The sequence below is a fragment of the Streptomyces sp. TS71-3 genome (assembly GCF_018327685.1).
In the GTDB taxonomy this organism is placed as follows: Bacteria; Actinomycetota; Actinomycetes; order Streptomycetales; family Streptomycetaceae; genus Streptomyces.
Genome location: NZ_BNEL01000001.1, coordinates 4,369,905 through 4,485,247, shown reverse-complemented (window position 1 = coordinate 4,485,247; position 115,343 = coordinate 4,369,905). Strand labels below are relative to the sequence as shown.

General features: G+C 72.8%; 89 protein-coding genes and 1 pseudogene (1 of these 90 only partly in view). 48 read left to right on the top strand and 42 right to left on the bottom strand.

Translation table 11 applies throughout. The annotated features are described in order from the left end of the window. Positions 1 to 400 precede the first annotated feature (400 nt). The 4 genes from Sm713_RS18115 to coxB all read right to left on the bottom strand — a co-directional run bounded on the left by Sm713_RS18115 (position 401) and on the right by coxB (position 4,945). On the bottom strand, positions 401 to 1,657 hold the full coding sequence (locus tag Sm713_RS18115) for an Ig-like domain-containing protein (RefSeq protein ID WP_212910633.1): 1,257 nt from the start codon (positions 1,655 to 1,657) through the stop codon (positions 401 to 403). A 161-nt stretch (positions 1,658 to 1,818) separates the two neighbouring features. After that, entirely contained in the window at positions 1,819 to 2,217 is a 399-nt protein-coding gene (locus Sm713_RS18110) for a cytochrome c oxidase subunit 4 (RefSeq protein ID WP_212910632.1), read from the bottom strand. Continuing rightward, positions 2,214 to 3,953, bottom strand: a complete 1,740-nt coding sequence (gene ctaD, locus Sm713_RS18105) for a cytochrome c oxidase subunit I (RefSeq protein ID WP_212910631.1) — start codon at positions 3,951 to 3,953, stop codon at positions 2,214 to 2,216. The genes Sm713_RS18110 and ctaD overlap by 4 nt, the downstream gene beginning before the upstream one ends. Then, entirely contained in the window at positions 3,950 to 4,945 is a 996-nt protein-coding gene (gene coxB, locus Sm713_RS18100) for a cytochrome c oxidase subunit II (protein ID WP_374196001.1), read from the bottom strand. Before coxB ends, ctaD begins: the two co-directional genes overlap by 4 nt. Before the next feature lie 269 nt (positions 4,946 to 5,214). Between coxB and Sm713_RS18095 the strand changes: the two genes are divergently transcribed. Beyond that, on the top strand, positions 5,215 to 6,633 hold the full coding sequence (locus Sm713_RS18095; protein ID WP_212910630.1) for a cysteine desulfurase/sulfurtransferase TusA family protein: 1,419 nt from the start codon (positions 5,215 to 5,217) through the stop codon (positions 6,631 to 6,633). 230 nt (positions 6,634 to 6,863) lie between these two features. Here Sm713_RS18095 and Sm713_RS18090 read toward each other — a convergent pair whose 3' ends face one another. Further along, a complete protein-coding gene (locus Sm713_RS18090) occupies positions 6,864 to 7,856 on the bottom strand; it encodes a carbohydrate kinase family protein (RefSeq protein WP_212910629.1) in 993 nt (330 codons plus the stop codon). A gap of 284 nt (positions 7,857 to 8,140) precedes the next feature. Here Sm713_RS18090 and Sm713_RS18085 point away from each other — a divergent pair, with 284 nt between their 5' ends. Then, positions 8,141 to 8,350: a hypothetical protein gene (locus Sm713_RS18085; protein ID WP_212910628.1), complete on the top strand. Its 210-nt coding sequence runs from the start codon at positions 8,141 to 8,143 to the stop codon at positions 8,348 to 8,350. 256 nt (positions 8,351 to 8,606) lie between these two features. After that, the gene (locus tag Sm713_RS18080; RefSeq protein WP_249416362.1) at positions 8,607 to 10,262 is read left to right on the top strand and encodes a hypothetical protein; all 1,656 of its coding nucleotides are present in this window, start codon (positions 8,607 to 8,609) and stop codon (positions 10,260 to 10,262) included. Between the two features lie 110 nt (positions 10,263 to 10,372). On the opposite strand, the gene Sm713_RS18075 is transcribed toward Sm713_RS18080, so the two are convergent. Beyond that, on the bottom strand, positions 10,373 to 10,729 hold the full coding sequence (locus Sm713_RS18075; RefSeq protein WP_212910627.1) for an iron-sulfur cluster assembly accessory protein: 357 nt from the start codon (positions 10,727 to 10,729) through the stop codon (positions 10,373 to 10,375). Positions 10,730 to 11,051: 322 nt separating this feature from the next. Here Sm713_RS18075 and nadA point away from each other — a divergent pair, with 322 nt between their 5' ends. Together nadA and Sm713_RS18065 are read left to right on the top strand one after the other, a co-directional pair. Beyond that, complete coding sequence (nadA, locus tag Sm713_RS18070; protein ID WP_212910626.1) at positions 11,052 to 12,242, top strand: quinolinate synthase NadA; 1,191 nt, start codon at positions 11,052 to 11,054, stop codon at positions 12,240 to 12,242. Positions 12,243 to 12,609: 367 nt separating this feature from the next. Then, positions 12,610 to 13,647, top strand: a complete 1,038-nt coding sequence (locus tag Sm713_RS18065; RefSeq protein ID WP_212910625.1) for an NAD-dependent epimerase/dehydratase family protein — start codon at positions 12,610 to 12,612, stop codon at positions 13,645 to 13,647. Between the two features lie 2 nt (positions 13,648 to 13,649). Here the strand turns inward: Sm713_RS18065 and Sm713_RS18060 are convergent, their stop codons facing one another. Continuing rightward, on the bottom strand, positions 13,650 to 14,972 hold the full coding sequence (locus tag Sm713_RS18060) for a DNA-binding protein (protein WP_212910624.1): 1,323 nt from the start codon (positions 14,970 to 14,972) through the stop codon (positions 13,650 to 13,652). A gap of 718 nt (positions 14,973 to 15,690) precedes the next feature. Here Sm713_RS18060 and Sm713_RS18055 point away from each other — a divergent pair. From Sm713_RS18055 to Sm713_RS18035, 5 genes are all read left to right on the top strand, one after another. Next, positions 15,691 to 15,903, top strand: coding sequence for a hypothetical protein (locus Sm713_RS18055; protein WP_212910623.1), 213 nt, complete (start codon positions 15,691 to 15,693; stop codon positions 15,901 to 15,903). A gap of 179 nt (positions 15,904 to 16,082) precedes the next feature. Beyond that, a complete protein-coding gene (locus Sm713_RS18050; RefSeq protein WP_249416361.1) occupies positions 16,083 to 16,505 on the top strand; it encodes a hypothetical protein in 423 nt (140 codons plus the stop codon). 83 nt (positions 16,506 to 16,588) lie between these two features. Continuing rightward, positions 16,589 to 17,236, top strand: coding sequence for a hypothetical protein (locus Sm713_RS18045; RefSeq protein WP_308293169.1), 648 nt, complete (start codon positions 16,589 to 16,591; stop codon positions 17,234 to 17,236). Positions 17,237 to 17,519: 283 nt separating this feature from the next. Next, entirely contained in the window at positions 17,520 to 17,975 is a 456-nt protein-coding gene (locus Sm713_RS40485) for a hypothetical protein (protein ID WP_249416359.1), read from the top strand. Further along, positions 17,969 to 18,559 carry a GNAT family N-acetyltransferase gene (locus tag Sm713_RS18035; protein WP_212910622.1) on the top strand — a complete coding sequence of 197 codons (591 nt, stop codon included), beginning with the start codon at positions 17,969 to 17,971 and terminating at the stop codon, positions 18,557 to 18,559. Before Sm713_RS40485 ends, Sm713_RS18035 begins: the two co-directional genes overlap by 7 nt. A 121-nt stretch (positions 18,560 to 18,680) precedes the next feature. Here the strand turns inward: Sm713_RS18035 and Sm713_RS18030 are convergent, their stop codons facing one another. The 5 genes from Sm713_RS18030 to Sm713_RS18010 all read right to left on the bottom strand — a co-directional run bounded on the left by Sm713_RS18030 (position 18,681) and on the right by Sm713_RS18010 (position 25,400). Next, positions 18,681 to 21,803, bottom strand: coding sequence for an efflux RND transporter permease subunit (locus tag Sm713_RS18030; RefSeq protein WP_212910621.1), 3,123 nt, complete (start codon positions 21,801 to 21,803; stop codon positions 18,681 to 18,683). Positions 21,804 to 22,206: 403 nt separating this feature from the next. Beyond that, positions 22,207 to 22,887, bottom strand: coding sequence for a response regulator transcription factor (locus Sm713_RS18025; protein WP_212910620.1), 681 nt, complete (start codon positions 22,885 to 22,887; stop codon positions 22,207 to 22,209). Continuing rightward, positions 22,884 to 24,215, bottom strand: a complete 1,332-nt coding sequence (locus tag Sm713_RS18020) for a sensor histidine kinase (protein WP_249416358.1) — start codon at positions 24,213 to 24,215, stop codon at positions 22,884 to 22,886. Before Sm713_RS18020 ends, Sm713_RS18025 begins: the two co-directional genes overlap by 4 nt. An 80-nt stretch (positions 24,216 to 24,295) precedes the next feature. Then, complete coding sequence (locus tag Sm713_RS18015; protein ID WP_212910619.1) at positions 24,296 to 24,574, bottom strand: hypothetical protein; 279 nt, start codon at positions 24,572 to 24,574, stop codon at positions 24,296 to 24,298. 34 nt (positions 24,575 to 24,608) lie between these two features. Beyond that, a complete protein-coding gene (locus Sm713_RS18010) occupies positions 24,609 to 25,400 on the bottom strand; it encodes a PspA/IM30 family protein (RefSeq protein ID WP_212910618.1) in 792 nt (263 codons plus the stop codon). Positions 25,401 to 25,712: 312 nt separating this feature from the next. Between Sm713_RS18010 and Sm713_RS18005 the strand changes: the two genes are divergently transcribed. The 3 genes from Sm713_RS18005 to Sm713_RS17995 all read left to right on the top strand — a co-directional run bounded on the left by Sm713_RS18005 (position 25,713) and on the right by Sm713_RS17995 (position 28,422). After that, positions 25,713 to 26,306, top strand: coding sequence for a DUF3043 domain-containing protein (locus Sm713_RS18005; protein ID WP_212910617.1), 594 nt, complete (start codon positions 25,713 to 25,715; stop codon positions 26,304 to 26,306). 116 nt (positions 26,307 to 26,422) lie between these two features. Further along, complete coding sequence (locus Sm713_RS18000; RefSeq protein ID WP_212910616.1) at positions 26,423 to 27,124, top strand: bifunctional 2-polyprenyl-6-hydroxyphenol methylase/3-demethylubiquinol 3-O-methyltransferase UbiG; 702 nt, start codon at positions 26,423 to 26,425, stop codon at positions 27,122 to 27,124. Positions 27,125 to 27,270: 146 nt separating this feature from the next. Continuing rightward, positions 27,271 to 28,422 carry a S1C family serine protease gene (locus Sm713_RS17995; RefSeq protein ID WP_374196000.1) on the top strand — a complete coding sequence of 384 codons (1,152 nt, stop codon included), beginning with the start codon at positions 27,271 to 27,273 and terminating at the stop codon, positions 28,420 to 28,422. Positions 28,423 to 28,629: 207 nt separating this feature from the next. On the opposite strand, the gene Sm713_RS17990 is transcribed toward Sm713_RS17995, so the two are convergent. Beyond that, on the bottom strand, positions 28,630 to 28,851 hold the full coding sequence (locus tag Sm713_RS17990) for a hypothetical protein (RefSeq protein WP_212910615.1): 222 nt from the start codon (positions 28,849 to 28,851) through the stop codon (positions 28,630 to 28,632). 150 nt (positions 28,852 to 29,001) lie between these two features. Here Sm713_RS17990 and Sm713_RS17985 point away from each other — a divergent pair, with 150 nt between their 5' ends. Continuing rightward, positions 29,002 to 30,270 (top strand): bifunctional adenosylcobinamide kinase/adenosylcobinamide-phosphate guanylyltransferase, encoded by a 1,269-nt coding sequence (locus tag Sm713_RS17985; RefSeq protein WP_212910614.1) that lies wholly within the window; start codon positions 29,002 to 29,004, stop codon positions 30,268 to 30,270. Positions 30,271 to 30,298: 28 nt separating this feature from the next. Here the strand turns inward: Sm713_RS17985 and Sm713_RS17980 are convergent, their stop codons facing one another. Further along, entirely contained in the window at positions 30,299 to 31,366 is a 1,068-nt protein-coding gene (locus Sm713_RS17980; protein ID WP_212910613.1) for a class I SAM-dependent methyltransferase, read from the bottom strand. Between the two features lie 431 nt (positions 31,367 to 31,797). On the opposite strand from Sm713_RS17980, the gene Sm713_RS17975 reads away from it, so the two are divergent. The 8 genes from Sm713_RS17975 (at position 31,798) to Sm713_RS17940 (ending at position 45,696) form a co-directional block, all read left to right on the top strand. Further along, the gene (locus tag Sm713_RS17975; protein WP_212910612.1) at positions 31,798 to 32,952 is read left to right on the top strand and encodes a nicotinate-nucleotide--dimethylbenzimidazole phosphoribosyltransferase; all 1,155 of its coding nucleotides are present in this window, start codon (positions 31,798 to 31,800) and stop codon (positions 32,950 to 32,952) included. A 398-nt stretch (positions 32,953 to 33,350) separates the two neighbouring features. After that, entirely contained in the window at positions 33,351 to 34,136 is a 786-nt protein-coding gene (locus Sm713_RS17970; protein ID WP_249416357.1) for an adenosylcobinamide-GDP ribazoletransferase, read from the top strand. Between the two features lie 437 nt (positions 34,137 to 34,573). Beyond that, a complete protein-coding gene (locus Sm713_RS17965) occupies positions 34,574 to 36,133 on the top strand; it encodes a leucyl aminopeptidase (protein WP_212910611.1) in 1,560 nt (519 codons plus the stop codon). Between the two features lie 471 nt (positions 36,134 to 36,604). Beyond that, positions 36,605 to 37,993, top strand: a complete 1,389-nt coding sequence (gene lpdA / locus Sm713_RS17960; RefSeq protein ID WP_212910610.1) for a dihydrolipoyl dehydrogenase — start codon at positions 36,605 to 36,607, stop codon at positions 37,991 to 37,993. 206 nt (positions 37,994 to 38,199) lie between these two features. Further along, the gene (gene sucB, locus Sm713_RS17955) at positions 38,200 to 40,038 is read left to right on the top strand and encodes a 2-oxoglutarate dehydrogenase, E2 component, dihydrolipoamide succinyltransferase (RefSeq protein WP_212910609.1); all 1,839 of its coding nucleotides are present in this window, start codon (positions 38,200 to 38,202) and stop codon (positions 40,036 to 40,038) included. A 139-nt stretch (positions 40,039 to 40,177) separates the two neighbouring features. After that, positions 40,178 to 40,801, top strand: a complete 624-nt coding sequence (locus Sm713_RS17950; RefSeq protein ID WP_212910608.1) for a GntR family transcriptional regulator — start codon at positions 40,178 to 40,180, stop codon at positions 40,799 to 40,801. Positions 40,802 to 41,609: 808 nt separating this feature from the next. Beyond that, positions 41,610 to 44,372 (top strand): pyruvate dehydrogenase (acetyl-transferring), homodimeric type, encoded by a 2,763-nt coding sequence (gene aceE, locus Sm713_RS17945; protein WP_212910607.1) that lies wholly within the window; start codon positions 41,610 to 41,612, stop codon positions 44,370 to 44,372. Between the two features lie 253 nt (positions 44,373 to 44,625). Then, the gene (locus tag Sm713_RS17940) at positions 44,626 to 45,696 is read left to right on the top strand and encodes a hypothetical protein (RefSeq protein ID WP_212910606.1); all 1,071 of its coding nucleotides are present in this window, start codon (positions 44,626 to 44,628) and stop codon (positions 45,694 to 45,696) included. Positions 45,697 to 45,714: 18 nt separating this feature from the next. Here the strand turns inward: Sm713_RS17940 and Sm713_RS17935 are convergent, their stop codons facing one another. Then, the gene (locus Sm713_RS17935) at positions 45,715 to 46,644 is read right to left on the bottom strand and encodes a TioE family transcriptional regulator (protein ID WP_212912085.1); all 930 of its coding nucleotides are present in this window, start codon (positions 46,642 to 46,644) and stop codon (positions 45,715 to 45,717) included. Positions 46,645 to 46,826: 182 nt separating this feature from the next. Here Sm713_RS17935 and Sm713_RS17930 point away from each other — a divergent pair, with 182 nt between their 5' ends. Beyond that, positions 46,827 to 47,903, top strand: coding sequence for a YafY family protein (locus tag Sm713_RS17930; protein ID WP_212910605.1), 1,077 nt, complete (start codon positions 46,827 to 46,829; stop codon positions 47,901 to 47,903). A 319-nt stretch (positions 47,904 to 48,222) separates the two neighbouring features. Here the strand turns inward: Sm713_RS17930 and Sm713_RS17925 are convergent, their stop codons facing one another. Continuing rightward, positions 48,223 to 49,194 (bottom strand): SDR family oxidoreductase, encoded by a 972-nt coding sequence (locus tag Sm713_RS17925; RefSeq protein WP_212910604.1) that lies wholly within the window; start codon positions 49,192 to 49,194, stop codon positions 48,223 to 48,225. Between the two features lie 224 nt (positions 49,195 to 49,418). Between Sm713_RS17925 and Sm713_RS17920 the strand changes: the two genes are divergently transcribed. After that, entirely contained in the window at positions 49,419 to 49,937 is a 519-nt protein-coding gene (locus Sm713_RS17920) for a DUF4240 domain-containing protein (RefSeq protein ID WP_212912084.1), read from the top strand. 102 nt (positions 49,938 to 50,039) lie between these two features. Here the strand turns inward: Sm713_RS17920 and Sm713_RS17915 are convergent, their stop codons facing one another. Then, positions 50,040 to 50,537, bottom strand: a complete 498-nt coding sequence (locus Sm713_RS17915) for a GNAT family N-acetyltransferase (RefSeq protein WP_212910603.1) — start codon at positions 50,535 to 50,537, stop codon at positions 50,040 to 50,042. A gap of 57 nt (positions 50,538 to 50,594) precedes the next feature. Between Sm713_RS17915 and Sm713_RS17910 the strand changes: the two genes are divergently transcribed. Together Sm713_RS17910 and Sm713_RS17905 are read left to right on the top strand one after the other, a co-directional pair. Then, positions 50,595 to 51,494, top strand: a complete 900-nt coding sequence (locus tag Sm713_RS17910; protein ID WP_212910602.1) for a TIGR01777 family oxidoreductase — start codon at positions 50,595 to 50,597, stop codon at positions 51,492 to 51,494. A gap of 278 nt (positions 51,495 to 51,772) precedes the next feature. Next, positions 51,773 to 53,107: an NAD(P)/FAD-dependent oxidoreductase gene (locus tag Sm713_RS17905; RefSeq protein WP_212910601.1), complete on the top strand. Its 1,335-nt coding sequence runs from the start codon at positions 51,773 to 51,775 to the stop codon at positions 53,105 to 53,107. Positions 53,108 to 53,680: 573 nt separating this feature from the next. Here Sm713_RS17905 and Sm713_RS17900 read toward each other — a convergent pair. Beyond that, positions 53,681 to 55,261, bottom strand: a complete 1,581-nt coding sequence (locus tag Sm713_RS17900; RefSeq protein ID WP_212910600.1) for a regulator — start codon at positions 55,259 to 55,261, stop codon at positions 53,681 to 53,683. Positions 55,262 to 55,507: 246 nt separating this feature from the next. Here Sm713_RS17900 and lipB point away from each other — a divergent pair, with 246 nt between their 5' ends. The 4 genes from lipB (at position 55,508) to Sm713_RS17880 (ending at position 59,106) form a co-directional block, all read left to right on the top strand. Further along, the gene (lipB, locus tag Sm713_RS17895; RefSeq protein WP_374195999.1) at positions 55,508 to 56,467 is read left to right on the top strand and encodes a lipoyl(octanoyl) transferase LipB; all 960 of its coding nucleotides are present in this window, start codon (positions 55,508 to 55,510) and stop codon (positions 56,465 to 56,467) included. 262 nt (positions 56,468 to 56,729) lie between these two features. Further along, the gene (locus tag Sm713_RS17890) at positions 56,730 to 57,752 is read left to right on the top strand and encodes a lipoyl synthase (protein ID WP_212910599.1); all 1,023 of its coding nucleotides are present in this window, start codon (positions 56,730 to 56,732) and stop codon (positions 57,750 to 57,752) included. A gap of 351 nt (positions 57,753 to 58,103) precedes the next feature. After that, the gene (locus Sm713_RS17885) at positions 58,104 to 58,343 is read left to right on the top strand and encodes a hypothetical protein (RefSeq protein ID WP_212910598.1); all 240 of its coding nucleotides are present in this window, start codon (positions 58,104 to 58,106) and stop codon (positions 58,341 to 58,343) included. A 61-nt stretch (positions 58,344 to 58,404) separates the two neighbouring features. Next, positions 58,405 to 59,106 carry a DUF4191 domain-containing protein gene (locus tag Sm713_RS17880; protein WP_212910597.1) on the top strand — a complete coding sequence of 234 codons (702 nt, stop codon included), beginning with the start codon at positions 58,405 to 58,407 and terminating at the stop codon, positions 59,104 to 59,106. Positions 59,107 to 59,445: 339 nt separating this feature from the next. Here the strand turns inward: Sm713_RS17880 and Sm713_RS17875 are convergent, their stop codons facing one another. Next, a complete protein-coding gene (locus tag Sm713_RS17875; RefSeq protein ID WP_212910596.1) occupies positions 59,446 to 59,913 on the bottom strand; it encodes an RDD family protein in 468 nt (155 codons plus the stop codon). A 222-nt stretch (positions 59,914 to 60,135) separates the two neighbouring features. Here Sm713_RS17875 and glnA (Sm713_RS17870) point away from each other — a divergent pair, with 222 nt between their 5' ends. After that, a complete protein-coding gene (gene glnA / locus Sm713_RS17870; RefSeq protein WP_212910595.1) occupies positions 60,136 to 61,545 on the top strand; it encodes a type I glutamate--ammonia ligase in 1,410 nt (469 codons plus the stop codon). Between the two features lie 218 nt (positions 61,546 to 61,763). On the opposite strand, the pseudogene Sm713_RS40475 reads toward glnA (Sm713_RS17870), so the two are convergent. From Sm713_RS40475 to Sm713_RS17845, 6 genes and pseudogenes are all read right to left on the bottom strand, one after another. Next, positions 61,764 to 61,958, bottom strand: a pseudogene (locus Sm713_RS40475) (erythromycin esterase); the annotation flags it as partial. A gap of 128 nt (positions 61,959 to 62,086) precedes the next feature. Continuing rightward, positions 62,087 to 62,701: a DUF2231 domain-containing protein gene (locus tag Sm713_RS17865; protein ID WP_212910594.1), complete on the bottom strand. Its 615-nt coding sequence runs from the start codon at positions 62,699 to 62,701 to the stop codon at positions 62,087 to 62,089. 388 nt (positions 62,702 to 63,089) lie between these two features. Next, a complete protein-coding gene (locus Sm713_RS17860; RefSeq protein WP_212910593.1) occupies positions 63,090 to 63,338 on the bottom strand; it encodes a WhiB family transcriptional regulator in 249 nt (82 codons plus the stop codon). A gap of 216 nt (positions 63,339 to 63,554) precedes the next feature. Continuing rightward, positions 63,555 to 64,541: an N-acetylglucosamine kinase gene (locus tag Sm713_RS17855; protein WP_212910592.1), complete on the bottom strand. Its 987-nt coding sequence runs from the start codon at positions 64,539 to 64,541 to the stop codon at positions 63,555 to 63,557. A 141-nt stretch (positions 64,542 to 64,682) separates the two neighbouring features. Further along, a complete protein-coding gene (locus tag Sm713_RS17850; protein ID WP_212910591.1) occupies positions 64,683 to 65,783 on the bottom strand; it encodes a Gfo/Idh/MocA family protein in 1,101 nt (366 codons plus the stop codon). A 280-nt stretch (positions 65,784 to 66,063) separates the two neighbouring features. Beyond that, entirely contained in the window at positions 66,064 to 67,194 is a 1,131-nt protein-coding gene (locus Sm713_RS17845; protein WP_212910590.1) for a Gfo/Idh/MocA family protein, read from the bottom strand. Between the two features lie 302 nt (positions 67,195 to 67,496). On the opposite strand from Sm713_RS17845, the gene Sm713_RS17840 reads away from it, so the two are divergent. The 6 genes from Sm713_RS17840 (at position 67,497) to Sm713_RS17815 (ending at position 74,955) form a co-directional block, all read left to right on the top strand. After that, the gene (locus Sm713_RS17840; protein WP_212910589.1) at positions 67,497 to 68,711 is read left to right on the top strand and encodes an ROK family transcriptional regulator; all 1,215 of its coding nucleotides are present in this window, start codon (positions 67,497 to 67,499) and stop codon (positions 68,709 to 68,711) included. 295 nt (positions 68,712 to 69,006) lie between these two features. Then, positions 69,007 to 70,416 (top strand): extracellular solute-binding protein, encoded by a 1,410-nt coding sequence (locus tag Sm713_RS17835; RefSeq protein ID WP_249416356.1) that lies wholly within the window; start codon positions 69,007 to 69,009, stop codon positions 70,414 to 70,416. Positions 70,417 to 70,645: 229 nt separating this feature from the next. Further along, a complete protein-coding gene (locus Sm713_RS17830) occupies positions 70,646 to 71,533 on the top strand; it encodes a carbohydrate ABC transporter permease (RefSeq protein ID WP_212912081.1) in 888 nt (295 codons plus the stop codon). A 6-nt stretch (positions 71,534 to 71,539) separates the two neighbouring features. Beyond that, positions 71,540 to 72,397, top strand: coding sequence for a carbohydrate ABC transporter permease (locus Sm713_RS17825; protein WP_212910588.1), 858 nt, complete (start codon positions 71,540 to 71,542; stop codon positions 72,395 to 72,397). A gap of 153 nt (positions 72,398 to 72,550) precedes the next feature. After that, positions 72,551 to 73,900 (top strand): Gfo/Idh/MocA family protein, encoded by a 1,350-nt coding sequence (locus Sm713_RS17820; RefSeq protein WP_212910587.1) that lies wholly within the window; start codon positions 72,551 to 72,553, stop codon positions 73,898 to 73,900. Beyond that, entirely contained in the window at positions 73,897 to 74,955 is a 1,059-nt protein-coding gene (locus Sm713_RS17815) for an SIS domain-containing protein (protein ID WP_249416354.1), read from the top strand. The genes Sm713_RS17820 and Sm713_RS17815 overlap by 4 nt, the downstream gene beginning before the upstream one ends. Positions 74,956 to 75,008: 53 nt before the next feature. On the opposite strand, the gene Sm713_RS17810 is transcribed toward Sm713_RS17815, so the two are convergent. The 3 genes from Sm713_RS17810 to Sm713_RS17800 form a co-directional block, all read right to left on the bottom strand. Next, a complete protein-coding gene (locus tag Sm713_RS17810) occupies positions 75,009 to 76,424 on the bottom strand; it encodes an MFS transporter (protein ID WP_212910586.1) in 1,416 nt (471 codons plus the stop codon). A gap of 556 nt (positions 76,425 to 76,980) precedes the next feature. Further along, on the bottom strand, positions 76,981 to 78,090 hold the full coding sequence (locus Sm713_RS17805) for a ParB/Srx family N-terminal domain-containing protein (protein ID WP_374195998.1): 1,110 nt from the start codon (positions 78,088 to 78,090) through the stop codon (positions 76,981 to 76,983). 244 nt (positions 78,091 to 78,334) lie between these two features. Then, complete coding sequence (locus Sm713_RS17800) at positions 78,335 to 78,625, bottom strand: hypothetical protein (protein ID WP_212910585.1); 291 nt, start codon at positions 78,623 to 78,625, stop codon at positions 78,335 to 78,337. A 612-nt stretch (positions 78,626 to 79,237) separates the two neighbouring features. Here Sm713_RS17800 and Sm713_RS17795 point away from each other — a divergent pair. The 5 genes from Sm713_RS17795 (at position 79,238) to Sm713_RS17775 (ending at position 85,127) form a co-directional block, all read left to right on the top strand. Beyond that, positions 79,238 to 79,852 carry a winged helix-turn-helix domain-containing protein gene (locus tag Sm713_RS17795; RefSeq protein WP_212910584.1) on the top strand — a complete coding sequence of 205 codons (615 nt, stop codon included), beginning with the start codon at positions 79,238 to 79,240 and terminating at the stop codon, positions 79,850 to 79,852. A gap of 99 nt (positions 79,853 to 79,951) precedes the next feature. After that, positions 79,952 to 81,361: a sensor histidine kinase gene (locus Sm713_RS17790; RefSeq protein WP_212910583.1), complete on the top strand. Its 1,410-nt coding sequence runs from the start codon at positions 79,952 to 79,954 to the stop codon at positions 81,359 to 81,361. Beyond that, positions 81,346 to 81,993, top strand: coding sequence for a response regulator transcription factor (locus Sm713_RS17785; RefSeq protein ID WP_212910582.1), 648 nt, complete (start codon positions 81,346 to 81,348; stop codon positions 81,991 to 81,993). The genes Sm713_RS17790 and Sm713_RS17785 overlap by 16 nt, the downstream gene beginning before the upstream one ends. A gap of 286 nt (positions 81,994 to 82,279) precedes the next feature. Next, a complete protein-coding gene (locus tag Sm713_RS17780) occupies positions 82,280 to 84,289 on the top strand; it encodes a hypothetical protein (protein ID WP_249416353.1) in 2,010 nt (669 codons plus the stop codon). Between the two features lie 73 nt (positions 84,290 to 84,362). Further along, positions 84,363 to 85,127, top strand: a complete 765-nt coding sequence (locus Sm713_RS17775; RefSeq protein ID WP_212910581.1) for a TetR/AcrR family transcriptional regulator — start codon at positions 84,363 to 84,365, stop codon at positions 85,125 to 85,127. 54 nt (positions 85,128 to 85,181) lie between these two features. On the opposite strand, the gene Sm713_RS17770 is transcribed toward Sm713_RS17775, so the two are convergent. The 5 genes from Sm713_RS17770 to Sm713_RS17750 form a co-directional block, all read right to left on the bottom strand. Further along, the gene (locus tag Sm713_RS17770) at positions 85,182 to 86,564 is read right to left on the bottom strand and encodes an alpha-amylase family protein (protein WP_212910580.1); all 1,383 of its coding nucleotides are present in this window, start codon (positions 86,562 to 86,564) and stop codon (positions 85,182 to 85,184) included. Between the two features lie 435 nt (positions 86,565 to 86,999). Beyond that, positions 87,000 to 88,799, bottom strand: coding sequence for a glycoside hydrolase family 13 protein (locus Sm713_RS17765; RefSeq protein ID WP_212910579.1), 1,800 nt, complete (start codon positions 88,797 to 88,799; stop codon positions 87,000 to 87,002). 127 nt (positions 88,800 to 88,926) lie between these two features. Beyond that, positions 88,927 to 89,868, bottom strand: a complete 942-nt coding sequence (locus tag Sm713_RS17760; protein ID WP_212910578.1) for a sugar ABC transporter permease — start codon at positions 89,866 to 89,868, stop codon at positions 88,927 to 88,929. 16 nt (positions 89,869 to 89,884) lie between these two features. Further along, positions 89,885 to 90,895 (bottom strand): carbohydrate ABC transporter permease, encoded by a 1,011-nt coding sequence (locus Sm713_RS17755; RefSeq protein WP_212910577.1) that lies wholly within the window; start codon positions 90,893 to 90,895, stop codon positions 89,885 to 89,887. Between the two features lie 135 nt (positions 90,896 to 91,030). Beyond that, positions 91,031 to 92,302 (bottom strand): extracellular solute-binding protein, encoded by a 1,272-nt coding sequence (locus Sm713_RS17750; protein WP_212910576.1) that lies wholly within the window; start codon positions 92,300 to 92,302, stop codon positions 91,031 to 91,033. Positions 92,303 to 92,800: 498 nt separating this feature from the next. Between Sm713_RS17750 and Sm713_RS17745 the strand changes: the two genes are divergently transcribed. Together Sm713_RS17745 and Sm713_RS17740 are read left to right on the top strand one after the other, a co-directional pair. Continuing rightward, entirely contained in the window at positions 92,801 to 93,877 is a 1,077-nt protein-coding gene (locus Sm713_RS17745) for a LacI family DNA-binding transcriptional regulator (RefSeq protein ID WP_249416352.1), read from the top strand. 69 nt (positions 93,878 to 93,946) lie between these two features. Next, positions 93,947 to 94,978: a phosphatase PAP2 family protein gene (locus Sm713_RS17740; RefSeq protein WP_249416351.1), complete on the top strand. Its 1,032-nt coding sequence runs from the start codon at positions 93,947 to 93,949 to the stop codon at positions 94,976 to 94,978. A gap of 781 nt (positions 94,979 to 95,759) precedes the next feature. On the opposite strand, the gene Sm713_RS17735 is transcribed toward Sm713_RS17740, so the two are convergent. Both Sm713_RS17735 and Sm713_RS17730 read right to left on the bottom strand, forming a co-directional pair. After that, positions 95,760 to 96,983 (bottom strand): anhydro-N-acetylmuramic acid kinase, encoded by a 1,224-nt coding sequence (locus Sm713_RS17735; RefSeq protein WP_212910575.1) that lies wholly within the window; start codon positions 96,981 to 96,983, stop codon positions 95,760 to 95,762. Between the two features lie 5 nt (positions 96,984 to 96,988). Then, positions 96,989 to 98,560: a sodium:solute symporter gene (locus tag Sm713_RS17730; RefSeq protein WP_212910574.1), complete on the bottom strand. Its 1,572-nt coding sequence runs from the start codon at positions 98,558 to 98,560 to the stop codon at positions 96,989 to 96,991. Positions 98,561 to 98,815: 255 nt separating this feature from the next. Here Sm713_RS17730 and Sm713_RS17725 point away from each other — a divergent pair, with 255 nt between their 5' ends. Next, entirely contained in the window at positions 98,816 to 99,757 is a 942-nt protein-coding gene (locus tag Sm713_RS17725; protein ID WP_212910573.1) for a MurR/RpiR family transcriptional regulator, read from the top strand. Between the two features lie 220 nt (positions 99,758 to 99,977). Here Sm713_RS17725 and Sm713_RS17720 read toward each other — a convergent pair whose 3' ends face one another. The 6 genes from Sm713_RS17720 to Sm713_RS17695 all read right to left on the bottom strand — a co-directional run bounded on the left by Sm713_RS17720 (position 99,978) and on the right by Sm713_RS17695 (position 107,177). Continuing rightward, on the bottom strand, positions 99,978 to 100,307 hold the full coding sequence (locus Sm713_RS17720; RefSeq protein ID WP_249416350.1) for a DUF6355 family natural product biosynthesis protein: 330 nt from the start codon (positions 100,305 to 100,307) through the stop codon (positions 99,978 to 99,980). A 151-nt stretch (positions 100,308 to 100,458) separates the two neighbouring features. Beyond that, a complete protein-coding gene (locus tag Sm713_RS17715; protein WP_212910572.1) occupies positions 100,459 to 102,729 on the bottom strand; it encodes a tetratricopeptide repeat protein in 2,271 nt (756 codons plus the stop codon). Positions 102,730 to 103,083: 354 nt separating this feature from the next. Further along, positions 103,084 to 104,115 carry a TolB-like translocation protein gene (locus Sm713_RS17710; RefSeq protein WP_212910571.1) on the bottom strand — a complete coding sequence of 344 codons (1,032 nt, stop codon included), beginning with the start codon at positions 104,113 to 104,115 and terminating at the stop codon, positions 103,084 to 103,086. Then, on the bottom strand, positions 104,112 to 105,533 hold the full coding sequence (locus Sm713_RS17705; protein WP_212910570.1) for an MFS transporter: 1,422 nt from the start codon (positions 105,531 to 105,533) through the stop codon (positions 104,112 to 104,114). The genes Sm713_RS17710 and Sm713_RS17705 overlap by 4 nt, the downstream gene beginning before the upstream one ends. Before the next feature lie 2 nt (positions 105,534 to 105,535). Continuing rightward, on the bottom strand, positions 105,536 to 106,423 hold the full coding sequence (locus Sm713_RS17700; RefSeq protein WP_249416349.1) for an alkaline phosphatase family protein: 888 nt from the start codon (positions 106,421 to 106,423) through the stop codon (positions 105,536 to 105,538). Positions 106,424 to 106,619: 196 nt separating this feature from the next. Continuing rightward, positions 106,620 to 107,177 (bottom strand): pyridoxamine 5'-phosphate oxidase family protein, encoded by a 558-nt coding sequence (locus Sm713_RS17695; RefSeq protein ID WP_212910568.1) that lies wholly within the window; start codon positions 107,175 to 107,177, stop codon positions 106,620 to 106,622. A 270-nt stretch (positions 107,178 to 107,447) separates the two neighbouring features. Between Sm713_RS17695 and Sm713_RS17690 the strand changes: the two genes are divergently transcribed. Continuing rightward, a complete protein-coding gene (locus tag Sm713_RS17690; protein WP_212910567.1) occupies positions 107,448 to 110,471 on the top strand; it encodes a bifunctional [glutamine synthetase] adenylyltransferase/[glutamine synthetase]-adenylyl-L-tyrosine phosphorylase in 3,024 nt (1,007 codons plus the stop codon). A 156-nt stretch (positions 110,472 to 110,627) separates the two neighbouring features. Here Sm713_RS17690 and glnA (Sm713_RS17685) read toward each other — a convergent pair whose 3' ends face one another. Continuing rightward, a complete protein-coding gene (gene glnA, locus Sm713_RS17685) occupies positions 110,628 to 111,989 on the bottom strand; it encodes a type I glutamate--ammonia ligase (RefSeq protein ID WP_212910566.1) in 1,362 nt (453 codons plus the stop codon). 634 nt (positions 111,990 to 112,623) lie between these two features. On the opposite strand from glnA (Sm713_RS17685), the gene Sm713_RS17680 reads away from it, so the two are divergent. After that, positions 112,624 to 114,597 (top strand): protease pro-enzyme activation domain-containing protein, encoded by a 1,974-nt coding sequence (locus Sm713_RS17680; RefSeq protein ID WP_212910565.1) that lies wholly within the window; start codon positions 112,624 to 112,626, stop codon positions 114,595 to 114,597. A gap of 123 nt (positions 114,598 to 114,720) precedes the next feature. Then, positions 114,721 to 115,343, top strand: partial view of an NAD+ synthase gene (locus tag Sm713_RS17675; protein WP_212910564.1) — the beginning only. Its footprint extends 1,132 nt past the window's final position; 623 of the gene's 1,755 nt are visible here — the first part of the coding sequence; it begins with the start codon at positions 114,721 to 114,723; its stop codon lies beyond the right edge, outside the window.

The following is a 115,343-nucleotide window of genomic DNA, read 5'->3' as shown; positions in this document are numbered from 1 at the left end:
CCGGGCGGGGGGGCGCCCCCGGCGACGGTGCCCACGTCGGGGCCATCTCGGGCAACGGTGCCCATGAAGGGGCGCGGGGCTGTGTCCATTTGCGGCTGCGCCGCGTGGGCGCGACCAGCCACGACGTGCCCGCGCCCCTGATCGGGGCGAAGCCCCGATCAGGGGCGCGGGGAACTGCGCGAGCAACCACCACCTGCCGGTGGTCCGGCTGCGACAGAGCCAGCCCCTTGGGCCGGTGGCGACCTGACGGCCTCGTCGTGGCTGGTCGCGCAGTTCCCCGCGCCCCTTGAAAGCGGGGCTGCGCCCCGATCGCGCCCGCGCGGCGCAGCCGCGCATCGAGACAGCCCCGCGCCCCTTTCGGGGCACCGGAGGGTGCCCCCCACGGTCGCAGGCCGGAGGCCTACACCTCCGGGCGGAGGCGGGCGGATTCCACTATTTTCTGCTGGCCGGGGTCGGCGGAGCCGTCGCCGAGGAGCGCGCTGCCCTGGCGCCATTTCGCCCAGTCCAGGTTCCAGTCGCCGTAGCCGTTGCCGAACGGGTCCATGTTCTGGCCGTCGCTGCCGACGACGCGGACGAGATCGCCCTCGTGCACCGTGTTGAAGAACCACTCGGCGTCCTCGGTGCTCATGCCGGTGCAGCCGTGGCTGACGTTCGCGGAGCCCTGGGAGCCCACGGACCAGGGCGCGGCGTGCACGTACTCGCCGCTCCAGGTGACCCGGGTCGCCCAGTGCACCGGCAGGTCGTAGGAGTCGCCGCTGCCCGCGGCTATGCCGACCGTCGCACTGCGCATCTGTACGAAGGCCTGCTTCTCCAGCACCACCTTGACGCCGTTGCGGGTCTCGAAGCCCGGCTTGCCCGTAGTGACCGGCATGTCCTTGATGTCCTGGCCGTTGCGGTAGACGACCATCCTGTGCGTGCTGGCGTTGGTGATCGCCTCGATGCGGTCCCCCGTGGTGATCTTCAGCGGCCTGGACGCGCCGCCCCAGAGCTTGTCGTCGATCCTGATGCCCTTCAGGCCGCTGGACACCCGGATGGTCGCGTGTGCGGGCCAGAACTCCCTGGGACGGTAGTGCAGGGTCTTCTCGTCCACCCAGTACCAGCTGCCCTCCACGGCGGGCTGGGCGTCCACCTTCAGGCCGCGCTCCACCGCGATCCTCGCGGCCCGGTCCTTGATCGGGGCGCTGAGCTTGGCGACGACGGGCTGGCCGACGCCGTACTCCCCCGCCTTGGGGCCGAACGCGACCTTGAGGGCGGTCTTCTGGGCCGGGTCGCCGGTGCCGACGGTGAGGACCTTGCGGCCCGGCTCCCCGTCGTCGTTCTCCGTGCTGACCCTGACGGTGTAGCGGGCACCGGCGGCCAGTGGTCCCGTACTGTGCCACTGGCGGCCGTCGCCGGAGAGCCGGCCGGCTATGTACCGGCCGCTCTCGTCGACGGCCGTGACGTCGGTGATGCGTCCCCCGCTGCCGTTCGAGGTGATCTCCAGGGGCTTGCCCGGGTCGGCCTTGCCGTCCTGCACGCCGTTGAACGCGATCTGACGCGCCGCGTCGTAGGGCTCGGCCGAGAGCGGGTTACCGGAGTCGCAGGCCGTGGCGGTGCCGAGGGCGGCCGCCAGCAGGGCGCAGCTCCATACCATGCGGGTTCGCGCTGACTGGTTCATGTGTTCACGCTAGGAACGTTCCCGGGCGGCGGCGCGGCCGGTGAGCCGAACGGGGGATTCCCGCGGGGGCATACGGGTGGACCCGGACACTCACCGTGGAGTGTCCGGGTCCGATGTGCCTCCGGCGTGCTAAAGGGTCGGTGCCCGCTTCGCTTCGTGCGCTACTGGTTCTGGTTCTCGCCCCGGTAGTACTCGAAGACCCAGCCGTACAGGCCGATCAGGATGATCGGGGCCGAGAAGTACAGCAGCCACCAGCCGAAGATGATGCCCAGGAAGGCCAGCGCACCGCCGGTCGCCAGGGCGAGCGGCTGCCAGCTGTGCGGGCTGAAGAAGCCCACCTCGCCGGCGTCGTCCGCGACGTCGGCGTCCTTGTTGTCCTGCGCGCCCGCGTCGATCCTGCGGGCCGTGAAGGCCAGGTAGTAGCCGATCATGACGCTCAGGCCGAACGCCAGGAAGAGCGCCGTGGTGCCGGCCGGCTCCTTCGACCACACGCCGTAGACGATGGCCATGATCAGGATGAAGGCCGCCAGCCAGAGGAACATCTTGCCCTGGATCTTCACTGTCCGGCCTCCTTGCCGCCCGTGACGCCCGCCGGCACGCCCGCGCCGACGTTCTCAAGCTGGTCGAGTTCGGCGATCTCCGGGTGGTGCAGGTCGAAGGCGGGCGACTCGCTGCGGATCCGCGGCAGCGTCACGAAGTTGTGCCGCGGCGGCGGGCAGCTCGTCGCCCACTCCAGCGACCTGCCGTAGCCCCAGGGGTCGTCGACCTCGACCTTCTCGCCGTACTTCGCCGTCTTCCAGACGTTGTAGAGGAACGGCAGCACCGACAGGCCCAGGACGAAGGCGCTGATGGTGGAGACGGTGTTCAGGGCGGTGAAGCCGTCGGCCGCGAGGTAGTCCGCGTACCGGCGCGGCATGCCCTCGACGCCCAGCCAGTGCTGGACGAGGAACGTGCCATGGAAGCCGCAGAACAGCGTCCAGAAGGTGATCTTGCCGAGCCGCTCGTCCAGCATCTTGCCGGTCCACTTGGGCCACCAGAAGTGGAAGCCCGCGAACATCGCGAAGACGACGGTGCCGAACACCACGTAGTGGAAGTGCGCCACCACGAAGTACGAGTCGGAGACGTGGAAGTCCATCGGCGGCGAGGCCAGGATGATGCCGGTCAGACCACCGAAGAGGAAGGTGATCAGGAAGCCGACGGACCAGAGCATCGGTGTCTCGAACGACAACGAGCCCTTCCACATCGTGCCCAGCCAGTTGAAGAACTTCACACCGGTCGGTACGGCGATCAGGAAGGTCATGAACGAGAAGAACGGCAGCAGCACACCACCGGTGACGTACATGTGGTGCGCCCACACCGTCACGGACAGGCCCGCGATGGCGATGGTGGCACCGATCAGGCTGCCGTAGCCGAACATCGGCTTCCTGCTGAACACCGGGATCACCTCGGAGATGATCCCGAAGAAGGGCAAGGCGATGATGTACACCTCTGGATGGCCGAAGAACCAGAAGAGGTGTTGCCATAGCAGTGCTCCGCCGTTGGCCGCGTCGAAGACGTGTGCCCCGAACTTGCGGTCGGCCTCCAGGGCCAGCAGCGCGGCGGCCAGCACGGGGAAGGCCAGCAGCACCAGCACACCGGTCAGCAGCACGTTCCACACGAAGATCGGCATGCGGAACATCGTCATGCCGGGAGCGCGCATGCAGATGATGGTGGTGATGAAGTTGACCGAGCCGAGGATGGTGCCGAAGCCGGAGAAGGCCAGGCCCATGATCCACATGTCGGCGCCGATGCCCGGCGAGCGGACCGCGTCGGACAGCGGCGAGTAGGCGAACCAGCCGAAGTCCGCCGCGCCGTCCGGGGTGAGGAATCCGCCCACCGCGATCAGCGAGCCGAACAGGTACAGCCAGTAGGCGAACATGTTCAGCCGCGGGAAGGCCACGTCGGGCGAGCCGATCTGGAGCGGCATGATCCAGTTCGCGAAGCCGGCGAACAGCGGCGTCGCGAACATCAGCAGCATGATCGTGCCGTGCATCGTGAACGCCTGGTTGAACTGCTCGTTCGACATGATCTGCTCACCCGGACGGGCGAGCTCGGCGCGCATGAAGAGCGCGAGCACACCGCCGATGAGGAAGAACGCGAACGACGTGGCCAGGTAGAGCGTGCCGATCGTCTTGTGGTCAGTGGTGGTGAGCCACTTGACGACGGCGATGCCAGGCTGCTTCTGCCGGACCGGCAGCTGGCGCTCGTACGAGTCCTCCGCTGCCGCGGCACCCTGAGGTTCGTTGAGGATGCTCACAGGTTGTGTGTCTCCCGGTTCTTCTCATGACCCGTCTGCGCGATACCGGCCGGGACGTAACCGGTCTGCCCCTTCTTGGCGAGGTCCTTCAGGTGCTGCTCGTACCGCTCGGGGGAGACGACCTTCACGTTGAAGAGCATCCGGGAGTGGTCGACGCCGCACAGCTCGGCACACTTTCCGCGGAAGGTGCCCTCCCTGTTGGGGGTCACCTCGAAGGCGTTGGTGTGGCCCGGGATGACGTCCTCCTTCATGAGGAAGGGCAGCACCCAGAAGGAGTGGATGACGTCCCGGGACGTCAGCACGAAGCGGACCTTCTCGCCCTTGGGGAGCCAGAGTGTGGGGCCCGGGTTGTTCGTCTGCGGGTTGCGCGTGGCCGGGGTGCCGACGTCGTAGACGCCGCCGGCGTTCGCCGGGAAGTCGTCCTTGAAGCGGTCCGGGATGTCGGAGAGCTCCTTGGCCGACTTCGCGCTGCCCGTCACGCCCGGCACGGGCTCGACGTAGTTGAAGCCCCAGCTCCACTGGAACCCGACCACGTTGATGGTGTGCTTGGGCTTGTCGGAGAGGTCGAGGAGCTTCGACTCGTCGCGTGCGGTGAAGTAGAAGAGCACCGCGACGATGATGATCGGTACCACCGTGTACAGCGCCTCAAGCGGCATGTTGTACCGGGTCTGCGGGGGAACCTCGACCTTGGTGCGGCTGCGCCGGTGGAAGACGACCGCCCACAGGATCAGGCCCCAGACCAGCACACCCACGGCGAGCGCCGCAGCCCAGGAACCCTGCCAGAGGGAGAGGACGCGCGGAGCCTCCTCCGTGGCCGGCGTGGGCATTCCGAGGCGGGGGAAATCCTTGTACGAGCAACCGGTGGCTGCGACAAGGATCAGGCCCACAGGCAGCACCTGCAGCAGCTTCCGCCGCATCGGACGCGGCGGCGAGGTGGGGGTACCGCCCGCGCCCGACGAGGCGCGGGGGACGTCGGAGCCGTTGGGACTCACGTAGCGCCTTCCCGAGAGTCTCGCCCGCGCGTTCGGCTGCGCCTTCTCGCTGGTCGTTCGCCGTCCTGCGGCGGGCAGGGGTTTGGATGTTTATGCGGGGCAAACCCTACTGGACGCTGTTTCCGCCTGCGCGGGGAGGGTGCCCAACGCGCCGCGCCCGCCGCCCGACGGGGTCCGCGGACCCCTTTCCGCGTGCCGGACCGGCCGCCGCGGGGACGCCCGCGCCTTGCCGGCACCGCGCGCCGTCCGTCCCGGCTACCGTACGAATCGTGCCGTACTTCGACGTCGCCTCCACCGCCCCCCTGCATCCCGTGGCCCGCGAGGCCCTGGGCGCCGCCCTGGACGACGGGTGGGCGGACCCTTCCCGGCTGTACCGCGAGGGCCGCCGCGCCCGGTTGCTGCTCGACGCGGCGCGCGAGGCCGCGGCCGAGGCGGTGGGCTGCCGCCCCGACGAGCTGGTCTTCACGTCCTCGGGCACGCGGGCCCTGCACGCGGCGGTGGCCGGCGCCCTGGCGGGCCGCCGCCGCGTCGGGCGCCACCTGGTCGTCTCGGCGGTGGAGCACTCGGCGGTGCTGCACGGCGCCGAGTCGCACCAGGCGGACGGCGGCGCGGTCACCGAGGTGCCGGTGGACCGCTCCGGGGCCGTGTCCGCCGGGGAGTTCGCCGCGGCGCTGCGCGACGGCACGGCGCTGGCGTGCCTGCAGTCGGCCAACCACGAGGTGGGCACCGTCCAGCCGGTTCAGGAGGCGGCCGAGGCGTGCCGTGCCGCCGGGGTGCCGCTGCTGGTGGACGCGGCGCAGTCGCTGCCGTGGGGTCCGGTGCCGGGCGGCTGGTCGCTGCTCGCGGCGAGCGCGCACAAGTGGGGCGGGCCGCCCGGCGTCGGGCTGCTCGTCGTGCGCAAGGGTGTCCGATTCGCTCCGGAAGGCCCGCGGGACGAGCGCGAGTCGGGGCGTGCGGCGGGCTTCGAGAACGTTCCGGCGATCGTGGCCGCCGCGGCCGCTCTGCGCGCCGTCCGGTCCGAGGCCGCCGCGCAGAGCGGGCGCCTGCGGGAGCTGACGGAGCGCATCCGGACCCGGGTGCCCGAGCTGGTGCCGGACGTGCAGGTGGTGGGCGACCCGGTGCGCCGGCTGCCGCACCTGGTGACCTTCTCGTGCCTCCATGTCGATGGGGAGGCGTTGCTGCACGAGCTGGACCGGGCGGGGTTCTCGGTGTCGTCCGGGTCGTCGTGCACCAGCAGCACCCTGACGCCGAGCCATGTGCTCAAGGCGATGGGGGTGCTGAGCGAGGGCAACGTCCGGGTGTCACTCCCGCTCGACGTGGAGCCCGCGGACGTGGACCGGTTCCTCGCGGTGCTGCCGCGTGCGGTGTCCGCGGTGCGGGCCCGGCTGGCGCCGGTCGGGCCGGTGGCGCCGGAGGCGGGCGGCGCGCCCGGGCCTGCGGTCCGGGTGGCGGGCGGGGAGCCCGGCTCGCTGGTCGTGGACTCGCTGGGCAAGCTCTGCCCGATTCCGGTGATCGAGCTGGCGCGGGCGATCGGCGAGGTTCCGGTCGGGGGGACGGTGACGGTGCTCGCGGACGATCAGGCGGCCCGCCTGGACATTCCGGCGTGGTGCGGCATGCGGGGGCAGGAGTTCGTCGGGGAGGAGGCCGCGGAGCGGGGTGCCGCTTACGTGGTGCGGCGACTCGTCTGAGGGCGCCCTCTTGGGGCTGCGCCCCGGCCCGCCTTGGGGGCGCGGGGAACTGCGCGAGCAGCCCCACCGGCCGGTGGCCCGGATGCGGCAGAGACTGCCCCCTTGGGACGGTGGCGACCCGACGTCCCCCACTGCCTGAAGGGCGTGGGAGGTGCCCCCAGTCGGGGCTTGTCGCGCAGTTCCCCGCGCCCCTTACGTCAGCCGGGGCGAACCCCCACGGAAAGGTCGGGTTACGCCTGGGGCAGGACGCGGGTGAGGTGGTCGTTGACCTCCGCTGCCGCCTCCTCGCCGTACGCCTTGGTGAAGCGGACCATGAAGTGGTCCCGGCGGAGCTCGTACTCCTGGGTGCCGACGGTCTCGATGACCAGGGTGGCGAGCATGCAGCCGAGCTGGGCGGCCCGCTCAAGGCTGACGCCCCAGGCGATACCGGAGAGGAACCCGGCGCGGAAGGCGTCACCCACGCCGGTCGGGTCCGCCTTGGCCTCCTCCTGCGGGACGCCGACCTCGATCGGCTCCTCGCCGGCGGCGTCGATGCGGACGCCGCGTGCCCCGAGGGTGGTGATGCGGTAACCGACCTTGCCCAGGATCTCCTCGTCGCTCCAGCCGGTCTTGGACTCGATGAGGCCCTTCTCGTACTCGTTGGAGAAGAGGTAGGCGGCCCCGTCCATCAGCGCCCGGATCTCGTCCCCGTCCATGCGGGCGATCTGCTGGGAGAAGTCCGCGGCGAACGGGATGGAGCGCGACCGGCACTCCTCGGTGTGCCGCAGCATCGCCTCCGGGTCGTCGGCACCGATGTGTACCAGCTCAAGACCCTGCACCCGGTCGGCCACGGCCTTCAGCTCGATGAGACGCGCCTCGCTCATGGCACCGGCGTAGAAGGAGCCGATCTGGTTGTGGTCGGCGTCGGTGGTGCACACGAACCGGGCGGTGTGCAGCACATCGGAGATGTGCACGGAGGCGGTGTCGACGCCGTGCCGCTCCAGCCAGGCGCGGTACTCCTCGAAGTCGGCGCCCGCGGCACCCACCAGGATCGGGGAGGCGCCGAGCTGCCCCATGCCGAAGCAGATGTTCGGGGCGACGCCACCGCGGCGCACGTCGAGGGCGTCGACGAGGAAGGACAGGGAGACCGTGTGGAGCTGGTCCGCGATGAACTGGTCGGCGAAGCGGCCAGGGAACGTCATGAGGTGGTCGGTGGCGATGGAGCCGGTGACTGCGATGCGCACGGCGGATGCTCCTGCGGGAATCGGTGGGCTGGGCGTCGTGACCCGGACACGGCACTCTGACACGACGGGCCGCTGAGCGGCGGAACCCCGCGGGGGTACCTGAACCGGAGCCGTAGCGTGGTGCTGCCGGGCGGGCCGCTGTGGGGCAGTGCCACGGCACCCTATCGGCTCGTCCGATTAGTCGTCCCGTCCGACCGGTTAATCGTCTCATTCGATCGGTACTGACTCAAAAATAACTGATACCAGGGCTTTCTTCGCGGTCAGGCACTGCATACCGTTCCGCTATGACTGACTCCGAGGGTCCGGACCAGGGTTCGTCCGCCAGGAGCACAGGGCTCGCCGCGCTGCGCGGCGACTGCGCCCGCATGGTGCCGCACTGGGTGGCTCCGCCGGCCACCGCGCCGCGCCCAGTGCCGCCGTCGCGCATCCACCGGATCGTGGTGCCCCCGGGCTCCGCCCGCCTGCTGGACGCGATGTCCGACTACGGGGACTGACGCCCCGGGCGACCCGCCTCACGTTCGGGATCGCGGGGCTCACGCCCAGGTCACCGCCCAGCTCACCGGAGCCCCGCCCTCCGCTCCAGGTTCACCCAAATAGCGCCATCTGGCACCCGGTTGGAGCACGGCCGGGGAACCGCTCGCGCCGCCCCGGCGTCGAATTGGCGTCCCCCGCGAAGAGGCGCGGCCCGCGGCCGGGGTCGCGCAGCGTATTCGGGGCGGAGGACGGCACGGCGAACCAAGGAGCGAAGGCGTGAGCACCGAGCAACCAGTTCATGACGACGGAGCGGACGACCGGCCGCAGGACGCCGGGACGCACCGAGTGCACAGCGGCGCCGCCCGCGACGGCGAATCCGGTGGCCCCGACGGTTCCGGAGGCCGGGGCGGCCCCGGCGGCCCCGGCGGCCCGCCGCCCGGCGAGGACTCAGGGGATCCGGGCGGGAAACGGCCGCACAGGAAACGGATCGCGATCGCCGTCGTGGCCGCCGCGGTCCTGCTGGCCGGGGGTGGCGGCGCGTATGTCGCGGCCACGACACCCGACGGGCAGGGTTCCTCGGGCGCGTCCGGCGACGGCCATCCCCCGCCGCTCGCCCTCGACGGGTACAGCGAGGACGGGCACGGAACCGGGTCCGGAACCGGAGATGGCTCCGGATCGGCCGGCAACGGATCCTCCGGCGGAGCCGGCATCGCCCCCGGCGAGCCCGACCCGAACGGCGTGACGTACCGCCTCGACGCGGCCCTGCCCAAGGGGCCGTCCTCGGCGCCGGTCTACCACGCCCAGGGGTCGGTCCCCGCGGACGAGGTGGCGAAGCTGGCCAAGGCGCTGGGCGTCGCCGGCACCCCCCGGATGTCCGGCGGGAGCTGGCAGGTGGGCTCCGGCAAGGACGGCTCCGGACCCGTGCTGCGGGTCACGGCGCAGACTCCGGGCACCTGGACGTTCGCCCGGTACACGGCCGGCGGCAGCGACGACTGCCCGCGCGGGAAGGAGTGCTCCTCCAGCCCGTCCGGCACGGGCCCCGCGGTGAGCGAGCAGGCCGCGCGGGCGGCGGCGGCGCCGGTGCTGAAGGCCGTCGGCCAGGACGGCGCGAAGCTCGACACCACCCAGACGATGGGCGCCGAGCGGGTGGTGAACGCCGACCCCGAGGTGGGCGGCCTGCCCACGTATGGCTGGTCGACCGGCATCCGGGTCGGCGGGAACGGCACCGTGGTCGGCGGCAGCGGCCGGATGCTGGCGCCGTCGAAGGGCGAGACGTACCCCGTGCTGGGCGCCGAGGAGACCCTGAAGCTGCTGAACAAGAGCCGGCACGGCACGGTCGCCCCCGGCGGGGGCGGCTGCGGGACCGTCATGCCCCAGAAGGGGCAGCCGACCCCGCGGCAGGGGTGCGTGCACCTGGACGGCACCGGCGCCGGGGCCGACGCGGGTTCGGGGCCGAGCCCGTCCGCGCGGGTGGTGCCGGTGAAGGGCGCCGCGTTCGGACTCGCCGCGCACCTGGTCGCGGGCCACCAGGCCCTCGTGCCGTCCTGGCTCTTCGAGGTGCGCCCGCAGGGTGCGCAGGACAGCTTCACGGTGACGTATCCGGCCGTTGACCCGGCCTACCTGACGGGCGGGAACCCGTCCGGCACAGCGGAGCCGGTCCGGCCCGGCGGCAAGGGCGTGCACCTCTCCTCGTACACCGCGAACGGCCGGTCGCTGACCGTGCAGTTCTGGGGTGGGGTCTGCACCGACTACACAGCGTCCGCGGCCGAGACCGGCGACAAGGTGACCGTGACGGTGTCCCAGCACCAGAAGGACCCGGGCAAGGCCTGCGTGATGATCGCCAAGAAGATCGAGAAGACTGTGACGCTGCACCAGCCCCTCGGGGACCGCAAGGTGGTGGACGCCACAGGCGCGCAGGTACGGAAGGGCTGAGCAGGCGCCCCGTCCAGGCGGCACGGAACGGCACATAACGGACGAAGGCGGTGACCCGTGGGGGGTCACCGCCTTCGTCATGCCTTCGCGATGCGCTCGCGCGGCAGGGTTCAGTGGAACGAGTCGCCGCAGGCGCAGGAGCCCGTGGCGTTCGGGTTGTCGATGGTGAAGCCCTGCTTCTCGATGGTGTCGACGAAGTCGATGGAGGCGCCGCCCAGGTAGGGCGCGCTCATCCGGTCGGTCACGACCTTGACGCCGCCGAACTCCTTGACGACGTCGCCGTCGAGGGAGCGCTCGTCGAAGAAGAGCTGATAGCGCAGGCCAGAGCAGCCACCGGGCTGGACGGCGACGCGGAGCGCGAGGTCGTCACGGCCTTCCTGGTCGAGCAGGGCCTTCACCTTTGCCGCGGCACCGTCGGACAGGATGATGCCGTCGGTGGCGGTGGTGGTCTCGTCCGATACGGACATCTACATCTCTCCCGGGTTGTACGGAGACTGCTTGCCGACGGGTCAACCGCCGTCGCCGCGGTTTCATTCCGCGACCGGGTGACCGTCTTCTGTCGCGGTTCCCTCTGTGGCCGTTCCTCAGTCGCGGGCACTCCGCGCTGCTTGCCCTCCCATGCTCGCACACCCTCCCTGACAGGGCCGGGCGATACGGGCACCTCGGATCGCGTCACATCGACGCGATCCGCATCGTCAAACTGACACGAAGGGGCTATGATATATAGCGTCAATTCGACGAAAAGTGGCTACCGCCACCGCGGACCATGACCGAGAAAGGGTGTGTGCCGTGACCACCGCCCAACCCCTGGATGTCCAGCCCACGCCCCTTGCCCTCCTGCTGCTCGGACGCGAGTCCGACGCGCGGAGCGAGCGGGGTGTCGAGTGCCCCGGCGACCTGCCGGAGCCGTCCGATCCGGACCTGGTGGCTCGGGCACGCGCCGCGAAGGAGCGGCTCGGAGACCGTGTCTTCGTACTGGGCCACCACTACCAGCGCGACGAGGTCATCCAGTTCGCGGACGTCACCGGTGACTCCTTCAAGCTGGCCAGGGACGCCGCGGCCCGCCCTGAGGCCGAGTACATCGTCTTCTGCGGCGTCCACTTCATGGCCGAGTCGGCGGACATCCTGACCTCCGACCGCCAGCAGGTGATCCTTCCGGACCTCGCGGCCGGCTGCTCGATGGCGGACATGGCCACCGCCGAGCAGGTCGCGGAGTGCTGGGACGTGCTGGCGGACGCCGGGGTCGCGGAGCAGGTGGTGCCGGTGTCGTACATGAACTCCTCGGCCGACATCAAGGCCTTCACCGGCCGGCACGGCGGCACGATCTGCACCTCCTCCAACGCCCGGCGCGCCCTGGAGTGGGCGTTCGGGCAGCGGGAGGCGGGGGCCGGGAAGGTGCTGTTCCTGCCGGACCAGCACCTCGGGCGGAACACCGCGGTGCGCGAGATGGGGATGTCGCTCGACGACTGCGTGGTCTACAACCCGCACAAGCCGGGCGGGGGCCTCACCGCCGAGCAGCTGCGGGCCGCGAAGATGATCCTGTGGCGGGGCCACTGCTCCGTGCACGGCCGCTTCTCGCTGGAGTCCGTGAACGAGGTGCGGGAGCGCATCCCCGGCGTGCAGGTACTGGTGCACCCCGAGTGCAAGCACGAAGTGGTCGCCGCGGCGGACCACGTCGGCTCCACCGAGCGCATCATCCAGCTCCTGGAGGAAGCCCCGGCGGGCTCGAAGTGGGCCGTGGGCACGGAGCTCAATCTCGTACGGCGGCTGGCGAATCGTTTCGCGGAGCAGGGCAAGGAGATCGTCTTCCTCGACCGGACGGTCTGCTTCTGCTCGACGATGAACCGGATAGACCTGCCGCATCTCGTGTGGGCGCTGGAGTCGCTGGTCGGCGGGACGGTGGTGGGGCGCATCCAGGTCGACGCGGAGACCGAGGGGTTCGCCAAGCTGGCGCTGGAACGGATGCTGGCGCTGCCGTAGCGGTCTCCGGTGCGTCCGGGGGCCGGTTCTCCCGAAGGTCCGGGTGCCCCCGGAAGGGGGATGGGGGTATCTCCCACGCCTTCAAGGCTGTGGGAAAGCGCGCGACCACCCACCGGCCGGTGGTCCGGAGACGACAGAAACTGCCCCTCCAGGACGTTCCCACTGCCTGAAGGGCGTGGGTGCCCCCAGACCTGGCGGGCTCGCCGCGGCTGGTCGCGCAGTTCCCTGCAGCGGGGGTGCGGGCTGCTTCCCCGCCGCGGGGGTATGTGTGCGCCCCGCCGCCAGGGGGCACAACCGCCACTCCCCCGGCCGTCCGGACCGGGCCCGTTCTTCCCCATGGCCGCCGTGCCAGGCAGGATCGAGGCTCATGAGGATGCTGGTTCTTGGTGGTACCTGGTTCCTGGGCAAGGAGGTGGTTGCCGGTGCGCTGGCGCGCGGCTGGGAGGTGACGACGTTCAACCGGGGGCGCTCCGGTCTCGACACTCACGGCGTGAAGGCCGTCCACGGTGACCGGACAGTCGCTGCGGACCTTGCGCTCCTTGCTGCCGCCGGCCCCTGGGATGCGGTGGTGGATACGTCCAGTTCGGAGCTGCCGCCCTGTGACGTACTCCTGGCCGCGCGTACTCTGACCGGTCAGGTCGGGCGGTGGGTACACATCTCCACCGTGTCCGTCTACGCCGAGTGGCCCCACCGTCCACTCACCGAGACCTCCCCGCTGCTCGACTGTCCGCCGGACGCCGACAGGACGTTCGGTTACACCGGCACGGACGGCTCACCCACAAAGTACGGGTTTCAGAAGGCAGGCGGAGAACGAGCCGTGTCCGAAGCGCTCGGCGACCGGGCCGTGTTCCTACGGCCCGGCGTGATCCTCGGCCCGGGTGAATACGTCGGCCGTCTGCCCTGGTGGCTGGCCCGCACCGAGCGCGGCGGACCGATCCTCGCTCCGTCCCCTGCTGACCGGAGGATTCAGCCGGTCGACGTCCGCGACGTGGCCGCGTTCACTCTGGACCAAGCCGCCGGCACTGGTGCCGGCGCAGCCTTCAACGTCGCCCACCCCGAAGGGCTTACCTTCGCTGAGTTCATCACCGCTTGTCTGGCGGTGACCGGCGGCGCCGGGCGGCCCGTCTGGGCCTCCCCGGAAGACCTCATCGATCACGGCGTCAAGCAGTGGACGGAGCTTCCGCTGTGGCGCACGCACGCCGGAGTATGGGCCGTGGACCCTTCCAGGGCCGTGGCTGCCGGTCTGCGGTGCCGCTCTCTCGGCAAGACGATCACAGACACGTGGTCATGGCTTCAGGCCGACGGCCGCCCCGTCGAACACCCGCGATGGGCCGAACACGGAATCGACCCCGAGAAGGAGGCGAAGATCCTTGCGTCGTTCCCGGGGCCAATGGCTGAAGGCTAGCGTCAGCCTTCCAGGAGGGCGATCGGGCCGCCGCCCGTTCCCAGCTGGTACAGCGTGGACATGCGAGTGAAGTCCTCGATCCGCTCGCCCAGCCCACCAGCGAGTACTGCGCCCCTGAACGGCTCGGCCGTCAGAGCGCGCCGCACTCGTGCGGTGCGGGTCAGCAGCCCAGTAGCGCGCTGATCACGAGGCACAGCCCAGACCCGTTCCAGGGCATCGGCCGCGCCGTCAAGATCACCGCGCAGCAGCCGAGCCGCTGCCAGATCTGCCGCGGCCCCACCAACCACCCGGACCGAGCGAACCGCTGCCGGTCGCTCGGCCGCCAGCTCAAGCGCCCGAACGGCGGCGGCCTCCGCCTGGTCCCCGTCGCCGAGCAGGAGGCAGGTCGAGCTGTTCGACATCGCCAGCCGCTCAGCCGTGAATCCGAACTCACCTGCCACGCCGTCGTGAAGGTCGTCTGTCGCCCCATGCCCGTCAGCTTGCGAGGCGTCCAGGGCCCGCTGAGCAGAGACGGCGTCTCCGAGGTAGCCGAATGCTCGGGCCTCGATCGCCGCCAGCCTCCGCCGTGCCACGTCACCCAGACCCGTGAAGGTCTGGGCCTGTCGCGCGAGCCGTGCCGCCTCCGCCGGCTGGTTCGAGAAGTACGCGATATACGCGAGTGTGCCGGCGGCGAACGCGCGCAGCGGCTCGAACCGTGCAGTCTCTCCGTACAGGGCCGCCGACCGGCACAGGCGCTTTGCGCCGTCCAGAGACCCGAGATCGAATGCGGCCGTGGCCAGCAGCGCACATGCCTGGCCCGCTACGATCAGCAGCTCTTGCGCCTGTACCGGGACCTGCGTCCGGCCACGGGCTGCCTCGGCCTCCTCGCGCAGTTCCCGGGCGCGCTTGAACACGTCGAACGGGGCCGTCGTGCTGTACGTGCGCGCCAGCATGGCCACGTCGTCTCGTAGTTGATCAAGGGTCGTATCCGAGATGGAAGCGGCGGCAGCCTCGGCTGCCTCGTTCTGGGCATCACGTGCGGTCATGGCGATTTCGCCTTCCAGGTTGAACGCGGGTTCGGGGGCCGCAGAGGGAGGCGCATCAAACAGCTTTGCCGCGTCGACTCCGAACATGTGCTCAAGAACCGCGCAAGCCTCCGGCCCCGGCAGGGTCTGGACCTTCCCGGCCGTCCAGCGGCGGAACTGCGCCTCGGACACGGTCAGATTCCGCGCCTCCTCGTCGAGCACCTGAGCAGCCGCGCGGCGAAATGCACGCTCGAAGTCCTTGTAACGCCAGCGGCGTTGATCCACTAAGACCTTCAGCAGCGTCCGAGCCGTCTTACTCATGTCGCTCCCTGGTCTCCCGGCATGCTCGCGCCGGTGCTTCCCTCGCCACAAGGGGAATCGCCAGCGCCTTCGCAGCGCAACACTCCCAGCACACATGCCACGTTGAAGCTACCCGAGCGCTGCCACGGTCACCTTGAAGAGCGGCAGATGACACCCGCTACGGCATGGCGGTGCCACCCGGTCTGAACGCAATCTGTCGTCGTCGCTCGACGCTCCGCAATCGGCAGGGACCGGGGCACGACGGCAAAGGCCCCGCCCACGCCTTGTTCCCCGTGCGGAGTGTGCGAGGCGCCGACTACGACCGCAAGCGCGAGGCGACCGATCATGAAGACGCGCGGCACACCTCCTCACCCATCCGTCGGAGAACTCGTGGACGCCCCCGCTGTCCACTTCGAGCAACTGAGCGACCGGCAGCGTGCGGGCCGCTCCTGCTGCTGGTGCAGCGGAACCCCCGATCATTGCTTCCCGGTTCAGATACTGCGCACCGTCGGCGTACATCTGTACGCCTGCGTACTGTGCGCCGGCATGTACGGGGTCCCGGAGGCGGCCCAGTGAACGGCGCGGCAGAGGAGTTCCCAACCGCTCTGGACCGCCGGACCACAGCGGACCGGGAGGAACTCGTCGACCGGGTCGTATGTGGCGAGGGCTCCCCGAGGGCGATCAACACCGTGAAGCTCCGCCGGGCGCGTACGGCGGACTCCGGAACGAAAGCCGTTCGATGACCGACACACAGAATCGCGCCCAGATCGGCGACCTCGTACGCGACACCGAGCGCAGTTGCGAAGGCATCGTGACGGACGTGCGGGCCGGGAAGCCGGTACTGCGTCCTCGGTGGGGCGGCGGCTTCACCGGGCAGTGGTCCGCGGAGTGGGGCTCTCTGGCCGTCGTGTCCCGGCGCGGGACCTGGGACGTGCCTTGGCTGCTTCCCTGATCACCGGGAGGCGGCCTCGTCGTCGCCCGGGCCACCGGCCGCCCCCAGTAGTGAAGGGGGCGGCAGCCTTGCAAGACCGGGCCCGGGCACGCCGCTCTTTCCCTCATGGGAGGACTCCCAGAAGCGCACGTTCCGCCCATTCGGTAGCACAACTCGAAACGATCGATAGGAGCACGGCTGTGAACAGCACACTGACCCCGGAGCGGGTCGAGTTAGGACGGTTCTTCAAGGTGACCTTCCGCCGGTTCGAGGAAGGCCACGCCCCGCCCGAGATGTTCTCCGGCGCCGTCGACGCCGAATGGCACCAGATGATGAACACCGCCGAGTACGCCACCTTCTGCACCGAGCAGGCGGGCGCCCTGATCGGACACGCCGAGTGCAAGGGGCAAGGACCGATCTCGTGGGTGTCCGCGTACGAGGAGATGTTCGGCCCGCTGCCGGAGCTGTGGTTCACGGACGCCGACGGCAACGTGAACACCGCCGCCCTGTCCCTCTACCGGGAAACCGGCATTGCGATCGCCGAATGGGACTGCACGCCGATCGGTGGCGACGGTGACGGCGATGAGGTCGTGCCAAAGACGCACGAGGCCGCGACCCGGTGACCACCGTTGACACCGGCAGAGCGCTCCGACCCACGGCCGGAGCGCTCCGTCTCGTTGAGGCCCGCAGCACGAGCCCCAAAAGCGTGCACGTCAACGTCTACAGCGAAGCCGTGGCCGCCCACTGCCCCTACCTGGCGCCGTCCATCGCGCGCGGCCTGACCGGCTGGACGGTGTACGAGGCAGCCGGGGACGCCGCGGACGTTGAGGCAGAGGTGTTCTACGCCGGGGTCCAAGCGGCGGAGTGGATTCGGCCGCTGATGACCCGATCGCATGGCCCGCTCGTGTGCGAGAACATCGTCATCATCGGCGCAGGCTCGACGGTGCTGGAGTGGCCGCATTGGGCGCTCAAGCACCTGTACGGGCCGGTCGGGGTCATGTTCGGCAAGTTCCCGCAGGGGGAGCGCGCCACCGACCGGCAGGGCCGCAGGGTCCCCCCGCCGCCAGTGTCGTTTCTCCCTGTACGTGCCGCCATACAGGCCCGTGACCCCCGGTTCCTGCATCGGACCCCGGAGCTTGCCGCCGCACTGGCCGTGGCCGACGACGACGGCCGGGACGTCCTCGACGGCGTCTCCCACGACTGGAAGGAGATCAAGCAGTGGGCGCGCACCCTCCTGCCGAAGCCCTGGAACACCTGCAACAGCGGTTCGGTCCCGCGACGGCCGATCTGCTCGCCGACCGGCGCGGCTCACGTGCCTGGAAGATCACCACCCCCCGACGCGTCATGGCGCTGAAGGCCAACGCGCCCGGCGCCGACGAGGCCCGCGACAAGGCCGTCGAACTGGGCCAGGAAGACCGCACTCTTCAGCGCCTGGCCGCCGTCGGTGCGGTCGACCCCGGCTACCGGATCGGCTCCGGGACGTGGGACGACGGCCGGTGGCTCGCCGTCCACTGGATCGACGGCGCCCCCCCCTGTGGCGGGCCGTCGCCCCCTCGCGCTCCGCCGACGGAGATACCCCGGCGCTCCGTGCCGCGCTCGCACGTACCGCCCGCACCTGGGCAGGGCACCTTGCGGCCATGCACGCCGCCGGGTGGGCGCACGCCGACGTACAGCCCACCAACACCCTCGTCATCGATGACGGCGCCGCGAAGGTCATCGACTACGCCCTGGCCTGCGGCCCCGGCACTCCCGGGCGTCTGCCCTACCGGGGAGCACTCACCCACACCACCGCGCCCGAGATCGCCGACGCCATCCTGACGACCAGCCCCGACACCCACATTCAGGCACGCCCGGAGGCGGACGTGTGGGGGCTGGGCGCGTCGCTGTTCTGGTGCTGGACCGGCCAGCGGCCCGTGGCATACGAGGACCGCACCGACCGCATGGACAAGCTCCGTGCCATCGCCAAGGGGCACCCTGTACGGCTCGAACAAGCCCGGCCCTGGGCTTTTCCGGAGTTCGAGGACGTCGTCACGGCATGTCTGAATCCCGACCCGGCAGAGCGGCCCACGGCGGCCGAGGTCGCCGCATGGTGACCCTGCGGCCTCTCACCCTGGACGATGCACCGGCTGTACAACGGATCTGCTGCGGCGCATCCGTCCGCTACGCCCACGGCTACGACTTCACGCCCGAACAGGCCCGCGCCACCATAGGCCGCATCATCAACCTGACCCCGGCCACCGGGTGGGGCTTCGGTATCGACGCCGCCGGGGATCTGGTCGGCCTCATCAAGGCCCGGCGCCGCACCCCGGCCACTGCCGCGGTCAGCTACATCCTGCGCGACGACACCTGGGGCAACGGATACGCGACCGCCGCCGTCCGGCAGCTCACCCCGATCCTGTTCGCTGCCGGGGTCAACGTGATCGAGGCCAAACACCACCCCGATAATCCGGCGTCCGGAAGGGTCCTGGCCAATGCCGGATTCATCCGCATCGGCTCAGCCGACTTCGCCGACAGCACGGGCGCCGTCGTCGCGTACACGATGTACGAGCTTCGACGACGCGAGCGGCCACGTACGGCGACGTGCTGGTCACCTCACTCGGCGGCCACCCCGGACTCGTCCGGCTCCTGGCCGACCACGCGGACGAACCGATGGGGACATCCGCCGACAGGCGAGTGACCCACCCGTACGCGGGCCGTCCCCGCGACACGGCGCGGCGGAGCCGAGCAGCCTGTCGGTACCGCAGGCGGTGGAGCCCCGCGGCCAGCTGCGGTCGCGGGGCTCCAGGGTGTGGGTGGGGTCAGACCCCGCTCGGCTCCGGGGTGCGGGTCTCGTCCGCTTCCGTGTCCACCGACTTGCGCGCCCTGCGCGCCTCCCGCTTCGCGCGGCGCCGGTCCTTGCGGAGCTCGATCATCGCGTAGAGCGTCGGCACGAGCAGCAGCGTCAGCAGCGTCGAGCTGATCAGGCCGCCGATCACCACCACCGCCAGCGGCTGGGCGATGAAGCCGCCCTCGCCGGTGACGCCGAGGGCCATCGGGAGCAGCGCGAAGATCGTCGCCAGGGCCGTCATCAGGATCGGGCGGAGCCGGTGCCGGCCGCCCTCGATGACCGCCTCGATCGTGCTGTAGCCCCTGCCGCGGTACTGGTTGATCAGGTCGATCAGCACGATCGCGTTGGTGACCACGATGCCGATCAGCATCAGCATGCCGATCAGCGAGGGCACGCCCAGCGGGGTGCCGGTGAGTACCAGCATGCCGATGGCGCCGGTGGCCGCGAACGGGATCGAGACCAGCAGGATCAGCGGCTGCACCAGGGACCGGAACGTCGCCACGAGCAGCATGAAGACGATCGCGACGGCCGCCAGCATCGCCAGGCCCAGCGACGTGAAGGCGTCGCTCTGGTCCTGCGAGACGCCGCCGATCTCGGCCGTGGCGCCCTTCGGCAGGTCCAGGCCGTTGATCTTCGACTGCAGGGCGGCGCTGACCGCGCCGGTGTTGTCACCGGTCGGCCGAGCCGTGATCGTCGCGGCGCGCTCGCCGTCGATCCGGGTCATGGAGACGGGACCCGCCACCGACTTGACGTCCGCGATGTCGCCGAGCCGCACCGGACCGAGCGGGAGCTTCTTGAGCTGGTCCAGGGTGGTGGCGGGCTTGGCGGAGCGGATCACGATGTCCCGCTCGGTGTCGTCGAGGGTCGCCTTGCCGGTCTTGGTGCCGTTGACGGCCTCCGCGACGGCCTGGCCGAGGGTGGTGTCGTTGAAGCCGGCGGCGGCCGCCTTGGCGTTGGCCTTGACCGAGATCCGGGGCACCGACTGCGACAGGTCGCTCTGCACGTCCGTGACGTTGTCCAGGCCCGCCACGGCGGTCCTGACCTGGTCGGACGCGGTGCGCAGCACACCGGCGTCGGACGCCTTGACGACCACGCTCAGGTCCTGGCTGCCGAAGCCGTCGCCCGCGCTCATGGTGGTCTCCCCGACGCCGGTCAGCTGGTGGAGGCCGTCCTCGACACGCTTCTGCACGGCGTCGAAGTCGGCGTCGTCCTTGAGGGTGACCTGGTACGAGGCCTGGTTGCTGCCCGTGCCGCCGCCGAAGGCCGCGGCGAACCCGGAGGAGCCGACGGTGACCTGGTAGTCCTTGATGCCGTCGACGCCGTCGAGCAGCTTCTCAACCTTCTTGGCGGCGGTGTCGGACGCCGCCAGGCTGGTGCCGACCGCCATCTCCTGCTTGATGGAGAGGGTCTGCTGCTGGCCCTGGTCGAAGAAGTTGGTCTTCAGCAGCGGCGCCATGCCGAACGTGGCGACCAGCACCAGGATCGCGATGACCACGCTGGTCACGCGGCGGCGGGTCGCGAACCGCAGCACCGGCACGTAGACGCGCTGCAGCGGGCTGCGCGCCTCCTTCTCCTCCGCGGTGCGCCGGGCCTGCTCCGGGTCCACGTTCCGCAGCGCCTTGGGCGGGCGCACGAACCAGTAGGACAGCACGGGCACGACCGTCAGCGAGACCAGCAGCGAGGCCACCAGCGCGGCGGTGACGGTCAGCGAGAACGAGCCGAACAGCTCGCCGACCACGCCGCCCACCAGGCCGATCGGCAGGAAGACGGCGACGGTGGTGAGCGTGGAGGCGGTGACCGCGCCGGCGACCTCCTTGACGGCGTTGAGGATGGCGGAGGCGCGCTCCTCGCCGTAGCCGATGTGCCGCTTGATGTTCTCCAGGACCACGATCGAGTCGTCGACGACGCGGCCGATCGCGATGGTCAGGGCGCCGAGCGTGAGCACGTTGAGCGAGAGGTCCCGGGTCCACAGCACGATCAGCGCGAGCACCACGGAGAGCGGGATCGAGACGGCGGTGACCAGCGTGGAGCGCAGCGACGCCAGGAAGAACAGGATGATGACGACCGCGAAGAGCAGGCCGAGCCCGCCCTCGGTGGTCAGGCCGTTGATGGACTTGGAGACCGCGGGGCCCTGGTCGCTGACGACCGTGAGGGAGGCGCTGGAGCCGAGGTCGCGGCGGAGCTCGGGAAGCTGGTCCCGGACCGCCTTGGAGATCGCGACGGCGCTGCCGTCCCGGTCGGAGGTGATCGCCACGGACAGGCTGGGCTTGCCGTCGGTGCGGGTGATGGAGTCGGCGGGCGCCGGCTCCTGCTGCACCTTGGCGACGTCCCCGAGGCGCACGGGGTGCTTGACGCCCTCGCCGCCGACCATCAGGTCCCGGATCTGCGCGAGCGAGCCGAAGCCGCCGCCGACCTGGACCGTGCGGTTCTTGCCGCCCTCGTCGAAGGAGCCGCCCGGCAGGGTGGCGCCGCCCGCCTGGAGGGCCTGGCCGAGGACCGCCGGGCTGATGCCGGCCTGCGCCAGCTTCGCGTCGTCCGGGGTGACGGTGACCTGGAGGTCCCGGACGCCGTCGACGGTGACCCGGCCGACGCCGTCGATGTTCTTCAGGGCGGGCACGACGGTGCTGTCGAGGCGGTCGGCCAGCGCCTGCTGGTCGATGCTGTCGTCGGTGGCCGCGAGCACCACGCTGGGTATGTCGTCGGTGGATCCCGCGATGACCTGGGGGTCGACGTCGGTGGGCAGCTGGGCGCGGTTCACGGCCTGCTGGACGTCGGCGACGATCTGCTTGGTGTCGTTGCCGTAGTCGAACTGGGCCATGATGACGGCGTTGCCCTCGCTCGCCGTGGAGGTGACGCCGGTGACGCCGTCGACCGCCCTGATGTTGTCCTCGAGCGGTTCGATCACCTGCTTGTCGACCACGTCGGGGGATGCGCCCTGGTACGGGGCGAGCACCGACACCATGGGGAGTTCGATGGTGGGCAGCAGTTGCTGCTTGAGCTGCGGGATGGCGATGGCGCCGAACACGATCGCGATGATCGACATCAACCCGATCAGCGCCCGTTGCGCGAGGCTGAATCTGGACAGCCAGGACATGGGTGACGGTCTTCCTTCTGTGGCGTGCGACGGTGGCAAGCGGTTGTGGCGCCCCGCCGGGCGGTCCCCCGGCCGCGGCGCGGCTGTGGCGAACGGCCCGGCGCACGGGCCCGGCGCCCGAGAGCAGGGCGCGGTGCCCGGTCACATCGGACCCGGCGTGCGGGGGATCGCGGCGGCGCGGAGTCATGAATCGAACCCCCGCGTATACCCTCCGCCATGCGGAGGGCCGGACTCGTCGCTCCCAGGTCCAGATCCTCGGCGGTGTCCTACTGCGGGCGGAGTACGGCTTCTACACCTTTGGGTCTAGCGGCTCAGCGGGGGCACCTGCCGGACGCTCCGGCTCCGGGACGTCCGCGGCCCGGGCGTCCCGCTCCCCTTCAGCGCGCCCTGGGCCGCACCGGCCTCAGTGCACCCTGGGCCGCACCAGCCCGGTCTCGTAGGCGATCACGACGAGCTGGGCGCGGTCGCGGGCGCCGAGCTTCGCCATGGCGCGGTTGACGTGCGTCTTGACGGTGAGGGGGCTGACCGCCAGGCGCTCGGCGATCTCGTCGTTGGAGTGGCCCCCCGCGACCTGCACCAGCACCTCGCGCTCGCGTCCCGTGAGGGCGTCGAGCCGTTCCGCGCCGACCGGGTCGGGACCGTCGAGGCCGTCCTGCTGGGCCAGGAACCGTGCGATCAGCCCCTTGGTGGCGGCCGGCGAGAGCAGCGCGTCGCCGGCGGCGGCGACCCGGATCGCGCCCAGCAGTTCCTCCGGTTCCGACCCTTTGCCGAGGAAGCCGGAGGCCCCGGCGCGCAGCGACTGCACCACGTACTCGTCGACCTCGAACGTCGTCAGCATCACCACGCGGACGTCGGCGAGCCCCGGGTCGGCGCTGATCAGGCGGGTGGCGGCGAGTCCGTCGGTGCCGGGCATCCGGATGTCCATGAGGACGACGTCGGCGCGCCGTTCGCGGGTGAGCTCCACCGCCTCGGCGCCGTCCGAGGCCTCCCCGACCACTTCCATGTCGGGTTCGGAGTCCACCAGCACCTTGAAGGCGCTGCGCAGGAGTGCCTGGTCGTCGGCGAGCACTACGCGAATGGTCACGCCCGGTCCCCTGTCGTCCCCCCGACCCGGCCGGTGCGGGCCTTGACCGGCAGGATCGCATGCACGCGGAAGCCGCCGCCGTAGCGGGGGCCCGCTGTGCAGCTTCCGCCGAGCGCGGTGGCACGCTCGCGCATGCCGATCAGGCCGTGCCCGCCTCCTCCGGCCTCCTCGCCGTCGTCCTCGGCCTCCTCGCTGCCGGCCTCCGGCCGGGGGGTCCGCTCGCGGTGGCCGTGGGCGCCGGGTTCGCCGGGGTCGGCCGGGGGCTCCTGGCCGTCGGCGCCGGCGGGCGTGTCGAGGACGGTGAGTTCCAGGCGGTCCCCCACGCGCACCACGCCGACCTCGGCCCTGGCGCCGGCGCCGGCGTGCTTGCGCACGTTGGTGAGCGCCTCCTGGAGGATCCGGTAGGCGGCCAGGTCGACGGCCGCGGGCAGGACGGTGCCGTGGTCCGCGCGGGCCACCTGGACGGGCAGCCCGGCGTGCCGGAAGGTGTCGACAAGCTCGTCGAGGCGGTCGAGGCCGGGCGCGGGCTCGGTGGGCGCCTCGGGATCGCCGGACTGGCGCAGCAGGCCCACGGTGGCGCGCAGCTCCCCGAGGGCGGTGCGGCTGGCCTCCCGGACGTGCGCGAGTGCCTCCTTGGCCTGGTCGGGCCGCCTGTCCATGACATGGGCGGCGACCCCTGCCTGGACGTTGACCAGGGCGATGTGGTGGGCGACGACGTCGTGCAGGTCCCGGGCGATGCGCAGCCGCTCCTCGGCGACCCTGCGGCGGGCCTCCTCCTCGCGGGTGCGCTCGGCACGCTCGGCCCGCTCGCGGATGGCGTGCACGAAGGCGCGGCGGCTGCGCACGGCGTCGCCGGCGGCCGCGGCCATCCCGGTCCAGGCGAAGATCGCGATGTTCTCCTGCGCGTACCAGGGCAGGGGGCCGGCGAGCATGGCGGCGGCGGTGAGGATCGTGGCGGTGAGCAGGCCGACGCGCCAGGTGGTGGGCCGGTCGGTGGCGGCGGCGACGGTGAAGAGCGCGACGACGGCGCACATCGCCACGGGGGTGCGCGGCTCGCCGGAGAGCAGCTCCACGAGGGACACGGCCCCGGTGGCGGTGAGCACGGCTTTGGGCGCGCGGCGCCGGAAGACCAGGGCAGCGGAGCCGAGGACCATCAGGAGCAGGCTCAACGGGTCGGGCACGTGGGCGAACCTGAAGGCGGCGCCGGGGCCCCGGGGGTCGGCGAGAGAGCCGGCGATCATGCAGATCAGGACGCCGGTGGCGAGGCAGACGTCGAGCGCCGAGGGGTGCGTGCGGTGCCAGGCGTGGGCTGCGGTCAGAGGTCTCACGGTGTGTTCTGGAGCCGGAGCGGGAGGTGCCGGAGTCCCGGGCGCGGGCGGCGCCCGTTCCGCGGCACCACCGCCAGGGGTCAGCCGGGGATCAGGCCGTCGTCGGTGAGCAGGGAGCGGACCTCTTCGAGGGTGGCGTCCGGAGCCGGCAGGATCAGCTCCGAGGGCTCCAGGGAGTCGTCGGGGACGGACTCCCCCAGCTCGCGGACCTTGTCGAGGAGCGCGTGCAGCGTCCGGCGGAAGCCGGGGCCGTCACCGCGCTCCATCTCCGCGAGCAGGTCGTCGTCGAGCCTGTTCAGCTCGTCGATGACGCTGTCGGCCAGCACCAGCTGGCCCTCTCCCATGATCCGCACGATCATGACGCCCTCCTCGGCGTGGCCTACGGGGTGCGGCCTACTGCTTGTCGAAGCGCGGGGTGTCCTGCGACTGCTGCTGGCCCTGCCCGCCCTGCTGGCCGCCCTCGATGGCCTGCTGCTGCGAGCCGCCGGACAGCTCCGCCTTCATGCGCTGGAGCTCCAGCTCGACGTCCGTCCCACCGCTGATGCGGTCCAGCTCGGCCGCGATGTCGTCCTTCGCCGTGCCGGTGGGGTCGTCGAGCGCGCCGGACGCCAGCAGCTCGTCGATGGCGCCGGCACGGGCCTGCATCTGGGCGGTCTTGTCCTCGGCGCGCTGGACCGCCAGGCCGACGTCGCCCATCTCCTCCGAGATGCCGGAGAAGGCCTCGCCGATCCTGGTCTGGGCCTGGGCGGCGGTGTAGGTGGCCTTGATGGTCTCCTTCTTGGTGCGGAAGGCGTCCACCTTGGCCTGGAGGCGCTGGGCCGCGAGGGTGAGCTTCTCCTCCTCGCCCTGGAGGGTCTGGTGCTGGGATTCCAGGTCCGTGACCTGCTGCTGGAGCGCCGCGCGGCGGGAGAGGGCCTCGCGGGCGAGGTCCTCGCGGCCGAGCGCGAGGGCCTTGCGGCCCTGGTCCTCAAGCTTGGTCGACTGGCCCTGGAGCTGGCCGAGCTGCAACTCCAGGCGCTTGCGGGAGGTGGCCACGTCGGCTACGCCGCGGCGCACCTTCTGGAGCAGCTCGAGCTGCTTCTGGTACGAGTAGTCGAGGGTTTCGCGCGGGTCCTCGGCCCGGTCAAGGGCCTTGTTCGCCTTCGCGCGGAAGATCATCCCCATACGCTTCATGACACCGCTCATGGGCTTCGCGCGCCCCCTTCTGACGGACTCCGGCTCAGCTCCTGCAGAACCCACAGTACGGGCCCCGCATCCATTACCGCACTGTTCCGACGCGGATACGGTCATCCCCAAGGACGACTGCGACCTCGGGTGCTCCGGCGTAAGGAGTAGGTGCCCCCCGGGGGCTCCCCGGCGGGCGGACCGTTTACTCGGCTACGCCCGTTCTGCCCCTGTACAGACGTCCGGCGTTGCCGGATCGTTCCCCTTTTTCTCTGTATCCTGCGCGGATCCCCCGTCCATGGCTCCGCCCGGCACCCCGTACCCTTGTGCTTTGTGTTCCGTAGCCGTGCCAATGAGAAGGCCGGCGCCTCCAAGGCGCCGGTGAGCGACGCAACGACGCCGCGTGACCCGCAGGCCCCGAAGGGCCGGCCGACGCCCAAGCGCAGCCAGGCGCAGTCACAGCGCCGCAGCGTGGCCAACACCCCGGTGAACCGCAAGGACGCCGCCCGCCGGCAGCGCGAGGTGCGCCGGGAGCATATGGAGCGCCAGCGCCAGGCCCTGGCGACCGGCGACGAGCGCTATCTGCCGGCGCGCGACAAGGGTCCCGTGCGCCGGTATGTGCGCGACTTCATCGACTCCCGGATCAACGTCGCCGAGTTCTTCCTGCCGCTCGCGGTGGTGATCCTCATCCTCAGCATGGTGCGGGTGGGCTCGCTCCAGAGCATCGCGCTGCTGCTGTGGCTCGTCGTGATCATCCTGATCGTGATCGACTCGGCCGTCACGGTCGTCCGGCTCCGGGGGCGCCTGGCCGAGCGGTTCTCGGGCCAGTCCACCCGTGGCGCGGTGGCCTACGCCCTGATGCGCTCGCTCCAGATGCGGCGGCTCCGCATGCCGAAACCGCAGGTCAAGCGAGGAGAGCGGCCCTGAGACCGGAGCCGGGTCCGGCCTTTGCCCGAGGGGCGGGCCCTGCCGGCTTCACGGATGGCGCCGATGCCTGGCTGAAGGGCCTCGGGGGCCTGCGCAACGCCGTACGGCAGGAGCTCGTGGCCCGGCAGCTCGACGAGCAGATCGCGAGCCGCTTCCCGGTCGGGCAGCGGCTGAAGGTGCTGGACGTGGGCATGGGCCAGGGCACGCAGGCGCTGCGGCTGGCCAGGGCCGGCCACGAGGTGACCGGCCTGGAGAGCGACCCGGGCATGCTCGCGACCGCCCGCTCCGCGCTGGAGGCCGAGCCCGAGGGCATCCGCCGCCGGGTACGGCTGGTGGAGGGCGACGGCCGTGACACCGGCGTGCACTTCCTGCCCGGCGCCTTCGACGTGGTGCTCTGCCACGGCGTGCTGATGTACGTGGCCGAACCGGACGGGTTGCTCGCGGGGCTCGCCCGGGTGCTCGCCCCCGGCGGCCTGCTGTCCCTGCTGGTGCGCAACGGCGACGCGCTCGCGATGCGCCCCGGGCTCGCCGGGGACTGGCCGGCCGCGCTGGCGGCGTTCGGCACGGACACGTACACCAACCGCCTCGGCCTGCGGGTCCGCGCCGACCGGCTGGACGCCCTCACGGCGACGCTGGCCGGCATCGGGGCACCCCTGACCGCCTGGTACGGCGTCCGGGTCTTCACGGATCTGGCCCCGGACGACGCGGTGCTGCCCGCCGAGCCCGAGGCGCTGCTCGCGGCGGAGGAGCGGGCGGGGCGCACGGATCCCTACCGGAGCGTGGCGGCGCTGCTGCACCTGTGCGGGGTGCGGGGCTGAGCGGCCACGGCGTGCGCGGATCGGCGCCCGTGAGTCCGATGCACCAGGCCCACCCGCCCCGCTGACGGCCCCCTGAAGCCCTCGGAAGCCCCCTGAACGGACCGCAGAGCAGGCCGGACAGGGCGGGCGAAAGGGATACTCCGGGCATGGATCTGATGTCTGCGGGCGCCCGCGTGTCCGGCGACCCGGACCGGCACGCGAGGAGGCGTCCTGCGCGTTTCGCCGGAGCGCCGCGGGCAGCGGCCCTCTGCGCCTGCGCGGCGCTGCTGCTCGGGGCCTGCGTGGACGGTTCCGCGGGCGGCCGGGCGAGCACGGCCGAGGCATCCGCGACGGCGTCCCGAGGGGCCGACGGAGGCGGGCGGACGGCACCGCTCGCGGCGACCGACCTCCAGACCGCGTACGAGCAGGTGATCCGGCAGGTGCTGCCGTCGGTCGTACAGATCCAGGGCACCAGGGCGCTGGGCTCCGGGATCGTGTACGACGGGCAGGGGCACATCGTCACCAACGCGCATGTGGTCCGCGACGAGAAGTCGTTCAAGGTCACCACGGCACACAGCCAGCAGGCACTGAGGGCGAAGCTGGTGTTCGCCTATCCCGACCAGGACCTCGCGGTGGTGAAGCTGGACCGGGTGCCCACAGGGCTCCGGGCCGCGTCGTTCGGGGACTCCACGTCGGTGCGGGTGGGCCAGATCGTGCTGGCCATGGGGTCACCGCTCGGACTGTCGTCCAGCGTCACCCAGGGGATCGTCTCGGCCACCGGGCGGACGGTCACGGAGAGCGGTGACGGAGGCACGGGTGCGACCATCACGGACCTGGTGCAGACCTCGGCCGCGATCAACCCGGGCAACAGCGGCGGGGCGCTGGTGGGCCTGGACGGCAAGGTCATCGGCATCCCGACGCTCGCCGCGACCGACCCCGACCTGGGCGGCAGCGCGGCGCCCGGCATCGGTTTCGCCATCCCCTCCCGGACGGTCACCACCATCGCGGGCCAGATCATCTCCAGCGGCCGGGTCACCAACTCGGGGCGGGCGGCGCTCGGCATCTCGGCGCGCACGGTCCTCGGCCGCAACTCCGAACCGGACGGGGTGGCCGTCGTGCGCGTGCACAAGGGCGGCGCGGCGGACAAGTCGGGCCTGCGGGCGGGCGACACCATCACCCGGGTGGACAGCACCCGGATCACCACCGTCACCTCACTCGCGGAGGCCCTGGCGCACCAGAAGCCCGGGGCCACGGTGAAGGTGACCTACGTCAGGGACGGCCACGAGCGGACGGCCCGCGTCCGGCTCGGCACGATGTAGTAGCGGGACCGAGGGAGCGGGACCGGTGGAGCGGGACCCGGCCCGCGATCGGCCCGCGGCGGGGCCGAACACCCGTCGGCCTGACGGCACCGGACACCTTCCCGCCTGACGGCACCGAACGCCCTCCGTCCCGGCGGCACCGGGGCCCGAACCGGCCTGACGGCGCGTGACCCCTGGGCGGACGCCGTACCGCGACCGGGGGAGCCCTCAGGAACCGGCGGCCTCGTCGGGGTGCAGGCTCATCGGACCGTAGATCTTCTGGTCGTCCTCGAAGAGGGTGGCCTGGTCCGCCCCGCCCTCGGCGAGCGGCTTGAAGTACTCGCCGAGCCACGACTCCGCGTCGCCCTGCGTGGTGAACTCCTCCGGCTGGACGGCCGGCTGCACCGCGGTCCCGTCCGACGTCTCGAACCGCCACGTCCATGCCGCCATGTGAGCCTCCCTTGGTTCTGCGGTCTGTTGGCACCGGCCTTAGCACCGGCCTTCTGCGCACCGCTGCACGAGCCGCCAGGTCAGGCGCCCTGGTCCGCTCGAAGCCTAGCCGGACGCGCAGCCCGTGCGGGGGCGCGGGAGGATCTTCCCGTGGAAGTCACTCTGCTCGGTACCGGCGGCCCGGCCGGCCTGCCCCGCCCCGGCTGCCCGTGCGCCGCCTGCGCGACGGCGCGCGGCGAGGACGCGCGCGCGGCGACGGCGGTGCTGGTGGACGGGACCCTCCTGCTCGACCTGACCCCTGGCCTCGCGCTCACCGCGGCCCGCGCGGGCCACTCGCTGGCCGGCGTGCGGCAGGTGCTGCTCTCCCATGCGCGCCACGGGCCCCCGGCGGAGCTGCCCTTGGAGCTTCCCGAGCCGGGCCGGGTGCCGGAGGGGCGCGAGCTGGCGCTGCTCTCCGGCCACCGGGTGCGCGCCATCGCCCTGGACCGTCCCGGCACGGGCTACGAGGTGGTGGGCCGCGACGGCTCGCGGATGCTGTACCTGCCGCCGGGCGCGGGGCCCGCGGAGCCGGCGACCAGGCAGGCGCCGTACGACCTGGTGCTCGCCGACGTGCTGGGCCGCCCGGACGCCCTGGCCCGGTTGCGCGCCGCCGGCGCGGTGGGAGCGGCCACCGACGTGCTCGCCGTCCATCTGGACCACACCGTCCCGCCGGGCCCGGAGCTGCGGCGCAGGCTGGCCGCCGCGGGCGCGCGGACGGTCCCGGACGGCGCACGGGTGACCGCGGGCACGTTCCGCATGGGCAACGGCGGCACCGGGCAGGGCACCCCGACCGTGCCGGGCGTGGCGGCCGTGCCCGACGTGCCGGACCTGCCCGCCGTGCCGCGCCGGGCGCTGGTGCTGGGCGGGGCGCGCTCGGGCAAGTCGGCGGAGGCCGAGCGGCGCCTGGAGACGTTCCCCGACGTGCTGTACGTGGCGACGGGCGGCACCCGCGCCGGCGACGCCGAGTGGGCGGCCCGCGTCCGCGCGCACCGCGAACGGCGGCCCGCCTCCTGGGAGACCGTGGAGACCTGCGACCTCGTGCCGCTGCTCGCCGGGGACGGCCCGGTGCTGCTCATCGACTGCCTGTCGCTGTGGCTGACGGCGGTGATGGACGAGGTGGACGCCTGGGACGACGCCGAGTGGGCCGCGGGTGGCGAGCAGGAGCTGCGGCGGCGGGTCGCGGCGCTCACGGAGGCGGTGCGCGCGACGCGGCGCACGGTCGTCGCCGTCTCGAACGAGGTGGGTTCCGGCATCGTCCCGGCCACCGCGTCCGGCCGCCGCTACCGCGACGAACTGGGCCGCCTGAACACCGCGTTCGCCGCCGAGTGCGAGCACGTGCTGCTGGTGGTGGCGGGGCAGGCACTGGTCCTGCGCGGCTGACGCGCCGTGATCCCGCGGGCGTCCGGGCTCACCCCCGGTCCCCCTCCTTCCGGGCGATGATCCGGTAGGCGTTGGCGAAGCGGGTGCGGCGGGCCAGGGGGGCCAGCAGCCGGTCGGCGGCGTGCGCCGTGGCGACGGCCGGCGCCGCCACGCGCAGGAGCACGGCCCGGCGGGCGCGGCGCAGCGCCCCGGGCGGCCGGGGGCGGGCGGGCGCCCCGGCCCCCGGCAGGCAGCGGTCGACCAGCAGCACCAGCGCCACTGTCAGGTCGTACGGGACATGCGCCGAGCGGCGTTCGGCGACGATCACCGTGTACCCGAGGTCCTCCAGCGCGCGGTGGACGTTGCGCAGCGGCAACAGGTGCAGGTGCTGCGGCTGGAGGTGCGAGATCCACCAGCGGCCGAGCAGCCTCGCGAAGCGGCTGCCGGGGTCCGCGGTCTCGATGAGCAGGTGCCCGCCGGGCCTCAGCACGATGCGCGCGGCGGCCAGTTCCGCGCGCGGGTCCGGGGCGTGCTCCAGGTGGTGGAACATGCTCACGGCGTCGTAGCGGCCCGCGAGGCCCGGTGCGAGTTCGGGCAGGGTGCCGCGGTGCGCCTCGTCGACGTGGCCGTCGGCGGCGGCCAGTTCGACGACGGCGCCCGTGTCGAGCCCGTCGAACGCGATGTACGGGTGGACCTCCTTCGCCACGACGGGGAAGAGCGCCCGGCCGGTGCCGACGTCGAGCCAGCTCTCCGGCTCCCCGAAGCTCAGCATCGCACCGGCCGCGTCCCGGAGCCGGCGCGGGCTGTGCCGGGCGCCCAGGAGGCGTTCGGCGACCGCGGGGCCGAGGCCGTCGTGCAGGTCGCCGCAGTGGAACTCGCGTCCGGCGGCGGTCAGAGCGGGGTTCTGGAAGGTGTGGCCGCAGTCCTGGCAGCGGTCCAGCACGAAGCAGCCGGCCTTGTGCTGGAGCAGGTCGGGGGCGCGCAGCCGGGTGCGCAGCCGGTGCGAGCCGCACCAGGGGCAGTCGGTGCGGCGCGGCTCCTGGAGTTCTCCGGTGCGGGGCGCGGACCCCGTCGGATGCGCCCTGTGCGGCTCCGCGGCCTGTTCGGTGGGGTGCATGGCGCCTCCGTGGTCCGCGCCGGGCGGCCCGGTGGGCCAGCGCTCCGGTGTCCCGGTGCCCCGGTACGCAATGAGGCGCCCGACAATCCACAATTCCGTACAAAATGGAACATAAAGGATCAGCGCGTCGCGTGCAATGAGGCTCACGACCCGGTCGTGCGTGGCGCGGGTGGCGCGTCCCGGCGCCCGGCGGGCCCCGGGTGACGGGCCGTCGCGGGGTGGCCGGGGGCGCTGCCGGTACTGTTCGGCGAACGAGCGCGCTCGCCGTGCCGGGAAGTGCCGGGCCGTCCGCCGCGGCGATCGCCGTCCGCCGCCCGCCGTGGCGGACGGCCGGGCGCGGGCGGTCCGGTGCCCCGGCCGGGTGCCGTGCCGGGCCGGGGGGCCGGAGCGGTGGGCGGCTGCGGCCCGCACGTCATCCGAGGAGAGGCTGAGTGAATCTCGACGACTTCACCGATCTGATCGAGCGCCCCGACGGCGGGGTGCGCCGCGATGCCGAGGATCGCCGGGCCCTGGTGGACCTGGCGCCGGACGCGCTGGGCCGCCTCGACGAGCTGGGCGAGTGGCTGGCCGCCGCCCAGTCGGCCGCGCCGGTGCGGCCGATCAGGCAGCCCAAGGTCATCGTCTTCGCGGGCGACCACGGGGTGGCCGAACTGGGTGTCTCCGCGCGCCCGGCGGGCACCGCGGACCGCCTGGTGCGGGCCGTGCTCGCGGGCGAGAGCCCCGTCTCCGTGCTGGCCCGCGGCCAGGAAGTGCCGGTCCGCGTGGTGGACATGGCGCTGGACTGCGACCCGGACACGCTGCCCGAGGACGTGGTGCGCCACCGGGTACGGCGCGGAAGCGGGCGCATCGACGTCGAGGACGCGCTGACCGCGGAGCAGGTCGACGCGGCGCTGGCCGCGGGCGTCGCGATCGCCGACGAGGAGGCCGACTCCGGCACGGACCTGGTGGTGCTCGGCGATCTGAGCGTGGGCGGCACGACGGCCGCCGCGACGCTGATCGCCGCCCTCTGCGGTACGGACGCCTCGGTGGTGACGGGCCGCGGCGGCTCGCCCATCGACGACCTCGCCTGGATGCGCAAGTGCGCCGCGGTGCGCGACGCGCTGCGCAGGGCCCGGCCGGTCCTGGGCGACCAGGCCGAGCTGCTGGCGGCGGTCGGCGGCGCCGACCTGGCGGCGGCGACCGGCTTCCTGTTGCAGTGCGCGGTGCGGCACACGCCGGTGATCCTGGACGGGGTGGTCTCGGCGGCGTGCGCGCTGGTGGCGCAGCGGGTCGCGTTCCGTGCACCGGACTGGTGGCTGCCAGGCCACGCCAGCGGGGAGCCCGCCCAGGCCAAGGCCTTCGACCGGATGGCCCTGGAACCGCTGGTCGAGCACGGCGTCACGGTCGGCGGGGGCGTCGGCGCCCTGCTCGCCCTGCCCCTGGTGCGCTCCGCCGCCGCGCTGGCGGCGGAACTGCCCGACTACGCGGCCAAGGGGCCCGAGGACGACGGGGACGACGCGGACGCGAGCACGGAGGACGGCACTGCCGCCGAGGGCACTGCGGAAGCGGCGGGCCCGGCCGGCGGCACGGCGACGGACCCGGAGTGAGCGGCCGGACGGCCCCGAGCGGCCCCGGGGACGAGCAGGCCGCGGCGGGGCCCGGTCGGGCGGAGGGGGCAGCGCCCGGCCCATCGGAGGGGGCAGCACCCGGCCGGACGGAAGGAGCGGTGCCGGCGGCGCGCGAGGATCGCGAACCCGACGCGGACGGCGGGCGGATGGCGGACGCCGGAAGCACCGCCCCGTCCGCGCAATCCGGCCCGTCCGCGCAATCCGCTCAGCCGGCACCTCCCGCTCAGCCGGCACCTCCTGACCCGTCGGAACCTCCCGCTCAGTCCCCGCCTCCTGCCCCGCCGGCGCCTCCCGCCGCGTCCCCTCCTCCCCCGCCGGCGGACGCCGAGCCCCCCGCCCCGGAACCCGGCACGCCATCCGCCCCCGGCACCGCTCCCGTGCCCCCGCCCACCCTCGGCGACGGCCTGCGGTTCGCCTTCGGGACGCTGACCGTCATACCCGTGACCGTGTCCCGCTGGGACCGGGCCACGGCCGGGGTCGGCATGGCGTGGGCGCCGATCGTGGGCCTCACCGTCGGGCTGTGCTCGGCGGCGGTCGCCGAGGTGCTGCTCGTGCTGGGCTCCGGAGGGCTGCTCGCCGCCGTGTCGAGCGTCGCCGCAGGGGCCGCGCTGACCCGGGGACTGCACCTCGACGGCCTGGCCGACACCGCCGACGGGCTCGGCAGCGGCGGCCCCGCCGAGGACGCGCTGCGCATCATGAAGAAGTCGGACATCGGCCCCTTCGGCGTCCTCACCCTGGTGTTCGTGCTGCTCGCCCAGGTGGCCGCGCTCGCCGGGCTGTACGGCCGCTCGTGGGCCGAGGGCGCCGTGGCCGCGGCGCTCTCCGCGACGGCCGCGCGGCTCGTCCTCACCCTGGCGGCCCGCCCGGGTGTGCCGCCCGCCCGGCCGGGCGGGCTGGGCTCCGCCGTCGCCGGAACGGTGCCTTCCCAACGCGGGCTGGCCGCCGCGGCGATCACGGTGGCCGCGGCGGCGGGCGCGGGCACGCTGTTCGGGGCGGCAGGGGCCGTGCGGTGCGCGCTGGCGGTGCTGCTGGCCTGCGGTGCGGCCGTGCTGCTGCGGCAGCACTGCGTGCGGCGGCTGGGCGGCGTGACGGGCGACGTCTTCGGTGCCCTCGCGGAGACCGCGGCCACCACCGCCCTCGTCGTGCTCACCATCGCCGTCTAGGGTCCGGCCCACGGCTTCGGACCCGCCGGACGGCGCCTGCCGCGCACGCCCACCCGGGCTGCCGCCCCACCGGTGCGGCCCCGCCCGCCACTCCGGCAGGTCGCCGGTCGACCGTATGTGCCCACGCCCGCGGCGAGGCAGGATCGCGCGCCGCTCGCCGGGCGTTCGTACGGTGACGGGGGGCCGGGCCGCCCGGGGGCCCCGCGCGCCCCCGCCGGACGGCCGGCCGACCGGGTGCGCAGGCCCCTGATCCCGCCGGGCGTGGCAGCCTGGCCGGCACCGGACCGCGGCGACCGCGCAACCTGTGGTCAGGGGCTGGCATCACGGAGCGTAGGCTCCTGGGGAGCCGGGCCCGCCACCGGACGGGCCGGCTGCCGTCCGGTCCGGTCGGCCCACCGGCCGGCCGAGGAACTCAACGGAAGCGAGAACTCACCACCGTGACTGATCTCACTCTCAGTACCGCCGCCGCGGCCGGCCTGCGCGCCGACGCGATCGTGGTAGGCGTCGCCAAGGGCACAGCCTCCAAGTCCGGGACCCTGGTCCTCGCGCCCGGCGCGGAAGCCGTCGACGAGGCCTTCGACGGCAAGCTCGTCGCCGTCCTGGAGACCTTGGGCGCGTCCGGAGCTGAGGGCGAGGTGACCAAGCTGCCGGCACCGGAGGGCTTCCGTACGCCCGTGGTGCTCGCGGTCGGCCTCGGCCCGGCCCCGGAGCGCGACGGCGGCTACGCGACCGAGGCCCTGCGGCACGCGGCCGGCTGCGCGGCACGCGCGCTGGCCGGCGCCAAGAAGGCCGGCGTCGCGCTTCCCCTCGCCGACGCCGCCGCGGTCGGGGCGGTCGCCGAGGGCACGCTCCTGGGCGCCTACAGCTTCGACACGTACAAGGCGGCCGGCCGCGGCGGCTCGGGTGGCCGCGGCGGCAAGAACGGCAAGAACGCCAAGCCGCCGCTCGCCGAGGCCACCCTGCTCGGCGGCAAGCCGCGCGACAAGGACCACAAGGCCGCCCTCGAACGCGCCGCCGCTGTCTGCGAGGAGCTGAACCGCGCCCGCGACCTCATCAACACCCCGCCGAACGACCTCGACCCCGAGACGTTCGCGACCCTGGCCAGTGCCGCCGCCAAGGAGCACGGCATCAAGGTGCAGGTGCTCGACGAGAAGGCGCTGGTCAAGGGCGGCTACGGCGGCATCCTCGGGGTGGGCGCCGGCTCGGCGTCGCCGCCCCGCCTGGTGAAGCTCACCTACACGCACCCGGGGGCCAGGAAGTCGCTGGCGTTCATCGGCAAGGGCATCACCTACGACTCGGGCGGCATCTCCCTGAAGCCCCCGGGGCACAACGAGACGATGAAGTGCGACATGAGCGGCGCCGCCGCCGTGTTCGCCGCCGTCGTCGCCGCGGCCCGGCTCGGCCTGAAGGTGAACGTCACCAGCTGGCTCGCGCTCGCCGAGAACATGCCCTCGGGCTCGGCCGTGCGCCCCGGCGACGTGCTGCGGATGTACTCGGGCACCACGGTGGAGGTGCTGAACACCGACGCGGAGGGCCGCCTCGTGCTGGCCGACGCCATCGCCAAGGCGTCCGAGGACAAACCCGACGTGATCGTCGACGTGGCCACGCTCACCGGCGCGATGATGGTGGCGCTCGGCAACCGCCTCTTCGGGATCATGTCCAACGACGAGGCGTTCCGCACCGCCGTCCACGAGATCGCCGAGGGGGCGGGCGAGCCGTCCTGGCCGATGCCGCTGCCGGAGCACCTGCTCAAGGGCATGGAGTCGCCGACGGCCGACATCGCCAACATGGGCGAGCGGCAGGGCGGCGGCCTGGTCGCCGGCCTGTTCCTGCGCGAGTTCGTCGGCGACGACATCACGTGGGCGCACCTCGACATCGCCGGGCCGGCCTTCAACGAGCAGGGCCCCTTCGGCTACACCCCCAAGGGCGGCACCGGCACCGCGGTCCGCACCCTGGTCCGCCTCGCCGAGGCGGCCGCCGAGGGCAAGGTGCTCTGACCCCGGGGCGCCCCGGAGGGGCGCGGGGACCCGCACGCACGCGTCACCACGGCGCGTGCGGTCCCCCACCCCTTCGGCCGGCCGTCCCGGCCGGCCACCCGGAGCCCGGCACCGCCGGGCTCCGCACCGCCGAGCCCCGCACGACACGCGCACGGAGAATCACCGAGCGGAGCCCGGACAGGCCCGCGCCCGCCCCGCACCCGCCCCGGAGCGGGGCCGAGCCGCCGGCCGAGCCCGGCTTGGAACATGTTCCGCCCCAGTCACGTTCATACGCAGGCGTAATCCCTGATTACGGCGTATCTCCCCGGCCCCGCGTCCCGCCGCCCGTCAAGAGGTGCAAAGATGGGTTTCCGGCAGGACAGGGCCCCCACCACAGGGCCGGAGAACGAGCGGCCGAACACCAGCCGACCGGCCGGCGTCCCGCAGAGTCCGGGACCCCGTCGCACGGCACATATGCATGGAGGACGTGACGTGGCGAACGACGCCAGCACCGTTTTCGACCTAGTGATCCTCGGCGGTGGCAGCGGCGGGTACGCCGCGGCGCTGCGCGGGGCGCAGCTTGGTCTGGACGTCGCCCTGATCGAGAAGGGCAAGGTCGGCGGCACCTGCCTGCACCGCGGCTGCATCCCCACCAAGGCTCTGCTGCACGCCGGTGAGATCGCGGACCAGGCCCGGGAGTCCGAGCAGTTCGGAGTCAGGGCCACGTTCGAGGGCATCGACATGGCCGCCGTACACAAGTACAAGGACGACGTGGTCTCGGGGCTCTACAAGGGCCTGCAGGGTCTGATCGCCTCGCGCAAGGTCACCTACATCGAGGGCGAGGGCCGCCTCTCCTCGCCGACGTCCGTGGACGTCGGCGACCGGCGCGTCCAGGGCCGCCACGTCCTGCTCGCGACCGGCTCCGTGCCGAAGACGCTGCCGGGCCTGGAGATCGACGGCGACCGCATCATCTCCTCGGACCACGCGCTCGTCCTGGACCGCGTCCCGAAGTCGGCGATCATCCTGGGCGGCGGCGTGATCGGCGTCGAGTTCGCGTCCGCGTGGAAGTCGTTCGGCACGGACGTCACCGTCGTCGAGGGCCTGAAGCACCTCGTCCCCGTCGAGGACGAGAACAGCTCGAAGCTGCTGGAGCGCGCCTTCCGCAAGCGCGGGATCAAGTTCAACCTCGGCACGTTCTTCGAGAAGGCGGAGTACACGCAGGACGGCGTGCGGGTCACGCTGGCCGACGGCAAGACCTTCGAGGCCGAGGTGCTGCTGGTCGCCATCGGCCGCGGCCCGGTCTCCCAGGGCCTCGGGTACGAGGAAGCGGGCGTCGCCATGGACCGCGGCTTCGTCCTCGTCGACGAGTACATGCAGACGAACGTCCCGACCATCTCCGCCGTGGGCGACCTGGCCCCCACCCTCCAGCTCGCCCACGTCGGCTTCGCCGAGGGCATCCTGGTCGCGGAGCGCCTCGCGGGCCTGAAGACGGTGCCGGTCGACTACGACGGCGTGCCGCGGGTCACGTACTGCCAGCCGGAAGTCGCCTCGGTGGGCATCACCGAGGAGCGGGCGAAGGAGATCTACGGCGCGGACAAGGTCGTCGCGCTCAAGTACAACCTCGCGGGCAACGGCCGGAGCAAGATCCTGAAGACGGCCGGCGAGATCAAGCTCGTGCAGGTCAAGGACGGTGCCGTGGTCGGCCTCCACATGGTCGGCGAGCGGATCGGCGAGCAGGTCGGCGAGGCCCAGCTGATCTACAACTGGGAGGCCCTGCCCTCCGAGGTCGCCCAGCTCATCCACGCCCACCCGACGCAAAGCGAGGCGCTCGGCGAAGCCCACCTGGCACTGGCGGGCAAGCCGCTGCACTCCCATGACTGACCTGGCCGACTGCTGTCGGCCCGGCTCGCCCGCCCGGCCCCTGCCGGCCGGGCGGGCCTTGCTGTGCCGGCCGGCGCACCGTCCCCCACGGCCGCGAGGGCGTGGGCGGGGGCACCTCCCACGCCCGTTCAGGGCAGTGGGGGACTACCGACACTGGGCGCGACGCCCTCAGACTTCCGCACTTTTCGTAAGGAGCAACTGAAACCATGGCGGTTTCCGTAACCCTTCCGGCGCTCGGGGAGAGCGTCACCGAGGGCACTGTCACCCGCTGGCTGAAGGCCGAGGGCGAGTCCGTCGAGGCCGACGAGCCACTGCTCGAGGTCTCCACCGACAAGGTCGACACCGAGATCCCCTCGCCCGCCTCGGGCGTGCTGTCCGCCATCAAGGTCGCCGAGGACGAGACCGTCGAGGTCGGCGCGGAGCTGGCGGTCATCGACGACGGCTCCGGCGCGCCCGCGCAGCCCGCCGCCCAGGAGCAGCCGGCCCCGGCCCCGGAGCCCGAGCCGGCCCCCGCCGCGCAGCCGCAGCCCGAGCCCGCCCCGCAGCCCGCCGCGGCCCCCTCCACCGAGGCCGCGCAGCCCGCTCCCGCGCCGACCGCCGAGGCCGCCGCTGGCGGGGGCTCCGCCGAGGGCACCGACGTGGTGCTGCCCGCGCTGGGCGAGAGCGTCACCGAGGGCACCGTGACCCGCTGGCTCAAGGCGGTCGGCGACTCCGTCGAGGCCGACGAGCCGCTGCTGGAGGTCTCCACCGACAAGGTCGACACGGAGATCCCGTCGCCCACGGGCGGCGTGCTGCTGGAGATCGTCGTCGGCGAGGACGAGACCGCCGAGGTGGGTGCCAGGCTCGCGGTGATCGGTGCCCCGGGCGCCGCACCGGCCGCGGCACCCGCCCCGCAGGAGCCCGCGCCCGCCGCCCAGCCCGCCCCGGCGGCCGAGGCCCCGGCCGCGCCCGCCCCGGCGGCTCCGGCTCCGCAGGCTCCCCCGGCCCCCGCCCCCGCCCCGCAGCCGGCCGCGCCCGCGCAGCCCGCTCCGCAGGCGCCGGCCGCCCAGCCGGCTCCGGCGCCCGCCGCGGCGGCTCCGACGAGCCCGGCCGCGGTCTCGGGTGACGAGGGCGCGTACGTCACCCCGCTGGTGCGCAAGCTCGCCACGGAGAACGGCGTCGACCTGTCCACCGTGAAGGGCACCGGCGTCGGTGGCCGGATCCGCAAGCAGGACGTCCAGGCCGCCGCCGAGGCGAAGAAGGCCGCGGCCCAGGCCCCCGCGCCGGCCCCCCAGGCCGCCGCCCCCGCTGCTCCTTCGAAGGCCCCGTCCCTGGAGCCGTCGCCGCTGCGCGGCCAGACGGTCAAGATGACCCGGATGCGCAAGGTCATCGGCGACAACATGATGAAGGCCCTGCACGACCAGGCGCAGCTGTCCTCGGTCGTCGAGGTGGACGTCACCAAGCTGATGCGGCTGCGCGAGCGGGCCAAGGAGTCCTTCGCGGCCCGCGAGGGCGTGAAGCTGTCCCCGATGCCGTTCTACGTGAAGGCGGCGGCCCAGGCGCTGAAGGCGCACCCGGTCGTCAACGCCCGGATCAACGCCGCCGAGGGCACCATCACGTACTTCGACACGGAGAACATCGGCATCGCCGTGGACTCCGAGCGCGGGCTGATGACGCCGGTCATCAAGAACGCGGGCGACCTGAACCTCGCCGGCATCTCCAAGAAGACCGCGGAGCTGGCCGGGGCCGTGCGCTCCAGCAAGATCACCCCGGACGAGCTGGCGGGCGCGACGTTCACCATCTCCAACACCGGTTCGCGCGGCGCCCTGTTCGACACGATCATCGTGCCGCCGAACCAGGCCGCCATCCTCGGCATCGGGGCGACGGTCAAGCGGCCGGCCGTCATCGAGACCGCCGAGGGCACGGTGATCGGCGTGCGCGACATGACCTACCTGGTGCTCTCCTACGACCACAGGCTGGTGGACGGCGCCGACGCCGCCCGCTACCTGACCACGGTCAAGGCGATCCTGGAGGCCGGGGAGTTCGAGGTCGAGCTCGGTCTGTGATCTTCCACCGATGTCCTGACGCAGCCGTGTAAGGCTCGTCTCACATGAACCAGGCGCCCCCGTCCGGAGCACTCCGGACGGGGGCGCGGCCGTATTGTCTTCAGGTACCCCCCCTGGGTCGAGGCCCGAAGGAGCTTTCATGACCACGCCGGTCGTCCACTCGCTGCGCGAGCAGATCCGCGAGCACATCGTGGAAGGGATCGTGAGCGGCCGCTGGCAGCCCGGTGAGCGGATCGTGGAGCGGCGGATCGCGACCGAGCTGGAGGTCAGCCAGACCCCCGTCCGGGAGGCTCTGCGCGAGCTGGAGTCGCTGCGGCTGATCGAGTCGGCGCCCAACAAGGGGGTGCGGGTACGGAATCTGACGGCGGCGGACCTGGAGGAGAGCTACCCGGTCCGGGCGGGCCTGGAGCAGATCGCGGCGGAGCTGGCCGCGGACCGGCTGGCGCTGGACTGCTCCGCCCTGGAGCCGCACGTGGCCGCGCTCTACGAGGCCGACCGCGGGTCCGACGGCACCGCGCAGGTGCGGCACACGGTGGCCTTCCACCGCGAGCTGGTGCGCGCCGCCAGGAACGGCGTGCTGCTGCACACCTGGGAGGGGCTCGGCATCGAGGTCTTCACGGCCCTGTCGATCCGCTGGCTGGGCACGGTCCAGCAGTCGTACGCGGAGGAGCACGAGGATCTCGTCGACGCCTTCCGCAGGCGTGACCCGCGCATCGGCGAGCTGGTCAAGGTCCACGTCCTGGGCTGCGCACCGCGCGCCTGACGGCGCGATTCGGTACCGGGCCGCCCCGGCCCGCCTAGGTCGTGTCCGGCGGATCTTCGTGGATCAGCCTGCGGCGTCTGGTGCCGTGCATCGCAAGGCGGAGGATCATCCTCGTACTGGGCGTACCCGGATGACTCCGACAACGCGGCGAGGTGCGGTGCTGGGGGCACTCCCCCACTGCCCTGAACGGGCGTGGGAGGTACCCCCACCCACGCCCTTCAGGCAGTGGGGGAGTCGCGGGCCCACGAAGATCCGCCGGACACGACCCAGGGGCGCGGGGAACTGCGCGACCAGCCACGACGACACCGTCAGGTCGTCACCGTCCCCAGGGGGCTGGTTCTGTCGTGTCCGGACCACCGGCGGGTGGGTGGTTGCTCGCGCACTCCCCGTGCCCCTGGGTACGCCGGGGCGGCCGGGGCGACAACAGCACCCCGTCAGGGGCGCGAGGCTGTGGCGATGTACGGCTCCGCCGCTTGGGCGCGAGCAACCACCACTCACCGGTGGACCGGGGGCGGGCCGGGCCGGCCCGAAGGCAATTGCACCGGGCACCCGGGTGCACGCGGTCCGTACACGTGCCGTTCACCACGCTCGGCCTTGGAAACAAAGGCACCGGGTGCACATGGCCGAGGCACGCTGTGCCTAGTTTTCCGTTTCCCGCAAGTTTTGCCTGGAATCCTTTGATCGATCATCGATCAGGGCCTTAGAGTCTCCCTGGGCTTCCACCAGAGCCTCACGCCCTGTCCTGCCAAAGATCAAGGGCAACCCTAACCTCATCGACGAGGACCCCCTTCGACTGGAAGGCGGCGACATGACCGACCCCACCCTCTCCCCGTCCCGACTCCGCACGGCCGGGGCGATCCCCCCGCAGCCGAGCGAGCTGGACCAGCTCCCCGACCGGGACCCGGAGGAGACGGCCGAGTGGCAGGCGTCCCTCGACGCCGTCACCGAGGCGGCCGGCCCGCACCGCGCCGCCTACCTGATGCGCCGCACGCTGGAGCGCGCCGAGGGAGCCGGTCTGGCGCTGCCGAAGCTGCTGGAGACCGACTACGTCAACACCATCCCCACCGCCGACGAGCCCGCCGTGGACGGCGACGAGGCGATGGAGGCCAGGATCACCGCCTGGAACCGCTGGAACGCCGCGGCGATGGTCACCCGCGGTTCGAAGCACGGCGTCGGCGGGCACATCGCCACCTTCGCCTCCGCCGCGTGGCTCTACGAGATCGGCTTCAACCACTTCTTCCACGGCAAGGAGGGCAACGGGACGGTAGGCGGCTCGGGCGACCAGCTCTACGTACAGGGCCACGCCTCCCCCGGCATCTACGCCCGCGCCTTCCTCGACGGCCGGCTGACCGAGGAGAACCTGGACAACTTCCGCCGCGAGGCCGCGGGCAAGGGCGTGCCGTCCTACCCGCACCCGCGCCGGCTGCCCTGGCTGTGGGAGTTCCCCACCGTCTCCATGGGCCTCGGCCCGCTCTCCGCGATCTACCAGGCCCGGTTCAACCGCTACCTGACCGCACGCGGCATCAAGGACGCGTCGCAGTCGCACGTGTGGGCGTTCCTGGGTGACGGCGAGATGGACGAGCCGGAGTCGACGGCCGCGCTCGCGCTGGCCGCCCGCGAGGGCCTGGACAACCTGACCTTCGTCATCAACTGCAACCTCCAGCGCCTGGACGGCCCGGTCCGCGCCAACTTCAAGATCGTGCAGGAGCTGGAGGCCCAGTTCCGCGGCGCCGGCTGGAACGTCGTCAAGTCGCTGTGGGGCACCGCCTGGGACGAGCTGCTGCAGCTGGACACCACGGGCGCGCTGGTCCGCAGGCTGCGCGAGGTGCCGGACGCCCAGGTCCAGACGTACCAGACCCGTGACGCGAGCTACATCCGCGAGAGCTTCTTCGGCTCCGACCCGGCGCTCGTCGAGATGGCGAAGCTGCTGTCGGACGACAAGATCCTGGAGTGCTTCCACCTCTCCCGCGGCGGCCACGAGCCCCGCAAGGTGTACGCGGCGTACAAGGCGGCCCTGGCGCACAAGGGCACCCCGACCGTCATACTCGTGCAGACCGTCAAGGGCTTCACGCTGGGCCAGGGCTTCGCGTCGAAGAACGCGAACCACCAGATGAAGAAGCTCACGGTCGACGAGTTCAAGACCATGCGGGACCTGCTCGACCTGCCCATCTCGGACAGCGCCTTCGACGAGGGCCAGGTGCCCTATGCCCACCCGGGCGCCGACTCCCCCGAGGTGCGCTACCTCCAGGAGCGCCGTGCCGCGCTCGGCGGCCCCGCCCCGGCGCGCCGGGTGCACCCCGTCGCCCCGCTGCCCGCGCCGGCCGAGAAGGCGTTCGCCGCGTTCGACAAGGGCTCGGGCTCCCAGCCGGTGGCCACCACCATGGCGTTCGTACGCCTGGTGAAGGACCTGATCCGGGACAAGGAGTCGGGCAGGCGCTGGGTGCCGATCGTGCCGGACGAGGCCCGCACCTTCGGCATGGAGTCGCTCTTCCCGTCCCTCGGCATCTACTCCCCCAAGGGGCAGACGTACGAGCCGGTCGACCGCGACCAGCTCATGTACTACCGCGAGTCGGAGACGGGCCAGATCCTCAACGAGGGCATCACCGAGGCCGGCTCGATGGCGGACTTCATCGCCGCGTCGACCTCGTACGCCACGCACGGCGAGGTGATGATCCCGTTCTACATCTTCTACTCGATGTTCGGCTGGCAGCGCACCGGCGACCAGATGTGGCAGCTCGGCGACCAGCTCGGCCGGGGCTTCCTGGTCGGCGCCACCGCGGGCCGCACCACGCTCACCGGCGAGGGCCTCCAGCACGCGGACGGCCAGTCGCCGCTGATCGCCGCGACGAACCCGGCGGCGCTCGCGTACGACCCGGCGTTCGCCTACGAGACGGCGGCCATCGTCAAGGAAGGGCTCGCGCGGATGTACGGCGAGCTCTCCGAGAGCGTCACGGGCCAGAGTGAGGACGACCGGAACGTCTTCTACTACCTCACCGTCTACAACGAGCCGATGCCGCAGCCCGCGAAGCCGGACGGCGTCGACGAGGGCATCGTCAGGGGCCTCTACCGCTTCAACACCGCGGAGTCGGCGGGCCTGACACCTCCGGCGGGCGCCCCCCGCATCCAGCTCCTCGCGTCGGGGACCGCGATCCACTGGGTGCTCGCGGCGCAGAAGGTGCTGGCCGAGGAGTGGGGCGTGGCCGCCGACGTGTGGTCCGCGACCTCGTGGAGCGAGCTGCGCCGTGACGCCATGGCCGCGGACGACGCGATCCTGCGCGGCGAGGAGCAGGTGCCGTTCGTGCGGCAGGCGCTGGCGGGCGCGGAGGGCCCGGTGCTGGCCGTCAGCGACTACATGCGGCAGGTACCGGACCAGATCGCGCAGTGGGTCGAGCAGGACTACACGTCCCTGGGCGCGGACGGCTTCGGCATCTCCGACACCCGGGACGCGGCCCGCCGCTACTTCGGCATCGACGCGGAGTCCGTGGTCGTGGCCGCGCTGGCCCAGCTCGCCCGCCGCGGCGAGGTGCCGGCCACGGCGGTCAAGGAGGCCCGGGAGAGGTACCTGGCCTGACCGACCCGGCTCGTCCGGCAGTTCCGTGCCCCCCGCGCCCACCCGTCCTTCCCGGCGGGTGGGCGCGGTCGTGTTTCCGGAGGGTGGGGGGTGCGGTGCGAGGGGGCCGGGCCTGGCCCGGCCCGGAAGTCCACTCCGGCCTCGTTCCCCGATTTACGGTACTCAGCGTACGTACCACATCCGTCGTCCACCTCTCCCAGCGCAAATTTAGGGTACGTTGAGTACCGTATAACTTAAGGAGAGGGGACCCATCATGCGCGCCTTCGGCATCACCTACGACACCGGCTTCAGCTCCGCGGGAACCACCAGCCGAGAACCCTTCGCCCCCGCGACCGTCCAGCATGAGATGCGCATCATCCGCGACGAGTTGCACTGCGACGCCGTCCGCGTCACCGGCGGCGGGCGCGAGCGGCTGGAGACGGCCGCACGGCACGCGGCGGACGCCGGGCTGGAGGTCTGGTACTCGCCGTTCACCAACGGTCTCACCCAGGCCGGACTCCTCGACTTCCTCACCGACGCGGCCGACCGCGCCGAACGGCTGCGTCGCGCAGGCGCCGAGGTCGTCTTCCTCACCGGCTCGGAGATCTCCCTCTTCACCACCGGCTTCCTCCCCGGCGGCACCCCTGAGGAGCGCACCGCCCTCTTCTTGGACCCGCCGCGGCTGCGGGCCGCGCTTCCCGGCCTCCCCGCCCGGGTCAACGCCTTCCTCGGCCAGGCGGTGGCCGCGGTGCGGGCCCGGTTCGGCGGGCGGATCGGGTACGCCTCGCTTCCGATCGAGGGCGTCGACTGGGCGCCGTTCGACATCGTGGCCACCGACGGCGGCTACCGCGACGCGCAGAACGCCGACCGGCTGGCCGACGGCCTGCGCGCCCTGACCGGTCACGGCAAACCGGCCGCCGTCACGGAGTTCGGATGCACCACCTACCGGGGGGCCGGCGACGTGGCGGGCCGGGGCGATGCGGTCATCGCCTGGGACGACCGCGCCCGTCCGGCACGGTTCACCACCGCCGTCGCCCGCGACGAGGGGGAGCAGGCCGGCTACCTGCGCGACCTCCTCGGCGCCTTCGAACGCTCCGGCGTCGACGCCGCCTTCGTCAACACCTTCGCCCGCTACGACCTGCCGCACTCGGACACCGACGACGACCGCGACTTCGACAAGGCGTCCTTCGGCATCGTCAAGGTCCTCGACGGCGGCCGCACCGGCTCCGCGTACCCGGGCCTCCCGTGGGAGCCCAAGGCCGCCTTCCACGCACTCGCGGAGTACGGCCGCGGCCGGGCCGAAGGGACGAGTGCCCGGCCGGGCCTCAGCCGCCCCACTGCGTGAGGGGAACCGGAGGCGGGGCTATCGGGGCCCGCCCCGGGCCGGGAGACCGTCTGTGCCGGGCTCCCGGCCCGGCTCGCCCGTGTCCCTCTCGCCCATGTCCGTCTCGCTCGTGTCCATCTCGCCCATGTCCGTCTCGCCCCTATCCGGGGCGCTCGTGTCCGAGGCGTGCGCCTCGGGGGCGTGCGGGTGGGCCAGGTAGGCGTTCAGCTCCGCCGCCGCGGCGAGCATGGCGAGGCCGCGCCGGGTGAGGCGGGCGCGCCAGTCGCCGAGTGCGGCCTCCAGCGGGCCGACGCCGCCGGCCGCCCGTACCTGGTCGAGCAGCGGCATGATCTGCTCCAGCAGGTACCCGCCGCGCCTCAGCTGCCGGACCAGTCGGGCGTCGCGGACGTCCGCGGGCCCGTACACCCGGTAGCCGGTCCTCGGGTCCCTCCGGGGCCCGACCAGGCCGGCGCGCTCCCACGTGCGCAGGGTCGCGGGCCGGACCTCCAGCAGCCGGGCGAGGTCCCCGACGAACATCGCCTCGGGCCGTGCGGGCGCCGGGGCCCGGGTGGCGGGCGGCAGGGGTGATCGGCCGGAGAACGGCGCCGAGGGCCCCTTGGCGGGCGGCCCGGGTGCCCGGCCCGGTTCCAGGTCCCGCAGGGCCCGTTCGACCGACGCCAGCGTCCGCCGGTCCTCCCGGAGCTGGGCGTGGCCGTCGTCGATCAGCGCCAGGGCGTCCTCGGTGGCCCCGCGGTGCACGGCCCGCAGGATCGCCGCGGCGCCCTGGTGGCCGTGGGCCGGCACGAGGGCGGTGAAGACCCGCAGCGCCATGGCGTGCCGTGGGGTGTAGACCCGGTACCCGTGCTCCGTGCGCTCCGCAGGCGGAAGAATGCCCTCCGCCTCGTAGTTCCGCACCGCCTGCGTGGACAGGCCGTGCTCGCGGGCCAGGTCGACCGGCCGCAGCCGCACACGGCTCACATGGTCTCCCGTGGTCGAGTCGGTCGGGGCTCCCGCTCTGTTCGAGTCCTCCGGTGTGCGGCCTGCACGCCTGCCCCCGGGTACACGCACGGCACGCGCCTGGGCCGTTCCCAGACCTTACACAGCAGATCGATGGGGCCGCGGCCCCTCGTCGCGGAGGCGAGAATGGCCCCATGCGTGCCGCCCGCCTCATCAGAATGGTGCTCCTCCTGCAATCCCGGCCCGCGATGACCGCCGCCGAACTCGCGGAGGAACTGGACGTCTCCGAGCGCACCGTCACCCGTGACGCCCAGGCGCTCTCCGAGGCGGGCATCCCGGTGTACGCGGACCGCGGGCGCGCCGGTGGGTACCGTCTCGTCGGCGGCTACCGCACCCGGCTGACGGGTCTGGCCCGCGGGGAGGCCGAGGCGCTGTTCCTGTCAGGGGTGCCCGGCGCGCTGCGCGACATGGGCCTTGAGGACGCGGCGTCGGCGGCCCGCCTGAAGGTCTCCGCGGCGCTGCTCCCGTCGCTGCAGGGCGCCTCCCGTACCGCCGCACAGCGCTTCCACCTGGACGCCCCGGGGTGGTTCCGCGAGCCTGAGACGCCCCGCCTGCTGCCCGCCGTGGCGGACGCCGTCTGGGCCGACCGGCGCATCACCGCCCGCTACCGCCGGCGCGCCGACGGCCCCGGCGGTGACCGGGAGGTCAGCCGGACCCTGGAGCCGTACGGCCTCGTCCTCAAGGCCGGTGTCTGGTACCTGTGCGCCCGCGCGCTGCCCGACCAGGCCCCGGAATCCGACGCCGGCCCCACCCCGGACACCGGATCACCCGGCGCGTTCCGCGTGTACCGCATCGACCGCTTCAGCGAGGTCACCCCGGCCCCGCAGCCGGCCTTGGAGGACGGCCGATTCGTGCGCGACGAGGCGTTCGACCTGCCGGGGTTCTGGGCCGGGCAGGCAGCCGGCTTCGCCCGTGCCATCCTGCGCGCGACGGTGGTGGTGCGGCTGACGGCCGAGGGCGTCCGGCTCCTGCCGCACGCCGCCGATCCGGTGGCCGCCCGCGAGGCCCTGGCCCACGCCCCGGACCCCGACACGCAGGAACGGGTGACCGTCACCCTGCCCGTGGAGTCGGAGGACGTCGCGTACGCGCAACTCCTGGCCCTCGGCCCGGAGGCAGAGGTACTCACCCCCACCCCGCTCCGCGCCCGCCTGTCAGAAGCAGCCGAACGCACAGCAGCCCAGTACCGCACCCCACCCGCACAACACCACTAACAGCAACGCCCCCCCGGAAAAGGGCCGCGGAAACGGCGCAAACCCACGACGCCCCCGCTCACACACCCCGGGCCACCCCCACCAAGAAGGGGCGCGGGGAACTGCGCGAAAACCCGCGGCGAACCCGCACACACACTCCTGGCCCGACCAAGGCCAAGCCCGAAAAAGGGGCGCGGGGAACTGCGCAAGAACCACGGCGAACCCGCACACACACTCCCGGCCACCCGGCCGGGGCGAAGCCCCAATAGAAAGGGGCGCGGGGAACTGCGCGAAAACCCACGGGGACCCGCACACACACCAACGGCCACCCCGGCCGGGGTTACCGATACTCCTCCGCGGAACGATCCACCCCACCCACCGCCACCTCCGCGATATACGCCTCCGCATCCGGTCGCGAACCGTCCGCATCGGTGAAGCCGTACTCCTTGGCGAGGCCGCCACTGGAGAGCGAGGTGCCGTTGAAGCGGGCCCGGTCCGGATCGGAGGCCAGGGCCACCAGGGCGCGCGCGACGAAGAGCGGCGACTCGGAGATCGCGAAGTGCGGCTCCTTGGCGATGCCGTCCCGCCAGTTCTCCTCGGTCACGCCGAAGTGGTCGAGCATCTGCTCGGAGCGGAGGAAGCCGGGGGTGAGCGAGACGGCCGTCCCGCCGACCTCCGCCAGTTCCGCCCCGAGCGCGAGGGCCATGCGGATCGGCGCGGTCTTGGTGAGGTCGTAGAAGAAGGAGCCGCGGTAGGCGCGGTTGGACTCGGCCGTGCCGTCGGTGACCTCGACGAGCAGGCCGCCCGGCCGCCTCACCAGGAGCGGCAGCGCGAGGCGGCTGGTGATGATGTGCGCGCGGACGCCGAGGTCGAGCATCCGCAGTCCCTGGTCGAGGTCGGCCTCCCACAGCTTGCTGTCGAAGTCGATGAGGTGCTCGCCGCCCCACAGGTCGTTGACGAGGATGTCCAGGCGCCCCTGCTCCCGCTCGATGCGGTCCACCACGGCACGGACCCGCTCCGGGTCGAGGTGGTCGGCCGGCACCGCGATCCCCGTCCCGGACCCGACCGCCGCGGCCTGCCCCGGGGCCTGCGGGCCGCCGGACGCACGCCCGGCTGCGCTGACCAGTTCCGCGGTCTCCTCGATCGTCTCGGTGGCGCGGCCGACCTCGCTGACCTGCTGCCGTGTGGTGCGTCCTGTGACGTAGACGGTGGCGCCGGCGCGCCCGAGCTCGACGGCCATGGCACGGCCCGCGCCCCGAGTGGCACCCGCGACCAGGGCGATACGGCCGGCGAGCGGCTGTGTGTTCTCCATACGCCGAGCGTGACAGCCAAATCGGACACCTTCTGTCTCCCTTTCTCTCCGTTTCTCTCCGTCCCTTCGCGGCTTTCCGGCACTCCGGCTCTCGCCCTCGGTCCCCCGGCGGCCGTCCGCGCGCCACGTGCGGGTGACATTCCGGCCCCCGGCATGACGAAACAGGGTGCATCCGTGCTACTCCGCGTGCATGCGCCACTCCCAGGGCCGATGCTTGTCCCGTGATGGACGAGACGGAGTTCTGGGAGATCGTCGACAGCACCCGCGAGGCCGCCGAGGGCGACCCCGACGACCACGCCGAGCTGCTCATCGAGCGGCTGGTGCAGCACGACCCCGAGTCCGTCCTGGACTTCGCCCGGCACTTCGAGGCCCGCTACAGCCGCGCCTACCGCTGGGACCTGTGGGGCGCCGCGTGGGTGCTGCTCGGCGGGGCGAGCGACGACGCGTTCGACTACTTCCGCTGCTGGCTGATCGGCCAGGGCAGGGAGGTCTACGAGGCGGGCGTGCACGAACCCGACAGGCTCGCGGAGCTGCTCGACGACTTCGACGAGGAGGTCGACGGCGACGGCGAGGAGCTGGGGTACGCCGCCGACGAGGCCTACGAGCAGCTCACCGGCACCGTCGCACCCGAACTGGGCCTGCCGCCCGGTCCGGAGGAGCCAGAGGGGGCACCGATCGACTTCGAGGACGAGCTGGCGCTCGCCCAGCGCTACCCGAGGCTGTGGGACAGGTTCGGCACCTGACACCCAGGGGCGGCCCAGGCGGCACGGCCGAGGAACCCGGGCGGGCCGGAGAAGCGGCCGTCCGCCGGTACCCGACCGCGGCGGGCCCGGCCCCGCCGGTGCTCAGAGCCGCCGGCCCATCAGCACGTCGTCGACGTACTCGCCGTTCAGGTAGAACTCCTCCGGTTGCACGCCCTCGACGACGAAACCCGCCGATTCGTAGAGCGCGCGCGCCGGGGCGTTGTGGCCGAGGACCCGCAGGGTGATGCGCCGCGCACCCTGGCGGCGCGCCTCCTCCACCGCCGCGTCCACCAGCGCCCTGCCCACTCCCCTGCCCCGCGCGTCGGGCGACACGGTGAGCCCGCGGATCTGGCGGACGTGGGCGTTGGAAGCCAGGGGCGTGGGGAAGCCGAGCCTGATGTAGCCCGCGACCCGGCCGTCCAGCTCGGCGACGAGGTGGTTCCGGGGCGGGTGGCTCTCGTCGAAGAAGGGGCGGTAGGGCGGTTCGTCACGGGGCTGGACCGCGTGCAGCGTGGACCAGGTGTCCCGGTCCAGGCGGCTGAGGACCGGGTCGTCCGCCACCCGGGCGAAGCGTATGGAGGGGCCGGACAGGTGCGCCATGCGCGCAACTGTACGGCGCCGCCGCGCGGAGGCGGTCCGGATGGGGAGGATGGGGAGATGGACGGAACTCGGATCGCGGTGGCCGGTGCGTCCGGCCTGATCGGCAGCGCGCTGGTCCGCTCGCTCGGCTCGGACGGGCACGAGGTGGTGCGGCTGGTGCGCAGGGCTCCACGCGGGCCCGACGAGGTGCGCTGGGACCCGGAGCGCCAGGAGATCGACGCGGCGGGTCTGACGGGCTGCACGGCCGTCGTGAACCTGGCCGGCGTGGGCATCGGCGACAGCCGCTGGACGGAGGCCCACAAGAAGGCGATGCGCGACAGCCGCGTGCTGGGGACGGCCACGCTCGCGGAGGCCATGGCATCGCTGGAGGAGCCGCCGAAGGTGTTCGTGAACGGCAGCGCGGTCGGCTTCTACGGCGACACCGGCGCGCGGGCCGTGGACGAGGGCGCCCCGCCGGGGGACGGCTTCCTGGCCTCGCTCTGCGTGGCGTGGGAGGAGGCCGCGGCGCCGGCGCAGGAAGCGGGCGTGCGGACCGTGTTCTCGCGTACCGGCCTGGTGGTCTCCGGCAGGGGTGGAGCGTGGGCGCGGATGTTCCCGCTGTTCAAGGCGGGTCTCGGCGGGCGGCTGGGCGACGGGCGGCAGTACTGGAGCTGTATCTCGCTGCACGACGAGGTGGCCGCCCTGCGGCACCTCATCGACACCGAGGAGCTCTCGGGACCGGTCAACGTGACGGGGCCCGAACCGCGTACCAACCGCGAGGTGACCGCCGCCATGGGCCGCGTGCTGCACCGGCCGACACTCTTCACGGTGCCCGCGCCGGCCCTCCGCATCGCCCTCGGCGAGCTGGCCGGCGACACCCTCGCGAGCCAGCGGGTGCTGCCGGCCAAGCTGCTGGAGTCCGGCTTCTCCTTCGCCTTCCCCGACATCGAGGACATGGTCCGCGCGGCGGCGGGCTGAGCGGGCACGGCGTAGGCCCCGCCCCCCGGGGGCACGGCGTAGGCCCCCGCCCCCCGGCGAGGGCGTGCGCCCCGGGGACCCGGCAGCGGGCCCCACATGGCCCCGCACCCCCTCCGCATGACTGCTTCCGTCGGTATGCGACCGCCGTGCGACCGTGCCCGGTTGATGCGCGACTCCCACCTGACCGATTGGCGCCTACTCTCGACGCAAACTCGGGTCATCCGTACGCCTGTTGGGGCATCACGCCTTCAGCAGCCGCGCAACCTCGGGGAGGCCACGTGCTTGAGCCTGAGCGCCATGCGGACGTCGTCATCATCGGAGCCTCGGTCGCGGGGCTGTCGGCGGCCCTCCAACTAGCCAGGGCGGGGGTGCAGACCGTCGTCCTCGAGGCGCGCGAGCATCCCGGGGGCCGGATGTCGACCGAGAAGGTGGACGGCTTCCGGCTGGACCGGACCGGCCGGCTGATGCTCGCCTCGATCCAGGAGCTCCGCCAGAATCCGGGTCTGGAGGGGCTGGTGCTGCGGCCGTTCGTACCGGGTGCCATGGTGCACAGCGACGGCCGGCTGCACCGGACGGGAGAACCCCTGAGCGCGAGAGGGCACCTCCCGGGCTCCAGACATCGGGGGAGCACGATGGGCGCACGAACCAGCGCGCGCGCCCACCGGCAGGCGGGGTTCGGCGGCCCGCTGGAGCAGGCGAGGCTCGCTGCCGCGCTGGCCCGGCTCGCCGCGGCCCCGGCGCACCGGCTGCTGGCGCGTCCGGAGCGTCCGGCGGGGCAGGCGCTGGTCGCCCGGGGGCTGCCGGGCCGCGTGGTCGACGGGGTGCTCCGGCCGCTGCTCGCGGCGCTGCTGTGCGATCCGGAGCTGACGACGTCCAGCCGGTGCGCGGACCTGGCGCTGGCGGCCTTCGCCCGCGGCCGGCTGAGTCTCACGGAGGGCGGCGCCGACGCCCTGCCGGACCGGCTGGCGGCGGCGCTTCCGGCCGGCACCGTGCGTACCGGCGTGCGGGTCACGGCCGTGTCGACGACGTCGGTGACCACCGAGGAGCACGGTGAGATCGGCTGCCGTGCTGTGCTGCTGGCCACCGGCGCTCGCTCGGCGGCGGAGCTGCTGCCCGGCCTGCGGGTGCCGGCGTCGCATCCGGTGACGGTGTTGCACCACGCCGCCCCGGAGCCGCCGTTCTCCGGGCCCGCGCTGGTGCTGGACGCCGACCGCGCGGGGCCGGTCGCGCACACGGCGGTGGCCAGCGAGGTCGACCCGTCCCGGGCGCCGGCGGGACGCGCGCTGGTCTCCACGACGGTGCTCGGCACCCCGCCGGCCGACCTGGACCGGCAGGTGCGCCGGCAGCTCGGCACGCTCTACGGCACCTCCACGGCACGGTGGGAGCTGCTGGGCGTCCACCACGATCCGGAGGCCGTACCCGCGATGCCGCCCCCGCACGACATGCACCGGCCGGTGCGGCTGCTGGCCGGCCTGTACGTGTGCGGGGAGCACCGGGACACGTCCACGGTGCAGGGCGCCCTGTACTCGGGCCGCCGCGCGGCCCGCGCCTTGCTCGCCGACTTCGGCCCGTCGGACGACCAGACGGAGGACCTCCTACCGGCAGTCGCCTGACTCCCCGAACACCTGCCCCCGACCAACACCGACCCCCCCGCCCTGGCCGTGTCCGGCGGGCCTTCGCGGATCAGCCCGCGGCGCCTGCTGCTGGGGGCACCTCCCACGTCCTCCAGGCAGTGGAGGAGTCGCGGGCCCACGAAGGCCCCCGGACACGACCCAGTGAAGCCACGCGCCAAGGGGCGCGGGGAACTGCGCAAAACAGCCACGCACCCGCAGCCACCCCCGCCCCAAACCACAACCCACCCCTCAGGGGCGCGGGGAACTGCGCAAAAACCACAACCACCCCGCACACCCCCACCACCCCAACCCACAACCACCCCCCCAGGGGCGCGGGGAACTGCGCAAAAACCACAACCACCCCGCACACCCCCACCACCCCAACCCACAACCACCCCCCAGGGGCGCGGGGAACTGCGCAAAAACCACAACCACCCCGCACACCCCCACCACCCGAAAAGGGGGCCACCGGGGCCGCGAAGGCCCCGGCACCGCGCGGCAGCCGCGAAGGCCCCGGCACCGCGCGCCGAACGCAACCGGGAACCCCCACGGTTCCGGCACCGCCCACCGGCCCTAGCCGAGCGCAGCGACCCGCTCGCGATACCCCCGCACCGGCGCCGCATCCCGATACGGCTCCAGCCGCCGTTCGAAGTCGCGAACGTACTCGTGGGCGCGCACCGAGCGCATGTCGGCGGCATGCTGGGCCGCCTCCGCCCCCAGCAGGCACGCCTGCTCCAGCTCGCCGAGGCCGAGCCGCGCGGTGGCGAGCACCACCCGGCAGAAGAGCCTGCTGCGCGCGAATCCGGGCGCGCGCAGTTGCAGCGAGCGCTCCGCGTGCTGCGCCGCGGCCCGGTACTGCTGGAGGTCGCGGTGGCAGTGCCCGAACTCGTCGGCGAGCTGGGCCTCGTCGAAGAAGCGCGCCCAGTGCGGCGGCTCGTCGCCGGAGCGCGCCGCGTCCAGCGCGCGCTCGGCGCGCGCCAGCGAGGCCGTGCAGGCGCGCACCTCGCCGAGGATGCCGTGGCCCCGCGCCTCCGCCGCGTGCAGCAGCGCCTGGACGGTGTGCGGTGCGGACGAGCCGACGCCCTGCTGCGCGACCCGTGCCAGTTGCACCGCCTCCCGGCCGTGGCCCAGGTAGACGGCCTGGCGGCTCATCGTGATCAGGATGTACGCGCCGTACGTGCGGTCGCCGGCGGCCTGGGCGAGCCTCAGCGCCTGGACGAAGTAGCGCTGCGCGAGGCCGTGCGCCGCGATGTCGTAGGACGTCCAGCCGGCGAGGCGGGTGAGCTCGGCGGCGGCGGCGAACAGCTTCCTGCCGATCTGCTCCCCGTACACGCCGCGGAGCATCGGCTCGCCCTCGTGCTCCAGGTACCGCACCAGCGCCTGGCGGGCGTGCCCGCCGCCGTAGGCGTTGTCGAGGGCGCGGAACAGCTCGCCCACCGAGCGCAGTGCGGCGATGTCCCCCGCGGTGACCCGCTGGCCCGGGCCTCGCTCGACGCTCCTCCTGCGCTGCTCGGGCAGGCCGCCCATGCCGCCGAGCGGGTCCGCGGCGTCGGGGCGGCCGCCCCGGGCCTGCTCGGGGATCCGGGCGCGTGGCCGGTCGGCGGGGCGGCCGGGGTCGTCGTCCCGGCTGCCGGCCGGGCGCTCCCCCTCCCGGGCGGGGCGCCCCTCGCCCCGCCCCGGCCGCTCGGCGCGCTCGTCGCCGCGGCCCACGCGGTCGTCGGGGCGGCCGATCAGCCAGTCGCGGCTGGGTACGACCAGTCCCGCGGGGGTGAACGCGATCTTGCGCAGCTCGGCGTGGCTGCCGGAGTCCTTGCGCCAGAGCCCGCCGACGATGTCGATGGCCTCCTCCGGCGTCGAGGCGAACTCCAGGCCCGCGTAGACCGGTGCGGTGGCGTCCAGGCCGAGGTCCTGGGCGCTCAGGCGGCGGCCCAGGCGTCTGGTGAAGACCTCGGCGATCAGCGCCGGTGTGGTGCCTCTGGGCTGCTGGCCCCGGAGCCAGCGGGTCACCGAGGTCTTGTCGTACCTCAGGTCGAGGCCGTGCTCGATGCCGAGCTGGTCGACTCGGCGCGCCAGGCCCGCGTTGGAGAATCCTGCCTCCGCGATCAGAGCGGCGAGCTGGCGGTTGGGGGTGCGCTGCGGAGGTCGTTCCGTCATCAGCTGTGCGGTCTCCTGCCTTCCGGGCGTGTCTGAGCAGCCCTTATGGCCTCCATGACGGCGTGAATGTAGCGGTCGGAGCTGTCCCCATCGCCACCTTCGCCCCGCATTCATCCGATCGTGTGAGGATTGGCCCGACGACTGACGCGCGTCCGGGAGCCGTACAGTGAGGCGGGGCGCGTCTTGCCGGATCGCGGTGCCGTAGGGCGGCGCGGCGGCGCCCGTGTGAGTCAGGAGGTACCTGCCGTGAGTGAACTGCGGTTCGTCCGGCTGGGGAGGGAACCGGGCCGTGAGGCCGCCGGCGCGGCCGGGGAGCCCGGGGCGCCCGGGTACATCGAGTACCGGGAGGCCTGGGAGGAGCAGCGGCGGGTGCACGCGGCCCGCTTCGCCGACGAGATTCCCGACACCTGTCTGCTGCTGGAACACCTGCCCGTGTACACCGCGGGCCGCCGCACGGCCGACGCGGAGCGCCCGCTCGACGGCACCCCCGTGATCGACGTGGACCGCGGCGGCAAGATCACCTGGCACGGCCCGGGGCAGCTGGTCGGCTATCCGATCATGAAGCTGCCGCGGCCGGTCGACGTGATCGCACACGTGCGCCGCCTGGAGGAGGCGCTGATCCGGGTCTGCGCGGAGTTCGGCCTGGAGACGACCCGGGTCGAGGGCCGCAGCGGCGTGTGGGTGCTCGGCGGCGCCAAGGACGCGCCCGCTCGCGCCGGCGCGCTGGGCGGCCTCGCGCTGGACTTCGACCCGCGGCCCGCAGACGGCACGGACGACACGGACGACGAGTACGACGCCCGGCTGATGGGCCCGGAGTACGCCCCGTCCAACGCCGGCCAGCGCGGCGAGGACCGCAAGCTCGCCGCCATCGGCATCCGGGTGGCCAAGGGCGTCACGATGCACGGGTTCTCGCTCAACGTGAACCCGGACAACACCTCGTTCGACCGGATCGTGCCGTGCGGCATCCGGGACGCCGGGGTGACGTCGCTCGCGAACGAGCTGGGCCGCGACATCACCGTCGACGAGGTGCTGCCGGTCGTGGAGAAGCACCTGAGGGACGTCATGGAGAGCGCGGACCCGCAGCCGCGTCCGGTCGACGCCGATGCGGCAGCGGCGGCGGGCCACACCGCCCCGCGGGCCGCGACGGCGGTTCCGCCGGAGGGAGCCGGCGTGGCCGCGGTGGCCGGCTCGGCCCGCACGGCGTGACGCGTTTCAGCCATCAGCGCCCCGCGCACGGAGGTGGCGCGGGGCGCACGGCCGGGTCGGGCACGCGAAGCCCCGCCACCCGGCCTGCCCGCAGGACCCCGGATCACCCCCGTGGGGGAATGCGCCCCGCCGGCCGGAGGTTGAGCCGGGGGAAAAGCCGTGGAGTTGCCGGGCGTACGCTGGGATCGGCCGAGGAATCGAAGACGCATCCCGGTCCGACCGGCCCACGAACCGCCGAGAGATCAAGTAGCAGGGAGCCGACGTGTCCGCAGTCGCACCGGAAGGGCAGTCAGCGCCAGGGCCTGACGGCCGGCGATTGCTGCGCCTGGAGGTCCGCAACAGCCAGACCCCCATCGAGCGCAAGCCCGACTGGATCAAGACCCGGGCGAAAATGGGTCCCGAGTACCGGCAGATGCAGAGCCTGGTGAAGAGCGAGGGCCTGCACACGGTCTGCCAGGAGGCGGGCTGCCCGAACATCTACGAGTGCTGGGAGGACCGCGAGGCCACCTTCCTCATCGGCGGCGACCAGTGCACCCGGCGGTGCGACTTCTGCCAGATCGACACCGGCCGCCCGAAGGCCCTGGACCGCGACGAGCCCCGGCGCGTCGGCGAGTCCGTGGTCACCATGGACCTGAACTACGCCACGATCACCGGCGTCGCCCGCGACGACCTGGAGGACGGCGGCGCCTGGCTGTACGCCGAGACGGTGCGGCAGATCCACGGCATGACCGCCGACCGCCAGGCCGGACGCACCAAGGTCGAGCTGCTGATCCCCGACTTCAACGCCGAGCCCGACCAGCTCGCCGAGGTCTTCTCGTCCCGCCCGGAGGTGCTGGCGCACAACGTGGAGACCGTGCCGCGGATCTTCAAGCGCATCCGCCCCGGCTTCCGCTACGAGCGCTCGCTGAAGGTGATCACCGAGGCCCGCGCGGCCGGCCTGGTGACCAAGTCGAACCTCATCCTCGGCATGGGCGAGGAGCGCGCGGAGATCAGCGACGCGCTGCACCAGCTCCACGAGGCGGGCTGCGAGCTGATCACCATCACGCAGTACCTGCGCCCGTCGGTGCGCCACCACCCCGTGGAGCGCTGGGTCAAGCCGCAGGAGTTCGTGGAGCTGAAGGAGGAGGCCGAGGAGATCGGCTTCTCCGGCGTGATGTCCGGCCCCCTGGTCCGCTCCTCGTACCGCGCGGGTCGGCTGTACCAGATGGCGATGGAGCGCCGGGACGGCGGCGCCCCGGGTGCCGCCGAGGCGCTGGGTGCCCACATCGCCCGGCAGGCGGTCTGAGAGTCGGCAGAACCGAGCACGGGCGCCCCCGGTGAGCCGGGGCGCGCCCGTGACCGGGGCCGACGACGAGGGCCCCGGGAATGTGAATCTCCGCACAAGGCATTACCGGCCGGTATCCGGCCCGCAGGCCCGCCCCCCGGCGATCTCCGCAGGCAGCGGCGGTGCCGGGGCCCCGGGCCGGGAAGAACCGCTTCCCGCCCGGCCTTCATGGCCGTTTGACCGCCTGGTCACGCCCTGGTAACACCGAGCTGTGACCGTGTACGCACAGCCTGTACCGCCAGGTGCCGGCCGGTGCGCGCACCCACCACGCACCGCACTTTCCGAGCCTCGCCGCGCTTCAGGGGGACCCTCATGCATGCCGCGCCCACCCGCAGCACCGCCCTTCCGACCGTCACCGCCGCCCTGCGCGCCGTCGAGTCCCTGCTGATGGCGGGCGGCCAGCGCACCGCCCGCCGCAACGCCTGGGCCTCCGTCGTGGAGGACCGCCGCCGCGCGAAGGACCGCGTCGAGGCCCAGCGCGTGCTGGACAAACTCGGCGAACTCCGCGAGGTGGCCGAAGACGCACCCCGGGCCGCCGCAGGGACCTCCTGACGGCCTCCACGTCCCCTCCCGGCCGTCGTCGGGGCCCCGCGGGCCACGTAGACTTCACAGCATGGCGAGGAAGGAACCGGCAGCGGAGGCTGCGAATCCCGGGCGGCTCAAGCAGATCGTCCTGACCTACAAGATGACCAGCAAGGCCGACCCGAAGATCGGCCTTGTACTCGCGGCTGTCGGAATCGTCACCCTCGGTGTCTTCCTCGCGATCGGCTTCTTGATCGGCCACCCCATCTACCTGGGCATCTTCGGTGTGCTGCTCGGGCTGCTGGCGACGGCGTGGGTGTTCGGCCGGCGCGCCGAGCGCGCCGCGTTCGGCCAGATGGAAGGCCAGCCGGGTGCCGCGGCGGCGGTCCTGGACAACGTCGGACGGGGCTGGACGACCACCCCCGCGGTGGCCATGAACCGCAACCAGGACGTGGTGCACCGCACCGTCGGCAGAGCCGGCATCGTCCTGGTCGCCGAGGGCAACCCCAACCGCGTGAAGACCCTGCTCGCCGCCGAGAAGCGGAAGATGAACCGCGTCGTGGTGGACGTCCCCGTCCACGACATCATCGTCGGCGACGGCGAGGGCCAGGTGCCCCTGAAGAAGATCCGCACGACCCTGCTGAAGTACCCCCGCGTCCTCAGCGGCCCCCAGGTCACCACCACCAACGACCGGCTCCGCGCGCTGGGCGACCTCATGAACAACATGCCGCTGCCGAAGGGCCCGATGCCCAAGGGGATGCGGATGCCGCGGGGCGGCCCCAAGCTCCGCTAGCCATCTCACCGTCACGCACAGGGGCGCCCTGAACGGAAAGTTCCGGGCGCCCCTTCGTCGTATGCCAGGCTCGCCGCCCGCATGCCCGGCCGTGCGTGCACGAGGAGCCGCCGCACACCCTCTCCGTACCGGAGCGGAGAAGCCATCACACGCCCCCTCCCGTACCGGAGGGGCTGCCTCACATCACGTCCCGGACCGGCCGCCGTACGTCACGTCCCGGACCGGCCGCCGTACGTCACGTCCCAGACAGGGCGCCCCACGTCACGCCCCGGATGGGCCGGCGTACCTCACGCCCCGGACGGACCGCCGTACGGCACGCCCCGGACGGGCCGCCGTACGTCAGATGCGGACCTGGACCGCGCGCGCGAGGCGGTCGTGCAGGCCGCGGGAGTCGCGGTCCCAGATCAGGGCCGGGATGGCGAGGCAGAGCAGGACGCTGCGGAGCAGCGCGCGGAGCGGGCTCAGCCGGCCGCCGCTCTCAGCGACGACGCGCAGCCCGAAGATGCGCTTGCCCGGGGTGCTGCCGATGGTACCGACGGTGAGCAGGCTCAGCACGAAGAACAGCAGCAGGGTCCAGTTGCCCGTGCTCTGGCGGTCACCGTCCGCGAAGAGGCCGTATGCGATCAGCATGCACAGGGCCCAGTCGACGACGAGCGCGCCGATGCGCCGCCCGGTGGGCGCGATCGAGCCCGGGCCCTCCGCGGGAAGGCCGAGCCGCTTGCCCCGGTGTCCGAAGTCGACGCCCATGTCCTCGGCGGCCGCCCGGGGCCCCGAGAGCCACGATCCCACTGCTCGCCTGTTGTCCACACACCAACGTTACTGCGACCACCCCGGGCCCCCGGCGCCAGGGTGTGCGGGAGCCGCCGAGCGGGAAGGCACCTCCGGGGCGGTTAACTTCCGCGAAACAAATGGGTCACGCTTGAGAAATGCCCTGTCCTTATGGTCGGGTCCAGCGTGTGACACCGCGATTGCCGCACCAGGGAGCGTCAACCCCCGCCCCGTTCGGCGGGCCGGGATAGGAGGAGCCGGATGTTCCAGAACGCCGACGAGGCCAAGAAGTTCATTGCGGACGAGGAGGTCAAGTTCGTCGACGTCCGCTTCTGTGACCTGCCCGGTGTGATGCAGCACTTCACCGTGCCGGCGGAGGCGTTCGATCCGGCAGAGGAACTGGCGTTCGACGGCTCGTCGATCCGCGGCTTCCAGGCCATCCACGAGTCCGACATGGCCCTGCGCGCCGACCTGACGACCGCGCGCGTGGACCCCTTCCGCAGCGCCAAGACGCTGAACATCAACTTCTTCATCCACGACCCGATCACCGGCGAGCAGTACAGCCGTGACCCGCGGAACGTGGCGAAGAAGGCCGAGACCTACCTGGCGTCCACCGGCATCGCCGACACCGCCTTCTTCGGTCCCGAGGCCGAGTTCTACGTCTTCGACAGCGCCCGTTTCGCCACCCGGTCGAACGAGTCCTTCTACCACATCGACTCCGAGGCGGGCGCCTGGAACACCGGCGCGCTGGAGGACAACCGCGGCTACAAAGTGCGGTACAAGGGCGGCTACTTCCCCGTCCCGCCGGTCGACCACTTCGCCGACCTGCGCGCGGAGATCACCCTGGAGCTGAACAACGTCGGCCTGAACGTCGAGCGCCAGCACCACGAGGTCGGCACCGCGGGCCAGGCGGAGATCAACTACCGCTTCAACACCCTGCTGCACGCCGCCGACGACCTCCAGCTCTTCAAGTACATCGTGAAGAACGTCACCTGGCGCAACGGCAAGACCGCCACCTTCATGCCCAAGCCGATCTTCGGCGACAACGGCTCCGGCATGCACGTCCACCAGTCCCTGTGGCTGGGCGGCGAGCCGCTCTTCTACGACGAGCAGGGCTACGCGGGCCTGTCGGACACCGCGCGCTACTACATCGGCGGCATCCTCAGGCACGCCCCGGCGCTGCTGGCCTTCACCAACCCGACGGTGAACTCGTACCACCGCCTGGTCCCCGGCTTCGAGGCCCCGGTGAACCTGGTCTACTCGCAGCGCAACCGCTCCGCCGCGATCCGCATCCCGATCACCGGCGCCAACCCCAAGGCCAAGCGCATCGAGTTCCGCGCCCCGGACTCCTCCGGCAACCCGTACCTGGCGTTCTCCGCGCTGATGCTGGCCGGCCTCGACGGCATCAAGAACAAGATCGAGCCCGCCGAGCCGGTCGACAAGGATCTCTACGAGCTGGCCCCCGAGGAGCACGCGGCCGTCCCGCAGGTCCCGACCTCGCTGCCCGCCGTCCTCGACTCGCTGGAGTCCGACCACGAGTTCCTGCTCCAGGGCGACGTCTTCACGCCGGACCTGATCGAGACGTGGATCGACTACAAGCGCACGGCGGAGATCGCGCCGATCCAGCTGCGCCCGCACCCGCACGAGTTCGAGCTGTACTTCGACGTGTGATGTACCCGGTGATGCCGTAAGGCCACGGCCTTACGGTTCGCTCTGCGGGCCCTGTGCATGCGTGCACAGGGCCCGTACGCGTGCACGCCCATCGTGGGCCGCGGTCCGCGGCTCGCACTCCGGGCGAGGTCAGGGTGGACGGGAGCGTGACGACGGTCCCCGGCCGCGGCGACCCGGCCCCGCTGTGGTGACGAGAGGCCCTGGCGCGGCGACGGGCCCTAGCTCTGCGGGACGTCCTTCACGAACACGATCCCGTCGTGCCCGGCCAGGTGGGCCGGGCAGAGTGGGGAGTAGCCGTACCACGGGGACACGCGGGGCGCGGGCATCGCGTCGCCGAGGGCCGTGGCCAGTCGCGGGGCGTCGACGAGCCGGCGGTCCTCCGAGAGCCCGTACAGGAGTCCTTCGACAGTATCGTCGAATCTTCGGTTGAAGGTTTTTACGGAATGCGGCCGGCGTGATGGCGGGCTGGTGTGGCGTAACCCTCAAAGCGGTGGTCAGGTCGGTCGGTCCGCCCCCCGTGTGCGCCTCGCCGTGGCCGTCGTCATCGGCCCGGCGGCGGTGCCGGAACGGCGCCGGGGGGAGCCTGCCGGGCCTCTGGCCCCCCGCCCTTGCCCGCTCCGCCCCCGCCTCCCGGTCCGCCCGACTGGACCACGCCCTGCCAGGCCGCCTTGGCTCCGGAGTCCCCGGCGCGGTAGATCGCCGTGGCGGAGCCGGCCGCCGCGGCGACCGCGGCCACCGCCACGATCACGCGGAGGGTGCGGGGGCGCACCCGGAGCGCCGGCCACAGATAGCGCGCACCTTTTACGTCCCACCCTCGCTCCCCCGCCGCCTCGCGCAGGGTCACCCACCAGGCGGCTACCGACACCGCCAGCATCGACACCACCCAGGGCAGCACCTCGTCGGCGAGGTCGCGGTGCTGGTTCACCAGCGGGATGTCGCCGATCCGGTCCCGCAGCCACTCCCCCGCGTTGGTCGTGAAGGGCACGAGCGCCATCGTCACCAGGGCGAGCAGCGGCAGGACCGGCCCGAGCCGGCGCCCCGCCTCGGGCCAGACGGCGCACACCACCAGCGTCAGCGCCGTGAGCAGGCCCAGCACCACGACGAAGTGCACGAGCAGCACGTGGGTCGGCAGGCCGTGGAAGACGGTGAGGATCATGCCGCGCTCCTCCTGCGTGGTCCGGTCCCGCCGGCGGGGAGGAACACGCCGGTACCGGAGGGGCGCACGGGCGCCGTCGAAACGGACAGAAAGGGTGTTTCCTCCTGTTACCCGCGCACCGTATCGCGGCCGCGGAAGAGCCCCGCACGACGACACTCAGGCACCCGTGGCAGGCGTGATACCCGTGGCCCTCGTGACACCCGTGGCCCCCCGTGACACCCGTGGCAGCGTCCACCGGCCGTGGGCGACCACCCCGCTCACGCCGCCCCCGGCGGCCCCGCGCCGCGCGGATCAGCCACCCGGCTCGTGATCCGCGCAGGAGCCGTCCGGTACCGTCCGGTACCGTCCGGTATCGCCCCGGTACGGCGGCGTGAGGGCGCGTCAGGGGCTAACTGATGCGCTGCCGCCTGCGGTTGCGGCGGGCCAGCCGCTCGCGTTCGTCCTCGTCGAGGCCGCCCCAGATCCCGTACCGCTGGCCCGACTCCAGGGCGAAGCGCAGGCAGGGCTCCGCCACTGGGCACCCGTGGCACACCTTCTTCGCTTCCTGAGCCTGCCGGAGTGATGCGCCGCGGGTGCCGATGGGGAAGAAGAGTTCGGTGTCCTCGTTCCGGCATGCGGCGTACTGCCGCCAGTCCATGATGGTCACTCCCGTTCGCGTCGAGTGGCGTACCGGTCCGTGGGCCCGGTACCGGTCGTGGGTCTCGGTGCTCAGGTGGCCGCGAGAGGGGGCCTTGAAACAGGACGTTGCCGTATCCCTCCGCACGGGGGGCCATTTCGGCCACGACACCCGCTCCGCTACGGCCCGCGGTACACCGTCGGCCCCTTGGCCAAAACCCCTCGCCCACTGCCCCGTTCAGTCCGTCGGCCCGCCGTCCCCCGTGAGCATCCGCCGCGCCAGCCGCACGGCCCCCGTGACCGGCAGGCCGCGGAACACGGTGAGCGGGAGGCCGCAGCGCTCCCGCAGGGCATGGGCCACCGCGTCCGCCATGACGTCCTGTCCGACGATCACGCCTCCGCCGGCCACCACGCGGGTGACCCGCGCCCCGCGGGCGACCAGGTCCGCGACGAGGGACGCCAGCGCGTGGGCCCCGTTCTCGATGGCGTGCCGGGCGGCCGGGGAGCCCTCGGCCGCGGCGGTGAAGACGGCCGGAGCCCAGCCGGCCCAGGTGCCTGCCGGAGCGTTCTGCATCAGGCCGGCCACCTCGCGCAGGGAACGGGTGCCGGACCGGTCGAGCAGGGCCGGCAGCAGCGGGTCGTCCTCGCCCGCGCCGCGGTCGTGGGCCTCCGCCAGGGCGCGCACCGCTTCACGGACGGTGCCCCAGGCGGAGCCCCCGTCGCCGATCAGCCACCCCCAGCCGCCCGCGTACAGGGAGCGGCCGGCCGCGTCGCGTGCGACGGCGATGGAACCGGTGCCGACGACCAGGCCGGCCGCCGGGCCGGTACCGCCGGCCGCGGCCGCGAGCAGGAAGGCGTCGTTCACGACCCGTACCGGCAGGCCCAGTTCGGCGTGCAGCGCGAGCCGCAGCTCGGCGCACTCGGCGTCCGAGTCGCAGCCGTGCGCCCCCACCGCCAGGGCGCCCGGGAGCACTCCGGGACCGCCCGCGGCTCCGGCGATGTCCCGCAGGTGACCGGCGATCAGCCGGGCCTTGCCTGGTGCGTCCAGGTCGGTCCAGGCGCCCGCGGGCCGCACCTCGTCGGCGATCGGGTCTCCGCCGGCCGTGGCGAGGCGGAGATGCGTCTTGGTGCCGCCCGCGTCGATACCGGCGACGTACGGGGCGGCATGGGGAGCGGCAGAGGGGGCGACATGCTGGGTGTCCACGTGTTCGGGGGGTTCTTCCATGTCGGCGAGGGGCCCGGCGGGACCGGGCCTGGACATCGGCGGGATCGCTTCCGGCCCAGGGTCTCCCGTCCGGGGCCTCCCGTCCGGTTCGCGCTGGGCTCGCGGGCCACGGCCGGAGCCCTGGCCGGGCCCGCCCCGTCCTCAGCGGGTACCGCGCGCGGCGGCGTAGAAGTCCAGGCAGGCCGCGAGGGTGTCGCGGGCGGTGTGCACGGTGGCACCGGGCGCCGTGCCGTCGCGGACGGCCGCCACCAGCACGTCCAGGGTGTCGAAGGTGTCGGCGGGCAGCCTGGTGAACGTCCACTCGCCGCCCTCCTCCAGAACGGCGAGGCGATCCGTCGCGGTGTCGTGGAACACCTCGCCCTTGCTGCCGATGAGGTGGGCGCGGTTGATGAAGCCTCCGGGCGGCGCGACCCAGGTGTCCTCGACGGTCACCACGGCACCGCTTTCCAGGGTGAAGACGGCGTGTCCGTAGTCCTCGACGGGCAGGCCGGGGTGGGCGACGGTGGCGACGGTGCCGGTGACCGAGGCGATGGGCGAGCCGAACAGCCACCGCATGCGGTCGATCTGATAGACGGCGTGGTCGATCCAGCCGCCGCCCGGGGTGCGGGCCGGATCCGCCCACCAGCCGGGACCGTCCGTGGACCCGGGCCAGCACACCGGCAGGGAGCTGTTCATCGCGAACGTGCCGCTGCGCAGCTCGCCGAGCCGCCCGGAGCGCACCAGCGAGGCCAGCCTCCTCGCCAGCGGGGAGGTGCGCCGCGACTCGCTGGGCAGGAAGTGCACGCCGGCGGCGTCGACCGCCGCGACCACCCGGTCCGCGTCCTCAAGGGTCATCGCGAGCGGCTTCACGGAGACGATGTGCTTGCCGGCCCGGGCCGCGGCGACGCACAGGCCAGGGCTCTCGTCGACGCTGGTGAAGCAGGCGACGGCGTCGATCTCGGGATCCTCGATCACCGAGGCGGGGTCGGTGGAGGTGCGCGCGCACCCGGTGAGGCCCGCGACGTGCCGGGCACGCTCCGGGTCGCGGTCGACGAGGGCGCGCAGCTCGACGGCGGGGTTCTCTGCGGCCTTCCGCGCGAACGGGATGCCCGCGTACCAGTGGTCGAACCCGATGATCCCCAGGCGCAGGCGCCCGGTGGCGGGCCGGCCGGACGGGGCCTGTGTCCCCGGTGCCGTTGAGGCGGTGGGGGGCGCGGGGGTGGTCGGGGTGGTGAGCACGGTGGGGGTGGTGGGTGCGGTCATGCGCGGGTGTCCTCAGTCCTCGTCGTCAGTCGCCAGTCATCGGTAGTCCGTCGTCTGCCGTCCGTCGTCAACCGCCCGTTGTCCGTCGTCCGTCGTCCGTCGTCCGTCGTCCGTCGTCCGTCGTCCGTCGTCGAAAGCGGCCATCGGGGATGGCCGCCATAAGCGGCCGTCAGAACCAATCGCCAGAAGTCGCCGTCGAGGGCCCTCGTACGAACGTCGTCTCGTCACGCGGCCGTCGCCGAAACGCCCGTCTCGTCACGCGGCCGTCGCAACGCCCGCGTCAGAACGTCGTCGTCAGCTCGACGAAGCGCTGCTCGCGCGCGGACGCGGCCACGCCGATCATGATCTCCAGCGCGTGCCGGGCGTGCTCGGCGCTGAGCACGGGCGGGGCGCCGTCCAGGACGACGTCCGCGAGGTGGCCGACGAGCAGCGCGCGGCCGTAGGTGTCGCGGCGGGCATTCGTGGCGAGCGGCGAGGTGGGCTGTACCCAGCCGTCCACGCCGTCGGCGATGCCGGTCCGGTACAGCTCCAGGTCGGGACCGTCGGGACGGAAGAGGTTGAGCACGCCCCGGCGGCCGAAGATCTCCACCTTGGGGCTCCTGGCGGCCAGCACGTTGAAGGTGCCGTCCACGACGGCGAAGGTCGACTCGCCGAAGTCCAGCATGAACAGGCAGTTGTCCGCGGCGGTCACCGGTATCTCCAGACCGCGGAAGGGCCCGCCGCGCACCACCCGGGACGGCTCCGTGATCCCGGCGAAGGCGGCCACGCGCTTGGCGGGGCCGAGGATGCCGGTGATCTCGTGGATGCCGTAGACGCCCATGTCCAGCAGCGGCCCCGAGCCCTCCTGGTAGAACCACGTCGGGTCCGAGGGCCAGCCCTGGGGGCCGCCGCCGGGGCCGGCGTGCGAGCTGCGCACCCGGGCGAACGCGACCTTGCCGACCGCGCCCTCCCGCACCAGCGCGGCGGCGCGTTCGTAGGGCTCGTAGAGCAGGTCGGGCGGCGCGCACACGAGCGCGAGACCCCGCTCACGGGCCAGTTCGATCAGCTCGTCCGCCTCGGCGAGGGTGGTGGCGAGGGGCTTCTCGCTGGCCAGGTGCTTGCCGCTCTGGAGGATGCGGCGCGAGGTGGCCGCGTGCACCGGAATGGGCGTCAGATTGACCACCGCGTCGAGATCGGTGCCGTCCAGCATCTCGTCGAGGGAGGCGTACGCGGCGGGGATGCCGAACTCGGCCGCCACGGCACGGGCCTGGTCGTGGGCCACGTCCGCGACAGCGCTGACGGTGACCCGGGACGCGTAGTGGTGCATGTTCGGCAGAACCCCGTACGAGGCCGTGGCGATGCCGCCGCTGCCGAGGATCCCGACGCGCAGCGGGGCCCGCGGCTCCCGCGGGGTGGGTTGGCTGTCCGTCATGTCTGCTGTCTCCCGCCGTCCATGTCCCGGGCCGGTTCGGTGGCGTTACTGGCGTCACTGGCGTCACTGGCAAGTTTCTTTCCTGATCGTAGCGCCGGGTCGGCAACCCCACCAGCCCCCGGCATCCGCGCTCCCGGCACGCTCTCCTTACCCATTACCCCGTTGGAACCCATGACTTCCGGCACGGGCACGCCGACCAGTCCCCGGATCGCGACCAGATCAAGCCGTTCCGACCCCTCTTCAGTAAAGAACCTTTCTGGTACGTTTCCCGGAACGCAACCGGCCGATCGGGGAAGGGCACCATGGCTGTCAGGGGAACTCCGTCCTGGCTCGGGAACCAGAACGCGGCGATGGCGCTGCGGCTGCTGCTCGACCACGGCCCGCTGAGCCGCAACGCCCTGGGCGAGCTCTCCGGCCTCTCCAAGCCGACCGCCGCGCAGATGATCGCGAGGCTGGAGGAGAAGGGGCTGATCGAGGCCGTCGGCGAGGCCTCCGCCGGGCGCGGGCCGAGCGCCGTGCTCTACGGGGTGCGGGGCGACCTGGCGTACGGGGTGGCCGTCAACGTCGACCAGGACGGGGTGCGCTCCACCCTGGTCGACCTGCGAGGCTCGCAGTTCCCGGTGGCCGCGGAGGCGGCGTCCGGCATGACCGGGCAGCGCAGCGCCGCCCGGGACGTGGCGGGGGCGGTGCTGAGCGCCTGCGGCGCCGCCGGCGTGGACCTGGCCCGCGTCCAGCACGTCTGCGTCGGGGTGCCGAGCAGCGTCGACCCCCGCTCCGACGAGCTGAGTTCGGTGGCCGCGCTGCCCGGCTGGTCCCGGAAGAGCATCCGGCAGCAGCTTCAGAGGGCGCTGGGCTGCGACGTCCAGGTCGACAACGACGTGAACCTGGCGGCGGTCGCCGAGCGGCGGGCCGGGGCCTTCGAGCCGGACGCCACGTTCGCGCTGCTCTGGGTCGGCTACGGCATCGGACTCGCGGTGGACGTCGCCGGGGCGGTCCTGCACGGTGCGTCCGGCGGTGCCGGTGAGATCGGCAACCTGCCGGTGCCGCGGGGCGTGCTCGACCCGGACGCCGACGCGACCGACCTCGAAGGACTGCTGGGCGCGGCGGCGCTGGACCGGATCGGGCGGGAGGCCGGCTGCGGCGAGCACACCTTCGAGGAGGCCCGGGCCGGCACCCCGCTGCCCGCCCGGGTGCTGGAGGTGTTCGCGCCGCGGCTGGCGCAGAGCGTGATCCCGGTGCTGGGCGTGATCGATCCGGAGGCGGTGGTGCTGGGCGGTCCGGTGGGCCGGTCCGGGGGCGCCGCGCTCGCCGAGCTGACCCGCACGGCCATCCGCAACCACACCCGCTGGAACCCGAACATCCTGCCGACCCGCCTGGCCCACAACCCCGTCCTCGCGGGCGCCCAGGCCGTCCTCGACGGACGGCTGCAGGAGAGCCTCGTCACCCAGGCCGGCGCCGCCACGTCCGACGAGGACCGTTCGAGAATCATCGCGGCCAACCTCCGCGGCATCGGCTGAGCAGCGTCCTGAGAAGGACGGTGCCGCCCTCACGCGCCTCCGTTGCCCGGCGGTCCACGGCAGGCCCGTTGAGGGGCGCGGGGACGGGGGTACCTCCCACGCCTGCAAGGCAGTGGGGGAGCGAGCGACCAGGAACATCCGACACCACCGCACACAACCGAAGCCACCCTCCCCAGGGGGGAGCTGATGGCCGAAGGCCGAGAAGAACACACGGCCGACGGCCGCCCCGGGAAGGGACAAGAACCAGCCCTCGAAACAGGGCCGGGGCCAACGGCCCCAGAAGGGAGGTCATGTGGTGAGACGACAACCCACCCGCACACCGGAACCGGCCCGCGCACCCGCGAAAACACCCGAAGCCGCGGGGCACCGCAAACGCCGAGCACGCGAACACCGCCTGCGCACCGCAACGGCAACCACATCCGCGGCCCTGACCCTGGTCCTGACCGCCTGCGCAGCAGGCCACGACGGCCCAGTCGCGAGAACCGCCCCCGCACACCTCTCCGGCACCATCCAGCTCTGGCACCACTACTCCGACCGCGAGGCCGCGGTCATCCAGTCCGTCGTCGACGGCTTCGAGAAGAAGTACCCGGACGTCCACGTCGAGGTGCACAGCGGCCAGCAGGACACCAAGATCACGCAGGTGGTCGCGTCCGGCGGCGACGTCGACGCGCTGATCACCAACGTGAACGCCACGCTCGGCACCGCCTGCAAGACCATGGAGAACCTGGCGCCGTTCATGCGCAGGGACGGCGTCCGCGCCTCCGACTTCCAGGGCATCTTCGCCGCCGCCACCGCCTTCGGGGGCCGCCGGTGCAGCCTGCCCACCACCTCCGACGTCTACGGCCTGTACTACAACACGAAGCTGCTGGCACGCGCCGGCGTCACCCGGCCCCCGAGGACGCTGCGGGAGCTGGAGCGTGCGGCCCTGAAGCTCACCACGTACAAGCCCGACGGCTCCATAAGGACGCTCGGCTTCGACCCGCTGGTCGGCTTCCAGCAGAACACCTCCGCCACCTTCGGCGGCACCGCGGGCGTCACCTGGATGAAGGGCGGCCAGTCCGCCATCGCCTCCTCGCCGCAGTGGCGGGCGCTGCTCGGGTGGCAGCACGACTTCGTCGAGAAGATCGGCTACGCGAAGCTCAAGGCGTTCTCGGCGGGCCTCGGCGACGAGTGGTCCGCGAACAACGCCTTCCAGACCGGGCGGATCGCCATGGCGCTGGACGGCGAGTGGCGGGTGGCGTTCATCCAGGACCAGGCCCCGCACCTGGCGTACGGCACCGCGCCGTTCCCGGTGCTGGACGGCAGCGGCCAGGCGTACGGCGGCGGATTCGTCTCCGCGGCGGACATCGGCGTCAGCAAGCGCTCCGGCAACAAGGAGGCCGCCTGGGCGCTGGTGAAGTACATGACCACCGACACGGACGCGGCCGTGCGGCTCGCCAACGGCATCAAGAACATCCCCACCCTCAAGAGCGCCGCGGACTCGCCGCGCCTCGACGCCCCGAAGCAGTACCGGACCTTCCTCGACGCCGCGGCCCACCCGGCCTCGCGCACCAGCCCGGTGACCGAGATCGGCTCGATGCTGACGGCCACGATGGACGACTTCTGGACGGGCTACCAGCAGCGCCCGCAAGAGGGCCTCGACAGCGGCCTGAAGAAGGTCGACACCGACATCGACAACGCTCTCAGCCTGCGACGGGCGAAGTGATCACATGAGCGACGCACACACCGCGGGCTCCCCCGCCGCCGGCCGCCCTCTCGGACCCGCCCGGCCCCTCGGAGCCGACCGACCCCTCGGACCGGCCGGGCCCGCCCCGCACCCGGCCTCCCCGCCCGGCGCGCCGCCGGCGCCCGGTTCATCGTCCGCCCCCGGCACGCGCGGCCGGACCCGCTCGCGCACCGCGGCGCGGCTGCGGGGCCGGCTGCCGGTCTGGTCGATGATGGCGCTCGGCGTCATCGGGCTGCTGGTCTTCTTCCTCTACCCGCTGCTCGCCAACCTCTTCTACTCGTTCACCAACTACGACCTCGCCAGCCCCCCGAAGTGGATAGGGCTCAGGAACTACAGCTACCTGTTCACGCAGGATCCGCGGGTGGGCAGGGCCGCGCTGAACACCCTGTGGTTCGTGGCCCTGCTGGTGCCGGTGCGGATCGCGTGCTCGCTCGGCGTCGCGATGCTGCTCACGCGCAGGAAGCGGGCCGCCGGATTCTGGCGGACGCTGTTCTACGTGCCCGCGCTGGTGCCGCCGGTGGCCTCCGTCGTCGGCTTCGTCTTCCTCTTCAACCCCGGCACCGGGCCCGTCAACACCGTGCTGCGGGCGCTCGGCGTCAAGGGCCCGCTGTGGTTCAACGACCCGTCCCTCGCCAAGCCGTCGCTGCTGCTGCTCGGCGTCTGGATGATGGGCGACCTCATGGTGATCTTCCTCGCCGCGCTGCTCGACGTCCCCCGTGACCAGTACGAGGCGTCGGCGCTGGACGGCGCGGGCGGGTGGCAGCGGTTCCGGTACGTCACCCTGCCGAACATCTCGCCGGTGCTGTTCTTCGCTGCGGTGACCGGCGTGATCGCGGCACTCCAGTACTTCACCGAGGCGGCCGTGGCCTCCAGCGTCGCCAACGGCAAGACCGGCATCGACGCCGGGCCGGACCAGTTGCTCGGCTATCCCGACGACTCGCTGCTCACCTACACGCAGTGGATGTACGTGCAGGGCTTCAGCAGCTTCCAGCTCGGCTACGCCGCCGCGATGGCCGTGGTGCTGTTCGTCGCCGCCGCCGCCGTCATGGCGGTCCTGCTCCGCCGGGCCGGCGTGTTCCGGCAGAAGGAGAAGTGAGGGCCCGTGACCCTGATCCAGCCGCTGACCCGGCCCCCGGCCGTGAAGAGGGGCCTCACCTTCGTCGCGGAGCACGCGCTGCTGCTCGCGCTCGGCATCATCTTCCTCGTACCGGTCGTCTTCGTGGCGCTCACCTCGTTCATGGGCGGAGGGCAGACGCTGACCGGCGCGCTGTGGCCGCACCCCTGGGAGTGGTCCAACTACGCCCGCGCCTTCGGCAGCGCGCCGCTCGGGCGCTGGTTCGGCAACTCGCTGCTCTACGCCGGCGGTTCCACCCTCTTCATGCTGCTGTCGTCGGTACCGATGGCGTACGTGCTGGCGAAGGTGCGCATCCGGTTCGCGAACCTGATCTTCTTCGCCGTGATCGTCGCCATGCTGCTGCCGCCGCAGGTGACCCAGGTGCCCGTCTACGTGATGTGGGCGCAGCTCAGGGTCGTCGGCACGCTGTGGCCGCTGGTGCTGCCGCACCTGTTCGGCAACGCGTTCTCCGTCTTCCTGCTGCGGCAGTTCTTCCTGACCGTCCCCGACGAGTACGCGGACGCGGCGCGGATGGACGGCAACGGCGAGTGGGGCATCCTGACGCGGGTCATGGTGCCCATGGCCAGGCCCGGCATCGCGGCGGCGGCCGTCTTCATGTTCTTCCAGTGCTGGAACGACTACTACGGCCCGCTGCTGTACACCTCGGAGAACCCGGCGCGCTGGCCCGTCGCGTACGGCCTGGCCAGCTTCCACGGCTCCCACTCCACCGACTGGGGCGTGATCATGGCGGTCACGGTGCTGGCGACGCTGCCCGTGGTCGTCGTGTTCTTCTTCGCCCAGCGCGCCTTCGTCGAGGGCATCACCCTGACCGGCGTGAAGGGCTGACACGGCGCCGGCGCCGCCGAACGCGGCTCCCCTGGCGCGGAACACCGAGCGGGCACCCGCACGAGCACGCACATGAGCACCCGGACAAGCACCCGGACGAGCAACCACACGAGCACCCAGTCGAGCACCCACATGAACGGAACTGCCCTTCTCATGAACGGAAAGCCCCTCGGCATCGGCATGGTCGGCGCCGGCTTCATCGCACGCTTCCACGTCCGCTCCTGGCAGGCGATACGCGGATCCGACATCGTGGCGACCGCCTCGCGGAGCCTTCAGAGCGCCCGCGCGCTCGGCGCGTACGCCGAGGAGCTGGGCGTGGGCGAGGACGTCTCCGCCTACGACGACGTCGCCGCGCTGGTGCGCGACGAGCGGGTCGACGCGGTGTGGGTGCTGACGCCCAACCACACCCGGGTCGACGTCATCGAGGCCATCTGCGCGGAGGTGACCGCGGGCCGTGCCTCGCTCGTCGGCATCGCCGTGGAGAAGCCGCTGGGCAGGAACCTCGCGGAGGCCCGGCGCGTCGCGGAGGCCGTCCGGCGAGCCGGCCTCCTGCACGGCTACCTGGAGAACCAGGTGTACGCGCCGCGCCTGGCCCGCGCCCGGGAGCTGATGTGGGCCCGCGGCGCCGAGCGGTCCGGCAGCCCGTACCTGGCGCGCTGCACCGAGGAGCACTCAGGACCGCACGCCCGGTGGTTCTGGGACAGCGAGGCGCAGGGCGGCGGCGTGCTCAACGACCTGATGTGCCACTCCGTCGAGGCGGGCCGCTTCCTGCTGACCCCGCCCGGCGAGGATCCCGCCGAGTGGCTGCGGCCCGTCTCGGTCACGGCGACCATCGCCTCGCTGCGCTGGGGCCGCGATGCCTACGCGCAGCGGCTCACCGACTCCTACCCGGGCCTTCAGGACTACCGGAGCACCCCCGCCGAGGACTACGCCAACGCCACGTTCACCTTCGTGGGCGGCGACGGCGAGCCGGTGATCGTGGAGGCCATGACGTCCTGGGGCTTCGTCGGCGCCGGCATGCGGCTCTCCTTCGAGCTGCTGGGTCCCGAGTACTCGATGAGCGCCAACTCGCTGACCGGCGACGCCACCGTGTTCTTCTCCCGCGACCTGCGGCAATCCGCGGGTGAGGACCTGCTGGAGAAGCAGAACGCCGAGCAGGGCCTGATGCCGGTGATCGCCGACGAGCCCGCCGCGTACGGCTACACCGCCGAGAACACCCACCTCACCCGGATGTTCGCCGCGGGCCGGCAGCCCGCCGAGTCGCTGGACAGCGGCGTGGCCGTCACCGAACTGCTGATGGCCGCCTACTACGCGGCCGAGCACCGCACCGTCGTCGAGTGGCCGGTGGACCTGTCGGACTACGTGCCCGCGGTGGCCCGGCGCGCCTGGCACCCGCGCGGCACGTCGGGAGCTGGCGGGCAGCCGGCGGCGGGACCGGGCGGGCCGCCGGCGCCGGGCACCGCATCGCGCACCCCGGCGAGTGGCGTGGAGGAGGGCCGATGAGCCGGGGCGCAGGAGAACCGATGGGCACGGCGGGCACGTTCCCCCTCGGCTTCGAGGAGGGCCGGCGCACGGAGCTGGCGGCGCTGCGCGAGGTGGTCGGCGCCCTGCCGGGGCGGCTCGCCGAGGGTGTCTGGCGGCCGGGGTGGCGGCGGGTGCTGCTCGCCGGGATCGGCGCGAGCTGCGCCGCGCTGGCCTCGCCCCTGCACCGGATGAGGGCGGCCGGCATCGAGGCCTTCCGCACCGACTGCTCCGACTTCCCCGAGGTGCCCGGCCCGCACCCCGACGTGGTGGTGGCGCTCTCGCAGAGCGGCCGGAGCCGGGAGACGGCGGACCTGGTGGCGCGGTTCCGCGGCGCGGGGGCGGCGACGCTGGCCGTCACCAACGCCGACGCGAGCCCGCTGCGGGACGCCGCGGGCGCTTGCGTGTCGCTGGGCGGGCACCCCGACAGCCGGGTGTCGACGGTGGGTTTCGTGGTGACGTTCGCCGCGCTCGGCATGCTGGCCGACCTGGCCGCGGACGGCGGCGTGGACGAGCGCTGGCTGGCGCTGCCCGGGCTGATCGAGGAGTCGGTGGCGGGGGCGGCGAAGGAGCTCGCGGCCTTCGCCGAGGGCCCGATGGCCGCCGGGTCGGTGGACATCGTGGCCGCCGCGCCGCAGCTGACCACCGCGGAGGCGGTGGCCCTGCTGTTCCGGGAGGGCCCGCTGGTGCCGTCCGCCGCCTTCGGCACCCGAGCCTACCTGCACGGCTACATGGACAGCGCGAGCGGCGAGACCGCGCACATCGTGGTCGGCGGCGAACGGGAGCTGGCCCTCGCCCGGCAGCTCACCGAGAAGCCCACCGGCGTCCTCGCCGTCACGGACGGCACGCTGCCGCTCCCGCCGGGCGTCCGTGGGGTGGCGGTGCCGGCGCGCCTGACGCCGCCGCAGCGGGCGCTGGTGGAGGTGTGCGTGCTCCAGGAGCTGGTGTCGGCGGTGGCGGCGGTGCGGGGCACGTCCATCGACGAGGTGGCGTTCGGCCGCGTCGACACCAAGGTCGACGCGCTGGGCGAGTTGTAGCCGTGCCGAGGAGGGCCCCGCCGGGGAGGACGGGGCCCTCGGCGACCACCGCGTCAGGCGGGGCTCTCGGAGACCGCCGCGCCCGGTGCCGGGGCGCGGCGCCGCTCGCCGGGGTCGCTGGCGTCCTTCAGCCTGGTCGACACCACCGCGACGATCAGGTACAGCACGCTGAAGACGATGGCCACCCCGCCGCCCCCGATCACCGGGTGGAAGACGGTGACCAGCGCCGGGCCCACGAAGGCGGCGCCGCCCGCGCCGAAGTTGAGGACGGCGAGCGCGGCGCCCTTGTCCTTGTGGAGCACCATGGACGGCATCAGCGCCGACAGCGGTACGAACCCGGCGAGCAGGATGCAGTAGACGCACCCCAGCACGACCGTGACGGCGAAGTTCTCGCTCGCCAGCGAGGCGAAGTACCACAGCGGGGTGGCGACGGCACAGCCGATGCAGCCGAAGACGGTGACGGTGCGGCGCCAGCCGAAGTGGTCGCCGAACACGCCGAAGGCGAGGTTCGCGGCGATGTTCGCGCCGTACATGATCGCCGTGAGCGTGGAGATCTGCGCGGCGCTGAGGAAGCCGTCGTGGTGGTGGGCCGTGCCGAAGGTGAACGGCAGCATGGCGAAGAAGCCGAACTCCGGGGCGGTGTTGACGATGCGCACGAGGCCGCCGGCCATGGTGCGCTTGTCCCGCCAGAGGATGTCCACGCCCTCGGCGAGCCGCTTGTAGCTCCGCGGCCGGGCCATGCCGGGCTCGGCGATGGGCTTCAGCCCCTGCGGTTCGCGTACCGCGAAGGACCCGATGGCCCCTCCGATGGCGACCAGGAACAGCGAGAGAACCAGCGTGGCGTACAGGCTCATGCCGAACGGGCCTATGGCGAGGGCGGCGATACCGGCGCCCAGCGTGGGCAGACCGCCGGTGAACGCGAACCAGAACCATCCGGCCACCGAGCCGCGCATCCGCTCCGGGCTGACCGTCTGGACCCACACCAGGAACGCGAACGCGAAGAGCGGGTAGGCGAAGCCGCGGATGCCGTAGACCGTGGCGATCACGCCCAGGCTGTGGCTGGGCACGGCGGCGAAGAGGAACACCGCCTCGAAGACGACCCACCACGCCGCGCCCAGCCACATCACACGCCGCGGGCCCCAGATCGCCGAGAGCGTGCCGGAGAACCAGGACGCGATCATCACCGCGATGCCGTAGGCGGTCACGGTCGCGAAGGTGGCCTGGTCGCTGGCGAGGCCGCCGCCGTCCGGGCGTTGCAGGTAGTCGGTGAGGTAACTGATCTCGACGCCGTCCCCGACCATGTAGATGAAGACCGCGACGAAGCCCCACAGCAGTGGCCGGGGAATGCCGATGCGCTCGACTCCGCGCAGCGGGGCGGCGCTGGGGGCGGCCGCGGCGGGCCCGGCCGCGGCAGGGCCGGCCGTGGTGGGGCTGCCGCCGCCGGCGGCAGGGGTCTCCGGCTCGTTCATGGCTTCTCCTCGGCGGAGTACGGCTCTTTTCCCGGGCGCGCCGGTGGGGGGGGCGAGGGACGGTCGCTGGGAGCTGGCTGGTACCCGCCTGCGAGATGTACCGCAGGCAGCCTTGATGGAGATGAACCATAGGGGGCGAGTTTTTAACGTGCAATACGTTAGGAGAGAACAGCGCCCGCGACATGCGCGTCCGTCGGACGGTCCAGGCGGACGGGGCGGTGCGACCAACCGATAGTCACACGCTCGGCGTTACTTTCACGCCGCGATCCTGGAGACCTAACACGGCGGGGTTGGGCGGCGGCTGGGCCCGGGTGAGCCGCCGTCAGGTGAACGGTCGTCAGGGAATCGCTCGTCAGGGGGCGGTCGTCACGCGAAGCCACCGTCAGGCGAACGGGTTGGGCTTCAGGCGAACCGGGCGAGGGCCGTCAGCGTGGGCCGGAGATTGCGCACCACCGGGAGTCGCATGAGGACTGGCGACAGCACGCGCCCATTGAACACGAAGAGGCGAGAAGGCGCCCCGGACCCGGTTGCCCGGATCCGGCGCCTCCCGCGGCGGTCAGAGGCGGCCGCGGTAGTCCAGGGCGTACGCCAGCTTGCCGGGCTCGTCGTTCGAGAGCGGCTTGCCGAGGTCGTCGAACTCGCCCTTGTCCGCGTCCTTGCCGTCGTTCCACTCGTCGAGCCGGCCGAGTTCCCCGGCGGTGCGGCCGTCGGCGATGACGGTGTCCTTGTCGGCGTCCGTCATCGCCTCGGAGGCGTCCTTCACGGCGTCCAGGTAGGAGTCGCGGTCGGTGAGGTCGTAGTCGTCGAGGTCCACCTTGCCGCGCAGCCAGCTGCCCCACAGGAACTCCAGGAACTCCGCGGCGTCGTCGGGCGCGGTGTAGCCGATGTCGCGGGTGAAGTAGACGAGGCTGCGGTACCGGTCGTCGTGGAAGGAGGCCAGGCCCAGGTGCTGCGGGAGCTGCGCCGGGGTGATCGGGTCGCCGTTCTCGTCGTGCAGCCAGACCCAGTCGCGGTCCTCCATGGTGGCCCAGAACTCGTCCTGCGAGAGGTCGCTGAGGTTCGCCGCCACCTTCAGCCGGATGTGCATGTCCGGGCCGCCGTCGGGGGTTTCGAGGAACGACGTCAGGGAGTGGTGGCCGTCGGTGAGGTACAGGGCGCCGCCGGGGCCGATGACGACCGTCTTCATCCCGGCGCGGGTGTCGTCGGTCTCCTCGCCGACCGGCACCTTGCAGGTGAAGCTCGACGGGTCGGAGAGCCGCGCTCCGGACGGCACCTTGTCCGCCTCGTCCTGGCCGTTCGTCTCGCAGAAGTCGTCGAAGCGCTTGTTGACGTCGCCGTTCTGCTCGTCCTTGTCGCTGCCGTACCGGTCGAGCTTGTAGTAGATCTGGTCGAAGCCCAGGGTCGACTGCGTCGGGTGGAGCTCGCCGAGGGTGACGTCGACGAGGTCGCCGGCCGCCGCGCAGAGCCGCGCGCCGCTGCCGCTGCCGCCGGCACAGGCCGCCGGGGCGCTCGCCGCGGCGGCCGGGGTGAGCAGGCCGGCCAGCATCAGCGTGCCCGCGGCCAGCGGTCCCGCCAGGCGCAGGGCGCGCGGGACCCGGCGGGTCCGGACGGCCGGGGTCGGGGGCGCGGTGCGGGTGCGATCGGTCGTGCGGGCCGTACCGGTCATCCGGATCTCCTGGAAGTGGGGGCCGCGGCGCCCTGTTGGAGGCGCCGCGCGGGGTGCGCCCGCACACTTACCCGTCCACCTGCGGCGGATCGGTGATGCCGGGGCGTCGGGCCGGGAGCGTACCGGTGAACTTGTGGTGCCGCACCCCTGCGGAGCAGGGCATACGGCAAGAGGCCGGGTGCCGTCCCCGGTGGGGGCGGCACCCGGCCTCTTCGGCGGTGCCCGGCCTCGGCCGGGCGGGGTGTCAGCGGCTGTAGCGCATCAGCGCGCGCACCATGTGGCAGGTGGTGTCCGACGGCGGATGCACGCCGATCATGGCGGCGGTGCTGCGGATGCGGTTGTCGTGTGCCTGCTGGGGCATCCAGACGCCGGAGTCGAGCAGCGCAATGGCCAGGCGCATGGCCTTCAGGCGGCGGTTGTGTGTGATGTACCACTCGCGGGGGCGTCCCGCGGGCAGCGGCTTCTTCGTCAGCGGTGCGTAGGGCAGGTCGAACAGCATGCTCTCGGACGTGAGTGCGGCAGCGGGCACAGGCATCCTCCTGTCGCGGTCAGGGGCCCCGTCCCCGAGAAGGAACCCCTCGAACACTACCCCCGATTCTACTGCTCCCCACTGACAAAATCCCCTGGCCACAAGGGGAGTTGTACAGACTTCCCAGATTCGAACAGAGTGGTTCGGACGGCTCTCCGCACCCCGGTGCGCACCGGGGTGCGAGGGGCGCGGGATCGCCCCCCGCGCACGCCTCCCCGGCGGTCTCCGAGGCATGCTCTCCCGTCCGTGCTCTCCCTGCCGTACCCCACTTCGCTCCCCGCCCTGCCCTACGTCGTCTCCCCCCCTCGTGCTCTCCCTCGTCTCACCGCCGTCTCGCCGTCGCGCAGACGCCGTATCGAGGCGTGAGACCGTCCGCGGGCACTCTGATGCCGGCGGGGGGGATTCTGCTTCAATGGGCGCATGACAGGGTTCCAGAGCACCGCGACGGGTCGCTACGACCTAGAGCCCTTCTGGCCGTCCCGTCAGGACCACGACTTCGACCGGGTGTGTTGCCGCGCAAGGCATGCGCGGGCCCTCTAAAGCCGTTCACCTCCGGCCTCGGCCAGCGCGCACGACGTATGTCCTTCGACGACTCCCGCGCGAAAGAGCTGACCTCCCATGGCACACCCCCGCACCTTCCCCTCCCCTTCCTCGAACCCCTCGCCGTCTGCCCCGTCGTCGCCCGCCGGCCCCCACCAGGGCTCCGCGCGACACCGGTTGCGCGCGGTGGACAGAGACGAGGTGGTGGACGTCACCGAGTTCCTGCCGCCCGGCGCCACCTGGCTGCCCGCGCCCCCGCAGGCGCTGCCCAGCCTCCCCGGGCGGCCGCCGATGGTCGGCTACCTGGTGCTCGTCCCCGCCGACCAGCACCCGGTACTGCCGGGCCTGGCCGCCACCGCACCCGGGGCGACCGCGGCGGCCGCCGCCGACACCACCGGTGACGCGCTGGTCCGCATCGACACCGGGCGCCGTACCGCCGAGGTCGACGGCAGGCCCCTGGACCTGACCTACCTGGAGTTCGAGCTGCTGGCGCACCTGGTGGCCCACCCGCACCGGGTGCACACCCGCGACCAGCTCGTCACCACGGTCTGGGGCTACGGGCACGTGGGCGACGGCCGCACGGTCGACGTCCACGTCGCCCGGATCCGCCGCAAGCTGGGCACCGAACACCGCCGCGTGATCCAGACCGTGCGGCGGGTCGGGTACAAGTACGTGCCGCCTGTGGCGCGCTGAGCCCACGCCGGGGCGCCGCCGCGGGGGTGGTGCCAGGTACACCCCGGCCGGGGACCGAAACCCCGTGACCCCGGCCGTCGCCTCGGCGAGACTGGCGCCATGGACACGCAGGACAGGACGGGCACGGACCCCGGCTCCCCCGGAACCGGACCGGACACCCCCGGCACCTCCGTGGTGGGCCGCCTCACGGCCCCCTGGCGTTCACGCGACGGAGCCCGGGGAGGGAGCCGCGGCGCGGAACTGGCCGCGCGCGCCAGGCCCGCCGTGGTCGCCGCCCTGCGCGGCCTCGTCCTGGCGGTGTGCTCGCTCGCCGGGTCGCTCGCGCTGCTCGTGCTCTCCGTGGTGTCGATCGTGCTGATCCCCGTGGCGGGCATCGGCCTGCTCACCACGCCGGCGGTGCTGGGGCTGGTGCGGCTGCACGCCAACCAGCGGCGGCTGCTCGCCGTCCAGTGGTCCGGGGTGCGGATCCCCGTGCCGTACCGGCCGCTGCCCGACCGGATTCGCGGCGGGTACGCGGGGCGCGGCCTGCGGATGCTGGCGGACCCGGCGACCTGGCGGGACCTGGCCTGGCTGGTCACCGACATGACGGGCGGGGCACTCCTCGCGCTCCTGGCGATGGCGCTGGTGGAGCAGGGCCTCTTCGGGATCCTGCTGGCGCTCGGGCTCTGGATACCGGTCGTGCGCGCCGCGGACGGCTGGTGGTTCGCGTTCATCCCCATCACCGGCTGGGGCACGGCCGCGCTCGCCGGCCTGCTGGGGTGCTGCTTCCTGGCGCTGTCGCCGTTCGCAAGCCCGCTGCTGGTCGAGGGGCACTTCCGGCTGGGCCGGCTGCTGCTCGACCGTGATCGCGAGGCCGAGCTCAGCCGGCGCATCGACCGGCTCACCGCCACCCGCCACGACGCCGTGGACACCGCCGCCGCCGAACTCCGCCGCATCGAACGCGACCTGCACGACGGCGCCCAGGCCCGCCTGGTCGCCATGGGCATGGACCTGGGCACCGTGGAGGCGCTCATCGAGAAGGACCCGGCCAGGGCCAGGGCGCTGCTGTGGCAGGCCCGCAAGTCGTCCGCGGAGGCGCTGACGGAGCTGCGCGACCTGGTGCGCGGCATCCATCCGCCGGTGCTCGCCGAACGCGGGCTCGGCGACGCGGTGCGGGCGCTGGCGCTGCGGCTGCCGGTCCCGGTCGACGTGGACATCCAGTTGGAGGCGTTGCCGGCGCGGCCGTCCGAACCGCTGGAGGCGGCGGCGTACTTCGCCGTCAGCGAGGTGCTGACCAACGCGGTCAAGCACGCCCGGGCCGAACGCATCCGGGTGGACATCCACCACGCCGGCGGCGCGCTGCGGATCTCGGTCACCGACGACGGCGTGGGCGGCGCGGTGATCGGCGCCGGCTCGGGCCTGAGCGGGGTCGAACGGCGGCTCGGTACATTCGACGGCATCCTGGCCGTCAGCTCTCCCGCGGGCGGTCCCACCATGGTGACCATGGAGATCCCTTGCGCGTTGTCCTAGCCGAAGACCTCTTTCTGCTCCGCGACGGCCTGGTGCGGATGCTGGAGGCGTACGACTTCGAGATAGCCGCGGCCGTGGAGAGCGGGCCCGAACTCACCCGCGCCCTCGCCGAGCTGCGGCCGGACGTGGCGATCGTCGACGTCCGGCTGCCGCCCTCGCACACCGACGAGGGCCTGCAGTGCGCGCTCGCCGCACGCCGGGAGCGGCCCGGCATGCCGGTGCTGATCCTGTCCCAGCACGTGGAGCAGCTCTACGCGCGCGAGTTGCTCGCGGACGGCGACGGGGGCATCGGGTACCTGCTGAAGGACCGGGTCCTCGACGCCGAGCAGTTCGTCGACTCGGTCCGCCGGGTGGCCGCCGGGGGCACGGCGATGGACCCGCAGGTGATCCAGCAGCTGCTGGCGCGCCGCTCCGTGAAGCGGCCGCTGGCCGAGTTGACGCCGCGGGAGGTGGAGGTGATGGAGCTGATGGCGCAGGGGCGTTCCAACTCCGCGATCGCCGCGCAGTTGGTGGTCACGGAGCGGGCGGTCGCCAAGCACACGTCCAATATCTTCAGCAAGCTGGGGCTTGAGGTGTCGGACGATGACAATCGGCGGGTTTTGGCGGTTCTCACGTATCTTGAGGGCCGTTGAGGGGGACCGCGGGGGTGGTGGCCCCTTGCGTTTGGAGCCACGGAGGCGTGGTGGGCCCTTTTGCGCAGTTCCCCGCGCCCCTTTCCACCTGGGCGAGGGACCGTGAAGCTCGCCCCTCACGCGGGGCGGCAGAGGGTGCCGCCCTGGGGCCGTGGCGATCTGACCCGCTCGTCGTGGCTTGGCGCGCAGTTCCCCGCGCCCCTTTCCACCGGAGCCAGGGGGCCATCCCGCGCGACCCCTACATCGGCGGGGTGACCAACGTGGGGGGCTGATCGTTCTGCTGGGCGTGCACGTACCGGAGGCCGCGGCCGATCTTGATGCGGAGCAGGCCGAGGCCGCGCTCCTGGAGCACTATCCCCGGCTGACCCGTCTTGCCTACCTCCTGCTCTCGCCGGCGTTGCCGGACGGGCGCAGGACGCGGGCGGCCCACGCCCTCGTGCAGCGTGTCCTGCCTCGGACCTCGGCACTGGACGGTGCCCCGCCGCCCCTGGTGCCGCATCCGGCCGTGGCGCCCGAGGGGACGCCCGCCACGGAGGCCGGGGCCGATGTCCTCCCTCCCGCGGGGGCCGGGTACGCGGAGGTCCGCGTCCGGCTGGTGCGGGCCGCTCTGCGTACCGGGCCCCACCGGGGGGTGCCGGGAGGTCCGGCCCTGCCCCCGGTGCTGCCGCAGGTCTGGGGACTGCGGCTGGCACCGCGAGGGGGCGCCGAGGCCGAGCTCGACGAGCGGCTGTCCGTGCTGCCGCCCCCGGCGCGCGCCGCCTTCGTGCTGCGCGGTCTGGAGTGTCTCACCGAGGACGAGACCCGCGAGGTGCTCCAGGCCGCGGGGGTCCGGGACGTGGACGGGGCTCTTGAGGCGGCGGGGCCCGACGGTCCCGGCGAATCGACGGTGGAACTGCTGCACTCCCCCGCCTACGATCCCTGCACGCTCCGGGCCCGGCCCACGGACCTGCCGCGCCGCCGGCAGCACCTCAAGGCGGCCCTGGTGGCGGCCGTCGCCGCGCTGGTCTGCGGTGCCCTGCTGCTGCCCCCGGGCGGCGGCTGGGAACCGGACGGTGCCGCGGCGCCCCCGTACGCGCGCAACCCGGCTGCCCAGGCCGCCCTGGACCCGGACCTGGTCGTCAAGGTCCCGCCGGAGGCCTGGCAGTCGGCCACCCGCAGGGACTACTCGGTGTGGCCCGCGCGCGGCGGCCTCACGGGCGACCGTGACCTGCTGCGCCGCGCCCTCGCGGTGTGGGCGCGGCCCGGCCCCCGGGTGGGCGTGTCGGCGACGCCCGGCACGCCGGCCGGCGCCCCGCCGGGCCCCGCCCAGCTCCTGTTCGCCGGCGATGTGGACGGCGCCCGGGTGGTGCTGTTCTACGACGGGCTGCGGATCGCACGCTACGCCGAGCCGGCCGAGGGCACCGGCGGCGCCCTGCTGGACCTCGCCCGGGCCGACGGGGCGGGCCTCGCGGAGTCGTCCGCCGTGGTGCTCGACCGGGTGGACGGCAACATCCGCTACCTGACGGCGCCGTGGGTGCGCAGGGCCGCCGTGCGCGACCTTCTCGACCCCGGCGAGCACCCGGCCGTCCTGCACCGCGACGCGGCCGGCGTCACCGAACCCGTTCCGGGCCCCTCCCAGAACGGCCCCTGCCACTCCTGGCGGGTGCTCGAAGTCACCGCCTCCGAGGACCGGGGGGCCACGTCCGCCGCCGGGCAGCGCACACCGGCCGCGGGCACCACCCTGCTCCTGTCCGACCTCGGCGAGCTCACCCCCGCGCACCTCACCGCCGGCCGTCCGGGAGTGCCGCACGAGGCCGCGGGCGCCGGCGCCCTGGCGGACTGGGCGGGCGTCGGCTGCTCGCTCGCCGCGATGCGCGCCCAGGGCGTGCGGTCCGTCAACTCCTGGCGGTACAGCGGGCAGCGACTGCCCGAGACGGGCGGCACCGCGGCGTGGCTGTGCACCAGGACGGAGACCTGGCGAGGCGCCGGCACCCTGGCCCAGGCGCAGTTCCGCGCGCCGGGCCACGCCGCCGGCACCGTCGTGGGCGAGGCGCGGAACTCCCCCGTGTGCGGCACCCGCCTGCCCCGGCTGCTCGCCGGAGTGCTCTGGCGCGCCCCGTCGGGCAGTTGGTACCTGCTGGCCGCGGGCACCCGGGACGTCGCCTCGGTGACCGTCTCCGGAGCGGTGCGCGGCAGCGCCCAGGGGCCGTCGCTGGCCCTCCACGCGCACAAGGGCGCCCGCCCCGAACTGGCGGGCCGGCTGGCGAACGGCACACCCGTCACAGCCGTCACACCGATGAGCCCGTCACACCGATGAGCCCGTGACCTCGCTCCCGGCCCACCGGTATGGCCGGGACCAATCGGCTGAATGTGCTCGGTAAGGTGTTCGTATGACGACCCAGGTGCGCCGGAGGATGGGAGTCGAGGAGCGGCGGCGGCAGTTGATCGCGGTCGCGCTCGACCTCTTCAGCCGGCGCCCGCCCGAGAACGTCTCCATCGACGAGATAGCCGTCGCCGCGGGCATCTCGCGCCCGCTGGTCTACCACTACTTCCCCGGCAAACCCGGCCTGTACGAGGCGGCGTTGCGGCAGGCCGCGGAGGATCTGTCCGCGCGGTTCGTGGAGCCCCGTCAGGGTCCTGTGGGGGCACGGCTGCTGCGGGTGATGGGGCGGTTCTTCGACTTCGTCGACGAGCACGGCCCCGGTTTCGCGTCGCTGATGCGGGGCGCGCCCGCGGCCGGTTCCGCGGCGGCCGGTGTGCTGGTGGACTCGGTACGGCAGGCTGCGTACGAGCAGATCCTGCTGCACCTCGGCACCACGCGCCCGCCCGCCAGGCTCGAACTCGTCGTGCGCTCGTGGATCTCGCTGGCCGAGTCCACGGCGCTGCTCTGGCTGGACGGGCTCGGCGCCACCTCGCCGTCGTCGCCGGAAGAGCCGGGTGGAATCCCTCGGCACGAGCTGGAACGGCAGCTCGTGCACGACTTCGGCGCGCTGCTGGCGGTCAGCGCCGCGTACGACGAGCAGATGGCGCGGCTGCTGCGCCGGATGCTGGCCGAGGAACCGCCCGAGGGCCCGTTCGGCCAGCTCGCGGGGCGTCTGTCGGCGCTGGTTCCGGCGCCGCCCGCGGCGGTGCCGTGCGCTGCGGCCCCCGGCTGACGACGGCTCCGGCACCGGCACCGGCCGCGGACGGCGGACCGCCGAAAGGCAGGCTCAGCAGGAGCGGGCGCCGATGTGCAGCGCCAGGGCGGTGTTGCTGCCCAGCGTGGCGGTGAACCGGCCCGAGGAGTCGACGGTGACGGCCGAGCCGTTCTGGACGTTGCAGTACTGCCCGGCCGGCAGGGACGTCTGGAACGTCTGCGTCAGCGACGACGGCTCGTGGTTGATGGCCACGAACCCCTTGCCGCCCCGGCCGAACGCGATCGCGTTGTTCCCGTTGTCCCACCAGTCGGTGACCGGCTCGTCCCCGACGGTGTTGCGGAAGGCGACCATGCTCTGGATCTCCGGCCAGTGGTGCTGGCACTTCCAGCCGCCCGCATAGCAGGCGTTCACGGTGCCGCCGTTCGGCGGGCCCGCGTCGTTGTTGCTGAACTCGTAACCGGAGTGCACGTCGGGAGCGCCGTAGGGCCAGGCGAGCATGAAGACGCCTGCCAGGGTGTAGTTCGCGCCGTCCTTGTAGTTCAGCGTGGAGCCGTTCCGCTCGGTGTCCCAGTTGTCGACGAAGACGCCCGCCTGGCCGCTTGGCAGGTAGCCCCAGCCCTCGCCGAAGTTGTTCAGGTACGCCAGCTTCTCGCTGGTGAAGACCCGCTTGAGGTCGCGGCCGTAGCGGAACTCCTGCACGTCGCCGTTTCGCAGGTACTCGCCCGGCTGGACGGCCTCCCCGTCGCCGTAGATCACTTCCTGCTTGATGTAGACGTCGGGGTTGGTGAGCTGGGACTTGATCGCGGCGATGTCCTCGGTGGCGATGTGCTTGGCCCCGTCGATCCGGAAGCCGTCGACGCCGAGCGAGAGGAGGTCGTTCAGGTACTGCGCGAGGCGGCTGCGCACGTAGGTTTCGTTGGTGTCGAGGTCGGCGAGGCCCACCAGCTCGCAGTGCTGGACGTTCCACCGGTCGGCGTAGTTGCTCACCTGGGCGGTGCAGTCGTCCATGTCCTGGGACTGGTAGATCCCCGGGTAGTCGTACTTCGTGTACGACGAGCCGCCGGTGCCGGTGCCGGAGCCCGCGGACATGTGGTTGATGACGGCGTCCGCGACGACCTTCACGCCCGCCCCGTGGCAGGTGTCGATCATGTTCTTGAACGCGGTGCGGTCGCCCAGCCTGCCCGCGATGCGGTAGCTGACGGGCTGGTAGGAGGTCCACCACTGGTCGCCCTGGATGTGCTCGGTGGCCGGGGACACCTCCACGTAGCCGTAGCCGGCCGGCCCCAGGGTCTGGGTGCACTCCTTCGCGACCGAGGCGTAGCTCCACTCGAACATCTCGGCGGTGACGTCCTTGCCGCCGGGCGGTGCGGCGCCGGCGACGCCGGGCGGGACGAGCAGCGCGGCCGTGGCGCCGGCCACGACGGCGAGCGCTGCGAGAAGGTTTCTGCCGGCCATGGGTTCCTCCTGCGCGTGGGGGGCGGGCCGCACGGGGGTCCGTACAGGGTCCGTGCGGGGATCCGTGCGGACGGGTGCGGTGGTACGCGGGGTGGAGCGGGGTGACCGCACAGACAGCGCGCCATGCCCGTAAGGCCGTTGAAGGTTCTTGCAGCAAGCCGTCAACCGGTCGCCGCACCGGAGACCGTACGAGCGTCGTACCGGCCGGTCAACCCTTGGCGCACGGGCGAGTTGAAGGGAACTCATCCGCTGCAAGGTCTTTCGCAAGCGCTTGCAGCGGTGTTAACTTCTCCGCGACTCCGGTCCGGCCGGCCGGAGGTCCCGGCCCCCCACGGCGGGACCTCACGCGCCCGGCCGGCCGGGCCGGTCACGTGCGCACGGGAGCGGTGCGCGGGGGCACGGCACCCGCGCACCGCGGTCGATCCCGCCTGGTCGTCAGCGGGTGGTCCACCAGGCGGTCGTGTCGGCCGGGAGCAGCGCCGTGCCGTCCTCGGACACCGCGATCCCGCCGGTCGAGCTGGACAGCAGCAGGCGCCCGTGGGCGGGCACGCGGACCGGCGCGCCGGTGGTGTTGGCGGTGCAGACGAAGCCGGTGCCGCCGCTCCCGCCCGGCGTCCTGCGGAAGGCGAGCGTGCCCTCGGGGCCGTCCAGCCACTCGACGGCGTCACCCGCGCCCAGCGCCGGGTGCGCCCGGCGGGCGGCGAGAGCCGCGCGGTACAGCTCCAGGGTGGAGCCCGCCACCCCGGTCTGGGCCTGGACGCTGAGGCTGCCCCAGCCCTGCGGCTGCGGCAGCCAGGAGCCGCCCGCGCCGAAGCCGTACGAGGGCCCGTCCGCCGTCCACGGGATCGGCACCCGGCAGCCGTCGCGGAACCCGTCCTGGCCGGCCGCGCGGAAGAACGACGGGTCCTGCCGGGCCTCGTCGGGCAGGTCCACGACGTCCGGCAGGCCCAGCTCCTCGCCCTGGTAGAGGTACGCGGAGCCGGGCAGCGCCAGCATCAGCAGGGTCGCGGCGCGGGCCCTGCGCAGCCCGGTCGCCGGGTCGCCCGCGGTGCGCAGCTGCGTGCCGAGGCCGGGCGGGTTGGCGTAGCGGGTGGTGTGCCGGGTGACGTCGTGGTTGGAGAGCACCCAGGTGGCGGGGGCGCCGACCGGGCGCACGGCGTCCAGCGACCGGTCGATGATCTCGCGCAGGCCGGCCGCGTCCCAGTAGGCGCTCAGGTACTGGAAGTTGAACGCCTGGTGCAGCTCGTCCGGGCGGACGTAGTTGGCGGCGCGCTCGATGGTGGGGGTCCACGCCTCCGCGACGAAGATCCTGGGGCGCGCCCTGGGCCCCTCCTCCCGGTACTCGTCCAGGATGCGCCGCCAGGAGCGGTAGATCTCGTGCACGCCGTCCTGGTCGAAGAACGGCATCGCGTCGTTGCCGAGCAGCTTCAGCTGGTCGTGCACGCCGAGGTCGGGCAGCCCCGGTGCCTTCACCAGGCCGTGGGCGACGTCGACGCGGAAGCCGTCCACGCCCATGTCCAGCCAGAACCGCAGGATGGAGCGGAACTCGTCGTCCACGGCCGGGTGGTCCCAGTTGAGGTCGGGCTGCTCGGGCGCGAAGAGGTGCAGGTACCACTCGCCCGGGGTGCCGTCCGGCTCGGTGACGCGGGTCCAGGCGGGACCGCCGAAGATGGATTCCCAGTCGTTCGGCGGCAGCTCGCCGTGGGCGCCTTTGCCGGGACGGAAGTGGTAGCGCTCCCTGAGCGGCGAGCCGGGGCCATGGGCGAGTGCGCGCCTGAACCACTCGTGTCGGTCGGAGGAGTGGTTGGGCACGATGTCGACGATGACGCGCAGGCCGAGCGCGTGCGCGTCGCGGATCAGCGCGTCGGCGTCCGGCAGCGTGCCGAACATGGGGTCGACGGCGCGGTAGTCGGCGACGTCGTAGCCGGCGTCGGCCTGCGGAGAGGCGTAGAAGGGGCTGAGCCACACCGCGTCGACGCCCAGCTCGCGCAGGTACGGCAGCCGGGAGCGGACCCCTTCGAGGTCGCCCATGCCGTCGGCGTTGCTGTCGGCGAAGCTGCGGGGGTAGACCTGGTAGATCACCGCGTCGCGCCACCAGTCGCGGTGCGTCGCGGCGGGGCCGGCGGCGGCGCGGGCGGCGGGAACGGTGACGCCGCCCGGCCGGGTGGCGGGCGGCTGCCCTGCGGCGGGCGGCTGGGCGGCGGTGTGCGGCTGGTCGGCAGTGTGCTGACTCATGGCTTCCTTCAGCGTCCGGTGGGCTGGGGCACCTTCCACGCCCTCAGGGCGGTGGCGGCGCGCGGGGTCGGCGGCGGCGCACGGGCTGGCCGGCGGCGCGCGGGCGCTGGATCGCATCGGCGCGGGGTCAGCCCTTGGTGCCGCCCGCGGTGAGGCCGGTCACCAGGTTCTTCTGCACCAGGTAGAAGAGCACGGCGACGGGGACGGCGATCAGCACGGCGGTGGCCGCCATGTAGTTCCACTGGGCGTCGTGCTCGCTGACGAAGCTCTGGAGGCCGACGGCGAAGGTGTACTTGTCGTCGTCGAGCATGAACGTGGACGCGAACGCCACCTCACCCCAGGCGGTGACGCAGGTGTAGAACGCGGCGACGGCCAGTCCCGGCCGGGCCAGCGGCAGGATCAGCCGCCAGAACGTGCCGAACGGCGTCAGGCCGTCCACCCGTCCCGCCTCGTCGATCTCCGCGGGGATGGTGTCGAAGTAGCCCTTCAGGAGCCAGGCGCTGTAGGGCACGGCCGTGGAGCAGTAGACGAGGATCAGGGCGCCGTAGGTGTCGATCAGACCGAGGTCGGCGAGGATCACGTACATCGGCACGATGAGGACGGCGACCGGGAACATCTGGGTGACCAGCAGCGCCCACATCAGCTTCCGGTGCCCGGGGAAGCGCATCCGGGAGACCGCGTAGCCGGTGGTGGCGGCGAGGAGCACGCCGATGACGGTGGTGCCGAGCGCCACGATGAGGGTGCTCTGCAACCAGTGGAAGAAGTTGGTGTGCGCGAGCACGAACGTGTAGTTGGAGAGCGTCGCCTTGCCGGGGATGCCGCCGGGGTGCAGGTAGTCGTTCTTGTCCGGGCCGAGCGACAGGTAGACCAGCCAGCCGACCGGGAAGACCGCGATCACTCCGGCCACCGCGAGCACCGCGTGCGAGAGCACGGTGGCGGGGCGGCCGGGCTCGGCGCCCCGCCGGCCGCGTGCCCGCCCGGCGGGGCGCGTGCCGCCGGGCGGCGCCTGGAGCGCCGGGCCGGAGGGTGCGGTCGGGGCGGGGGCCGGTGGGGTACGGGGCGTACTCATGGGTCGGGCTCCTGCGTCAGACGGCGAGCTGCTCATGGCGGGCCAGCCAGCGGCGGTAGACGGACGTGAAGACGATCAGGATCGACAGCAGCAGCACGCCGTAGGCGGCGGACTGGGCGTAGTCGCGGGGCTGCTGGCCGAAGCCGAGCCGGTAGGCCCAGGTGACGAGGATCTGGGCGTCCGGGCCGCCGTTCGTGCCGAACAGCAGGTAGATGATGGTGAACTGGTTGAACGTCCAGATCACGCCGAGCAGCACCACGGTGGAGCCGACGGAGCTGAGGCCGGGCAGCGTGACGTGCCGGAAGCGCTGCCAGGCGCTCGCGCCGTCCATCTCGGCGGCCTCGTACAGCGTCGGGTCGATCGCCTGGAGCCCGCCGAGCAGCGAGACCATCATGAACGGCACGCCGCACCAGGTGTTGACGAGCACCGCGGCGGCGCGCTGGAAGAAGGTGCTCTCCAGCCACTGCGGCTGCGGCAGGTGCAGCGATCCGAGCACCGAGTTGACCAGGCCCGAGTCGGCCAGCATGATCCGCCAGGAGAAGACGGTGACGAACGTCGGCACGGCCCACGGCAGGATCAGCAGCATCCGGTAGACGGTGCGGCCGCGCAGCTTCTGGTTGAGCAGCAGGGCGAGGCCGAGGCCGATCACGTAGTGCAGGGCCACGCAGAGCACCGTCCAGACGACGGTCCAGACGAAGTGGGACCAGAAGCGGTCCCAGGCGGTCGGCCCCCACAGGATGTCGGCGTAGTTGTGCAGCCCGACGAACCGGTAGGTGGCGTCGATGTGGTTGACGCCGATGGTGCGGGCGGAGTTCAGGCTGTTGGCGTCCGTGAGGGTCAGGTACAACCCGCGTACCAGCGGGTAGCCCACCAGGGCGCCGAGCACGACGACGACCGGGGCGACCATCGCGTACGCGTACCAGTGGGCGCGGTACGACCGCTTCAGGCGCGCGAGGAGGCCGGGGCCCGGCGGGCGGCCGGCGCCGCGGCCGCCTTCCGCTGCCGCGCTCTGGACGGCGACTGTCATGGCGTTGCACCTTCTGGGAGTCGTCCTGCGCCGCCGGCCGGTCCGGTGCGGCCCGGCCGGGGCGCAGGTGCCGCGGCCGGAGGGTCCGCCCGCCCCCCGTACGGGCGGACCCTGCGGCTCAGCGTGCGGTCGGGGTCACTTGGCGAAGTCGGGCAGCAGCTTGGCCATGGCGAGCTCGGCGTCGCCGAGGCCCTTGTCCAGCGGCTCCTTGCCTCCGGCGACCTTCGGGAGCTCGGCGTCCAGCGGCGTCCACAGGGAGCTGTACTCGGGCAGCGCGGGGCGGGGGCGGGCCGTGTCCAGGACCTTCTGGAAGCCGGCGATGCCCGGGTCGGCGGTGACCTGGGCGGTGTAGGCGTCCTGGCGGGTCGGCAGGGTGGAGTTCTTCAGCGCGATCTCCTCCTGCGCGGCCTTCGACGTCATGAACTCCACGAACGACAGCGCGGCCTTCTGGTGGGCCGAGTCGGAGCCGGCGTAGACGGAGAGGTTGTGGCCGCCGGTGGGCGCGCCGGGCGTGCCGGCGGAGCCCGCCGGGACGGGCGCGATGCCGAGGTTGGCCTTGTCCTTGAAGGCGGTGCCCTTGTAGAAGTTGGTGATCTCCCAGGGACCCTGGATGATCGCGGCGACCTTGCCGCTGCCGAACGCGTCCTGCTGGTGGGCGTAGGCGTCGGCGGTGGTGTCGGCCTCGTGCAGGCCCTTGCCGCTGAAGAGGCCCTGCCAGGTGGTGAAGCCCCTGACCGCGGGCGCGCTCCGGACCGTGATCTTCCTGGCCGCGGCGTCGACGGTGTCGCTGCCCTCGCCGTACAGGAACGGCTGGGCGTAGTAGCCGGCGGTGGAGCCCCAGTAGCCGTCGGCGCCGGTCTTCTGCGCGATCTTCGCGGCGTCGGCCTTGAGGCCGGTCCAGTCGGCGGGCGGCCGCGCTATGCCCGCCTTCTTGAAGAGGGCCTTGTTGTAGACGAGCGCGAGGGTGTCGGTGACCAGCGGCACGCCGTACGTCTTGCCCTGGTACCGCGCCTGCTTGACGAGGTTGGGCTCGAACGCGCCCTTCTCGGCGAGGGCCTCGGTGCCGTCCAGCGGCAGCAGGTAGCCCTGCTTCGCGAAGGCGGGGGTCCAGCCGACCTCGGTGCGCAGCACGTCCGGGGCACCCTTGCTGCCGGCCGCGGTGTCGAACTTGTTCTGCGCCTGGTCGAACGGGACGTTGACGTAGGTGACCTTGATGTCCGGGTGGGCCTTCTCGAACTTCTGGACCAGCGCCTTGTAGGTGGGTGCCTCATTGGTGGCGTTGGAGGTGTCCCACCAGGTGATGGTGGTCGGTCCCGATCCGCCGCCGTCCCCGCCACCGCCGCCGCAGCCCGTCGCCGCGAGGGCGAGGGACGCCACCAGTGCGGTGGCCGCTGTGCCACGCCGCATGAGATCTCCTTGAGGGTGAAAGCCCGTGGACCCGGGGACCGCCCGTCCGCTCCCCTGCCGCCGGCTGCCGTACCGGTGATGCGTGTCGTACGTGCCGGGCCGACCGGCGCGCGCTGCCGGCGCCGGGCGACGTGAACGTAACAGCGCCGTATCCGTTGCGAAAGACCTTGCAGCAAAAAAATGCAAGGATGCTTGATGGTTACCCCGCCGTGACCCGTTCCAGGGGTCGATCAAGGGCGCGTTCCCCCTTCTCACCCTTCCGTGGAACCGGAGATCAGAGCCGGAGCGTCTTGCGCAAGCCTTTGAAAACTCTTGCCACAATCAGACCGCCAAGGGATCATCTAGCCTCCTGGCTCTTGCAAGACCGGCGCTCCAGGCATGGCACCCACACAGACGACCGAGGCCACCCATATGAACCCGAGGACATCGCGGGCAACGCCCCCGACGCGGCGACCGGTTGGCGGACAGGGCGGCACCCGCCCGGTACAGTCCACCCCTGTGACCGCACGGCTCTCCGACATCGCAGCCCAGGCGGGAGTCAGCGAGGCGACCGTCAGCCGGGTGCTGAACGGCAAACCGGGCGTCGCCGCGGCCACCCGCCAGTCCGTGCTGGCCGCCCTCGACGTGCTCGGCTACGAGCGTCCCGTGCGGTTGCGCCAGCGCAGCGCCGGCCTGGTCGGCCTGATCACGCCCGAGCTGGAGAACCCGATCTTCCCCGCGCTCGCCCAGGTCATCGGCCAGGCACTGACCCGCCAGGGGTACACGCCCGTGCTGGCCACCCAGACCCCCGGCGGCTCCACGGAGGACGAGCTGACCGAGATGCTGGTGGAGCGGGGCGTCTCCGGGATCATCTACGTCTCCGGGCTGCACGCGGACACCACGGCGGACACCCAGCGCTACGACCGGCTGCGCGCCCAGGGCGTGCCGTTCGTGCTCGTGGACGGCTTCTCGCCGAAGGTGCAGGCGCCCTTCATCTCACCGGACGACCGGGCGGCCGCCCATCTCGCGGTGACCCACCTGGTCTCGCTCGGGCACACCCGGATCGGTCTCGCGCTCGGGCCGAAGCGGTTCGTGCCGGTGCAGCGGAAGATCGAGGGCTTCGTGGCGGCGATGCGGGACCAGCTCGGGCTGGACCCCGACGACATCCACACCCGTCTCGTCCAGCACTCCCTCTACACCCTGGAGGGCGGCCAGGCGGCGACGGCGGCGCTGATCGAGCGCGGCTGCACGGCGATCGTGTGCGCCAGCGACATGATGGCGCTGGGCGCGATCCGGGCGGTGCGGCAGCAGGGGCTCGACGTGCCCGCGGACGTCTCGGTGGTCGGGTTCGACGACTCCCCGCTGATCGCCTTCACCGATCCGCCGCTGACCACGGTCCGCAAGCCGGTGCCCGCGATGGGTCAGGCGGCCGTGCGCACCCTGCTGGAGGAGATCGGCGGGACGCCCGCCCCGCACAGCGAGTTCGTCTTCATGCCGGAACTGGTGGTGCGGGGGTCCACGGCCTCGGTCTCTCCGACCAGTTCGAGCGGTTTCGGACCTTCTGCATCAAAAGGACCAAAAAACCGTAAAGGCTAGATGATGCATTCATGTCCCGATATGGGGGATGCTCGGTAGCGGTATCACTTTCTGGCAGAATCTCCGCCTATGGGTGACTCGACCGTGACCGCTGTGGAAGATCCACACAAGGACTTCATCTCACCCATGCTGGACCGCCCGCGCCGCTGGGGCGTGCGCGGCGCCCGGGATGTCGTCGACAGCGCGAGGGCCCTCCCCCGGAACATCGCGGAGGCCACCCCGCGGTCGGTGCTGACCCGGCTGCGCACCCCGCACAGGCCGCGCCTGTGGTTCGAGGTGATGCTGATCATCGCGAGCTACTGGCTCTACTCGATGATCCGCAGCGCGGTCCCGGAGCAGCGCGGCCAGGCCCTGCGGAACGCCGACTGGCTGTGGAACCTGGAGCGCCAGATCGGGCTCGGCGTGGAGAGCGCCATCAACAAGGGCGTCAACTCCATCAACTGGCTGATCGTCGGGATGAACTACTGGTACGCGACGATGCACTTCGTGGTCACGATCGGTGTGCTGGCCTGGCTGTACCGGCGGCATCCGGGCCGCTACTCGGCGTCGCGCCTGGTCCTGCTCGTCACCACGGGATCTGCCCTGCTCGGCTACTACCTGTATCCGCTCGCACCGCCTCGGTTGATAAGCAACAGCCTGTTCATCGACACGGTGGTGACGCACCGGACCTGGGGCTCGCTGGGCTCCGGCAGCCTGAAGGACGTCTCGAACCAGTACGCGGCGATGCCGTCCATGCACATCGGCTGGTCGGTCTGGTGCGCCCTCACCGTCTTCGCGCTGGCGAAGAGCCCCTGGGTGAAGGCGCTCGCGGTGCTCTACCCCTGCATCACGACCGTGGTCATCATGGCCACCGCCAACCACTTCTGGCTGGACGCGGTGGGCGGGCTCATCTGCCTGGGGTTCGGGTACCTCGTGTCCCGCTGGTGGTACGGCACGTGGCCCTACGCCCTCCCGCGCCGCGTGCCACGCCACCTCCCGCTCAGCGGCGCGGCGTCGGTCCCGCTGGCCGCGGGGACACCGCGGGTGCGGCCGACGGGCTGCACGAACCTGGAGACGGTCGAGCTCACGCGGAGGACGGGGCGGAGGCGCGCCAGACGCTGAGCGCCCCTGTCGGGGCGCGAAGCGCCGCGGGTGGTCGGGCCCCGGGTCCGGCGCACGTGCGTCGTGGTTGCTCTTGCGCAGTTCCCCGCGCCCCTTTTTACGGCGCTTCGCGCCCCAGCGGGGTGCGGCGCTGAATCGGTATGCGGCTCCACGGCCCCGGGAGGGGCGCGGGGTGGGCTCGGCGCTGCGGCCCGCCACACGTGCATCGTGGCCGGTCGCGCAGTTCCCCGCGCCCCTTTTTATAGCGCTTCGCGCCCCAGCGAGGTGCGGCGCTGACCCGCTATGGGGGCTCCACGGGCCCCGAAAGGGGCGCGGGGTGGGCTCGGCACTGCGGCCCGCCACACGTGCATCGTGGCCGGTCGCGCAGTTCCCCGCGCCCCTTTTTATAGCGCTTCGCGCCCCAGCGAGGTGCGGCGCTGACCCGCTATGGGGGCTCCACGGGCCCCGAAAGGGGCGCGGGGAACTGCGCGACCAACCCGCCGCCGGCCGGTAGCCGCACACGAGACCGCAAGGGGCAGCGCCCCATCAGGGGCGCGGGGAACTGCGCGACCAACCCGCCGCCGGCCGGTAGCCGCACACGAGACCGCAAGGGGCAGCGCCCCATCAGGGGCGCGGGGAACTGCGCGACCAACCCGCCGCCGGCCGGTAGCCGCACACGAGACCGCAAGGGGCAGCGCCCCATCAGGGGCGCGGGGAACTGCGCGACCAACCCGCCGCCGGCCGGTGGCCGCGCACGAGACCGCGAGGGGCAGGGCCCAGGCGGGGCGCAGCTCCGCAGGGTTCAGGCGGCGGAGTCGACGATCCGTAGGGCCCGGGGTGGCCGGGGGGCCGGGGCGGGGAGGCGCAGGGGGCCCGAGCCCGGCGTGATGCTTCCCAGGAGCGTTGCCCTGCGCGCCCCCGTCCCGGAGGGGAACGTCCCGGGCAGCCCGTGCACCGTGAGGAAGCCGAGGAGGGCGAAGGCCAGCGCCTCCTTCGCGTCGGAGGGGATCCCCAGGTCGCCGCTCGGGCGGAGGCCCACCCCGGGCAGTTCCTCGGCGATCATCCCCATCAGCACGGGATTGCGCGCCCCGCCCCCGGAGACGACGAGCTCCGTGACCCCGTGCGCCCGGCAGGCGTCGGCCACCGTGACCGCCGTCAGCCGGGTCAGGGTCGCCAGGACGTCGTCCGGCGAGGACGGCGAGAACGGCGAGGACGGGGAAGACGGCGAGGACGGGGAGGACCCGGCCACCGCGGCCAGCGCACGCTGGAGGTACGGCAGGTGGAAGTGCTCCTTGCCGGTGCTCTTCGGCGCGGGCCGCAGGTAGTAGGGGTCCTCCAGGAGCACCTTCAGCAGCTCGGGCCTGACCCGCCCCGCGGCGGCCCGCCGCCCGTCCTCGTCGTACTCGGCCGCACCCTCGGTGAAGTACCGCACGGCCGCGTCCAGCAGCGCGTTCGCGGGCCCGGTGTCGAAGGCCAGCGGCGCAGCGCCGGGCGCGACGACGGTGACGTTGGCGATGCCGCCCAGGTTCAGCGCGGCGGGGACGCCGGGGAGGCCGCCCAGCAGCAGCGCGTCGGTCATGGCGACCAGCGGCGCTCCCTGGCCGCCCGCGGCGACGTCCCGCGAGCGCAGGTCGGAGACCACCGGCAGCCCGGTGGCCTCGGCGATCCAGGCGGGCTGGCCGAGCTGGAGGGTGCCGTGCACGGCACCCTCCTCGACCCAGTGGTACATGGTCTGGCCGTGCGAGACCACCAGGTCGGCCGCTCCCCCGCACAGCTCCCGCTGGGCGCGGCCGGCCGCCTCGGCGAAGGCCTGTCCGATGCCGGTGTCCAGGGCGCAGACGTCCCGGGCGCTGGTCGCCGCCGGCGGCAGGCTCGCACCGATCAGGGCGCGCAGCTCGTCCGGGTAGCGGACGGACAGGTGCCCGAGGGGCCGCATCAGCAGGGTGTCGCCGTCCAGGGTGAGGTCGGCGGCGGCCGCCTCGATCGCGTCGTAGGACGTGCCCGACATCAGTCCGATCACGCGCACGGCGCTCACTCCTTGCCGGCGGGCGCGGCGACCCGCTCCGGGCCCTCGCCCGTCTCGCCGTCGCGCGGCCCGGTCGCGGCGGCCACCGGCGGACGGTGGAACAGGCTCATCACACCGCCGACGACCAGGGTGATCACCACGCCGATCGGCACCAGCCACTGGGCGGCGATGGCCGTCGGCACGGTGGCCCCCGCCACGGTGACGTCGATCTTCACCCAGCGCACGATGTAGGTCATGACGGCGACCGTGACCAGGAACGCCACGACGGAGTCGACCTCGTTCGCGCGCCGCACCAGCCGGCCGAGGAGGAACGCGCCGAGCAGCGCGCCGTAGGTGTAGCCGGCGATGGCGAGGCCCGTCAGGTAGACGTTGCCGGTGCTCGTGCTGAAGGCGCAGGCGAAGACGGCCATCAGCACCGCCCAGACCAGCGTCATCACCCGCGCGAGTTTCAGCAGGGTGGCGTCCGAGGGCGTTCGACGGAAGAAGCTGTGGATGATGTCGGCGACCGTCGAGTTCGACATGGAGTTCAGCGCCGCGGACAGGGAGCCCATCGCGGCGCCCAGGATGCCGGCCACGAGCAGGCCCGAGATGACGACGGGCAGGCCGTGCAGGATGAACTGCGGGTAGAGGTTGTCGGAGCTGGCGAGCCCGAGGTCCTTGAAGGTCCTGCCCTTGTTGTAGGACCACAGCAACGCGCCGACCAGGGAGAACGCGGCGAACTGGATCGTGACGAACACACCGGAGGCGATCATGGCCTTCTGGCCGTCCCGCAGCGTCCGGGTGGCCAGGATGCGCTGGACCATGAGCTGGTCGGAGCCGTGGCTCGCCATGGCGAAGATGGCACCGCCGATGATGGCCGTCGGCAGGGCGAAGGAGCTGGTCAGGATGTGGGCCGGCGAGAAGTCGGTGTCGAAGACCTTGAACTGCCCCGCGTGCAGCGCGTCCGCGATGCCCTGGCCGCCGACGTGGCTGGAGAGGACCGCGACGGCCAGGATCGCGCCGCCGAGGTAGAGGCCCATCTGGATGGCGTCGGTCCAGATGACCGCCTTGATGCCGCCGAGGTAGGTGTAGACGACGGTGATGATGGTCAGCACGATGATGATGACCTGGTAGCCGGCGTGCACCCCGAACTCGTCGAGCAGCAGCTTGATGGGGATCGCCGAGGCGAACAGCCTGACGCCCTCGGCGAGCAGGCGGGTGAAGACGAACGTCACCGAGGCGAGGCCCTGGAGCCTCAGCCCGAACCTGTCGCCGAGGTACTGGTAGGCGCTGACGAACCCGCCGCGCTTGTAGAGCGGGATCAGGACGCCGGCCACCACGACGCGGCCGATGACGTAGCCCAGTGCCAGCTCGACGTTGCCGAAGGCCTGGCCGCTGTAGGCGCCGCCGGGCACGCTGATGACGGTCAGGACGCTGGTCTCGGTGGCCACCACGGAGAACGCGACGGTCCACCAGGGCATGCCGCCCTCGCCGATGAAGTATCCCTTGGCGGTCCTCTGCCGGCCGGACAGCCGCAGTCCGATCCAGGCGATCGCGACGAGGTAGACGACCACCACCACGAGGTCGAGTTGGCGCACGGTCACTCCTAGGGATCGGCCGGCGGTGGCCACCGGCGGGACGAGTCCTCTTGCGCACGCCCTCGTCTCCAGGGAGCATCCGGCGCTGCATGCGGTCACGAACCGGGTCTACGCGGATCGCGGTGCAGCGAGTATCAGAAGGACCGCCTCCACATGTCAATAAGTAACGTCATGTGATGGTCCTCGTAAATTTTTGACGCCCCCTCCGGCCGCGGCTACTGTGTGGGCCTCCGCTCGGGACCTCGGGAGGGATCCATGGCCCGCGAGGCCTCACACCGCGTACCGGCCCAGCCGGTGGAGGGCGCCGCCCCCGCCGACGTCCTGGCGCGCATCCGCGCGGCACGGCCGTCGCTCGCTCCCTCGGAGCTGCGGGTGGCCGACGCGGTGCTGGCCGACCCCGCGCAGGCCGCCGAGCTGTCCATAGGGTCGCTCGGCGAGCGGGCGAGCACCTCGGCGGCGACCGTGATGAGGTTCTGCCGGACCATCGGGCTCGGCAACTATCCGCAGCTCCGCCTGGCACTGGCGGCCGCCGCCGCCCGCGAGGACGCCCTCGGCGGGGAGCGTCCGGTGCCCGCCACCGACATCAGCGCCACGGACACCCTGGACCAGGTCGTCGGGAAGATCATCTACAACGAGGTGCGCGCCCTGGAGGACTCCGGGGCGCAGCTGGACGTCACCGCGCTCCGGCACGCGGTCGACGCGGTCGCGGGGGCCCGGCGGGTCGACATCTTCGGCGTCGGCGCCAGCGGGTTCGTCGGGCAGGACCTGCACCAGAAGCTCCACCGGATCGGGCACATGGCCTTCATCTGGACCGACATGCACGCGGCGCTCACGGCGGCGGCGCTGCTCGGGCCCGGTGACGTGGCCCTCGCGATCTCGCACTCCGGGGAGACCGAGGACACGGTCGAGCCCCTCCAGGCCGCGGCCCAACGGCACGCCACGACGATCGCCGTCACCAACTTCCCGCACTCCGCCCTCGCGGTCGGCGCCGACCACGTGCTGACCACGTGCGCGCGGGAGACGCCGTTCCGGTCCGGCGCGACCGTGAGCCGGATAGCGCAGCTCGCGGTCATCGACTGCCTCTTCGTGGGCGTGGCCCAGCGCTCCTTCGACGCGACGACGACGGCGCTCCAGAAGACGTACGGGGCGGTGCAGCACCGTTCACGCCGTTCCGGGGGGCGCCCCGGGGCCGCGTGACGCCCTCGTGGAGCCCCGACCACGACCCGTCCGCGGCGGACCACCGTGAACCACCGGCCGTGAGAGGTTCGGCCCAGTGGTCCGGGACCGGGCTGCGGGCCAAACCCCACACAGCCCGGTCCCGGACGCACTCGGCTCCCGAGGCGAGGCTGACCGGTCACGACGCGCGGTCGGCCCGGTCAGCCCCCGTGCCCACCAGGGGAGCTCGCGAAAGCGCGTGTCAGCAGGTACGTCCCACGTACCAGGCCCCCTGCACAGCCGGCCAACTACCCAGATAGGTGTCGCCCGGTCCCACGCACGTCTCGTAGCCCTCGGAGCTGCCGCCGACGCTCAGGAGATCCACGTAGATGACCACCCGCCCGGTCCCGCAGTGGTTGTACCAGGCGTGGGCGGTCCAGTCCGTGTACCAGCCGCAGGCAGAGGCGGCCTTCGCCTCCTGCGCCTGCGGCGCGGTCACCGGAGCCGCGCTCGCGGAGGCCGTGCCCATGGCCAGGCTCGCGGCAGCGGCCACCGCGGCGGTCGCCAGCGCCGACTTGATACCTCGTCGCATATATACCCCTCCTGTTTGGTGAGCTCTGATCCGCGGAGCTTCGTGCTTTCCGCGGATCGCACCCCCGTGTTCTCTCCTGCACCATCGTGTTGGCCCCCCAGGGGGGCGAACAGCTCACGGACCGTTCACGTATGACCGGTCGGACCGGTCGTCACGTGCCGGCCGGGGTGTCCTCTTCGCCGAGTCCGTCGAGCTGCCGCTCCGTCCGCTCGGCTTCCTCGTCGCGTCCTTGCTGCCGGAACAGATCCCGAGCCTCCCGCCACACCGTGGCGGCCTGGCCGTGGTCGCCGAGGGCTGCGTGGGAATGGCCGAGACGGTCGAGGGTCTCCGCGATCTCGTAGGCGTTGTCGAGGTCGCGGTACAGGCTGAGGGCCTCGCGGTAGTGCCGGACGGCGTCGTGGTGGCGGCCGGTGTGGTGGTCGATGTAGCCGAGGCTGTCCAGGGTCTGCGCCTGGCCGTCCATGTCCTGATGGTGCTTGTAGAGGACGAGGGCCGCCTGGCAGTACTCGCGGGCCATGTCGTTGTCCTCGCCGAGGAGCGCGGCCAGCCAGCCCACCGCGTTGAGCGCGTTGGCTTCCGCGATCGGCTGGTCGAGGCCGCGATAGAGCTCCAGCGCGCGTCGGGCGTGCTCCACCGCCTGCCGGCCGTCCGGGTCGATCGAGGCGAGGGTGTAGTGCGCCTGGGCCTGAAGGGCGCGGTCGTCCTGCCGCTCGCTCAGGGCGAGGGCCTCGTTCAGGGCTTCGATCGCCTCCTGGTGGTGCCCGAGCACGACATGGGCGCGGCCCAGGAGCCGGTAGGTGATGATCTGGGCACCGGGATCGGGCAGCCGGCGGGCCGAGTCGACCGCGGACTGCCACACGGCGAGCTGGTCGTGACGGTGCCCTCGGCGGTAGTGGTAGTTGTTCAGCGCCCAGGCCAGCTGCCAGACCGTGCGGTGTGACGCGTGGGCGGCGGCCGCGTGCTGTGCGGCGAGCAGGTTCTGGTGCTCGGCCTCGAACCAGTCCATCGCCGCCGGGATGCCGGACAGCGCCTGGGGGTGGCAGGCGGGTGCCGGCGGGCCGAGCTCGATGGGCTCGCGATGGGATTCCAGGAGGCGGTCGGCGGCGTACGCGGTGTGCGTGTAGAAGTCGAGCACCCGCCGCAGCGCTGCCTGCCGGGTGCCGTCGGACAGGTCCTGGGCGGTGGTGGCGTAACGGCGGATCAGGTCGTGCATGCGGTAGCGGCCGGCGTCGTCCTGGGCGATGAGCGAGGCCTGTTCCAGGCTGCGCAGCACGCTGCGGGTCCGGCTCCGGCCGCGGCCGGTGAGGCTGGCGGCCGCGGCAAGGCTGATGTCGGGCCCCGGCGCGATGGCCAGCAGCCCGAACACCTCGGCCTCCTCCTCGCCCAGCGCGTGGTGGGACAGCGAGAGCACGGCGGGCAGGCTCGCGACGGGGTCGGCGTCGTCCAGTACGTCCATCGCGCCCTCACGCAGTTCGCCGGCGAGGTCGGCCAGCGACAGGTGCGGGTGGACGTGCGCGCGGCCTGCGGTGATGCTCAGCGCCAGCGGGAATCCGCCGCACAGGCGGACGAGCTCGGCCACCGCCGCGGGCTCTGCCTCGATGCGCCCGGTGCCGAGCCGGGCGGCGAGCAGTGCGCGGGCTTCGGTGTCGGTGAGGATGTCGACGGGCAGGTGGTGGGCGCCGTGCCCGGTGATCAGGCCCGACAGCCGGTTGCGGCTGGTGACCGCCACGGTGCAGGTGTCGCCGCCCGGCAGCAGCGGGGTGATCTGGGCGCTGTCGGCGGCGTTGTCGAGCACCAGCAGCATCCGCTTGCCGGCCACCAGGCTGCGGAACAGGGCCGCCTGCGCGTGCGCGGCGACGGGAATGCGGTCGGGCTCGATGCCCAGCGCGTCGAGGAATCCGCGCACCGCGACCGCCGGGTCCATCGGATCGCTGTCCGGGCTGAAGCCGCGCAGGTCGACGAAGAGCTGCCCGTCGGGGAAGCGGTCGACGTTGCGGTGCGCCCAGTGCGACACCAGCCACGACTTGCCCACCCCGCCGGCACCGGCGATCGCGGAGACGACCACCGTGCCCGCCGCACCCGCCCCGGGCCCCAGCACCGCGTCCAGCCGGTGCAGTTCGTCCTCGCGGCCCACGAACGGCACGGGCGGAGCGGGTAACTGACGCGGCACCGGCAGCGCCTGGGGCGCCTGGGGCGCACCCACGCCCGTCGCCGCGGCCAGCAGCTCGTCCAGCTCGGCCGGCCCCAGATCCAGCGCAGCGGCCAGCTGGCGCACCGATGCGACCTGCGGATTGCGGCGCCTGCCGGTCTCCATGCCGCGGATCGTGCTGACCGACACACCCGAACGCTCGGCCAGCGCCTCCTGGGTCAACCCGGCACGCAACCGAAACCGCCGTACCGCCCCCGCGAGAAGATCCCCCATGCGGCCCTTCCTACCAGCACCACCGACCACACGCGACCTGATCAGCCCGGCCCCGCCCCGCGTGCCCGATAGCGGACCGCCGTCGCCACGGGGCCGGAGGCCGGGGCCCGCCGAAGGCGGGTTAAGGGGCGCGGGGAAGTGCGCGAGCAACCCCCACCGGCCGCCGGCCAAACGACAGACCGCAAGGAGCAGCGCCCCGAAAGGAGCGCGGGGAACTGCGCGACCAGCCACCTACCGGCCGGTGGTAGAACGAAGGGCCAAGGGGCAGGGCCCCGAAAGGGGCGCGGGGAACTGCGCAAAAGACCACGACGCACCCGCAGCGGATCGCCGTCGCCGCCCCCGGGGCAGACCCCCTCAGGACCCGCCGAGGTACACCGGGGACAGCGCCGCCGTCAGCAAGGGCCGAGGCGCGCCCGTACCGTCCGCCGGCACGGTGAAGAGGTTGGCCCCGAAGTCGCCCGGCAGGGCATACGCCAGGGTGCGGTCATCGGCCCAGACCGCCTGGTCGTCGACATTGCGGGTCTCCGCGAGCGCAGTCTCGCGCCCGCTGCGCAGATCCATCACATACAGCCGCCACGGCGCATCCGCCGGCAACCCCATCACCCGCTTCTTGAACGCGATCCTGGTCTCGTCCGGCGACAGCGACGGGCACTCGACATTGCTGTGCAGCGTCGTCACCGTCCGCGCGCCCAGGTCGCCCCGGACCAGGTACGTACTCCCCTTCGTGGCCATCGTCGCGTAGAAGTGCCGGTCGTCCGCCGAGAACGTGACGCCCCAGAAGTTGATGTCGACGGCGTGGTAGTCGCGCCCGTCCTTGATCACCCGGAACGCCTCCAGCGACGGGGTCAGCCGCCCGGTACGGGTGTCGAGGATCGCGGCCCGCGTCGAGAAGGTGCTGTTCGCGTAGGAGTCGCCGCCGACGAAGACCGTCCAGGTGGCGAACCGCCCGCTGGGCGAGACCCGTGCGCGCGAGGGGACGCCGGGGATGTCGTAGCGCGCCGTCTCGTGCAGCCGGGCGTCGAGCACCACCGCCCGGTAGCTGTCCTGGACGCCGCTGTGCACCACCTGGAGGCAGATCCCGGTGCCCCCGGCCGCGTGGAAGCGCACGCACTGCACGCCCGAGGCGGTGCGCTCGCCGCCCGGCCGCGAGGCGGGCACGGTGCTCAGCTCGTCGCGGTGCGGCCCCCAGGCCATGTTCCGGAAGACGATCCGGTCCCCGCCCGAACCGGTCAGCGCGACCCGCCCCGCGCTGACCGCGGGCCCGCCGGGCTGGGCGTGGTCCTTGCGGTCGGAGCGCGCCGCGGCGTGCAGCACGGAGGCGGTGGCGACGGCCGCGAGCAGGGCGATCGCGCAGGCGAGGACGAGCACGCGGGCCCGTGTGGTCATGCGGGGGTCTCCTCGGACGTGGGGGCATCGAGGCGGGTGGAGGCGGCGGGCGGGCGTCCCAGCGTCCGGCCGACGGCCAGCACGCAGCAGGCGAGCAGGACGGTGGCGGCACCGAGCGCCGTGCGGTCGCCCCAGGCCGTCCAGGCGGCGCCGAAGGCGAGCGAGCAGACGAACCGCGCGAAGGCCTGGCCCGTCTGCACCAGCGCGAGGCCGGACGAGCGCAGCGCGACGGGCACGCTCTCGGACGCGGCGGCCATCAGCACCCCGTCGGTGGCGGCGTAGAAGGTGCCGTGCAGCAACAGGACCGCGTACGGCAGCACCGCGCCGTGCCAGTCCGACAGCAGGAGGCCGTACGCGCAGAGCAGGGCCCCGTGCCCGGCCAGGAAGACGCGGCTGCGCCCGATCCGGTCCGCGAGCCGCCCGAGCGGGACGGCCAGCAGCAGGAACGCGGCGGCGGTGCCGAGCGGCAGCAGCGCGAACCACCGGTCGGGCACGCCGAGCCTGCGCTGCAACAGCAGGTAGATGAACGAGTCGCTGACGGTCGCGAGCCCGAGGAGCAGCGCGCACACGGCGATCCGCCGGATGTCCCGGCGCCGCAGCAGCGCCAGCGCGGCGCGGAACGTGGGACGCGCGGCCTCGGCCGTCCCCTTCCGGCCAGAGCCGGAGCCGGAACCGGAACCGGGGCCGGAGCCGTCCAGGCGCACCGGAGGCGAGCCCTCCGCCGGGGCCGTGCGGACACCGTCCACCGTGCCCGCCGAGGGGCCCGTCAGCTTCCCGGGCACGAAGAGGACGAGCACCAGGACGCCCACCATCGCGACGCAGAAGCTCACCGTGAACACCGCGTCGTAGCCGTCCACGGTCGCCCGCAGCACGAGGAAGGCGGTGAGCGGGCCGAGCAGGGCGCCGGCGGTGTCCATGGCGCGGTGCACCCCGAAGGACCGGCCCTGCGTGCCCGGCTCGCTGGACAGCGAGATCATCGCGTCGCGCGGCGCGGTGCGCAGGCCCTTGCCGGTGCGGTCGGCGGCGAGGACGGCGCCGATCAGCGGCAGGGTGTGGGCGACGAGCAGCAGCGGCTTGCACAGCGCGGACAGGCCGTAGCCCAGCACGGCCACCGCCTTGTGCCGGCCCGTGCCGCGGTCCGCCAAGTGCCCGCCGACGAGGCGCACCAGCGCCGAGACGCCGTTGTACACGCCGTCGAGCAGGCCGAAGCCCAGCGGGGAGAGGCCGAGCCCCACGACGAGGTACAGCGGCAGGATCGCGCTGACCATCTCGGAGGAGACGTCGGTGATCAGACTGACCGTGCCGAGCGCCAGCACGGTGGGGGCGACCGCGGCGCGGCGCCGCCCGGGCCGATCGGGAACCCGGGCGGCGCTACCCGCGGACGGGGCGCCGGAGGCGCGGCTGTCCGCGACGTACACGGTCAGGACGTCCAGATGCCGGTGATGTCCTTGCCCGACGCGGCGTTGCCGGCGTACCCGAGGCCGTGCATGTCCTCAAGGGTGCGCAGCAGGTCGTAGTGGTTGTACCGGGTCGAGGACGTGGCACCCGGCGTCACCTGCTGGCCGTAGAACACGGTCGGGATGCGGTTGCCGCTGAGCGAGTTGTCCTCGTCGAAGGTGACCACGAGCAGGCTGTTGTGGGTCTTGGCCCAGGTCGCGTAGGCGCCCAGGTTGTTCTTCAGCCAGGTGTCACCGGTTGCGACCGAGCAGTCGTGCATGTCGCTGCAGAGGTTCGGCACCACGTAGGAGACCTGCGGCAGCTGCGTGAAGTCGCTCGGGAACTGCGAGAACGTCTTCGCCGACGAGGTCGGGACGTTGCTGAAGCCGAACCACGGGTTGTGCTTGCGGGCGTAGTCGCCGCTGTTGCAGGTCGTGGAGCCCTGGCTGGGCAGGGTCTCGTTGTAGCTGCCCCAGCTCTTGCCCGCGGCGATGAGCTGCGAGGCGAGGTTGGGCGCGCTGCTGAAGCCGGGGGTGTAGCAGGCGTCGCTGGTGATGCCCTGGGTGGACCCGGAGAACATCGCCATGTAGTTGGGCTGGCTCGGGTGGGTCTCGGCGTAGGACTGCGTCAGGTTGGCGCCGCCCTTGGCCAGGGAGTTGATGTACGGGGCGCTGGAGGAGCCGACGACCTGGCTGTAGGCGTGGTTCTCCATGACCGCGATGATCACGTGGTCGGGGGTGGGCACGCCCGCGGCGGCCTGCGCCGTGGACTGCTCGCCGAGCCCCGTCCACAGCCCGAGGGCACCTGCGGCGAGGGCCAGGGCGGCGACGAGGGCGAGACGGCCGCGGCGGAAGACGGATCTGCCGGACACGATGGACCTCCGGTGGGGAGTCGGGTGGGGCCTGGAGAGCATGCACACACCAAGACTCCGCCGCTGGGCGCCTTCCCCCAACGGGCGTGAAAACCGGATGAACGTTCCGGGAGGGAGCGGCCGTTGGGCGCGGTTGGGCGCGGCCCGGTCCGCGAAGCGCCCCCATGGGCGCGCGGCCCGCCCCTCCCCCGCCGGCTCAGGCGAACCGCCACCGCGTCTGGCTGAACGCACCCTTGCCGAACCCGAAGACCGTGCGGGGCTCGACCGCGAAGACCAGCGCCGGCCCCTCCCGGCCCTGGAACGCACCGTCGTCGCGCACCTCGAACCGCCAGTCCTCGCCGTACTTGCGAAGCCAGTCCGCGGCGAGGGCCCGCAGCAGGGCGAGGTCCGCCACCCGCACCGCCTCGCCCTCGACGGCGACGTCGTACCCCTCGTTCCGGACGGGTGTACCGGTGGACAGGACGACCTGGGGGTTCCCGGCGAGATTGAGCGCCTTGCGCTCCTCGGCGCCGGTGGAGAAGTACAGCGCGCCGTCGCGCCAGACGGCCATCAGCGGCGTGGCGTGCGGCCGCCCGTCGGGGCGCACGCTGGACAGCCAGAACAGCTCGGCCTCCTCCAGCCGCCGCTGGGCCACGGCCCAGTCGGCGGGGGTGGCACCCGGGCCGCTGTAACGGGCGTCGAGCGTGCCCTCAGGTGCCGCGCCGGGCGCGGCCCGGGGCCCGCCGGGTGCGGTGTGCGGTACTGGGTCCGACATGTCCGGTCCTCCTCGTGACGTACGGGGGTGTCGGGAGGGAGACTCCATGCACGGGCCGGACTCATCGGCCCGGTACGGACCGTTTTCCCCGGGCACCGGCACGGCCCGTTCCACCCGGCACCGGCACGGGCCGTTCGGGCACCTCTTCGATGGTGCCCGGAAAACATGGTTTGTGCCTGGTAAAGGCGGCACCCGCGCGAGGCGGAAGGCATCGCACTCGTCGTAGGCTCGGGGCCCCATCACCTTGATCGGAACAGGAGGCCGGCGACCATGACGGTGCCGCAAGGGCGCAGGAGCAGCACGTTCACGCGGCTGCTGCGGCTCGGCTTCACCGACCCGTCCTCCGCCGAGGGCCTGCTGGCGTCAGGCCCGCTCACCGCGGCGCACGACGACCCGGTCCTGCTGGACGCGCTCGGCGGCGCGGCCGACCCGGACCTGGCGCTGCGCAGCCTGGCCCGGATGGCCGAGGCGCAGCCGGACGAGGCGGCCCTCCGGGAGCTGCTGGACACCCTGGCCACCGCCAAGCCGCTGCGCGACCGGCTGCTGGGCGTGCTCGGCGCCTCCGAGGCGCTGGGCGACCACCTGGCCAGGCACCCGGCGGACTGGCGGGCGCTGGCCACCTACGAGCAGGAGGACCTGCACCCGGGCGTGGCGGAGTTCGAGCGGGGCCTCGCCGAGGCCGGCAACCCGGTGGAGCTGCGCGTCGCCTACCGGCGCTGCCTGCTGTCCATCGCGGCCCGGGACGTCTGCGGCACCACCGACGTGGCCGAGACCGCCGCCGAGCTGGCCGACCTGGCGACCGCCACGCTGCGTGCCGCGCTCGCCATGGCGGCCGACCAGCTCCCGGACGACGCCGCGGCCAGCCGGCTCGCCGTGATCGCGCTGGGCAAGTGCGGCGGCCACGAGCTGAACTACGTCTCCGACGTCGACGTGGTGTACGTCGCGGAGCCTGCCGAGGGCGTCGACGAGGACAAGGCGGTGCAGGCCGCCACCCGGCTGGCCGCGCTGCTGATGCGGATCTGTTCCGAGACGACCGTCGAGGGCTCGATCTGGCCGGTGGACGCCAACCTGCGCCCCGAGGGGCGCAACGGCCCGCTGGTGCGCACCCTCGCGAGCCATCTCGCCTACTACCAGCGCTGGGCGAAGACATGGGAGTTCCAGGCGCTGCTCAAGGCCCGCCCGGTCGCCGGCGACGAGGAGCTGGGCGCCGCGTACATGGCGGCCGTCTCGCCGCTGGTCTGGGGCGCCGCCGAGCGGGAGAACTTCGTCGCCGACGTGCAGAAGATGCGCCGGCGGATCATCGAGAACATCCCCGCCGGCGAGGTCGAGCGGGAGCTGAAGCTCGGGCCGGGCGGCCTTCGGGACGTCGAGTTCGCCGTGCAGCTCCTCCAGCTCGTGCACGGCCGCGCCGACACCACCGTGCGCAGCCCCACCACGCTGGAGGCCCTCAGGGCGCTGGCCGCGGACGGCTACGTCGGCCGGGTGGACGCCGTGCAGCTCGACGACGCCTACCGCTTCCTGCGCTCCGTCGAGCACCGCGTCCAGCTGTACCGGCTGCGCCGCACCCATCTGATGCCCGAGGAGGAGGCCGACCAGCGGCGCATCGGCCGCTCGCTGGGCATGCGCACGGAGCCCATCACCGAGCTGCTGCGGGCCTGGCGGCGCCACACCTCCGTCGTCCGCCGCCTGCACGAGAAGCTCTTCTACCGTCCGCTGCTGGACGCGGTCGCCCAGCTCGCCCCCGGCGAGACGCGGCTGAGCACCGGTGCGGCCCGGGAGCGCCTGGTCGCGCTCGGGTACGCCGACCCGGGCGCGGCGCTGCGGCACCTGGAGGCGCTGGCGTCCGGGGTGACCCGCAGGGCGGCCATCCAGCGCACGCTGCTGCCGGTGCTGCTCGGCTGGTTCGCGGACTCCGCCGACCCGGACGCCGGGCTGCTGAACTTCCGCAAGGTCTCCGACGCGCTCGGCAAGACGCCCTGGTACCTGCGGCTGCTGCGGGACGAGGGGGCGGCCGCCGAGAACCTCGCCCGGGTGCTCTCCGCGGGCCGGCTCGCGCCCGACCTGCTGATGCGCGCGCCCGAGGCGGTGGCGCTGCTCGGCGGCGACCAGACGCTCACACCGCGCGGGCGTGCCCAGCTCGATCAGGAGATCCTGGCCGCGGTGGGCCGCGCGGACAGCGGTGAGCACGCGGTGACGGTGGCGCGTGCGGTGCGCCGCCGGGAGCTGTTCCGCACCGCCGCGGCCGACCTCACCGCCTCCTACGGCACCGAGGAGCGGCCCGTCGGAGCCGAGCCCGCCGAGCTGGTGGACCTGGTCGGCGACGCCATCACCGACCTCACCGCGGCGACCCTCGCCGGGACGCTGCGCGCGGTGGTGCGCTGGGGGCACCTCCCACGCCCTGAAGGCAGTGGGGGATGGGGCGACGAGCTGCCGACGCGGTTCGCGGTGATCGGCATGGGCCGCTTCGGCGGCCACGAGCTGGGCTACGGCTCCGACGCGGACGTGATCTTCGTGCACGAGCCCCGGGAGGGCGTCGGCGAGCACGAGGCGGCGCGCGCCGCGCACACCGTCGTCGAGGAGATGCGCAGGCTGCTCCAGCGGCCGAGCGCCGACCCGCCGCTGCTGATCGACACCGGCCTGCGCCCCGAGGGGAAGTCCGGCCCGCTGGTGCGCACCCTGAAGTCGTACGAGGCGTACTACCGCCGGTGGTCGCTGGTGTGGGAGTCGCAGGCGCTGCTGCGGGCGCAGTACGTCGCGGGCGACGAGGACCTGGCGCGCCGCTTCCTGCGGCTCGTGGACCCGCTGCGGTACCCCTCGCGGGGCCTCACGGAGGACGAGGTGCGGGAGATCCGGCGGCTGAAGGCACGCATGGAGTCCGAGCGGCTGCCGCGCGGCGCCGACCCCGCCCTGCACACCAAGCTCGGGCGGGGCGGCCTGTCCGACGTCGAGTGGACCGTGCAGCTGATGCAGATGCGGCACGCGAGCACGGAGCGGTCGCTCAGAACGCCCCGGACCCGTCGGGCCCTCACCGCGGCGCGGGACGCCGGACTGCTGTCCGAGCGTGACGCGTCGATACTGGACGAGGCGTGGGTGCTGGCGACACGGGTCCGCAACGCCGTGATGCTGGTACGGGGCCGGGCCGGCGACACGTTCCCCACGGAGGCACGGGAGTTGGGCGCGGTGGCCCGGTACCTCGGGTACGAGCCCGGCCACGTCGGGGACATGCTGGAGGACTACCGCCGCACGACGCGGCGGGCCCGCGGCGTGGTGGAGCACCTCTTCTACGAGTCGTAGACGGCGGGCTGCGGCCACGTTCCGCACTGCGGCGGCGTGGCCGCACGTTCCGGCGGCGTTGCCGCACGTTCGTCCCGGCCGGGGCTGGGGAGGCAGGAAGTCCCCCGGGGCGCCCCCCTCTGGCGGCTCTCGGACCGTCCCGAGTGCAAAGCGCGCCTACAGCACCGGCAGGCTCTTGCGGAGCTCGAACGCCGTCACCTCGGAGCGGTACTCCTCCCACTCCTGCTTCTTGTTGCGGAGGAAGAACCCGAAGACGTGCTCGCCGAGCGTCTCGGCGACCAGTTCGCTGTGCTCCATGAGGGAGATCGCCTCGCCGAGGTTCTGCGGCAGCGGCTCGATGCCCATGGCGCGCCGCTCCGCGTCGGTGAGCGCCCAGACGTCGTCGTCCGCGCCGGGGCCGAGCTCGTAGTTCTCCTCGATGCCCTTGAGGCCCGCGGCGAGCAGCAGGGCGTAGGAGAGGTACGGGTTGCAGCCGCTGTCCAGCGAGCGGACCTCCACCCGGGCCGAGCCCGTCTTGCCGGGCTTGTACATCGGCACCCGGATGAGGGCCGAGCGGTTGTTGTGGCCCCAGCAGATGTACGAGGGCGCCTCGCCGCCCGCGCCCGCGGGCCGCTCCGCGCCGCCCCAGATGCGCTTGTAGGAGTTCACCCACTGGTTGGTGACCGCGGAGATCTCCGCGGCGTGCCGCAGCAGGCCCGCGATGAAGGAGCGGCCCACCTTGGAGAGCTGGTACTCCGCGCCGGACTCGTAGAACGCGTTGCGGTCGCCCTCGAAGAGGGAGAGGTGGGTGTGCATGCCGGAGCCGGGGTACTCCGAGAACGGCTTCGGCATGAAGGTGGCCTGCACCCCCTGCTCCAGCGCGACCTGCTTCATGACCAGGCGGAACGTCATGATGTTGTCGGCGGTGGAGAGCGCGTCGGCGTAGCGCAGGTCGATCTCCTGCTGGCCGGGGGCGCCCTCGTGGTGGGAGAACTCCACCGAGATGCCCATGGACTCCAGCATCGTGATCGCCTGGCGGCGGAAGTCCATGCCGACGTTCTGCGGGGTGTGGTCGAAGTAGCCGGAGGAGTCGGCCGGCGTGGGCCGGGAGCCGTCGACCGGCTTCTCCTTCAGCAGGAAGAACTCGATCTCGGGATGGGTGTAGAAGGTGAACCCGAGGTCGGAGGTCTTGGCCAGGGCCCGCTTGAGCACGTAGCGGGGGTCAGCGAAGGACGGGGAGCGGTCGGGCATGAGGATGTCGCAGAACATCCGGGCGGTGCCGGGGGCCTCGGCCCGCCAGGGCAGCACCTGGAACGTCCCCGGGTCCGGCTTGGCGATCATGTCGGACTCGTAGACCCGCGCGAAGCCCTCGATCGCCGAGCCGTCGAAGCCGATGCCCTCGTCGAAGGCCTGCTCCAGCTCGGCGGGCGCGACCGCGACAGACTTGAGGAAGCCCAGTACATCCGTGAACCACAGGCGTACGAACCGGATGTCGCGCTCCTCCAGGGTCCGGAGCACGAATTCCTGTTGCTTATCCATTGTCGACTTCCACCCATCCTTGCTGGTCAGGCCCGCGTACAACGACGCCATGGGGAACATCGATGCGCTCGAGCATCCCACCACGCCGTTTCGGGCGCATTGCAGGCGATCACCTGAACGTGCTGTGTCTGCTTCCTGTCGGTTCGTATCAATCCGGCTCGTGCCGCACCGACCGCTCTCCCGTCCGCTTCCCGTCCTGCCTCTGCCCTCATTGTGGGGTACTCCGGCACTCTTGATCGAGCCGACGGCGCGGCGGGCTGCCTGCCCGCTGCAAACCACCCTCCCACCTGGGCGAATGCACCGCGAGCGGGCACGGTGGGTGCCCGTGGAGTGACGTCCTGGAACCCCTCCGGGGGCCGGGTACGGCACCCCGGGCACCGGCCCCGCACGGCAGCGGGCGCATCGCCCGGTCCCGCACCGGCGCCCGGGGCCGTGCGAGGCCGGCGCGCGCACCCGCGCGACGAAACACAACCCCCCATATGTGGTACGGGCCATCAAATCACCACGGAAAAGCGTTCCTTGGGTTCTTCTTGGGCTTTCCGTTCCCCTGACGTGAACCGTTCATGGCAAGAGTGATCTCTTACGTGTGCGTCCTCTGGCGTCACACGAATCGAACCGCATCTCAGGGGGTTCCATGAGATCCAACCGCGCCGCCGTGCGCGCCGGTGTCAGTCTGGCGGCGACCCTGCCGTTGCTCACCGGGGCCCTGGCGCTCGGCATACCCGCGGCCCACGCGGACCAGAACCCGGGCGCCCGGCAAGCGCTCAAGGGCGCCAAGCCGCTCTGGGCGACCGGAAAGTCCGACCAGGGCTCCACGGCCGACTCGAACAAGGTGCAGGCCCGGGTCTATCTGGCCGGACGCGACGCGGCGGGCCTCGCGGCCTACGCTCGTTCCGTCTCCGACCCGGACTCCGCCTCGTACGGCAGGTTCCTGAGCGCCAAGGAGGCGCAGGAACGGTTCGGTGCCACCGCGGAGCAGATACGTGCCGTGAAGTCCTGGCTGAAGGACGCCGGGCTCAGCGTCACCGCGACCACCCGGCACTACGTCGAGGTGTCCGGCGACGTGGCCGCCGCCGAGAAGGCGTTCGGCACCCAGCTCCACAACTACCGCAAGGGCGCGGGGACGTACCGCGCCCCGCAGCAGACGCCCACCGCGCCCGCCTCGCTCGAAGGCGCCGTCCTCACCGTCACCGGCCTGGACAACGCGCCCCACAAGGCGGACCACAAGGACGAACTGCCCCCGCCGGGAGCGGTCTTCCGCAACGCGGGACCGTTCTCCAGCTACTACGGCTCCAACCCGGCCAGCACCCTGCCGGAGGCGTACGGCAGCACCGCTCCGTACGCCACCAAGGGGTACACGGGCGAGCAGCTGCGCGCGGCCTACGGTGCGGGCAACCGGACCGGCAAGGGCGTGACGGTGGCCATCACCGACGCCTACGCCTCGCCCACCATCGAGCAGGACTCCGCCCAGTACGCCAAGCGGAACGGCGACGCGCGCTACAAGGGCGGCCAGCTCACCCAGGTGCTGCCCGGCGCGTACACGCACACCGCCGCCGACGACTGCGACGCGTCCGGCTGGTACGGCGAGGAGTCGCTGGACGTCGAGGCCGTGCACGCGGTCGCGCCGGCCTCGAACGTCGTGTACGTCGGGGCCGCGTCCTGCTACGACGACGACCTGCTCGACTCGCTCAGCAAGGTCGTCGACAGCCACCTCGCGGACATCGTCTCCAACTCCTGGGGCGACCTGGAGGCCAACCAGACGCCGGACGTCGCCGCGGCCTACGACCAGGTCTTCCAGATGGGCGCGATCGAGGGCATCGGCTTCTACTTCTCCTCGGGCGACAACGGCGACGAGGTCGCCCACACCGGCACCAAGCAGGTCGACGTGCCGGCCAGCTCCGCCTGGGTCACCTCGGTGGGCGGCACCTCGCTCGCCGTGGGCCGGGGCGACGCGTACAAGTGGGAGACCGGCTGGGGCACCGGCAAGGCCGCCCTGTCGGACGACGGCAAGAGCTGGAAGGACGTCCCCGGCGCGTTCAACGGCGGCGCCGGCGGCGGCACCAGCAAGAACGTGGCGCAGCCGTTCTACCAGCAGGGCGTCGTGCCGGACTCGCTCGCCAAGGCGAACGGCGGCGCGCTGCCGATGCGCACGGTCCCGGACATCTCGGCGATCGCGGACCCCAACACCGGGTTCCTGGTCGGCCAGACCCAGACGTTCCCCGACGGGTCCCAGCAGTACAGCGAGTACCGCATCGGCGGCACCTCGCTGGCCGCGCCGACCATCGCGGGCATCCAGGCGCTGGCCCAGCAGGCACACGGCGGGCGGCCGCTCGGGTTCGCGAACCCGGCGATCTACGACCGCTACGGCTCGAAGGCGTACCACGACGTCACGGACCACCCCGTGAACGGCGCGGAGGGCCTTGCGGTGGTCCGGGTCGACTACGCGAACAGCTTCGACGACTCCGAGGGCCTGCTCACCTCGCTGCGCACCCTCGGCAAGGACAGCTCGCTGATCGCGTCGACCGGCTACGACGACGTCACCGGCGTGGGCTCGCCCGCGCCCGGCTACGTGGAGTCGTACGGCACCCGGCCCGGCCACGGCCACTGACCGGAGCACGGCCGCGGCCGCGTCCCGCGCCGGCGCCCGGATCCGTCTCCACGGACCGGGGGCCGGCGTGGGGCGGGCCACACCCGCACCCCATCGTGTCGCTCTGACGATTACACTGAGGGGGTGCCTCAACTTCGCCTCGCCCTGAATCAGATCGACTCGACCGTCGGCGATCTCACCCAGAACGCCGAGGCGGTCATCCGCTGGACCCGGCACTCCGCCGAGCAGGGAGCCCACCTCGTGGCCTTCCCCGAGCTGGCGCTGACCGGCTACCCCGTGGAGGACCTCGCGCTGCGCTCGTCCTTCGTGGACGCGTCGCGTGACACCCTGCACACGCTGGCCGGACGGCTGGCCGACGAGGGCTTCGGAGAGCTGCCCGTGGTCGTCGGCTACCTGGACCGCAGCGAGAGCGCCCAGCCGAGGTACGGACAGCCGGCCGGGGCCCCGCGGAACGCCGCCGCCGTGCTGCACCGCGGCCGGGTGGCGCTCTCCTTCGCCAAGCACCACCTGCCGAACTACGGCGTCTTCGACGAGTTCCGCTACTTCGTGCCCGGCGACACCCTGCCCGTCGTCCGCGTGCACGGCATCGACGTCGCGCTCGCGATCTGCGAGGACCTCTGGCAGGACGGCGGCAGGGTGCCGGCCACCAGGAGTGCCGGGGCCGGCCTGCTGCTCTCCATCAACGCATCGCCGTACGAGCAGAAGAAGGACGACACCCGCCTCGACCTGGTACGCAAGCGTGCGCA

What these genes read in the sequence shown, in the direction of transcription:
- Sm713_RS17950 (WP_212910608.1), top strand. Translation starts at nt 40,178, where the DNA reads ATGACCACGCCGGTCGTCCACTCGCTGCGCGAGCAGATCCGCGAGCAC.
- Sm713_RS17995 (WP_374196000.1), top strand. Translation starts at nt 27,271, where the DNA reads ATGGATCTGATGTCTGCGGGCGCCCGCGTGTCCGGCGACCCGGACCGG.
- Sm713_RS17725 (WP_212910573.1), top strand. Translation starts at nt 98,816, where the DNA reads ATGGCCCGCGAGGCCTCACACCGCGTACCGGCCCAGCCGGTGGAGGGC.
- Sm713_RS18030 (WP_212910621.1), bottom strand. Translation starts at nt 21,803, where the DNA reads ATGTCCTGGCTGTCCAGATTCAGCCTCGCGCAACGGGCGCTGATCGGG.
- Sm713_RS17885 (WP_212910598.1), top strand. Translation starts at nt 58,104, where the DNA reads ATGCATGCCGCGCCCACCCGCAGCACCGCCCTTCCGACCGTCACCGCC.
- Sm713_RS17715 (WP_212910572.1), bottom strand. Translation starts at nt 102,729, where the DNA reads ATGGGGGATCTTCTCGCGGGGGCGGTACGGCGGTTTCGGTTGCGTGCC.
- Sm713_RS17855 (WP_212910592.1), bottom strand. Translation starts at nt 64,541, where the DNA reads ATGGAAGAACCCCCCGAACACGTGGACACCCAGCATGTCGCCCCCTCT.
- Sm713_RS18085 (WP_212910628.1), top strand. Translation starts at nt 8,141, where the DNA reads ATGACTGACTCCGAGGGTCCGGACCAGGGTTCGTCCGCCAGGAGCACA.
- Sm713_RS17720 (WP_249416350.1), bottom strand. Translation starts at nt 100,307, where the DNA reads ATGCGACGAGGTATCAAGTCGGCGCTGGCGACCGCCGCGGTGGCCGCT.
- Sm713_RS17830 (WP_212912081.1), top strand. Translation starts at nt 70,646, where the DNA reads ATGATGGCGCTCGGCGTCATCGGGCTGCTGGTCTTCTTCCTCTACCCG.
- Sm713_RS17920 (WP_212912084.1), top strand. Translation starts at nt 49,419, where the DNA reads ATGGACGAGACGGAGTTCTGGGAGATCGTCGACAGCACCCGCGAGGCC.
- Sm713_RS17695 (WP_212910568.1), bottom strand. Translation starts at nt 107,177, where the DNA reads ATGTCGGACCCAGTACCGCACACCGCACCCGGCGGGCCCCGGGCCGCG.
- Sm713_RS17820 (WP_212910587.1), top strand. Translation starts at nt 72,551, where the DNA reads ATGAACGGAAAGCCCCTCGGCATCGGCATGGTCGGCGCCGGCTTCATC.
- Sm713_RS17860 (WP_212910593.1), bottom strand. Translation starts at nt 63,338, where the DNA reads ATGGACTGGCGGCAGTACGCCGCATGCCGGAACGAGGACACCGAACTC.
- Sm713_RS17795 (WP_212910584.1), top strand. Translation starts at nt 79,238, where the DNA reads ATGGCACACCCCCGCACCTTCCCCTCCCCTTCCTCGAACCCCTCGCCG.
- Sm713_RS17800 (WP_212910585.1), bottom strand. Translation starts at nt 78,625, where the DNA reads ATGCCTGTGCCCGCTGCCGCACTCACGTCCGAGAGCATGCTGTTCGAC.
- Sm713_RS17900 (WP_212910600.1), bottom strand. Translation starts at nt 55,261, where the DNA reads ATGACGGAACGACCTCCGCAGCGCACCCCCAACCGCCAGCTCGCCGCT.
- Sm713_RS17760 (WP_212910578.1), bottom strand. Translation starts at nt 89,868, where the DNA reads ATGAGTACGCCCCGTACCCCACCGGCCCCCGCCCCGACCGCACCCTCC.
- Sm713_RS18065 (WP_212910625.1), top strand. Translation starts at nt 12,610, where the DNA reads ATGAGGATGCTGGTTCTTGGTGGTACCTGGTTCCTGGGCAAGGAGGTG.
- Sm713_RS17740 (WP_249416351.1), top strand. Translation starts at nt 93,947, where the DNA reads ATGGGTGACTCGACCGTGACCGCTGTGGAAGATCCACACAAGGACTTC.
- Sm713_RS18115 (WP_212910633.1), bottom strand. Translation starts at nt 1,657, where the DNA reads ATGAACCAGTCAGCGCGAACCCGCATGGTATGGAGCTGCGCCCTGCTG.
- Sm713_RS17930 (WP_212910605.1), top strand. Translation starts at nt 46,827, where the DNA reads ATGCGTGCCGCCCGCCTCATCAGAATGGTGCTCCTCCTGCAATCCCGG.
- Sm713_RS17845 (WP_212910590.1), bottom strand. Translation starts at nt 67,194, where the DNA reads ATGACGGACAGCCAACCCACCCCGCGGGAGCCGCGGGCCCCGCTGCGC.
- Sm713_RS18010 (WP_212910618.1), bottom strand. Translation starts at nt 25,400, where the DNA reads ATGAGCGGTGTCATGAAGCGTATGGGGATGATCTTCCGCGCGAAGGCG.
- Sm713_RS17910 (WP_212910602.1), top strand. Translation starts at nt 50,595, where the DNA reads ATGGACGGAACTCGGATCGCGGTGGCCGGTGCGTCCGGCCTGATCGGC.
- Sm713_RS17755 (WP_212910577.1), bottom strand. Translation starts at nt 90,895, where the DNA reads ATGACAGTCGCCGTCCAGAGCGCGGCAGCGGAAGGCGGCCGCGGCGCC.
- Sm713_RS17750 (WP_212910576.1), bottom strand. Translation starts at nt 92,302, where the DNA reads ATGCGGCGTGGCACAGCGGCCACCGCACTGGTGGCGTCCCTCGCCCTC.
- Sm713_RS17980 (WP_212910613.1), bottom strand. Translation starts at nt 31,366, where the DNA reads ATGCACCCCACCGAACAGGCCGCGGAGCCGCACAGGGCGCATCCGACG.
- Sm713_RS18055 (WP_212910623.1), top strand. Translation starts at nt 15,691, where the DNA reads ATGACCGACACACAGAATCGCGCCCAGATCGGCGACCTCGTACGCGAC.
- Sm713_RS17850 (WP_212910591.1), bottom strand. Translation starts at nt 65,783, where the DNA reads ATGACCGCACCCACCACCCCCACCGTGCTCACCACCCCGACCACCCCC.
- glnA (WP_212910595.1), top strand. Translation starts at nt 60,136, where the DNA reads ATGTTCCAGAACGCCGACGAGGCCAAGAAGTTCATTGCGGACGAGGAG.
- Sm713_RS17810 (WP_212910586.1), bottom strand. Translation starts at nt 76,424, where the DNA reads ATGAACGAGCCGGAGACCCCTGCCGCCGGCGGCGGCAGCCCCACCACG.
- Sm713_RS17815 (WP_249416354.1), top strand. Translation starts at nt 73,897, where the DNA reads ATGAGCCGGGGCGCAGGAGAACCGATGGGCACGGCGGGCACGTTCCCC.
- glnA (WP_212910566.1), bottom strand. Translation starts at nt 111,989, where the DNA reads ATGGATAAGCAACAGGAATTCGTGCTCCGGACCCTGGAGGAGCGCGAC.
- Sm713_RS17690 (WP_212910567.1), top strand. Translation starts at nt 107,448, where the DNA reads ATGACGGTGCCGCAAGGGCGCAGGAGCAGCACGTTCACGCGGCTGCTG.
- Sm713_RS17710 (WP_212910571.1), bottom strand. Translation starts at nt 104,115, where the DNA reads ATGACCACACGGGCCCGCGTGCTCGTCCTCGCCTGCGCGATCGCCCTG.
- Sm713_RS17805 (WP_374195998.1), bottom strand. Translation starts at nt 78,090, where the DNA reads ATGACCGGTACGGCCCGCACGACCGATCGCACCCGCACCGCGCCCCCG.
- Sm713_RS17990 (WP_212910615.1), bottom strand. Translation starts at nt 28,851, where the DNA reads ATGGCGGCATGGACGTGGCGGTTCGAGACGTCGGACGGGACCGCGGTG.
- Sm713_RS17915 (WP_212910603.1), bottom strand. Translation starts at nt 50,537, where the DNA reads ATGGCGCACCTGTCCGGCCCCTCCATACGCTTCGCCCGGGTGGCGGAC.
- Sm713_RS17840 (WP_212910589.1), top strand. Translation starts at nt 67,497, where the DNA reads ATGGCTGTCAGGGGAACTCCGTCCTGGCTCGGGAACCAGAACGCGGCG.
- Sm713_RS40485 (WP_249416359.1), top strand. Translation starts at nt 17,520, where the DNA reads ATGCACGCCGCCGGGTGGGCGCACGCCGACGTACAGCCCACCAACACC.
- Sm713_RS17775 (WP_212910581.1), top strand. Translation starts at nt 84,363, where the DNA reads ATGACGACCCAGGTGCGCCGGAGGATGGGAGTCGAGGAGCGGCGGCGG.
- Sm713_RS18060 (WP_212910624.1), bottom strand. Translation starts at nt 14,972, where the DNA reads ATGAGTAAGACGGCTCGGACGCTGCTGAAGGTCTTAGTGGATCAACGC.
- Sm713_RS17865 (WP_212910594.1), bottom strand. Translation starts at nt 62,701, where the DNA reads ATGATCCTCACCGTCTTCCACGGCCTGCCGACCCACGTGCTGCTCGTG.
- Sm713_RS18075 (WP_212910627.1), bottom strand. Translation starts at nt 10,729, where the DNA reads ATGTCCGTATCGGACGAGACCACCACCGCCACCGACGGCATCATCCTG.
- Sm713_RS18035 (WP_212910622.1), top strand. Translation starts at nt 17,969, where the DNA reads ATGGTGACCCTGCGGCCTCTCACCCTGGACGATGCACCGGCTGTACAA.
- Sm713_RS17925 (WP_212910604.1), bottom strand. Translation starts at nt 49,194, where the DNA reads ATGGAGAACACACAGCCGCTCGCCGGCCGTATCGCCCTGGTCGCGGGT.
- Sm713_RS18015 (WP_212910619.1), bottom strand. Translation starts at nt 24,574, where the DNA reads ATGATCGTGCGGATCATGGGAGAGGGCCAGCTGGTGCTGGCCGACAGC.
- Sm713_RS17940 (WP_212910606.1), top strand. Translation starts at nt 44,626, where the DNA reads ATGCGCGCCTTCGGCATCACCTACGACACCGGCTTCAGCTCCGCGGGA.
- Sm713_RS17880 (WP_212910597.1), top strand. Translation starts at nt 58,405, where the DNA reads ATGGCGAGGAAGGAACCGGCAGCGGAGGCTGCGAATCCCGGGCGGCTC.
- Sm713_RS17765 (WP_212910579.1), bottom strand. Translation starts at nt 88,799, where the DNA reads ATGAGTCAGCACACTGCCGACCAGCCGCACACCGCCGCCCAGCCGCCC.
- Sm713_RS17680 (WP_212910565.1), top strand. Translation starts at nt 112,624, where the DNA reads ATGAGATCCAACCGCGCCGCCGTGCGCGCCGGTGTCAGTCTGGCGGCG.
- Sm713_RS17770 (WP_212910580.1), bottom strand. Translation starts at nt 86,564, where the DNA reads ATGGCCGGCAGAAACCTTCTCGCAGCGCTCGCCGTCGTGGCCGGCGCC.
- Sm713_RS17790 (WP_212910583.1), top strand. Translation starts at nt 79,952, where the DNA reads ATGGACACGCAGGACAGGACGGGCACGGACCCCGGCTCCCCCGGAACC.
- aceE (WP_212910607.1), top strand. Translation starts at nt 41,610, where the DNA reads ATGACCGACCCCACCCTCTCCCCGTCCCGACTCCGCACGGCCGGGGCG.
- sucB (WP_212910609.1), top strand. Translation starts at nt 38,200, where the DNA reads ATGGCGGTTTCCGTAACCCTTCCGGCGCTCGGGGAGAGCGTCACCGAG.